At 62.1% G+C, this 85,872-nt stretch carries 77 protein-coding genes and 2 tRNA genes (1 of these 79 running past the window's edge); 35 read left to right on the top strand and 44 right to left on the bottom strand.

Annotation, left to right across the window (positions count from 1 at the left end; genetic code table 11):
• The first annotated feature begins 651 nt into the window (after positions 1-651).
• The 3 genes from F8O05_RS08655 to F8O05_RS08645 all read left to right on the top strand — a co-directional run bounded on the left by F8O05_RS08655 (position 652) and on the right by F8O05_RS08645 (position 2,652).
• Positions 652-1,299 (top strand): ABC transporter ATP-binding protein, encoded by a 648-nt coding sequence (locus tag F8O05_RS08655; RefSeq protein WP_158052325.1) that lies wholly within the window; start codon positions 652-654, stop codon positions 1,297-1,299.
• 15 nt (positions 1,300-1,314) lie between these two features.
• Positions 1,315-1,698, top strand: coding sequence for a hypothetical protein (locus F8O05_RS08650; RefSeq protein ID WP_158052324.1), 384 nt, complete (start codon positions 1,315-1,317; stop codon positions 1,696-1,698).
• A gap of 519 nt (positions 1,699-2,217) precedes the next feature.
• The gene (locus F8O05_RS08645) at positions 2,218-2,652 is read left to right on the top strand and encodes a hypothetical protein (RefSeq protein WP_158052323.1); all 435 of its coding nucleotides are present in this window, start codon (positions 2,218-2,220) and stop codon (positions 2,650-2,652) included.
• Positions 2,653-2,709: 57 nt separating this feature from the next.
• Here F8O05_RS08645 and ychF read toward each other — a convergent pair whose 3' ends face one another.
• Positions 2,710-3,783 carry a redox-regulated ATPase YchF gene (gene ychF / locus F8O05_RS08640; RefSeq protein WP_158052322.1) on the bottom strand — a complete coding sequence of 358 codons (1,074 nt, stop codon included), beginning with the start codon at positions 3,781-3,783 and terminating at the stop codon, positions 2,710-2,712.
• A gap of 51 nt (positions 3,784-3,834) precedes the next feature.
• On the opposite strand from ychF, the gene F8O05_RS08635 reads away from it, so the two are divergent.
• The 3 genes from F8O05_RS08635 (at position 3,835) to F8O05_RS08625 (ending at position 6,938) form a co-directional block, all read left to right on the top strand.
• The gene (locus F8O05_RS08635; protein ID WP_158052321.1) at positions 3,835-4,449 is read left to right on the top strand and encodes an exonuclease domain-containing protein; all 615 of its coding nucleotides are present in this window, start codon (positions 3,835-3,837) and stop codon (positions 4,447-4,449) included.
• Positions 4,450-4,481: 32 nt separating this feature from the next.
• Positions 4,482-5,690: a hypothetical protein gene (locus F8O05_RS08630; protein ID WP_158052320.1), complete on the top strand. Its 1,209-nt coding sequence runs from the start codon at positions 4,482-4,484 to the stop codon at positions 5,688-5,690.
• Positions 5,691-5,771: 81 nt separating this feature from the next.
• Positions 5,772-6,938: a DNA recombination protein RmuC gene (locus tag F8O05_RS08625; protein WP_158052319.1), complete on the top strand. Its 1,167-nt coding sequence runs from the start codon at positions 5,772-5,774 to the stop codon at positions 6,936-6,938.
• A gap of 13 nt (positions 6,939-6,951) precedes the next feature.
• Here the strand turns inward: F8O05_RS08625 and glpX are convergent, their stop codons facing one another.
• Positions 6,952-7,896 carry a class II fructose-bisphosphatase gene (glpX, locus tag F8O05_RS08620; protein WP_158052343.1) on the bottom strand — a complete coding sequence of 315 codons (945 nt, stop codon included), beginning with the start codon at positions 7,894-7,896 and terminating at the stop codon, positions 6,952-6,954.
• Between the two features lie 184 nt (positions 7,897-8,080).
• Here glpX and fbaA point away from each other — a divergent pair, with 184 nt between their 5' ends.
• Both fbaA and F8O05_RS08610 read left to right on the top strand, forming a co-directional pair.
• On the top strand, positions 8,081-9,109 hold the full coding sequence (fbaA, locus tag F8O05_RS08615) for a class II fructose-bisphosphate aldolase (protein ID WP_158052318.1): 1,029 nt from the start codon (positions 8,081-8,083) through the stop codon (positions 9,107-9,109).
• Positions 9,109-9,591 (top strand): DUF6264 family protein, encoded by a 483-nt coding sequence (locus F8O05_RS08610; RefSeq protein WP_158052317.1) that lies wholly within the window; start codon positions 9,109-9,111, stop codon positions 9,589-9,591. Before fbaA ends, F8O05_RS08610 begins: the two co-directional genes overlap by 1 nt.
• Here the strand turns inward: F8O05_RS08610 and F8O05_RS08605 are convergent.
• Positions 9,588-10,640, bottom strand: coding sequence for a 4-hydroxy-3-methylbut-2-enyl diphosphate reductase (locus tag F8O05_RS08605; protein WP_225735806.1), 1,053 nt, complete (start codon positions 10,638-10,640; stop codon positions 9,588-9,590). The two genes, F8O05_RS08610 and F8O05_RS08605, sit on opposite strands and share 4 nt — an antisense overlap.
• Positions 10,641-10,692: 52 nt before the next feature.
• On the opposite strand from F8O05_RS08605, the gene xseA reads away from it, so the two are divergent.
• Genes xseA through F8O05_RS08590 form a run of 3 tightly spaced genes read left to right on the top strand, consistent with a single transcriptional unit; the run spans position 10,693 to position 12,803 of the window.
• Positions 10,693-11,901, top strand: coding sequence for an exodeoxyribonuclease VII large subunit (gene xseA / locus F8O05_RS08600; RefSeq protein ID WP_158052316.1), 1,209 nt, complete (start codon positions 10,693-10,695; stop codon positions 11,899-11,901).
• Positions 11,902-11,906: 5 nt separating this feature from the next.
• Positions 11,907-12,158 (top strand): exodeoxyribonuclease VII small subunit, encoded by a 252-nt coding sequence (locus F8O05_RS08595; RefSeq protein WP_158052315.1) that lies wholly within the window; start codon positions 11,907-11,909, stop codon positions 12,156-12,158.
• A 6-nt stretch (positions 12,159-12,164) separates the two neighbouring features.
• Entirely contained in the window at positions 12,165-12,803 is a 639-nt protein-coding gene (locus tag F8O05_RS08590) for a DUF4245 domain-containing protein (RefSeq protein WP_158052314.1), read from the top strand.
• A gap of 96 nt (positions 12,804-12,899) precedes the next feature.
• On the opposite strand, the gene F8O05_RS08585 is transcribed toward F8O05_RS08590, so the two are convergent.
• From F8O05_RS08585 to mca, 6 genes are all read right to left on the bottom strand, one after another.
• A complete protein-coding gene (locus F8O05_RS08585; protein WP_404811363.1) occupies positions 12,900-14,303 on the bottom strand; it encodes a class II fumarate hydratase in 1,404 nt (467 codons plus the stop codon).
• 43 nt (positions 14,304-14,346) lie between these two features.
• Positions 14,347-14,793, bottom strand: a complete 447-nt coding sequence (locus tag F8O05_RS08580) for a prepilin peptidase (protein WP_158052312.1) — start codon at positions 14,791-14,793, stop codon at positions 14,347-14,349.
• Positions 14,794-14,845: 52 nt separating this feature from the next.
• Entirely contained in the window at positions 14,846-16,180 is a 1,335-nt protein-coding gene (locus F8O05_RS08575; protein WP_225735811.1) for a PhoH family protein, read from the bottom strand.
• 285 nt (positions 16,181-16,465) lie between these two features.
• Positions 16,466-17,254, bottom strand: coding sequence for an isoprenyl transferase (locus F8O05_RS08570; protein WP_158052311.1), 789 nt, complete (start codon positions 17,252-17,254; stop codon positions 16,466-16,468).
• Positions 17,255-17,263: 9 nt separating this feature from the next.
• Complete coding sequence (locus F8O05_RS08565) at positions 17,264-17,578, bottom strand: hypothetical protein (RefSeq protein WP_158052310.1); 315 nt, start codon at positions 17,576-17,578, stop codon at positions 17,264-17,266.
• Positions 17,579-17,587: 9 nt separating this feature from the next.
• Positions 17,588-18,460, bottom strand: a complete 873-nt coding sequence (gene mca / locus F8O05_RS08560) for a mycothiol conjugate amidase Mca (protein ID WP_158052309.1) — start codon at positions 18,458-18,460, stop codon at positions 17,588-17,590.
• Between the two features lie 84 nt (positions 18,461-18,544).
• On the opposite strand from mca, the gene F8O05_RS08555 reads away from it, so the two are divergent.
• Both F8O05_RS08555 and greA read left to right on the top strand, forming a co-directional pair.
• The gene (locus F8O05_RS08555) at positions 18,545-18,958 is read left to right on the top strand and encodes a DUF4307 domain-containing protein (RefSeq protein ID WP_158052308.1); all 414 of its coding nucleotides are present in this window, start codon (positions 18,545-18,547) and stop codon (positions 18,956-18,958) included.
• Positions 18,959-19,077: 119 nt separating this feature from the next.
• Complete coding sequence (gene greA, locus F8O05_RS08550; protein ID WP_158052307.1) at positions 19,078-19,566, top strand: transcription elongation factor GreA; 489 nt, start codon at positions 19,078-19,080, stop codon at positions 19,564-19,566.
• A 66-nt stretch (positions 19,567-19,632) separates the two neighbouring features.
• On the opposite strand, the gene ilvA is transcribed toward greA, so the two are convergent.
• The 10 genes from ilvA to F8O05_RS08500 all read right to left on the bottom strand — a co-directional run bounded on the left by ilvA (position 19,633) and on the right by F8O05_RS08500 (position 28,703).
• Positions 19,633-20,889 carry a threonine ammonia-lyase gene (gene ilvA / locus F8O05_RS08545; RefSeq protein WP_158052306.1) on the bottom strand — a complete coding sequence of 419 codons (1,257 nt, stop codon included), beginning with the start codon at positions 20,887-20,889 and terminating at the stop codon, positions 19,633-19,635.
• The gene (locus F8O05_RS08540; protein WP_158052305.1) at positions 20,886-22,100 is read right to left on the bottom strand and encodes an AI-2E family transporter; all 1,215 of its coding nucleotides are present in this window, start codon (positions 22,098-22,100) and stop codon (positions 20,886-20,888) included. Before F8O05_RS08540 ends, ilvA begins: the two co-directional genes overlap by 4 nt.
• Positions 22,101-22,105: 5 nt before the next feature.
• A complete protein-coding gene (locus tag F8O05_RS08535) occupies positions 22,106-22,681 on the bottom strand; it encodes a LemA family protein (protein ID WP_158052304.1) in 576 nt (191 codons plus the stop codon).
• A 53-nt stretch (positions 22,682-22,734) separates the two neighbouring features.
• Positions 22,735-22,810 (bottom strand) — tRNA-Leu (locus tag F8O05_RS08530).
• A 75-nt stretch (positions 22,811-22,885) separates the two neighbouring features.
• The gene (locus F8O05_RS08525) at positions 22,886-24,274 is read right to left on the bottom strand and encodes an NAD(P)/FAD-dependent oxidoreductase (protein WP_158052303.1); all 1,389 of its coding nucleotides are present in this window, start codon (positions 24,272-24,274) and stop codon (positions 22,886-22,888) included.
• Between the two features lie 95 nt (positions 24,275-24,369).
• Positions 24,370-24,879: a DUF501 domain-containing protein gene (locus F8O05_RS08520; protein WP_158052302.1), complete on the bottom strand. Its 510-nt coding sequence runs from the start codon at positions 24,877-24,879 to the stop codon at positions 24,370-24,372.
• Complete coding sequence (locus F8O05_RS08515) at positions 24,876-25,298, bottom strand: FtsB family cell division protein (RefSeq protein ID WP_158052301.1); 423 nt, start codon at positions 25,296-25,298, stop codon at positions 24,876-24,878. Before F8O05_RS08515 ends, F8O05_RS08520 begins: the two co-directional genes overlap by 4 nt.
• A gap of 20 nt (positions 25,299-25,318) precedes the next feature.
• Entirely contained in the window at positions 25,319-26,608 is a 1,290-nt protein-coding gene (gene eno / locus F8O05_RS08510; RefSeq protein WP_158052300.1) for a phosphopyruvate hydratase, read from the bottom strand.
• A 57-nt stretch (positions 26,609-26,665) separates the two neighbouring features.
• Positions 26,666-27,973, bottom strand: a complete 1,308-nt coding sequence (gene hisS / locus F8O05_RS08505; protein WP_158052299.1) for a histidine--tRNA ligase — start codon at positions 27,971-27,973, stop codon at positions 26,666-26,668.
• Positions 27,974-27,980: 7 nt separating this feature from the next.
• Entirely contained in the window at positions 27,981-28,703 is a 723-nt protein-coding gene (locus F8O05_RS08500; RefSeq protein ID WP_158052298.1) for a MazG family protein, read from the bottom strand.
• Between the two features lie 23 nt (positions 28,704-28,726).
• Between F8O05_RS08500 and F8O05_RS08495 the strand changes: the two genes are divergently transcribed.
• Positions 28,727-29,263 carry a hypothetical protein gene (locus F8O05_RS08495; protein ID WP_158052297.1) on the top strand — a complete coding sequence of 179 codons (537 nt, stop codon included), beginning with the start codon at positions 28,727-28,729 and terminating at the stop codon, positions 29,261-29,263.
• A gap of 5 nt (positions 29,264-29,268) precedes the next feature.
• Here F8O05_RS08495 and mfd read toward each other — a convergent pair whose 3' ends face one another.
• The 5 genes from mfd to F8O05_RS08470 form a co-directional block, all read right to left on the bottom strand.
• On the bottom strand, positions 29,269-32,862 hold the full coding sequence (gene mfd / locus F8O05_RS08490) for a transcription-repair coupling factor (RefSeq protein WP_158052296.1): 3,594 nt from the start codon (positions 32,860-32,862) through the stop codon (positions 29,269-29,271).
• A gap of 9 nt (positions 32,863-32,871) precedes the next feature.
• On the bottom strand, positions 32,872-33,309 hold the full coding sequence (dtd, locus tag F8O05_RS08485; RefSeq protein ID WP_158052295.1) for a D-aminoacyl-tRNA deacylase: 438 nt from the start codon (positions 33,307-33,309) through the stop codon (positions 32,872-32,874).
• A gap of 8 nt (positions 33,310-33,317) precedes the next feature.
• Positions 33,318-33,905 carry an aminoacyl-tRNA hydrolase gene (gene pth / locus F8O05_RS08480; RefSeq protein WP_158052294.1) on the bottom strand — a complete coding sequence of 196 codons (588 nt, stop codon included), beginning with the start codon at positions 33,903-33,905 and terminating at the stop codon, positions 33,318-33,320.
• A gap of 25 nt (positions 33,906-33,930) precedes the next feature.
• Positions 33,931-34,539, bottom strand: coding sequence for a 50S ribosomal protein L25/general stress protein Ctc (locus F8O05_RS08475; protein WP_158052293.1), 609 nt, complete (start codon positions 34,537-34,539; stop codon positions 33,931-33,933).
• A 173-nt stretch (positions 34,540-34,712) separates the two neighbouring features.
• Positions 34,713-35,525: a hypothetical protein gene (locus F8O05_RS08470; protein WP_158052292.1), complete on the bottom strand. Its 813-nt coding sequence runs from the start codon at positions 35,523-35,525 to the stop codon at positions 34,713-34,715.
• A 130-nt stretch (positions 35,526-35,655) separates the two neighbouring features.
• Between F8O05_RS08470 and gndA the strand changes: the two genes are divergently transcribed.
• The 3 genes from gndA to F8O05_RS08455 are packed head-to-tail and all read left to right on the top strand — an operon-like array spanning position 35,656 to position 38,550.
• Positions 35,656-37,119, top strand: coding sequence for an NADP-dependent phosphogluconate dehydrogenase (gene gndA, locus F8O05_RS08465; RefSeq protein WP_158052291.1), 1,464 nt, complete (start codon positions 35,656-35,658; stop codon positions 37,117-37,119).
• A complete protein-coding gene (locus F8O05_RS08460; protein ID WP_158052290.1) occupies positions 37,116-37,526 on the top strand; it encodes an ankyrin repeat domain-containing protein in 411 nt (136 codons plus the stop codon). Before gndA ends, F8O05_RS08460 begins: the two co-directional genes overlap by 4 nt.
• Positions 37,519-38,550, top strand: a complete 1,032-nt coding sequence (locus tag F8O05_RS08455) for an LLM class flavin-dependent oxidoreductase (RefSeq protein WP_192497100.1) — start codon at positions 37,519-37,521, stop codon at positions 38,548-38,550. Before F8O05_RS08460 ends, F8O05_RS08455 begins: the two co-directional genes overlap by 8 nt.
• A gap of 78 nt (positions 38,551-38,628) precedes the next feature.
• Here the strand turns inward: F8O05_RS08455 and F8O05_RS08450 are convergent, their stop codons facing one another.
• The 3 genes from F8O05_RS08450 to F8O05_RS08440 all read right to left on the bottom strand — a co-directional run bounded on the left by F8O05_RS08450 (position 38,629) and on the right by F8O05_RS08440 (position 41,205).
• A complete protein-coding gene (locus F8O05_RS08450) occupies positions 38,629-39,609 on the bottom strand; it encodes a ribose-phosphate diphosphokinase (protein WP_158052288.1) in 981 nt (326 codons plus the stop codon).
• 67 nt (positions 39,610-39,676) lie between these two features.
• Entirely contained in the window at positions 39,677-41,101 is a 1,425-nt protein-coding gene (gene glmU / locus F8O05_RS08445) for a bifunctional UDP-N-acetylglucosamine diphosphorylase/glucosamine-1-phosphate N-acetyltransferase GlmU (protein WP_158052287.1), read from the bottom strand.
• A 32-nt stretch (positions 41,102-41,133) separates the two neighbouring features.
• Positions 41,134-41,205, bottom strand: a tRNA-Gln gene (locus F8O05_RS08440).
• Between the two features lie 77 nt (positions 41,206-41,282).
• Between F8O05_RS08440 and F8O05_RS08435 the strand changes: the two genes are divergently transcribed.
• From F8O05_RS08435 to F8O05_RS08420, 4 genes are read left to right on the top strand one after another with little or no spacing between them, the layout of a single operon-like run.
• The gene (locus F8O05_RS08435; RefSeq protein ID WP_158052286.1) at positions 41,283-41,798 is read left to right on the top strand and encodes a MarR family winged helix-turn-helix transcriptional regulator; all 516 of its coding nucleotides are present in this window, start codon (positions 41,283-41,285) and stop codon (positions 41,796-41,798) included.
• 7 nt (positions 41,799-41,805) lie between these two features.
• Positions 41,806-43,596 carry an ABC-F family ATP-binding cassette domain-containing protein gene (locus F8O05_RS08430; protein WP_158052285.1) on the top strand — a complete coding sequence of 597 codons (1,791 nt, stop codon included), beginning with the start codon at positions 41,806-41,808 and terminating at the stop codon, positions 43,594-43,596.
• A 17-nt stretch (positions 43,597-43,613) separates the two neighbouring features.
• The gene (locus F8O05_RS08425; protein ID WP_158052284.1) at positions 43,614-45,335 is read left to right on the top strand and encodes an ABC transporter transmembrane domain-containing protein; all 1,722 of its coding nucleotides are present in this window, start codon (positions 43,614-43,616) and stop codon (positions 45,333-45,335) included.
• Positions 45,332-47,068 (top strand): ABC transporter ATP-binding protein, encoded by a 1,737-nt coding sequence (locus F8O05_RS08420; protein ID WP_158052283.1) that lies wholly within the window; start codon positions 45,332-45,334, stop codon positions 47,066-47,068. The genes F8O05_RS08425 and F8O05_RS08420 overlap by 4 nt, the downstream gene beginning before the upstream one ends.
• Here F8O05_RS08420 and F8O05_RS08415 read toward each other — a convergent pair.
• The 3 genes from F8O05_RS08415 to F8O05_RS08405 all read right to left on the bottom strand — a co-directional run bounded on the left by F8O05_RS08415 (position 47,065) and on the right by F8O05_RS08405 (position 50,419).
• The gene (locus F8O05_RS08415; protein WP_158052282.1) at positions 47,065-48,699 is read right to left on the bottom strand and encodes an HNH endonuclease signature motif containing protein; all 1,635 of its coding nucleotides are present in this window, start codon (positions 48,697-48,699) and stop codon (positions 47,065-47,067) included. The genes F8O05_RS08420 and F8O05_RS08415 overlap by 4 nt on opposite strands.
• Before the next feature lie 413 nt (positions 48,700-49,112).
• Positions 49,113-49,709 carry a phosphoribosylanthranilate isomerase gene (locus F8O05_RS08410; protein ID WP_158052281.1) on the bottom strand — a complete coding sequence of 199 codons (597 nt, stop codon included), beginning with the start codon at positions 49,707-49,709 and terminating at the stop codon, positions 49,113-49,115.
• A 113-nt stretch (positions 49,710-49,822) separates the two neighbouring features.
• The gene (locus F8O05_RS08405; protein ID WP_192497099.1) at positions 49,823-50,419 is read right to left on the bottom strand and encodes an RNA polymerase sigma factor; all 597 of its coding nucleotides are present in this window, start codon (positions 50,417-50,419) and stop codon (positions 49,823-49,825) included.
• A gap of 180 nt (positions 50,420-50,599) precedes the next feature.
• Between F8O05_RS08405 and F8O05_RS08400 the strand changes: the two genes are divergently transcribed.
• The 4 genes from F8O05_RS08400 to F8O05_RS08385 all read left to right on the top strand — a co-directional run bounded on the left by F8O05_RS08400 (position 50,600) and on the right by F8O05_RS08385 (position 54,720).
• Positions 50,600-51,484, top strand: coding sequence for a hypothetical protein (locus F8O05_RS08400; protein ID WP_158052280.1), 885 nt, complete (start codon positions 50,600-50,602; stop codon positions 51,482-51,484).
• Positions 51,485-51,590: 106 nt separating this feature from the next.
• On the top strand, positions 51,591-52,640 hold the full coding sequence (locus F8O05_RS08395) for a hypothetical protein (RefSeq protein WP_158052279.1): 1,050 nt from the start codon (positions 51,591-51,593) through the stop codon (positions 52,638-52,640).
• A 105-nt stretch (positions 52,641-52,745) separates the two neighbouring features.
• Positions 52,746-54,056, top strand: coding sequence for an autotransporter outer membrane beta-barrel domain-containing protein (locus F8O05_RS08390; protein ID WP_158052278.1), 1,311 nt, complete (start codon positions 52,746-52,748; stop codon positions 54,054-54,056).
• Positions 54,057-54,147: 91 nt separating this feature from the next.
• Positions 54,148-54,720, top strand: coding sequence for a hypothetical protein (locus tag F8O05_RS08385; RefSeq protein WP_158052277.1), 573 nt, complete (start codon positions 54,148-54,150; stop codon positions 54,718-54,720).
• Positions 54,721-54,812: 92 nt separating this feature from the next.
• Here the strand turns inward: F8O05_RS08385 and F8O05_RS08380 are convergent, their stop codons facing one another.
• From F8O05_RS08380 to F8O05_RS08335, 10 genes are all read right to left on the bottom strand, one after another.
• The gene (locus F8O05_RS08380; RefSeq protein WP_158052276.1) at positions 54,813-56,273 is read right to left on the bottom strand and encodes a dynamin family protein; all 1,461 of its coding nucleotides are present in this window, start codon (positions 56,271-56,273) and stop codon (positions 54,813-54,815) included.
• Positions 56,270-58,438, bottom strand: a complete 2,169-nt coding sequence (locus F8O05_RS08375) for an Hsp70 family protein (protein WP_192497098.1) — start codon at positions 58,436-58,438, stop codon at positions 56,270-56,272. Before F8O05_RS08375 ends, F8O05_RS08380 begins: the two co-directional genes overlap by 4 nt.
• Positions 58,439-58,514: 76 nt before the next feature.
• Entirely contained in the window at positions 58,515-60,374 is a 1,860-nt protein-coding gene (locus tag F8O05_RS08370) for a GTPase (RefSeq protein WP_158052274.1), read from the bottom strand.
• 93 nt (positions 60,375-60,467) lie between these two features.
• Positions 60,468-61,532: a glutathione S-transferase family protein gene (locus tag F8O05_RS08365; protein ID WP_158052273.1), complete on the bottom strand. Its 1,065-nt coding sequence runs from the start codon at positions 61,530-61,532 to the stop codon at positions 60,468-60,470.
• A gap of 90 nt (positions 61,533-61,622) precedes the next feature.
• Positions 61,623-62,618: a 4-(cytidine 5'-diphospho)-2-C-methyl-D-erythritol kinase gene (locus tag F8O05_RS08360; RefSeq protein WP_158052272.1), complete on the bottom strand. Its 996-nt coding sequence runs from the start codon at positions 62,616-62,618 to the stop codon at positions 61,623-61,625.
• A gap of 11 nt (positions 62,619-62,629) precedes the next feature.
• The gene (gene rsmA, locus F8O05_RS08355; protein WP_158052271.1) at positions 62,630-63,469 is read right to left on the bottom strand and encodes a 16S rRNA (adenine(1518)-N(6)/adenine(1519)-N(6))-dimethyltransferase RsmA; all 840 of its coding nucleotides are present in this window, start codon (positions 63,467-63,469) and stop codon (positions 62,630-62,632) included.
• Positions 63,462-64,469: a TatD family hydrolase gene (locus F8O05_RS15020; protein WP_158052270.1), complete on the bottom strand. Its 1,008-nt coding sequence runs from the start codon at positions 64,467-64,469 to the stop codon at positions 63,462-63,464. The genes rsmA and F8O05_RS15020 overlap by 8 nt, the downstream gene beginning before the upstream one ends.
• A 9-nt stretch (positions 64,470-64,478) precedes the next feature.
• Positions 64,479-66,035 (bottom strand): methionine--tRNA ligase, encoded by a 1,557-nt coding sequence (gene metG, locus F8O05_RS08345; RefSeq protein ID WP_158052269.1) that lies wholly within the window; start codon positions 66,033-66,035, stop codon positions 64,479-64,481.
• A 215-nt stretch (positions 66,036-66,250) separates the two neighbouring features.
• Entirely contained in the window at positions 66,251-67,060 is an 810-nt protein-coding gene (gene rsmI, locus F8O05_RS08340) for a 16S rRNA (cytidine(1402)-2'-O)-methyltransferase (RefSeq protein WP_158052268.1), read from the bottom strand.
• Between the two features lie 163 nt (positions 67,061-67,223).
• On the bottom strand, positions 67,224-68,936 hold the full coding sequence (locus F8O05_RS08335) for a dolichyl-phosphate-mannose--protein mannosyltransferase (RefSeq protein ID WP_192497096.1): 1,713 nt from the start codon (positions 68,934-68,936) through the stop codon (positions 67,224-67,226).
• A 58-nt stretch (positions 68,937-68,994) separates the two neighbouring features.
• On the opposite strand from F8O05_RS08335, the gene hrpA reads away from it, so the two are divergent.
• From hrpA to F8O05_RS08310, 5 genes are all read left to right on the top strand, one after another.
• Positions 68,995-73,065, top strand: a complete 4,071-nt coding sequence (gene hrpA, locus F8O05_RS08330; RefSeq protein WP_158052266.1) for an ATP-dependent RNA helicase HrpA — start codon at positions 68,995-68,997, stop codon at positions 73,063-73,065.
• 250 nt (positions 73,066-73,315) lie between these two features.
• A complete protein-coding gene (locus F8O05_RS08325) occupies positions 73,316-74,083 on the top strand; it encodes a 3-oxoacid CoA-transferase subunit A (protein ID WP_158052265.1) in 768 nt (255 codons plus the stop codon).
• Positions 74,080-74,805 carry a 3-oxoacid CoA-transferase subunit B gene (locus F8O05_RS08320; RefSeq protein ID WP_158052264.1) on the top strand — a complete coding sequence of 242 codons (726 nt, stop codon included), beginning with the start codon at positions 74,080-74,082 and terminating at the stop codon, positions 74,803-74,805. The genes F8O05_RS08325 and F8O05_RS08320 overlap by 4 nt, the downstream gene beginning before the upstream one ends.
• Complete coding sequence (locus tag F8O05_RS08315; RefSeq protein WP_158052263.1) at positions 74,802-75,971, top strand: thiolase family protein; 1,170 nt, start codon at positions 74,802-74,804, stop codon at positions 75,969-75,971. The genes F8O05_RS08320 and F8O05_RS08315 overlap by 4 nt, the downstream gene beginning before the upstream one ends.
• Before the next feature lie 51 nt (positions 75,972-76,022).
• The gene (locus F8O05_RS08310; protein WP_158052262.1) at positions 76,023-76,802 is read left to right on the top strand and encodes an IclR family transcriptional regulator domain-containing protein; all 780 of its coding nucleotides are present in this window, start codon (positions 76,023-76,025) and stop codon (positions 76,800-76,802) included.
• 64 nt (positions 76,803-76,866) lie between these two features.
• On the opposite strand, the gene F8O05_RS08305 is transcribed toward F8O05_RS08310, so the two are convergent.
• Positions 76,867-77,514 carry a class I SAM-dependent methyltransferase gene (locus F8O05_RS08305; RefSeq protein WP_158052261.1) on the bottom strand — a complete coding sequence of 216 codons (648 nt, stop codon included), beginning with the start codon at positions 77,512-77,514 and terminating at the stop codon, positions 76,867-76,869.
• Positions 77,515-77,586: 72 nt separating this feature from the next.
• On the opposite strand from F8O05_RS08305, the gene F8O05_RS08300 reads away from it, so the two are divergent.
• The 5 genes from F8O05_RS08300 to F8O05_RS08280 all read left to right on the top strand — a co-directional run bounded on the left by F8O05_RS08300 (position 77,587) and on the right by F8O05_RS08280 (position 82,993).
• Positions 77,587-78,876 carry an enterochelin esterase domain-containing protein gene (locus F8O05_RS08300; RefSeq protein ID WP_158052260.1) on the top strand — a complete coding sequence of 430 codons (1,290 nt, stop codon included), beginning with the start codon at positions 77,587-77,589 and terminating at the stop codon, positions 78,874-78,876.
• 118 nt (positions 78,877-78,994) lie between these two features.
• Complete coding sequence (gene fepB / locus F8O05_RS08295; RefSeq protein ID WP_158052259.1) at positions 78,995-80,002, top strand: Fe2+-enterobactin ABC transporter substrate-binding protein; 1,008 nt, start codon at positions 78,995-78,997, stop codon at positions 80,000-80,002.
• A gap of 47 nt (positions 80,003-80,049) precedes the next feature.
• Positions 80,050-81,093 carry a FecCD family ABC transporter permease gene (locus tag F8O05_RS08290; RefSeq protein ID WP_225735805.1) on the top strand — a complete coding sequence of 348 codons (1,044 nt, stop codon included), beginning with the start codon at positions 80,050-80,052 and terminating at the stop codon, positions 81,091-81,093.
• A complete protein-coding gene (locus tag F8O05_RS08285; protein ID WP_158052258.1) occupies positions 81,090-82,187 on the top strand; it encodes a FecCD family ABC transporter permease in 1,098 nt (365 codons plus the stop codon). Before F8O05_RS08290 ends, F8O05_RS08285 begins: the two co-directional genes overlap by 4 nt.
• On the top strand, positions 82,187-82,993 hold the full coding sequence (locus F8O05_RS08280; protein ID WP_404811365.1) for an ABC transporter ATP-binding protein: 807 nt from the start codon (positions 82,187-82,189) through the stop codon (positions 82,991-82,993). The genes F8O05_RS08285 and F8O05_RS08280 overlap by 1 nt, the downstream gene beginning before the upstream one ends.
• A gap of 31 nt (positions 82,994-83,024) precedes the next feature.
• On the opposite strand, the gene F8O05_RS08275 is transcribed toward F8O05_RS08280, so the two are convergent.
• The 3 genes from F8O05_RS08275 to F8O05_RS08265 form a co-directional block, all read right to left on the bottom strand.
• Positions 83,025-83,537, bottom strand: a complete 513-nt coding sequence (locus tag F8O05_RS08275) for an aminoacyl-tRNA deacylase (RefSeq protein WP_158052256.1) — start codon at positions 83,535-83,537, stop codon at positions 83,025-83,027.
• A 186-nt stretch (positions 83,538-83,723) separates the two neighbouring features.
• Positions 83,724-84,503, bottom strand: a complete 780-nt coding sequence (locus F8O05_RS08270; protein WP_158052255.1) for an amino acid ABC transporter ATP-binding protein — start codon at positions 84,501-84,503, stop codon at positions 83,724-83,726.
• Positions 84,504-84,511: 8 nt separating this feature from the next.
• Positions 84,512-85,872, bottom strand: partial view of an ABC transporter substrate-binding protein/permease gene (locus F8O05_RS08265; protein WP_158052254.1) — the 3' portion only. It continues 937 nt past the right edge of the window; the window shows 1,361 of its 2,298 coding nt (coding positions 938-2,298); the start codon falls outside the window, past its right edge — the gene reads right to left on this strand; the stop codon is at positions 84,512-84,514.

Here is an 85,872-nt window from a genome sequence, read left to right as displayed (position 1 = left end):
TGATTGCGCTGGCTCACCGTCGATCGACAGTGCTGTTCGCGATGATGCGCGACGGCACCCTCTACGACGCACCGGAACCCCGACCGCTGGCATTAGCTGCTTGACAGATCACATAGGGGCACCCCCCACAAGGGAGCATTCATAGAAGGACGGTTTCATCCACCTGCCGCGATGTTCGACGAGCGCAGCGTCGCCGCGCACCTCTCGTGTAGGGAGCTGCAGTTCCCGTCGAATCGCCGACCACCGAATGCCTCGCAGCGCCGGATGTTCAGTTCGAGAAACGGAACTCCACCACTTTTCGTCACTTGCGGAACATCTCAGCCCGTCAGTGCCCAGGCCATCACTGCCTGCTGAACGGGCATGAGGGAGCGTTTAGCCCCGTAACCGGCGAAGGCGCTGTGTGCGACGGCATTCGGGCTGACCTCTCGTCCCCGAATGAACGGTGGACAAGGGACCAACCGCACTCCGTCCGGAGCAGTATCAAGCAGTTCAGCCGTCACACGATACGGAACGAGCGCCTCGGCGTGGGGACCAGGACCATCCGTGATCACCACGTCAGCTGACAGCATCGCACTGTGCAAGTCCTCCTCCCAGAGCATACCGGGGACGCGCAAGTCAACCGGGCAGCTCGGGTCTGATGAAAGGACAACCATGATCATCGAAGCGCACGACGTGGGCGTCACCATCGGCCGCCACCAGATCATCCACGGGGAATCCGTCCGATGCGTGCCGGGCGAGATGACCGCCCTGATCGGCCCCTCGGGCTCGGGCAAGACAACCTTGCTGCACACGCTGGGCTTACTGCTGCCGCCCACCAGTGGGCGCATCACTGCGGATGGCGCTGTGGTCTCTGGATCTTCCTCCCGCACACGAAGAACCTTCTGGCGCGACCATGCGGCGTTCGTCCTGCAGGACTACGGGATCATCGACGACGAGCCCGTTGCATTCAACGTCGCGATGCGCAAGACCCGCAGCGGCGCTGACCGAACGCTCCGAGCATCTCTGGAGCACGTCGGCCTCTCGGGCCGGGAGGGTGAGCTGGCGAGCCATCTCTCCGGCGGCGAGAAGCAGCGTCTGGCCCTGGCTCGCGCCGTCTATCGCGACGCGAGCCTCCTGCTCGTCGACGAACCGACGGCATCGCTCGACGCCGACAACCGCCAACTGGTCGTGAGCTTGTTCGCCGACTTCGCCCGCCGCGGCGCGACGGTCATCGTGTCCACCCATGACGACGAGATGATCGCGGCCTGCGACCACCAGCACCAGATGAACGCCCCGGCAGCAGTCGCTGTCACGCGCTGAGGAGGAGAAGAACGCATGTCTGAAAGATCCATGCAACGCAAGGGCCGCACCGGACTCATCATCGCCCTCATCGTCGCGATCGCCGGTGCGCTGGCCGCCGGGGCGCTCGCCCTGGGGGGATTCCTGCCCACGGGAGGCGGCATCACGCATCCTCCGTGCGATCAGCTCCCGACCGCGGCCGAGGCCCGTCAGGCCCTGGACGAGAACCCCGAACTCGCGCAGAAGCTGAGCCAGGTCGGCCCAGGCGTCACCGTGACCGTCGATTCCCCCGAATGCGAGAACGAGGACCAGTCGCTGATCGACGTCACCTACTCGAGCAACGACGAGCGCGACCGCATCGACGAGGTGCTCACCGAAGGCAACGGCTTCGGTGTCCCGGTGTACGTCCACGAAGCATGAGGAGACCGCTATTCAGCCGAAGAAGATCGATGCCCGTCGAGCTCCGAGTTTCGAGTCAGAGCGAGATCAGAGTCAACGCCCCCACCGAGAGTACGCCCGCTGCACGACTCGAACCCGCCTCAGAACAGGCCATCCGAGGCCGCTTGCCGGCGACGCTCGCACACCCCCAGAAATGAGAACCAGCCCCTGCGGAAGCTCCGCAGGGGCCGATCAAAAGCGCAGGTCAGCGCAATAAGCGCTGGGCAACTCATGGTTGACCGGAACTCATCCGTCGAACCAAACCGGAGAGCCGGAGCATAAAACCCCTGGTCAGAGCCGCTTCTTCGACGTTGAACCTGAACTCCACCGCATTCCGGCACGTACAGCCATCTGTCTGCCACCAGTGCCATTCGCTATGCATCACTTCCCGCAGGACCTGCACGGCTCCCCATCAGGTCTCAGTATCCCGATTCGCTGTCCACCGACGCGGCGCGCTAATCGTGGGGCCACGCCTCCGGCGAGCGGATAGCATGATCGTCCATGTGCGCGATCAATCTCTGGGCGGTGAACGCCGCGGCCTTCACCACCGAGTTCCAGCAATTCACCACGGAACGGCTCGGCGTCGCGCCCGTCGACGAAGAGATGAGCATCGGCTCGAGCCGTGTGCGCGGTTCTTCGCGCGTCTTCACCCTGACAACACGCATGTGCGACTGCGACTCACTGATCGGCCGGCGGGCCGATCCTGCGTGCGAGGACGAGATCAGCGCGGAACGCTGGCTCGGCTGGCTTCGCGAATTGCCCGATCATGTCCCGCATGTCTCCCGCATCGCCGTCCTCCGCGCGTGGAGCCCCGACGACGATGTCGTCACCCCGCAGCGCTCTCGCGGCATCCGGATCGGCGAACTCAATGAGACGACTCTGCGCGACATCCGCGACGACATGCTGCTGACGCTCGACTACCCGCGGGCCTGGTAGAAGGCGAACACCCCGGCCGTCATCGACGACCGGGGCGATGCACGCAGAAGCGGCAGTTCACACGTTGAACCGGAACTCCACCACGTCACCATCATGCATAACGTATTCTTTGCCCTCCATGCGGACCTTGCCCGCAGCCTTGGCGTCCTGCATCGACCCAGCAGCGTCGAGGTCTTCGAACGAAACGATCTCGGCCTTGATGAACCCGCGCTCAAAGTCGGTGTGGATGACACCAGCCGCCTGCGGAGCTTTGTCGCCCTTCTTGATGGTCCAAGCACGCGCTTCCTTCGGGCCAGCGGTGAGGTAGGTCTGCAGGCCAAGCGTGTCGAAACCGACGCGCGCGAGCTGGTCGAGGCCAGATTCTTCCTGGCCGAGCGATGCGAGTAACTCCTGCGCTTCCTCAGGATCGAGATCGATGAGCTCCGACTCAGTCTGTGCATCCAGGAAAACAGCCTTTGCCGGAGCAACCAGCTCGGCAAGCGAGGCGAGCTTGGCGTCGTCACCCAACACACCCTCGTCGATGTTGAAGACGTAAATGAACGGCTTCGCCGTGAGGAGACCCAGCTCGCGAATCGGTTCGAGATCGAGGCTCGATGCCGACAGCAGTTGGCCATCGTTCAGGACCTTGAGTGCTTCCAGAGCAGTCGAGTGCGTTTCAGGAGTAACCGTCTTGTGCTTGAGGCCCTTTTCGTACCGGGGTAGCGCCTTCTCGATGGTCTGAATGTCCGCGAGGATCAGCTCCGTGTTGATGGTTTCGAGGTCGCTCTCAGGCGAAACTTCCCCGTCAACATGGACCACATCAGGGTCGCTGAATCCGCGCACGACCTGGGCAATCGCATCCGCCTCACGGATATTCGCGAGGAACTGGTTTCCCAGACCTTCGCCTTCGGACGCGCCCTTCACGATGCCTGCGATGTCGACAAACGACACAGTCGCGGGCAGGATGCGCTCGGAGCCGAAGATTTCGGAGAGTCGCCCGAGGCGTGTGTCGGGAAGTTCCACGACGCCCACGTTCGGTTCGATCGTCGCGAAGGGATAGTTCGCGGCGAGCACAGTGTTCTTGGTGAGCGCATTAAAGAGGGTTGACTTGCCAACGTTGGGCAGACCGACGATTCCAATAGTAAGAGCCACGAGGAGCCAGTCTAGTCGTCTTGTCGGTCGCCCGTGCGACCATGGAAAGTGATGCCAGTAGATTTCGTCGCCATCGACTTTGAAACCGCGAACCGCTCCCCCGCCTCGGCCTGCCAGGTGGGCCTTATCCGTATCCGCGATGGCAAAGTGGTCGACAGCGAGGACTGGCTCATCCAACCACCCGAAGGGCACAACGCATTTGCACCCTTCAACGTGAAACTGCACGGCATCAGTGCGGCTCGAGTTCGTACGGCACCGGATTGGCCGAACACGCTCGGCCGCATCCTCGACTTCGTGCGTGGGGATGTGCTCGTCGCCCACAATGCGCCGTTCGACATGGGTGTGCTGGTCGCGGCTACGCGCGCATGCCACATGCAGGTGCCACAACTGCGCTATTTCTGCTCGCTACGACTCGCGCGAAAGAGCTATGCCCTGCCCTCCTACTCGCTGCCCAATGCATCCCGCGCGGCTGGTTACACCCTGCATAACCACCACGACGCGCTTGCTGATGCCGAAGCCTGCGCCGCCATCGTCGTTGATGTTTCTCACACGCGCGGTCGGCTTAATATTGACGAGCTAAGTAAAGTGACCGGGGTTCAGATTAAGAGTCTGCGCCCAAGCGACCCGCCAATGTTGGACAGTCTCGTCGCGGGCGCCACTTTCTAGCCCAGTCCGCTTTCGAAATCAGGAGATTCACTGTGGCAACACCCCGTTGGCAGCAGCTACTCGCGCACCCCGAACAGGTCGATCCCTCGGGTGTGGATATCGCGGTGATTGCCGACGCGGGTGATGCCGGTTACCGCGCCACACTTGGCTCCTGGAACAAGCTCCGCTTCGGCACCGATCGGGATGCCCACGCGGCAATCGCGTACATCCTCGCGGAAGCCTTTGAGGACGGTCGCGGCCTCGAAGAAATTGCCAGTAGCTGGCAAGAAACCTTCCCCGAGGAAATCGCGTGGCGGGCACTCATTGGCCAACCTTCGAAGATTCTCACTTCCGTGTTCGGACCAAAAGCGGTGGCCGAACTGCGTTCCTGGCTCGAGTCGAATGGCAGCGGGGCGCTGCCCAAAGATGCTGCCCGGGCAGCACGACTGCTGCGTGCTGACGACCGGGGTGCGGTCTACCTCGAGCTACGTCGGATGCTCGTCAACAGCGCCGAACCCGAAGAACTCGACGCCGCCGAGCGGATCGCCGATGATCTCCTCGTAGCTGCAGCCTCCGGGACCCCCGACCGCGCCGAAGTTCGACGCACCGTCCTCGCGTATTGGGGTGAAGAACCACCGCTCGACGACGTACCGACGGCAGAGCCGGATCCCGGCGAGTCCCCCGCATCCTGGGAAGCCACCTGTGAACTGATTGCGCGCTCCACGCAGCCAGCCTTCGCGGACCGTGTGATCGAGATTGTCTTTGCCGACGACGAGTCGTGGAATGGACCGGGAAGTGATGCGGAGGCGCTCGTCCATGCTCTCGGAGACTCTGCCGGTGCAACGGCGGATGCCAAGCTGCTCGATATTGCCAAGGCACAGGTGCCGATGTCCGGGCTTGCGGTGCGCACCCTCGCCTCCCGTCGTCGTCGCCTCGCGGGCGCCGAACCGGAGCTGCTGGCGCGCCTCAACGCCATCATTGTGGGGATGCGCGACCAAGGCATTCTCGAGGCCACGCCGGGACCAAAGACTCGACTCGCGCTCGCGCGTGATCGAAGTGCCGACGAGGACCCGCAGAAGGTGGCAATGACGGTGGCCAGCGCCCTCGGTCGTTCCACCGGTGATGAGCTCGCCCCCGAATGGGCTTCATTCGCCGCGTGGTTGGCAGGCGCTGACTTGCCGGGCCCAACTCCGGTGCCCGCCGCATCCGCGCGCCGTCGAGGTGACGATCGCGGGCGCGGACGCCTCTTCGGCCGCCGCTAGCTCCGCGCGTCCGGATGCGTACCTTGGGCTTCCCGGAGCGGATGTCCCAGAAATGTCGTTGGCTCATGCGAGTCTTCGGGCATGGAAACAGCCTGGATATTTCTCGCACTGATCATCGGTGTCGCGCTCGGCCTCGCCGGGTGCTATTTCGTGTTCCGCTCCCGCCTGGCGGACTCCGCCAATCGCGCCACGAGTGCGGAGGCTCGGGCCGGTGAATTGCGGCAGCAGCTCGAGCTGCAGCAGCGTCAACATACAAGCCAAGAACAGGTCCTGCGTGAGCTGGCGCCCGTTCGGGAAGAGCTCGGACGGATGCGGGGCACCGTGCGCGAGCTCGAGCAAGAACGCAATGAACTCCACGGCAAGATTTCGGAGCAGTTGCGGGTCCAGGCTCAGGCCGATGCGGAACTGCGTGCATCGACAGAACAACTCGCCTCGGCGTTACGCTCAAATACGGAGCGGGGCAACTGGGGCGAGGCACAGCTTCGCAATCTCTTGGAGTCAGCCGGCATGCTCGAGCACGTCGACTTTGATCTCCAACAGCAGTTCACGACTGAGGACGCTACCTTGCGACCCGACGCGCTGGTGCACCTCCCCGGTGAACACGCGCTGATCATCGACTCGAAGGCGCCAATGAGCCGGTATCTCGAAGCGATGCAAATCCCCACTCCCGGCACCGAAGCCGACCAGAAGCTTCGGAAGCAACTCCTCCACGAACACGCCCGCACCGTCCGCGGTCACGTGGATGCGCTGCGCAATAGGGACTACCCCGCGGCTGTCACAGGTTCCCCCCGATTGGTGATCGCCTACCTGCCGAGCGAATCCGCCCTCTCGGCAGCCGTATCGGCAGACCCGATGCTGCTCGACTATGCCTTCGGCAAGAACGTGGCGCTCGCCTCACCGGTGACGCTGTGGGCAATCCTGCGCGCCGTTGCGGCTGCATGGCAGCAAGAGCGGGTGACTGAATCAGTGTCGGAAGTACTCGAATTGTCGGCACAGCTATACACGCGCCTCGGCACGGCCGCCGGACATCTCGCAAAGCTTGGCAAACAATTGCGCGGTTCGGTGGAAGCCTACGATAGCCTCGTCGGTTCACTCGAGACCCGAGTGTTCCCCACCGCCAGAAAGCTTGGTGAATTCGATGCCGCAGCAAAGCCCCTGCAAAAGAGTGTGACGGTGGAAAAGACACCGCGCCCGCTCAGCGCACCTGAGTTCACGGAACTCGGCGAGGCAGAGCAGGCGCGGGTCTAGCGCACCGAGACGATTAGTCTTCGTCGTTGAGCCACTTGTCGCTGCGGTGTACCGCGGTCACGCGACGGAAGGTACCCGAACGTGCACGGAGGACGACCGAGTCCGTGGTGATCTGGTTGCGTTCGCGGTTAACCCCGCGAACCAAACCACCGTCGGTGACACCGGTACAGACGAAGAAGGTGTTGTCCGTACGAACCAGGTCGTCCTGGGTCAGGACTGCATTAAGGTCGTGCCCGGCATCAATTGCATTCTGGCGTTCTTCGTCGTTGCGCGGGTAGAGCCGACCCTGCATCACACCGTCGAGTCCCTTGATCGCACAGGCGGTGATGATGCCCTCCGGGGTGCCGCCAATACCGACACACATGTCGATTCGGCCATTTTCGAGTGCCGCGTTGATTCCACCGGCCACGTCACCGTCAAGCATGAGCTCGGTACCGGCTCCCGAAGCGCGCACGTCTGCGATTAATTTTTCGTGGCGCGGGCGGTCGAGGATCGCGATGTTCATATCTTCGACATCTTTGCCGAGAGCGTTCGCGAGGTCCTTAATGTTGTCCGCGATCGGACGGTCGAGGTCGATGATGCCCTTACCGGCGGGACCGGCAACGATCTTGTCCATGTAGAACACCTCTTTGGGGTTGTACATGGTGCCACGGTCGGCCACCGCAATCACGCTCAAGGCGTTCTGTCGACCGGCGGCAGTGAGGCTAGTACCGTCAATCGGGTCAACTGCGATATCGCACAGCGGGCCGCGGCCGTTACCCACGATCTCGCCGTTAAAGAGCATGGGCGCTTCGTCCTTCTCGCCCTCACCGATTACGACTTCCCCCTGGAACTCGACGGTGGCGAGGAACTTGCGCATTGCATCCACTGCCGCACCATCGGCCGCATTCTTATTGCCACGCCCAATCCACGGGACCGCGCGGATGGCCGCGGCCTCGGTGGCGCGGACGAGCTCCATAGCCAGGTTGCGGTCTGGGTGCTCGATCAGTTCCGCTTTGTGCGAGCCTGAGTCGGTAGCTTCGGTCACGATGAACCCTTTCGACGTTTTACATCTACGGGGTCAAGACTAGTTGGGTCACAGTCGGGTTTCGGTGAACGAGCATGGATAGACTGCGAATGTCGTCCGATACAAAGGAGCTCATATGCCAATTGCAACGCCCGACCAGTACGCGCAGATGCTTGACCGTGCCAAGGAGAACGGTTTCGCTTACCCCGCCATCAACGTATCCAGCTCACAGACGATCAACGCAGTCCTGCAGGGCCTTACCGAGGCAGGCTCCGACGGCATCATCCAGGTGACCACCGGTGGCGCCGATTACTTCGCTGGTCAGACTCGCACAGCACGTGCATCCGGCGCACTTGCCATGGCAGCCTTCGTGACCGAAGTCGCAAAGAACTACCCGATCACCGTCGCGCTCCACACCGACCACTGCCCCAAGAACGCACTCGACACCTTCGTGCTGCCGCTGCTGGAAGCCTCGGAGGAGGCCGTCAAACGCGGTGGTGAGCCAATCTTCCAGTCGCACATGTGGGATGGCTCCGCCGTACCGCTCGAGGAGAACCTCGAAATCGCGAAGGAACTGCTCCCCCGCATCAGGAACAACAACCAGATCCTCGAGGTCGAGATTGGTGTTGTTGGCGGCGAAGAAGACGGCGTCATGGCCGAGATCAACGACAAGCTTTATACCGACCTCGAGGATGCCATCGCGACCGTCGAAGCGCTCGGACTCGGTGAGCAGGGCCGCTACATGGCCGCGCTCACTTTCGGAAACGTGCACGGTGTCTACAAGCCTGGCAATGTGAAGCTCCGCCCCGAACTCCTCGCCGACATTCAGGCGGGCCTCGCCGAGAAATACGGCACCGGTCCGAAGCCGCTTGACCTCGTCTTCCACGGCGGCTCCGGTTCGAGTGATGAAGAAATCGCCACCGCGGTTGCGAACGGTGTCATCAAGATGAACATCGACACCGACACGCAGTACGCATACTCCCGTTCGGTCGCCGACACCGTGCTGAAGAACTACGACGGCTTCCTCAAAATCGACGGCGAGGTCGGAAACAAGAAGGTCTACGACCCCCGCTCCTGGGGCAAGAAAGCCGAGTCTGCGATGGCCGCTCGCGTCATCGAGGCGACGCAACAGCTGGGTTCGCACGGGCAGTCGCAGTCCATCTAGTGTCGAATCAAGATCCAACCGGGCCTCGGGGCAATACTCCGGGGCCCGGTCCCGTTCTCTCGCCCGAAGAAATCCGCAAGCTGCGACTGCGCAGCGACCGAATGATCGGCATCATGCTGTTCATCATCGGAGTGTTCGCAACCGTCGTGAACATGGCAAACCTCACCGGCGACGCGCTCGCCCAACAGGGTGCCTTGGCATTTGAAACTTACGGGCTTGGCGAATACCACCGTCCGGCAGATCTCGCGGCCATCGGCTGGGTCGGTGTGGCCTTGCATCCCCTGAACTATGCGATCTGGCTCTATGTCGCGCTCAAACGTTGGCAAAACCGGAAATTCGCCGCCTGGTGTGCCTTCGTTGGGGCAGTCATTGCCATTGTCATTAGCGCTGCGGTGATGATGACGGCCTTCAGCATGCATCCCGAAATCATTGACTGGATCCAGCATGGCGCACCAATGCCAGCTCCAACGCAGACGCCTTAGCGGGTACGGCCACCGAGAGCACGCTTGTCCTCGCGGAGATCTTTGCGCAGCTCCTTCGGGAGCGAGAACATGAGATCTTCGACTGCGGTTTCGACCTCTTCGACAGCGGTATAGCCCGCAGTGGCAAGCGCGGCGATCGTCTCTTCGACCAGCACTTCGGGGACCGAGGCACCCGAGGTGACGCCAACCGTGGCAACGCCCTCGAGCCATTCCTGTCGGATCTCATCGGCATAGTCGATGCGGTACGCCGCCTTCGCACCATATTGCAAGGCAACTTCCACAAGCCGCACGGAGTTCGAGGAGTTGGCCGAACCAACCACGATCACGAGCTCGGCGGCGGGCGCGATGTTCTTGATCGCCGCCTGACGATTGGTTGTGGCGTAGCAAATGTCATCGGATGGCGGGTCTTGTAGGTTGGGAAACCGTCGACGCAACCGGTTCACGGTTTTCATGGTTTCATCAACCGAAAGCGTGGTTTGCGAAAGCCAGACGACATTGTCGGGGTCGGTCACTTCCACAGTGTCGGCTTCTTCGGGATTGTGTACGATCGTGACGTTCTGCCCGCCATGCCCCGCGGTACCTTCAACCTCTTCGTGACCATCGTGACCAATCAATAGGATCTGTTGACCCCTCTTCGCGAAGCGCGTCGCTTCCCGGTGCACCTTGGTTACCAATGGACAGGTCGCATCGATCGTCTGCAAGTCACGCTCGGCCGCCGCATCCTTCACCATCGGCGAAACACCGTGAGCCGAAAACACCAGGTGCGATCCCTCGGGAACCTCATCGACTTCATCCACGAAAATCGCCCCGCGAGTCTCCAGCTCGCTGACCACGTGCTTATTGTGGACGATCTGTTTACGCACATAAACGGGTGCACCGTAGGTTTCGAGGGCTTTATCCACAGCCACCACCGCGCGGTCAACCCCGGCACAGTATCCTCGAGGGGCGGCCAACAGCACACGCTTGCGGCCGCTCACGGGGCGGTCCTCAAGCACCACCGCAGCTCGTGGTACCCGCGGAGTCGGAAGGTGAACGACGGGATCAGTCACCCCCTCAGCTTACAGATCCGCATCGAACACACAGATCAGGAATGGGATGCACATGGCAGCGCCGTCAAGCCCCGAACAGCCGTTTCAGGTGAGCTTCATCTCACAATCGGTCCGCGAGTGGATTAGCCGGCTCGGTGCCGCTTGGATTGAAGGTGAACTGACCAGCTTCGATATCCGAGGTGGGCATGCCTATGCGAAACTGCGTGACCTGAACGAAGACGCGTCGGTGTCGCTGACCATGTGGCGCAGTGTCCGCGAGCGCATCGACGGCGAATTCAAGAAGGGTGACCGCGTCATCGTGAACGCGAAGCCGGACTTTTGGGTCAAGGGCGGCACGCTCTCATTTCAGGTCTACGACATGCGGCACGCCGGTGTCGGCAATCTCCTCGAGCAGCTCGAGAAACTTCGCCGCAAACTCGCCGCGGAAGGGCTCTTCGCTCCCGAGCTCAAGAAACCGCTCCCTTTCCTGCCGCAAAAGATCGGTCTGATTACCGGTCGCGATTCCGATGCCGAAAAGGATGTGCACCGCAACGCGGAGCTACGCTGGCCCGCGGTGGAGTTCCGTACCATCCACACGCGCGTGCAGGGCGATAACACCGTCCCCGAAGTCATTGCCGCCATACAGACCTTGGATGCCGACCCGGAAGTCGATGTCATCATCATTGCCCGCGGCGGTGGCGACTTCCTGCACCTGCTGCCATTCTCCGATGAGGCACTCGTACGCGCCGCCGCGAGCGCGCGCACCCCGATCGTGAGTGCCATTGGCCACGAGGCCGACCGACCGCTCCTCGACGAGGTAGCAGATTTGCGTGCATCCACCCCCACCGACGCCGCCAAGCGCGTGGTGCCCGATGTTGCCGAACAGCTCAATCTCGTCGAGCAGGCGCGGGCGCGCATCCGCCGAAACGTCACCGAAAAGATTCGCGTGGAGACACAGTATTTTGAGTCGCTTCGCACACGTCCCGCGATTGCGAACCCGGTGTGGATGGTCGACCAGCGCGGTGAGGAACTCATGCGTTTGGCTGCTCGCGGGGTTGAACTTGTCGAGCGGCAGCTCGACTATGCCGCAGATGTCACCAAGGGTCTGCGGCTGCGACTGAATTCACTATCACCGCTTGGCACCCTGCAGCGCGGCTATTCCATCGTGGAAAAGGTCGAAGCAGGCACCTCGAGTGTGGTCACCGCGACCGACGAGGTCTCCCCCAATACCAAGCTCAGTATCCGAGTCACCGATGGACGAATCGAGGCAACCGTAGAATGAACACCATGGCAGCATCCGAAACCCCCGCACCCCGGCCGGTAGCCGAGCTCAGTTTCGAAGAGGCGCGCGACGAACTCGCGCTTATTGTGCAGTCCCTCGAACAGGGATCACAAACGCTCGAAGACTCGCTTCAGCTCTGGGAGCGTGGAGAAGCCCTCGCCGCGCGCTGCGAACACTGGCTCAAGGGTGCCCGCGAACGCCTCGAGCGTGCGCGTGAAGAACATTCCGCGCCGACCGCCGCGGCCGATAAGGAGTAATACAACTTGGCCAAGCGCCCAAAAAAACCCGCCATCGTTGCTGAGCTCGGTCGTCCCGAGACGCCCGAGGAGACGGCAGCCCGCAAGGCGGAAAACTCGCGTCTCTACCGTCAACGCAAGACCATCAACAACTTGGTCGCCGCGATCGCGGTGTCACTGTTGGCCGTCGCGGTGATCGTGTTCATGGTGCCGCGAGACGACTCCGAAAAATTGCGCGATGTCGACTATCAAGCTGCAGCCGCGCAGGCGCAACCCGGTTACGATGTGGAGCTTCTCGCGCCGGACGTACCCGACCAGTGGCAATCCAACTCGGCGGAGATCCGTCAGGGTGCTGACGGTGTGTTCGAGTGGTACATGGGCTTCATGATTCTCGATGGTGACCTGGCCACCGAATACGTTGGTCTCAGCCAGGGCATTAATGCCAATGACACGTGGACGTACGAGAAGCTCGACCGCCGCACCCCGACGGGGTCGATCACAATCAACGGTGTCGAGTGGATTGAGTACGACTACACGGACCTCAGCACCGACGAAGCCGGCAACACTCGGTATTCCTTGGTGCGCGAAGATGCTGGCTCGACTGTCCTGATCTACGGCTCGCACACCGCCGAGGCCGTCCAGGAACTCGCTTCCCGCATCTCCTAAGTGCCAATGCGCGCTGTGACGTGCGCGGCATTAACGAATCGAGGTGGTCACCGCAGTGACCACCTCGATTCTTCGTTAGGACTGCGCCAATGAGACCTAGAGGTTGGGGCTCGTCATCTTCAGGACGTCGAGCTTCTCGTCGAGCTCAGCTTCGCTGATTTCACCGCGCTCGACAAAACCGAGGTCGATTACGGCCTGGCGGACGGTGACCTTGTTCAGCACTGCGTGCTTGGCGACCTTGGCTGCCGATTCGTAGCCGATCACGCGGTTGAGCGGGGTCACGATCGAGGGCGAAGACTCGGCAAGTTCGCGAGCACGCTCCTCGTTGGCTTCCAGCCCGTCGATGGTCTTCTCCGCGAGGACCTTCGAGGAGTTTGCCAGCAGTCGAATCGACTCCAGCAGGGCCGTTCCCATGACCGGGATCTGCACGTTCAGTTCGAAGGAACCCGATGCGCCGCCAAACGCGATTGCAGCGTCGTTACCGATGATGCGCGAGCAGACCATGAGGACGGCTTCCGGGACCACCGGGTTGACCTTGCCGGGCATGATCGAGGAACCGGGCTGCAGATCGGGCAGCGCGATCTCGCCGAGACCGGTGTTCGGGCCCGAGCCCATCCAGCGGATGTCGTTGTTGATCTTTACGAGCGAGACCGCAATCGTGCGCAGTGCGCCCGACGCTTCGACGAGGCCGTCACGGGCCGACTGTGCCTCGAAGTGGTCCGCAGCTTCGTGCAGCGGCAGGCCGGTGTGCTGCGCGAGCTCGGCGATAACCTGCTCGGAGAAGCCCTTCGGGGTGTTAATACCGGTACCGGTTGCGGTACCGCCCAGCGGCACTTCAGCAACGCGTTCGATGGTCGCGTTCACGCGGTCAATCCCGAGACGGATCTGGCGCGCATAGCCGCCAAACTCCTGGCCGAGGGTAACCGGGGTGGCGTCCATCAGGTGGGTGCGACCGGACTTCACCACGTCCTTCCACGCGGCAGCCTTGGTCTCCAGCGAAGTCGCAAGCTGGTCAAGCGCGGGGATGAGGTCCTCGAGGAGTGCGCCGGTTACGGCCACGTGAACCGAGGTTGGGAAGACGTCGTTCGAAGACTGTGAAGCGTTGACGTGGTCGTTCGGGTGAACGGTGTCGCCGAGCGAAGCGGTCGCGAGGTGAGCGAGCACCTCATTCGTGTTCATGTTCGAGGAGGTACCCGAACCGGTCTGATAAACATCGATCGGGAACTGATCGAGGTGCTTGCCGCCGATGATCTCTTCGGCAGCGGCGACGATCGCATTCGAGCGATCTTCGTCAATGATGCCGAGCTTCGCGTTCACGATTGCGGCCGCACGCTTGATCTCTGCAAGGGCAATGATCTGACGAGCTTCGAGGCCCTGACCGGAGATGGGGAAGTTCTCCACGGCACGCTGCGTCTGCGCGGCGTACAGGGCGTTCTTCGGAACGCGGACCTCCCCCATGGTGTCGTGTTCAATGCGGAACTCGGAATCCTGATTTTCCACCACTGTGAAACCTTTCGATGAAGGGATGCGTAACCTCTCCAGGTTACGCGAAGTAGCCTGCCCAGTACCCGAGCAGCAGAAAAGGGCCAAAGGCGATCTGCAGATTCCGCCGCCGGTGGCGAATGAGGGCGGCCACCGCCACCAGTCCCCCAGCCAGTATTGCCACGAATGCAGCCAGCAGTACCGCATCCAACGCGAGCAGCCCGAGACCAACCGCGAGCGGGAACAGCAGCTTCACGTCGCCCATCCCGAGCCCGCCGCCGAGCGCTGCCAGAAACGCGCAGACAACCGCCGCGATCCCCGTCAATAATGCCGTCAGTGGGAACGCGCCTTCAAGCCACCACGCCAATCCGAGACCTACGCACGCGACCACCCAGCCGGGCATCACCAGCGCGTTCGGCAGTCGATGCTCGACAATATCGACGTGCATGAGCCGCGGGGTCACCAAAGCGACCCAGCAGGCAACAAAACAGGCGGCAGACAGTTCCACCCGGCCCACGCTAGTGAAATTGCGCGAACCGGGTGGCTGTTGTCCACAGGCCTCAGTTGATGTTGTAGTCCTCCAGCAGGTCCGTCACGAGCGCCGCGATATCGCTGCGCTCGGACCTCGTGAGCGTGATGTGACCAAACAACTCGTGCCCCTTGAGCGTTTCAATCACCGAGGCAACCCCGTCGTGTCGGCCCACGCGCAGGTTGTCTCGCTGGGCAACATCATGGGTGAGGACGACTCTCGAGTTGACCCCGATGCGGGAGAGCATGGTCAAAAGCACATTGCGTTCCAGCGACTGTGCCTCATCCACGATCACGTAGGCGTCGTGCAGCGAACGACCGCGAATGTGCGTGAGCGGCAGGATCTCGATGATGTCCCGATCCATGACCTCGTCGATGACGTTGTCCGAGACGATCGAGCTGAGAGTATCGAACACCGCTTGCCCCCACGGGTTCATCTTTTCGTCCTGGTCACCCGGCAGGTAGCCGAGTTCCTGGCCACCGACGGCATAGAGCGGGCGGAAGATCATGATCTTCCGGTGCTTTCGACGCTCAAGCACACTCTCAAGCCCCGCGGCAAGCGCCAGGGCCGATTTGCCGGTGCCAGCTTTACCTCCGAGCGAGACAATGCCCACATTCGGGTCAAGCAGAAGGTCAATCGCCAGCCGCTGCTCCGCGGAACGACCGTGCACCCCGAAGACCTCCCGGTCTCCGCGCACGAGCCGCACCTTTTCTGGGCCGACCACGCGACCCAGTGCTGAGCCCCGTTCCGATTGGATGATCAGCGACGTGTTGATGGGCAGCCCATCCACACCAAAGGTTTCGATTTCCTCTTGCTCGTAGAGTTCCGCCATCTCATCGGCGGTGAGGCTCACCTGCGCGGATCCCGTGTAGCCGGTGTCCACGGCAAGTTCGTGACGATACTCATCCGCATTCAAGCCGATGGACGACGCCTTGATTCGCATCGGCAGGTCTTTCGAGACCACGGTGACGCTATTGCCCTCCGCGCTCAGGTTCGCCGCCACCGCGAGGATGCGCGAGTCGTTATCTCCGAGTCGCATGCCGCTTGGCAGCACTTCCTGATTTGAGTGATTGAGTTCGACTCGCAGGGTGCCGCCCTCTTCGCCCACGGGAACCGGTTCGGAGAGTTGGCCGTGTTTCATGCGCAGCTGATCGAGCAGGCGCAGTGCCTGCCGCGCAAAATAGCCAATTTCGGGGTCGTGTCGTTTCTTCTCCAATTCGATGATGACGGTAATCGGTAGCACGACTTCGTGCTCATCAAACCGATAGATGGCGCGCGGGTCACTCAACAAAACGGAGGTATCGAGCACGTAAACCACCAGATCAGTGGGGGTTTGCGGCGATACCTCCGGAATGTCAGAGTGCAGCGGGTGTTGGATGCTTGTGCTAGTCACGGCCCTCGAGCTCCCTTCGACCGAAACGTAATTGTTCCGATGTCTGCACCGTAACGTCGAGGGGCAACACCTCCGCGCAACAACGGTCGGTTTTACCGAACCTTTACCCACTGTTTAGCGAGCACGAGAATCTGCTGGGGCTGCAGTGACAATTGTGAACTCCTGTGACGCTTTTCCGAGCCTAAACTCTCATCCTCCACTTGAAGGAAGTTCTCTGCTCGGCGTGTCGACAAGAGCGAACGGCGCCCCGCTATTGTCCTATTGCCCGTAGCGGCGCGAGCGGCTCGCGTAGTCACGCAGGGCCCGCAGGAAGTCCACTTCGCGCAAGTCCGGACCGAGCGCCTCCACGAAATAGAACTCCGAGTGCGCTGACTGCCAGAGCATGAAATCACTCAGCCGCTGTTCTCCCGAGGTGCGAATCACCAAGTCCGGATCCGGCTGCCCGCCCGTGTACAGGTGCTCACCGATCAGTTCCGGGGTCAGGATTTCGCCGAGTTCTTCCAGCGACCCGCCGCTTTCGGCGTGCGATTGCACAATCTTGCGCATCGCATCCACGATCTCTTTGCGACCGCCGTACCCGATGGCGAGATTCACGTGCGGGCCACCACCGGGGTGTCGGTGTCGGCAGGTTTCTTCGAGCGTGGCCGCAAGTTCCGGATCTAATCCCTCGGATGAGCCGACGTGCTGAACCTGCCACCGTTCGTTACTCGCCAGATCGCGTGCGAGCTGGCCAATGATGCCCATAAGGTTTTTGAGTTCTTCGGAAGAACGACCGCGAAGATTGTCTTGGGACAGGAGATAGAGAGTGACCGTGCCGATCCCCGCGCGATCACACCAGGAGATAAATTCCACCATCTTGGCCGCGCCCGCACGATGGCCGGCAGCAGCATCCTGCAGGCCAAGCTGCTTGGCCCAGCGACGATTCCCGTCGATGATCATGGCAACGTGCTGCGGCCGGGCGTGGGTACGCCGCAGGGCTCGCCACAGGTTCCGCGCGTACAGCTTGTACAGCCACGCCGGTGGGCGAAAACCTCGACGACGCTTCACACGCACGCCCTAACTACCCGGAGTCGGATGGTCATCAGAGTTCTCTCGTGAAGCGTCATCCTCGTCCCCACGTCCGGTGTCGGCAAGACGCGCCTCTTCTTCCTCCGCCTCACGTTCCAACTGTTCCCGGATCGCCCAACGCTCTTGAGCGCGTGCCGAACGACGCATCAAACTCATCGCGAGCACCCCCACGGCGAGGAAGAGAAATACCGTCGCGAAAAAGCCCAGCGGCCCCGGCGTGACATCGTTCGGGTCGTAGGGTTGGTCCGGAGTCGGAGTGGCCTCGGCCAGCCAGAGGACTCCTCGGGTAAGGCCGCGTTCCATCAAATGCAATTAGTTGGTCCCTTCAAGTACCACTCCGGCGAACAAGTCGGTCTCCGGCAGCTCCGTTGGCACCCGGCTCTCCACGAGTTCGTAGGCGTCGTACGGGTACGCAATGAGCTCGAGGTCGCGGGGATAGCCAAAGAAGAATTCATTATCCGGAGCCACCTGGCTCGCATGCGCCCGCAACGCGTCATCACGCCGGTCGAAGTACTTCGAAATTTCAATCTTTGTGGTGCGTGCCCGCTGCTGTTTGACCATCCGACTGAGCGCCATTTCCATGCGGTCCTTGAGGTGCACCAGCTCCGGGTGATCCTTCAAGTGATCCAACATGGACTTTGCCCGTTCGTCGTTCATCGTCCGGTCAAAGTAAAGCTTCTGTGGCTGCCACGGCTCGCCGAGTTCGGGATAGACATCAGCACCGGCCAATTCCCAAGCGAGCATCGAAATCTCGTGGGTACGAATGTGGTCCGGATGCGGGTAGCCACCGGTCTCGTCATAGGTCACCAGCACGTGAGGCCGGAATTCGCGAATCAGCTGGATCAACGGGCGAACGCTTACCTCCGCGGGAATCGCCGCGAAGGAACCCGCGGGTAGCGAACCATCCTCGCGCGCCATGCCTGAGTCTCGATACCCCAACCAACGGTGCTCAATGCCTAGAATTCGCTGCGCCTCAGACATTTCCACCCGACGCAAACCCGGCAGGTCGCGCTCCGCGTGGGCACGAGCGTGCACGCCAGTGTTCAGCACATCGCCTGCTTCTCCGCCCGTGCAACTCACGACCATTACCTCATCGCCGCGATCCTCATAGGCCGCATACGTGCCAGCGCCCTTGCTCGATTCATCATCGGGATGCGCGTGGACGGCGAGAAGTCGAAAGGTCATCGATTACTCCTGTAAAGACGAACAAGTACGCTCGGATAAGCTGTACCTACATAAGTAATAACCTTATCGCGAGAGAGTTGATCCTTGTCCGATCTTGAAGCGCGCTACGGCGCTTCCCGGCGTTCTCCCGGAGCGCACGCTACGCGGAACGCACCGCAACGCTGGTGGATCATCGCCGTGACCCTACTCATCCTCGGTACAGTCGGGTTCTGGGCGCTCACGTACGCCAACCCCTCGACCACAGTCGAGGCTCAGACCGTTCGGTTCTCACAAATCTCCGAAACCGAAGCCTCAATACAAGCTCGCGTCTCGGTCCAGCCCGGCACCGCATTGGCCTGCGCCTTCGAGGCGCAGAACGAGATGAAGGCCGTCGTCGGGTACAAGGTGCTTGAGCTACCGGCCGTGGGCGAACAACACCAGGTGGTCGACCTCACCCTTAGAACCACGCAGGCTGCCGATATCGTCTCGGTTCGCGAGTGTTGGATTCCGAACGAGTAGCAGTCCGACGCCTCATCCTTGATGCGTACATTCTGAGGCAGACGACACCCGTTCGCTATACTTGCGGGACAGCCCTGACACAAGGTCGGGGCTTCCGTCTTATATAGAGGAGATTGTTCATGACCGCCCAGTCCGACTCAACTTGGCTCACCCAGGAGGCGTTTGACCGCCTGAAGGAAGAGCACGAGTGGTTGTCGTCGACCCGGCGCCAGGAGATCACCAAGGAGATCCAAGAGGCTCGCGAGGACGGCGATCTCAAGGAGAACGCGGGGTATCACGCGGCGCGTGAAGAACAGGGTCGCATTGAGGCTCGCATTACCGAGCTCGAGCGCATGCTGAAAACCGCTGTCGTGGCCGAGGCCCCCAAGGCCAACGGTAAGGTAGTCCTCGGCACGGTTGTCACCGCCAAGATCGGCCCGCGTGAACAGAAGTTCCTGTTCGCCAGCCCCGAGCTGGAGAGCCAAACTGAGCTGCGGGTGTTCTCGCCCGAGAGCCCCATCGGTCAAGCTATCGATGGCCTCAAGGTCGGCGCCGCTACGAGCTATGCGGCTCCCAACGGTTCCACGATCAATGTCGAGGTGCTGGATGTGGAGACCTTCCGCAGCTAGTTCCTACAGCAACGAAAAGGATGCGCGGCCCGGCCTTTCGGCCAGGTCGCGCATCCTTTTTGGTTACTACAGCGAGGCGTTGGGGTCCACTCGCGGGTTGTAGCCCGCCTCGCGTAGCCGCTCGAGTACTTGCGCGGCGTGATCCGAACCGCGAGTTTCCACGGCGATCTCGAGTTCCACTTCTTGAATCTGCAGGCCCTTATTGTGCCGGGTGTGCAGCACCTCAATCACGTTCGCGTTGATATCCGCGAGGATTGCGGCGATTCGTGCCAGGTGACCCGGTGTATCGCGCAAGCCGATATTGAGCTTCATGTACCGTTCGGATGCGGTGAGGCCAGAAGCAATCACTTTCTCAAGCATCATCGGATCAATATTGCCGCCAGAGAGGACGGCCACGGTGTTGCCGCTCTCCTTGATTTTGCCGGCAATGATCGCAGCAACGGTTGTAGCCCCGGCCGCCTCGACGACGAGCTTGGCGCGCTCGAGCAGCAGCAGGATTGCGCGAGAAATATCATCTTCACTGACCGTCACGATTTCGTCGACGTACTTACGGACGAGCTCGAAGGAAAGCGAGCCAGGAACGTCCACCGCAATACCGTCAGCAATAGTCGGTTTTGCGTCAATCTTGACGGGGTGTCCCTCAGCTACCGATACCGGGAAGGGCGCTGAGTTCTCAGCCTGCACACCAATGACACGGACCTTTTGCCCAGTTTTTTCGGCCAGGTGTTTTGCTGTCGCACCAAGACCTGCGGCGAGCCCACCGCCACCAATCGGGACAATGATCGTGTCGATCTGTGGCAACTGCTCGTAGAGGTCAAGCGCGAGGGTTCCCTGCCCCGTGATGATGTCGGGGTGGTTGTAGGGGTGGATGAATACCGCACCGGTCTCTTCGGCGAAGCGCTGCGCACCGAGGAGCGCCGCCGCAACGTCATCACCTTCCAGCACCACGTCCGCACCGTAGTTGCGGGTGGCCTCAAGCTTGGGGATGGGTACGCCCGTAGGCATAAAGATCGTCGCTTTAATGCCGAGTTCTCGGGCAGCGAAGGCTACTCCCTGAGCGTGATTTCCCGCCGAGGCCGCGACCACGCCTCGAACTCGCTGCTCTTCCGAAAGCTGAGCGAGACGATAGGTGGCCCCACGAATCTTGTACGACCCAGTACGCTGCATGTTTTCGCACTTGAGGTAGACCTGACCATCGGTGAACTTCTGCAAGAACTTCGCGGAATCAAGCAGCGTCACTCGCGTGGTCTTCTGGACAATCTCTCGTGCCTGCTCGACGGCCTCCAGTGTGGGGTCGAAAGTGATGTCTACGGGGTCGATCACGCTGCCGGTTCCTTCCTTCTTCTTCGTCGTGCTACGAGCGGGCGTCGGGCTGGCACCTGCATTGCGTCGTCATCCGGGTCTGAGAGGCCCGCGGTGGGGTCTGGATCACCTCGCCAGCGCCCAGAAGAAATGTATTTCACCATTGATTTAATCGCGGCGACTACCGGGACTGCAAAAACCGCGCCGCCAATCCCGGCGAACAGCGAGCCCGCACTCACCGAGACTAACACCGCCAGCGGGTGCAGTTTCATCACGGGGCCCATAATCAGCGGCTGTAAGAGGTTTGATTCAATTGCCATCACTGCCACCACGATGATGAGCATGATCAGCGCGTTCCAAAAACCATTGGCAACGAACGCCAAAACCACCGCGAGGGCACCCGAAAGGAACGCACCAACCAGGGGCACGAAGGCAAATAGGAACACAATGATGCCGATTGCCAGCGCGTATGGCACCTGCAAAATGAGGGCCCCAAGGAAGATGCCGACGGCATCAATCAGCGCCACTACGACTTGCACGCGGACGTAGTGCCCGGTGGAGATCCAGGCCCGCTCCCCCGCACCGTCCACCGCGGCACGCACTGCGCGCGGAAAAAGCGAGACGAAAAACAGCCAAATACGTCGACCGTCGAGGAGGTAGAACACCACCGCGAAAATCGTAAACACGGTGCCGGTTATGACCCCGGCAATTGTGGTGCCTGCCGAAAGCGTGCCCTGAATCAGGGTGGTCATATTCGCCTGTACCCAGGCCACGACCTCAGCTAGTGCGTTATCTAAGACGTCCTGGCTGACTTGGAAGGGCGTTGATTCCAGCCAGACCAGAAACTCCCGATATCGCCGCATGAAGTCGTCAACATCAAATTGCTGGCCGCTTCGGAAAGCGAGCACCACGAGCAGCACGAGCGCCGCAATGGATGCGAATAGCACCAAGAGCCCGGCAATCATCGCGAGCCACTTGGGCCAGTTGTACTCGCGATGGAGCATATTGGTTAGCGGTACCAGTAGCGCGGTAAAGAGCAGCGCTACCAGCAGCGGTACGACAACTATCGCAGCTTTGCCAATCACCCAGATCACCGGGATCGCGGCGAGCACGATCACGATGACTCGCCAGCCCCAAGCCGCGGCGACGCGAATTGGGCGCGATACGAGGTCCGCTTCAGTCTCGAGGTCGGCCCAGGTTTCGGGCCGCGGCGCGCGGGTTGACCCTGCCATAGAGGCTAGAACTGGACCCGCGGTGGTTCGGAGATCGCGGCGCGGTCAGCTACCTCGAAGAACTCGCGTTCTGGGAAGCCCAGTGGCCCGGCGACCAAATTATTCGGGAAGGACTTGACCGAGGTATTGAGTTGCCGAACGCTGCCGTTGTAGTAGCGACGCGAAGACTGAATCTTGTTTTCCGTCTGCACGAGGTCGCTTTGCAGCTGAGAAAAGTTCGCTGAGGCTTGCAGTTGCGGGTATGCCTCAGCCACGGCAAACAGGCTCCGCAGCGCACCCTGCACGTGGTTCTCCGCGGTGGATGCTTCCGCTGGCGACTGGGCGCTGAGGATCTCGCTTCGGGCCTGGGTCACGTCATCAAAAACCTTCGATTCGTGAGAGGCGTAGGATTTCACCGTCTCCACGAGGTTCGGGATCAAGTCGGCTCGTCGTTTGAGCTGCACCGTAATGTCGCTCCATGCCTCATCGACACGGACATTTTGCTTGGTGAGCTTGTTATAGATAAGCCATACCCAGAGCAAAACAACGATGAGCAGTACGACAACTATGCCTACCGGGATAATCCAACCGAGCTGATCCATACATTTCAGTCTAGCCATCGCTGGTTACACCCAGCGGTGTATCCGGACCGTTTTGGTCCCCTCGGCGGGACTCGAACCCGCACTGAATCGATTTTAAGTCGACTGCCTCTGCCATTGGGCTACGAGGGGATGCGCTGAGACGAAGGCGTCGCTGCCGCACCTAATAGAGGATACGGCAGCGACGCCCGCAACAGCTATCTGAGACTACTTCGCTGCCGGAGCCGCAGGCTTCGCAGCAGGCTTGGCTGCGTCGGCCTTCTTCTCGTCGGCTGCGGGGCGCGGACGCGCGGCATAGCGCTCGAAGAATGCCTTGGGCTCAGCAATCTCGGGCAGCGACACGAAGTCGCGTCCGAGCACCAGCTGACCCGCCCAGCCACCGAACACGCGAACCTTACGTTCGATGGTCGGGATCGCCATGCCGTGGTAGCCGCGGTGCATCGCCCAGGCGGGGAAGCCGGTGATGCCGGTGTTACCCGACTGGAAGGCACCGACGCCCATACCGAGACCAGCTACCGCACCGATGTTCTCGTGGTAGTAATCCGTCGGGGTGTCGCCGCGCAGGGTTGCGACGATGTTTTCGGCAAGCACGGCCGCCTGGCGAACCGCGTGCTGTGCGTTCGGCACGCAGAAGCCCGCCACACCGCCACCCGAGAGGTCGGGCACCGCGGCGACGTCACCGGCGCCCCAGGCGTCCTTAACAACGCCCTCGTCGCCTTCGACGCGAAGGTCTGCGCGAGTGCGCAGGTTACCGCGCTCGTTGACGGGCAGATCAGTGAAGCCCTTGACGAAGGGGTTAGCCATCTGACCGGCAGTCCACACGAGAACATCGGTCGGGAATACGTCACCGGCCGAGGTCTCAACGTTGCCGTCCACGGCCGAAGAGCACTGCGTGTTGAGGTGCACGGTCGCACCGCGCTCGGCAAGGTTCTTAATGACCCACAGAGCGGTCTCTTCCGAAACCTCAGGCATGATGCGGCCCGCAGCCTCGATGAGGTGGAACTGCACGTCATCGAACTGCAGCGACGGGTAGTCAGCGAGCAGCGCGGTCGCGAGCGAGCGCATTTCGGCGAACGCCTCGATACCCGCGAAGCCACCACCGACAACCACGAAGGTCAGTAGGCGTGAGCGCTCGGGGCCCGGTGCCATGGTCGAGGCACGGTTGAAGTTGTCGATGATCTTGTCGCGGACCCAGATCGCCTCTTCGATGCGCTTGACACCAATAGCGTTGTCAGCGACACCGGCAATCGGGAAGGTACGGCTCACAGCGCCTGCGGTAACCACGACGATGTCGTAACCAAGCGTGTACTCATCAGCGTCTTTGGGCTTGAGCGTGGCGGTCTTCGATGCGTGATCGATCTTGGTGACTTCGGCCGTGATGACACGGGTACGCTTCAGGTGACGACGGTGCGACACGACTGCGTGGCGGGCCTCAATCGAACCACCGATCACTTCCGGCAGGAAGGGCTGGTAGGTCATATAGGGCAGCGGGTCGACCAGGGTCACCTGTGCTTCACCCGGGTTGAGCTGCTTTTCAAGCTGGCGTGCAGTCGTAAAACCTGCGTAGCCACCACCAACAATCAAAATCTTGGTCACGCGTCCACTCCTCACTGTGGTTTTCTCATTATGAGATCGGCTAAAGCTTAGTCGTCTCGGCTATAGACTTCCTGGCCTTGTTCAAGTCCAAAAGGTCAATTTGCGCCGGGGTTGGCACATTGGCAAATCGCTGGGCTCCAGGCGGATTCCCGTAGGGCCCAATCCCCGATCGGGTTCACTCCCGGTCCCGCCGCCAACGAGTGTGCGGCAAGGGCATGTAAGCACTTTACGCGGGTTGGCATGCCTCCGGCAGTCACATGGGCAATTTCTTCCACATGTTCCACCTGTTCACGATCGGCGAGATACTGCTCGTGGGCGCGCTGGTATTGCGCCTTGAGGTCATCATCCGTTGCCAATGCATCCTGCATTTCCACCATCAAGTGCCGGCCTTCTAGCCGCGACATCTCGGCTGTCGCTTCCGGATGCGTCAGGTAGTACAGGGTCGGGAAGGGGGTTCCATCATCCAGTCTTGGCGCGGTGATCACCACTGTGGGGTTACCGCACACACAGCGTGCGCCGATCCCCAGTACCCCGCGGGCTTGCCTGCCAAGCTGCTCCGTGACCACCGCGATGTCGTGTTCGCTAGCGGGCGGAAATTGTGTCACGGGGTCTCCTGGGGTGCTTCGGCGGTGGACGATCGGATCAGTGAGTCGAGAAAGAGCTCACCCGAATCGGTTGTTGTTTCATGAACTTCGACGGATACGTCCACGGGTTCATAGGGCGCTTGGGGCGTGGATTCATCAACGACCACGTAGGTCGTGTCCCCCGGCTCCACAAAGAGTAGTCGACCTCGAGCCTCGGCGCGGACATAGGCCGGATCGTCCCAGCGCGCCTGCTCTTGCTCGAGTCCTTCTATATCTTCGGTGGTTGTCGCAATTTCGTCTTCGAGTTGGGCAATGTGCTGCCGCTGCCCGATGAGCTGCTGGATGGTCGGGCTCAGTGTCGCGACCGCGACCACGAGCGCAACAAGGATGAGCACCGACCCACCTGTGGGTCGGCGCTCAAGTCCTCGTCGCTTACTCATTCGGGATAAGGCCTAGCGAATTACGCCTCGGTTGCCTCAAAGCGCGGGAATGCGTCGATACCGGCATACACCGCCTGCTCGCCGAGCTCTTCTTCAATGCGAAGCAGCTCGTTGTATTTCGCCACGCGGTCGGTGCGCGCGGGCGCACCGGTCTTGATCTGACCACAGTTTGTGGCCACGGCCAGGTGCGCGATGGTGGTGTCCTCGGTCTCACCCGAACGGTGCGAGAGGATTGCCGAGTAGCCATTGCGGTGCGCGAGGTTTACCGCGTCGAGCGTCTCCGAGAGCGTGCCGATCTGGTTGACCTTCACGAGGATGCTGTTGGCAGCACCCACCTCGAGGCCGCGCTGCAGCCGCTCGGGGTTGGTGACGAAGAGGTCATCACCGACGAGCTGGACCTTATCGCCGATGCGCTCGGTCAGTTCGGTGTACGACTCCCAGTCGTCTTCGGCAAGCGGGTCCTCAATCGACACGATCGGGTACTCGGTGATGAGCTCTTCGTAGAAGGTGATCAGCTCGCTCGCGCTGAGCTCCTTACCTTCGAATTTGTAGACACCGTTCTCGAAGAACTCGGTGGATGCGACGTCCAGGCCGAGTGCGACATCGCGACCAAGTTCATAGCGGGTTTCGCCAATTGCTTCGGTAATCAGGTTCAACGCGTCACGAGTCGAAGCAACATCGGGCGCAAAGCCACCCTCGTCGCCGAGCCCGGTGGAAAGACCCTTCGAGCTAATGGTCTTCTTGAGCTGGTGGTAGATCTCAGCACCCCACTGAAGTGCCTCGCGGAAGGTCGAAGCGCCGATCGGCAGAATCATGAATTCCTGCACGTCCACGCCGTTGTCGGCGTGCGCGCCACCGTTGATGATGTTCATCATCGGCACCGGCAGGACATGCGCATTGGCACCACCCACATAGCGGAACAGCGACAGTTCGCTCGACTCAGCTGCGGCCTTTGCGGCGGCGAGGCTGACACCGAGGATTGCGTTGGCGCCGAGGCGCTCCTTGTTCGGCGTGCCGTCGAGTTCGATGAGCTCGGCGTCGAGGGCACGCTGGTCGGTGACGTCGAAGAATTCGATCGCGGGGTTGATTTCGTCAGCAACTCCCTGCACTGCCTTTTCGACACCCTTACCCAGGTATCGGTCGGCTTCGCCATCGCGAAGTTCGTATGCCTCAAAGGCACCGGTGGATGCGCCCGAGGGAACAGCGGCGCGGCCCATCGCACCGTTGTCGAGAGTTACCTCAACCTCAACTGTGGGATTGCCTCGGGAATCAAGGATTTCGCGGGCATAGACGTCAACAATGAACGACACGGGTGATCCTTACGTTTGGGATAAATTGCGGTGGCGGACTGAGTCTAACCGAGCGCTCTAGCCGAGCGGTTCGAGTGTGATGGATGCGGGATCGGCAACCTGTTCCTCACGAATCTGCGCAACGTGGGTAAAGCCCTCAGCGGCAGCTCGGTCGAGCAGGTTTCGGACATTCTTCGGGCGTCGCTCCACGCGAACACGGCGGTGTGGCGCCAAGAGGGCCTGCTTGATCCGCATGGTGTCAGCCACTGGCAATTTCTTGTCGACGAGCACGATCACCGCTTCACCCTCGTCACCGGGAAGCTCGGACACAAGGTCAACGATGCGTTCGAAGCCGATAGAAAAGCCACAGGCGGGCACATCCTGGCCAAGGAATCGACCGATCATGCCGTCGTACCGACCCCCGCCACCGACCGAAGAGCCGGATTCGGGGTGGGCAACTTCGAAGATCGTGCCGGTGTAATACCCCATCCCGCGCACGAGCGTGGGATCGAATACGAGCGGCAGCGCTCCCCCACCGGCTGCCACCGCATCCGCAACCTCACCGAGCGACTCGGCGGCTTCGAGGGCTTCGGCACTCTCCCGTAGCCCCTCCGGCAGGGATGCGAGGATGCTTTCGGTGGTCAGCGGGATTCCGGCCTTGATGCCTTCAGCCCAGTTGTTCAGCGCCTGGTGGATGCGTTCTGCAGCCTGCGGGTCGGACACGGCAAGTTCTGCCACGACACCCTTGGTGCCAATCTTGTCGAGCTTGTCAATCGAGATCAGGGCCTGCGGCTGCTGCTCGGCAGCGAAACCGCACCAGTCCAGAAGTGCGTTCAGCAGTCGTCGATCGTTCACTCGAATCGTGCAGGAGTCCAGCCCCAGACCTGCCAGCGCGGCAGAACCGGCCACGAGTAGCTCCGCTTCGGCGAGCGCTCCCGGTTCCCCAAGAATGTCGATATCGCACTGTACGAATTGGCGATAGCGCCCCTTCTGTGGACGCTCGGCGCGCCATACCGGACCGATGTGCAAACTGCGAAACACGCTAGGCAGGGTGCCCCGGTGCGTGGCCATGAAGCGAGCCAACGGCACGGTGAGATCGAACCGCAGACCCAGGTCGCTGAGCGCGAGCGGATCCGCCTGCTCGGCTGCATCCCGGAGCGCATCCTGATCGATCCCACGACGCATGATGGCAAAGGAAAGCTTCTCATTGTCCCCGCCCATGCCCGAGTGCAGTCGGTCGGAGTCCTCCACGACCGGGGTCTCGATCTCATCAAATCCATGGGCCGCATAGGATTCCCGAATCTTAGCGAGCACGCGCTCACGGCGGCGCTTATCGGCGGGCACGAAATCGCGCATTCCGCGCGGCGGATTAATCTGAGTTGCCATTAGTCCATTATGACCCGTCGTCGCTGCTGCAATTGGCCTCTTCGGTCGCTGAGTCTTCTGTTTCCCGGATGCGTTCTTCGAGCCGTCGAATCGCCCCGCGCAACGCCCGCTCGGCATCAAACTCGGCTGCCCGCCCGGCAGCCACTGTGACCAAGAGCGCATCTCCGAACTTGGATTCCTCCGGTATTTCTTGCTCTCCCGCATCCGATTGCTGCGGACAAGAGAGCGCTTCTGGCGACACATCGAGCCCAACTTCCTCGGCCCGACCCAGGACCTTTGCCGCGAGGGCCAATGCGGGCATCGCATGCGAGATCCCGTCGAGCACCGAGCTGCGATCCCGCTTTTGTTCCGCCTTGCGCGCCTGCCAGAGCCGAATTATTTCCTCAACATCACGCGTCGGTTGGTCCCCGAACACGTGCGGATTGCGGTAGCGAAGCTTCGCCGTCTGTTCCCGCGCGACGTCTTCGAGGCTGAACTCCCCCGCTGCTTCCGCAATATCCGCGTGGAACAGCACCTGAAAGAGCAAGTCACCGAGTTCCTCACGAAGATCTGCCGCGGTCCCGTGTTCAATCGCGTCAATCACTTCGGCCGCTTCTTCGGTGAGATATGGCACGAGCGACTCATGCGTTTGCTGTTCATGCCACGCGCATCCCTGTTCGCCGCGAAACCGTCGCATGAGTTCTGCGAGTGCGAGAAGTTCTGTGTGCTGGTGATCTGCCGGTGCCTGCATGCACCCAAGGCTAACCTTGAGTAATGGCCAATCTTCGTCGCGTCCCCACGCTTGTCTACCTTGTCCTACTCGTCGCCACAGTCCTCACCGCAGCCAGTATCGGCGGGGCACAGTGGTTCGAAGCGGCCGAGAATCAGCGTGTGGCGGCCGGCGGCGGTGCGAATCAGCAAGTCGGGCTCGCCTACGCTTTCTTCGCCGGGTACATCCCGGTAATGGTGCTCCTCGCCGCGGGCATTACCTCGGGCATCTTCCTCGCCAAGCGCATCCGGGCGCGGCAGGATGCAGGGCTCACCCCCGCAGGTTGGGGTAACCGGGCGGGTGTGTCGTTGGGGATGCTACTGCTGCTTTTCGCCATCGTCAGCGTGGTCGTGTGGCTGCTTTGGTTCGCCGTGCACCTGGTGCTGCTGCGGAATTACGGCTCCGCGATCATCGGCGAAGCGGGCATGGCTGGCACCTTCCCGACGGTGCTCGGGCTCATCTTCGGCCCGGGCATGACCGGCGGGCTACCCGCGGTGCTGATGACCGCAAGTGCGCCCACCGAAGAGGAAGAAAACGCCTAGCGCACCTACTCGGCTTGTGGATCAGCCGGCTTTTCCTCTACCGATTCCTCAGTGGCATCGAACATGGCCCGGAATACGCCGCGCACCCACTCGATGATTTCGCTGTCGCTCGGCGCCTCCCCCATCCGACCCGCGGGCAGCGGCAGGTTGAGCACGTGCCCGGCCTCGAGATATTTCGCACCCGGGTACATTCGGCGCAGTCGCAGCTGTTTTGATTCCGCGAGCGTCACCGGGGTGATCCGCAGGTTCTTGCCCAGCGCAACCACTTCACTCAGCCCCAGTTTGACCGCCATTCTGCGAATCCGCGAGACGGCGAAAAGCATCTGGACTTCCTCCGGAGGTTCACCGTAGCGATCTCGCAGTTCCTCGATCACCAGATCGATTTGGCCGGGCCTTGCTCCCGGTGAGGCCGCCGCCGAGAGCTTCTGATAGGCCTCCAGTCGCAAGCGTTCGGAATCGATGTAGGCGTCCGGGATGCGCGCATCCACGGGCAACTCGAGGCGCAGTTCCGTTTGGGTTTCGGGAAGCTCGCCCTTGAATGCATCCACCGCTTCACCGATCATCCGCAGGTACAGATCGAAGCCGACCCCGGCGATGTGCCCAGACTGTTCTCCGCCGAGTACGTTACCGGCACCGCGGATCTCCAGGTCCTTCATCGCCACCTGCATACCCGAACCGAGCTCGTTGTTCGCGGCAATCGTCTCGAGCCGGTCGTGCGCCGTTTCAGTAAGCGGGCGGTTCCCGTCGTACAGGAAATAGGCGTATGCACGGTCACGACCGCGACCGACGCGACCGCGCAACTGATGCAATTGGCTCAGGCCATAGCGTTCGGCGTCGTCAATGATGAGGGTGTTCGCATTTGGAATGTCGAGCCCGGTTTCTACGATCGTGGTGGTGACCAGGACATCGTATTTACGCTCCCAAAAGTCCACGATCACCTGCTCGAGGGTCTTCTCGGACAGTCGACCGTGCGCCACCGCGATGCGTGCCTCGGGGACAAGTTCCGCGAGGTGGGCGGCAACTTTATTGATCGAGGCGGTGCGGTTATGGACGTAAAACACCTGCCCCTCGCGCAACAGTTCGCGGCGCACGGCCGCGGTGATCTGCTTGTCGGATTTCGGGCCGACATAGGTGAGGATCGGATGCCGGTCCTCCGGCGGGGTCGCGAGGGTGGACATTTCTCGGATTCCGGTGACGGCCATCTCGAGGGTGCGTGGGATGGGCGTGGCGCTCATCGATAGCACGTCCACATTGGTCTTTAGTGACTTGAGCTTTTCCTTGTGCTCAACACCAAACCGCTGCTCCTCGTCGACGATGATCAGCCCGAGATCCTTGTAGGTGAAGGTATCCGAGAGGATGCGGTGGGTCCCGATGACAATGTCTACCGAGCCGTCGGCAAGCCCCTGCCGCGCATCCTCAACTTCCTTATTGGATTGAAAACGGCTGACGGCGCGGACCTGCACTGGGAAACCGGCCATGCGGTCAGTGAAGGTTTCGTGGTGTTGGCGCACGAGGAGGGTGGTCGGAACGAGCACCACGACCTGCTTACCATCCTGCACCGCCTTGAAGGCGGCGCGCACCGCGACTTCGGTCTTGCCGAAACCAACGTCGCCGGAGAGTAGCCGATCCATCGGCAGCGGACTTTCCATATCGCGCTTGACTTCTTCGATGGTCTGCAGCTGGTCGGGTGTCTCGATGAAGGGGAAGGCCTCTTCAAATTCGTGCTGCCACGGGGTGTCCTGCGAAAACGCGAAGCCCTTGGATGCCGCCCGGGCCGAGTAAAGCTTGACCAATCCCACTGCGATGTCTTTGGTCGCCTTGCGGGCTTTTTGTTTGGTCGCAGCCCAGTCACTGCCACCCATTTTGGACAGTCCCGGCGCTTCGCCGCCGACATATCGCGTTAGCTGCGAGAGCTGGTCGGTGGGCACCAGCAGCTTGTCGCCGGGGTGGCCGCGCTTGGAAGGCGCGTATTCAATGACGAGGTATTCACGCACAGACTTCTTGCCGCGAGTTCCAGGCACCGGAACCTCGCGCTGCTCGAGACGCAGGAACTTCCCCACACCGTGCTGGTCATGGACGACATAATCGCCCGCCTTTAACTGCAGCGGGTCCACCACCGCGTTGGCGCGACGCCGCGCGAGCTTCTTCGGAGCGGCGGCGCTGTACCCGGCTGCGCGACCGTAGAAGTCCGATTCGGTAATCAACGCAAGCTTGTGCTTGGGAATTTGCACACCCGCGGTCAGCGGCGCTTTCACGAGATACACCACGCCGGGTTCGAGCTGCTCACCAGGAAGCTCGGTCACCGGCCGACCGGCGGCTCCGCGCTCGGCGAGCACTTGCTGGGCTCGGTCGACGAGCCCCTGCCCGTTCGCGGCCATCACCACGGTCCAACCGTCTTGCAGGAGTTCTATGGTGTGATCGATTGCACCATCTGAATTGCCGGCGAAGGAGGGCACCGGGTCACCGTTGATGTGGAAGCACCCTTCCTCATCAACGCCGAAGGGTGAGAAGGTCCACCATACCCGCTCCCCTTTCAATTCGCGCAGTTCCTTGACCGAGATATAGTCGCCGCCCGAGAGGTCAATTGGGGCATCAGCGCCCGCCGTGACGGCGCTCCAGGCGGCTTCCAGGAATTCGCGGTTGGTTTCACGCAGGTCGGATGCTCGGCTCACCACCCGCTCCGGGGCGAGTACCGCAATCGCCGCGTCTTGCGGCATATAGTCAACAATCGGCAGGAGTTTATCAACCAACGCCGGTGCTAGGGATTCCATTCCCTCGACCGGGATGCCCTCCGCGATCTTGCTGAGGAGCCCTTCAATATTCGGGAATTCATGTTCCATTTCGCGAGCCTTGGCCCGCACTGACTCCGTCAATAGGAGTTCTCGACTCGGCGTCAACAGTGCCTCGTCGACGGTGTCTTCGTAGGTGCGCTGATCGGCCACGCCGAAGGGACGAATCTCATCCACTTCGTCACCGAAGAAATCGATTCTGAGGGCGTGTGGGGCGTCGGGGGGAAAGACATCGAGGATGCCACCACGCACCGCAAATTCTCCGCGGCGGGTGACCATGTCCACTCGTTGATAGGCGAGTTCAACCAGGTTCGTGGCGATTTCGGTGAGGTCATGGCCGCGGGAACCGGTCTTGAGCTCAATCGTGATCGGTTCGTCCAGACTGGGCATCAGCGGTTGCAGGGCAGCCCGTACGGATGCGAACAGCACGAAGGGTTGTTGTGGAGAGTCCTGTCGCCGCCAGTTGCCGAGCTCTCGCATGGCTGCAAGCCTGCGCCCGGTGGTGTCGGCGGAGGGGCTCAAGCGTTCGTGGGGCAGCGTCTCCCATGCCGGGAACTCTACAATCTTGGCGTCCGGAAGGAAGGCCCGCAAATCTTCGGCATATTGCTCGGATTCGCGACTTGTTGCGGTGACCGCGAGCACCATCTGTTGATGCCCGGTCATCCCACCTCGTTCTTCAATCAGGGATGCCAGTAGCGGCGCGCGGAGGCCGTCTACAAGCGTGAAATCAGCATCTCGATTTGCCCGTCTCGAGGCATTCGCGAAGGTGGGAGTGGTTTGAAGCGCAGCAATTAATCCGTGAAGACTCACCAGGGAAGTCTAGGCGATTTCCGCGGAATCAAGCAGCACCGTGAAGGGGCCGTCATTCACGGAAGACACCTTCATCATTGCGCCAAAGACGCCCTGTTCTACGTGCAGGCCGTATTCTTCGAGTAGCGTGGCCAGCTGTGCAATGAGGGGCTCGGCAACCGAACCGGGGGCAGCATTTGACCAGGAGGGGCGACGCCCTTTACGCGGATCCCCGTAGAGCGTGAATTGGCTGACCAGCAGCACGGGCGCGTTGAGATCGGTGGCACTTTTTTCGTCCGCAAGGATGCGCAACTGGGCAATCTTGCGGGCAATTTTTGCGCAGTCCTGCTCGGTGTCGGTGTGTGTCACGCCGATCAGTGCAAGAAGGCCCGGCCGAGGCAGTTCGCCGACGATTTCCCCTGCCACTTCCACCGCAGCCGAAGCACAACGAGTAATCACAGCTTTCATGCTGCGACCTACTGAGCTTTCGCGTGCACGACCTGCTGAGCATCCAGGAGGCCGCGTTCGACAATGAGTTCTACCGCATCGGCCGCGTCTTGGATAAGTACTCCGAGGGTGTCACGCTGGGTGCTGTCGAATGGACGCAGCACGTAGTCGGCAGCGTCCTGTCTGCCAGGTGGCCGGCCGATACCCACACGTACCCGCAGGTAATCACGCTCAATAGCCGAGGAAATATCGCGCAAGCCGTTGTGTCCACCGTGGCCACCGCCGCGCTTGAGCTTGATGGTGTCGAAAGGCAGATCAAGCTCATCGTGGACCACGATGATCCGCTCGTTCGGCACCGAGTAGTACTGGGCGAGCTGGGATACCGGCCCGCCGGAAGTATTCATATAACCGTTAGATTTCGCGAGCATCACTTTGGGTCCGCCCGGCGCGAGCCAACCCTCCACGACGGAGGAATTGGCTCGCGGGTGTCGACGGAAGGACTCGCCTTGCCGTCTGGCGAGTTCATCAACAACCATGTGGCCAATGTTGTGACGCGTGGCTCGATAGCGGTCTCCGGGGTTGCCGAGACCGACTACGAGCCACACATTACTTGCCATGTTGTTTCAGAACTCTCCGAGTGTTCTACTCAGCGGCTTCTTCGGCTGCTCCGCCCTCTTCGCCTTCGGTTTCCTCAGCCTCGGCTTCAGCCTTCGGCTCCATGATCGACAGCAGTACGATCTCAGTTTCTTCGTCGGCGAGCGAAATACCCTTGGGAAGTTCCACGTCCTTGGCGTCGATCGATGCGCCGGCTTCGAGGCCCTCGACACTCACCTGGATGTACTCCGGGATGTCGGTTGCGTCTGCGAGCACCGCGATGGTCGTGGTGTCCTGCACCACGATCATGCCCGGGTAGGGCTCGCCGGTGATCTCGATGGGCACCTCGACCTCAACGCGCTCACCCTTCTTCACGAGCAGGAGGTCAACGTGCTCGATGATCTGACGAACCGGGTCACGCTGAACGTCCTTCACCAGCGAGAGCTCCTTGGTGCCCTCGATGTCGAGCTCGATGAGCGCGTTAGCCTTACGCAGCATCAGCATGGTCTCGTGGCCCGGAAGGGTAATGTGCTGCGGCTCGGTCCCGTGACCGTAGAGCACTGCGGGGACCTGGTGGTTCGCACGGATCTTGCGCGCAGCACCCTTACCGAATGCGGTGCGCTTGAGGGCGTCGAGCTTGTTCTCAACTTCAGCCATAGTGGTGTCCTTTCAATTGGGAGAGTTCCCGTGTGAGTTGCGGCGCAACGCACGCGAACGCGTGGATGCGCCCATTGAAGGCCCCACTCGACCGCGTCGATAACGGATGCGGATGCATCCCTCGCCGAAGTACAGCTGCCAATCATACACGCTGCTCAGCCACGGCGTTGCGACTAGAGCCGGCCCGTGTAGGCACGAATCATCTTGCGCGCACCGGCTCTCCGTGCGAACCCAGCGCCGAAGGCGGCGCCCATCATCAGCAACGAGGTCGGGAAGAGGAGCGGTAGCGCGAAACCCAAAAATTTGCTGAACTCACCACCCACAATTCCCTGCACACCCACTGCGACAACACTGAATACGAACATCAACACGCCGAATACACCGGTCCCCGTCGCCGAAAGCCAGAGCGTCAGCCCCGAGAGGAGCCCCAGGATCCCGATCATGATTGGAATCAGCGAGTAGGCCAGCATCGGGTTCAAGCCCAGGTTCAAGTCGGTAAACCAGATCAGCACGACCGAGTTGAAGGTATTGATGCCGCGATAATCCCACAACAGCAGAAATATCAAGGCGGTTAGCACCAGATTGACGATGACCGAGCTAACCCGAGCGCCAGCCGACGCGCCCTTACGCAGATCACTGGGGTGTGGTGTGAATGTTGGCTGTTGAACGTATTGCACCGGTTGCTGCGGCTGGTAGGTCACTTCTTGGAAGGACGGCGTGGTCTTGGCCTCTGCGGCGCGCTGCTGTTGTTGAGGAACCGGGGAATACACCGCTGTCTTCGCCTCTTGTTCCGCCATTGGCATCACCCGCGTGCGGTCACTCGGCTCCTGCGGGAGGTCGATCTCGTCGGTTGGAGCTTCGCCACCGCTGGAGCGCTGCCAGTCAAACTTCGACTTATTTGGCGACTCAGCATCGCGATAGTGATAGGCCTTTGTTGGCTGGCCGTCGTCATAGGGCTCATTTGCATAGTCACCCGTGTGGCTCATGAATGTTTCTCCTCGACTCGGTGCCTTCTGAAATCGCACCTCCTAAACTGGGTGCTTATGTGGCCAGGCTAGTAGCAGCCACCGACACCAACCGGATAATAGATCTCTTGGACTACCCGAAAGGCCCAGAATGACAACTACTGACTCCGCACAGACCGGCGTTGCTGCTGCCAACATTGGCGTTGTAGGTCTCGCCGTGATGGGAGCGAACCTGGCGCGCAACCTCGCCTCGCGCGAAGGTAACACCGTTGCCGTATTCAATCGCTCCCCCGAGCGCACTCGTACGCTCGTGTCTGAGCACCCGGAGGCAGGTTTCGTCCCCTCGGAGACCATTGCTGACTTCGCCGCATCCCTGCAGCGTCCCCGCACCGCGATCATCATGGTCCAGGCCGGTGCTGGCACCGATGCGGTGATCGACCAGCTCACCGAAGTGTTCGAGCCGGGCGACATCATCGTCGACGGCGGCAATGCGCTGTTCACCGATACAATTCGGCGTGAAGCTGCGGTTCGCGCGAAGGGTCTCCACTTCGTTGGCGCTGGCATTTCCGGTGGTGAAGAGGGCGCGCTCAACGGCCCCTCGATCATGCCCGGTGGCCCCGCGGAGTCCTATGAGACCCTCGGCCCGATTCTGGAGTCGATTGCAGCCCGCGCTCCCGAAGACGGCTCCCCCTGCGTGACCCACATCGGCACCGACGGGGCCGGTCACTTCGTGAAGATGGTGCACAACGGCATTGAGTACGCCGACATGCAGCTCATTGGCGAAGCCTATGACCTACTGCGCCGCGTGGGCGGCCTCAGCCCCGAGCAGATCGCCGATGTGTTCACTGAGTGGAACAAGGGCGAGCTCGAGTCCTACCTGATCGAAATCACCGCCGAGGTGCTCCGCCAGGTGGATGCCGAGACCGGCAAGCCGTTCGTGGACATTATTCTCGACCGTGCGGGGATGAAGGGTACCGGCACCTGGACGGTACAGAACGCGCTTTCGCTGGGCATCCCGGTCTCGGGCATCGGCGAGGCGGTCTTCGCTCGCGGCGTATCCGGCCGCGTGGAGCAGCGTGAAGCAGTGCGCCCGACGATCACGGCTCGCCCCGAGCCCGCCAAGGTTGACGAGAGCTTTGTCGAGGACGTTCGCCGCGCGCTCTACTCCTCGAAGGTGATCGCGTATGCACAGGGCTTCGACCTGATCCTCGGCGGCGCCGAGGAATACAACTGGGAAATCAACCCCGGCGCCGTCGCCAAGATTTGGCGCGCTGGCTGCATCATTCGCGCCCGTTTCCTCAACCGCATCGCCGAAGCCTACGATCGCAACCCCCGACTCCAGTCGCTCATCGCCGACCCGTATTTCGCCGGTGAGGTTGCTGAGGGTGACGCCGCTTGGCGCCGCGTGGTTGCGATTGCCGCACAGTCGGGTGTTCCCGCACCGGCCTTCGGCGCGACGCTGTCCTACTACGACTCCCTCGCGAGCGACCGCCTCCCGGCCGCGCTCATCCAGGGCCAGCGCGACTTCTTCGGTGCCCACACCTACGGTCGCGTCGACCGCCCTGGCGTTTTCCACACCAACTGGTCGGGTGACCGCAACGAGGTGGAGCAGTGACGCAACCCTCCGACGAAACTATCGAGCTCGCGAACCGGCTGTTCGACTACGCCCGCAAGGGTGCTACCGAGCAGCTTGCCGCGTACCTCGATGCCGGAGCCCCCATCAATATGCGCAATGCCGCAGGCGACACCTTCCTCACGCTCGCGGCCTATCACGAAGCACCCGCGACCGTACAAATGCTGATTGATCGCGGCATCGACATTGAGGCCGCGAATGATCGTGGCCAGCGGGCCCTGACCTGCGCGGTATTCAAGCAGGATGAGGAAAGCACTCGCGCGCTGCTGCGAGCCGGAGCCGATCCGGATGCGGGTCAGCCTTCCGCGCGCGGCACCGCGGAGGTTTTCGGCTGGCCGGCGTTTACGGAGATCCTGGCCGCGGTCGAACAGCGAGGAACGAATGACTGAGCACCGAGTTCCGGAACGCTTGGGATTCATCCACCTCGTGCCAACCTCGCGCGAGAACCCGCGCCAGGGGCTTGAGGATGCGATCGAGCTCTTCAAGTTTGCCGAAGAGTTGGGGCTCGATAGCGGGTGGATCCGCACCCGACACATGCAGTACGGGCTGGCCTCCCCCGCGGTCTTGCAGGGTGCGATCGCGCAGCACACCTCGCGCATTCGGCTCGGCAATGCGGTGATCCCGGTCGGGTACGAGAATCCTTTCCGGCTTGCGGAGGACCTCGCCACCGCCGATCTACTTTCCGGTGGGCGCCTCGAACCGGGCTTGAGCGTGCACGGCCCGGGGTACCCCTCGGAAGAGCTCAACGACCTCGTCTATGACTCCGGCTGGCGTGAAGAGGACTACGGTTACGGCCGCATCGAGCGGCTGCGTTCCTTCTTACGCGGCGACAAGGTTCGCGAGAAGCCCGAGTATCTCGGCTTTGGCGGAGATGTTGATTCCGAGCGTGTCGAGCCCAACAGCCCTGGCCTGCACGAGCGGCTCTGGTACGGCGGTGGTTCACTGCGCTCAGCGGAGTGGTCCGGCGCGAATCGCTTCAACTGGCTGATGAGCAATATCTCTTCCACCGAGAACGGTGTACGTCAATTCGATCTTGCGCAGAAGCAGCAGATCGATACCTATCACGCCGCAGCACCCGAAGACTTCACCGGTCGCGTCTCGGTCGCTCGCGTAATCGTCCCCACGGACGGTGCAACTGACCATCAGGTTGCCCGCTACCGCGACTACGTGGCTGCTCGGACACCGCGAACAGAAAAGATCCACGGTAAGAACACGATCATTGCGATGGATGTCCTCGGTTCGCTCGATGAAATCCTCGAGTTCATCACCGCCGATGCCGCATTCCAAGCCGGCGACGACTACCTCTTCGAGCTGCCCTTTGAGTTGGAACTGGCCGAGTGGAAGCACATGCTCGAGCAGCTTGCGACCCGCATCGGTCCCTCACTCGGTTGGGAGCCGGGACAGGTCGAGTAACCGAACACCAAAACAGCCGTTCCCTGCATTACCAAGGAACGGCTGTTTTGTTTGTATTAGGTGCCTGTGATCGGAACCTTAGGCCGCACCATCAAACATTGAGGTGACCGAGCCGTCTTCGAAGACTTCGTGGATTGCGCGGGCAAGCAGCGGCGCGATCGGCAGCACGGTGAGAGTGTCGAAGCGCTTGGCTTCGGGCACCGGCAGTGTGTCGGTAACCACAACCTCGTCGATTGCTTCACAACTCAGGCGTTCCTTGGCGGGACCGGAGAATACCGCGTGCGTGGCAGCAACGACTACCTTTGCGGCACCGTTTGCCTTCAGTGCTTCGGCTGCCTTCTGAATTGTGCCACCGGTGTCAATCAGGTCGTCCACCATGAGGCAGGTGCGGCCCTGCACGGTACCGACGATTTCGTGTACCGACACCTGGTTGGCGACCTTCGGGTCGCGACGCTTGTGGATGATCGCGAGCGGCGAACCGAGTTCGTCCGACCAGCGGTCGGCAACCCGCACGCGACCCATGTCCGGCGAGACCACGGTGAGGTTCGGGTCGTCGCCGAGCTTCTCCTTGAAGTAGTCCATCAGCACCGGCATCGCAAAGAGGTGGTCAACCGGACCGTCAAAGAAGCCCTGAATCTGCGAGGCGTGCAGGTCCACCGACATGATGCGGTCGGCCCCGGCGGTCTTGAACAGATCAGCCATCAGTCGGGCCGAGATCGGCTCGCGCCCGCGACCCTTCTTGTCCTGGCGAGCGTAGGGGTAGCAGGGCATTACGACGGTAATGCGCTTGGCCGAGGCACGTTTGAGTGCGTCGACCATGATCAGCTGCTCCATGATCCACTCGTTGATGCCGTCGGTGTGCGACTGAATTACGAACGCATCAGCACCGCGGACCGACTCGCTGTAGCGGGCGTAGAGCTCGCCGTTTGCGAAGGTACGAGTCTCGGTCTCAAGCACTTCCGTGCCCAACGCCTCCGCAACATCTTCAGCCAGCTGCGGGTGCGCGCGCCCCGAGACAAGAACCATTCGCTTTTCACCGGGGTGAGAAATGCCGGACACCTAAAACCGCCTTCGTGTGCTCTCGCGTTATGTGAAGAAAATTTACGAAAAATTCAGACTAAGCGTACTACTCAGTAGCGGCGGCGGCTGCGTCGGCGGCTGCAGTACCGGGACGGTTCTTCAGCGTCCAACCTTCGAGGTTGCGCTGTGGTGCAACGTTCAACACCAACGCTCCGGCCGGCACATCCTTACGGATGGTGGTGCCAGCGCCCGAATAGACGCCGTCGCCGACCGTGACCGGAGCCACGAGTACGTTATCGGAGCCAATCTTGACGTGATCGCCCACAATCGTGCGGTGCTTGTTCTGACCGTCGTAGTTCGCAGTGATTGTGCCGGCGCCGAGGTTCGAACCGTCACCAATCTCAGCGTCGCCCACATAGGCGAGGTGCGGAACCTTCGTGCCTTTACCGAGCGTCGAATTCTTGGTCTCTACGAAGGTGCCGACCTTGCCGCCCTCACCGATCACCGAGTTCGGTCGGAGGTAGCTCCACGGCCCGATCGTGGCATTCGCGCCAATGACCGAGAGAGTCGCATCGGTGCGCTTCACGGTGGCGCCCTGGCCGACCTCGCAGTCAACAAGTGTCGTGTCGGGGCCGATCACCGCATCCTCGGCAATCGTGGTGGCACCGCGCAGCTGGGTGCCGGGAAGAATTTCCACGTCCTGCCCGATGGTCACATCAGCATCGATGATGGTGGTGTCCGGGTCGACGATCGTGACGCCATCTTTCATCCACTGGATGAGGATGCGCCGGTTGTATTCGCGGGCTGTCGCCCCAAGCTGGGCACGGTCGTTAATGCCCTGCACGAGCCACGGGTCGGTCACACCGATTGCTTCGATACGACCGCCGTCACGCTTAATCACCTCGGCGGTGTCAGTGAGGTATTTCTCCCCCTGCGCATTTGCGGTTTGCACCTGCGCGAGAGCCGCACGGCAGGCCTTGACCGAGAAAGCGTAGACACCGGCGTTGATTTCGTTGATGCGTCGCTGCTCGTCGGTGGCATCCTTGTGCTCAACGATCGAGTCGAAAGAGCCAGCTTCGCCGCGCACGATTCGCCCAAACCCGGTGGGGTCCTCGTAGAAGGCACTCAGCAGCGTCAGGTCATCCTGCTGTTCGCGATGGGTTTCGATCAGTCGACCGAGGGTAACCGAGTCCAGCAGCGGCACATCCCCCGAGAGCACCACGATATCTCCGTCGAAGTCCGCGGGCAGTGCATCCAGCCCAACTTCCACGGCGCGTCCCGTTCCGGGAACCTCATCCTGATCGGCAATCAACACCTCCGGCGAGAGCGAGGAAATCGCTTCCACCACCTTGGTGCGCTCGTGACGGACCACCGCAACAGTATGAGCTGGCTCAAGTGCCGCGGCCGTACGAAGTACGTGACCGATCAGCGGGATACCACCCAGCGAATGCAACACCTTCGGGGTCTTGGATTTCATTCGGGTGCCTTGGCCCGCGGCCAGGATGATGATTGCGAGTTTGTTGTCGTTCACAAGTCCTCCGTGTCAGCGGCCGCGTGGTCGCGCTCCTCCCCCAGGATTCGAACCTGGACTTAACAGCTCCAAAGGCTGTCGTGCTGCCGTTACACCAAGGAGGAATAATTTATCGCCCCCTAGTCTGCCATGACTTTTCCAATCGCAACGCCAAAGTAGCTCGTGCGCCATAATGAAAGGCATGTCTACGCCAGAAAACGATGTGGTCGATTCTATCGTCCGCGGGTGGTCGAGTGTCCGCTCGGATATCGATGCGACCCCGCTCGAGGTTTTCTCGCGCGTGAAACGAATCTCTAAGCAGCTCGATCTGCTCCGCCGCGCCTGCTTCGCGAAGGCGGGCCTGGAGCCGAGTGAATTCGACGTACTTTCAGCGCTGCGCCGCTCCGATGCCCCGCTTGGGCTTACGCCAAAGCAACTGCTCGCATCCAATCTGGTGTCTTCGGGCACCATGACCAACCGAATCGACCGGCTCGTACGCCGGGGCCTGGTCACCCGCGAACATGACCCGGCCGATGGCCGCAGCATCCTCGTCCAGATCACCGCGCAGGGCACCGAAATGGTCGATGAGGCCATCACCCTGCTCCTCAACGAAGAAGAGGCGCTACTGGGCGGGCTTGACCCCGATGACGTCCAGGCGCTCTCCCGCGGGCTTCGCGTACTCGCACTTCACATGGGTCAAACAGAAATGGAACAGTAGTTAGCCAATGGCACACCTGCTCGGCGCAGAAAAAATCTCCCTGGAATATCCGACCAAAGTCGTATTCGAAAACATCACTATCGGTATCGGCGAGGGCGACCGAATCGGTATTGTCGGCCGCAATGGTGACGGCAAATCGACACTGATGAAGATCATTGCCGGTCGGATCGAACCCGATTCCGGCCAGGTCACGGTACGCGGCGGCGTCACTGTCGGGATGCTCGACCAGGCCGACACTGTCGATGAGTCTTTGACCGTGGGCCAGGCGATCGTGGGCGATCTTGCGGAGCACGAGTGGGCTGGTGATGCCAAGATTCGCGACATTATTCGCGGGCTCGCAAGCGATCTCGATTGGGATGCGCAGGTCGGCCAACTTTCGGGTGGCCAGCGGCGCCGGGTCGCCCTGGCGAAGCTGCTGATCGGCGACTGGGACATACTGCTGCTCGATGAACCGACGAACCACCTCGACATTGAGGGGGTGCATTGGCTCGCCGAGCACCTCAATTCGCGTTGGCCGGGTGGCACGGGGGCGCTCGTGGTTGTCACCCACGACCGTTGGTTCCTCGACGCGGTCTGCACTACGACTTGGGAAGTGCACGACCGTATCCTCGAGCCCTTCGAGGGTGGCTATGCGGCGTACATTCTGCAGCGCGTGGAACGCGATCGGCAGGCCGCCGTAGTTGAGCAAAAGCGGCAAAACTTGATGCGCAAGGAACTCGCGTGGCTGCGCCGTGGTGCTCCCGCGCGCACCGCCAAGCCGAAGTTCCGGATCGAGGCCGCTAATGAGTTGATTGCGGATGTGCCACCGGTACGCAATGCCATCGAGCTCACCCAGCTTGCGACCGCACGCCTCGGTAAGGATGTGGTGGACCTCGTTGACGTCGAGGTCGCGTTTGCTGACGAGCCGCTGTTCTCGAAGGTCACCTGGCGGATCGCTCCGGGTGAACGCACCGGCATTCTCGGGGTCAACGGTGCCGGAAAGTCCACACTACTGGAGCTGATCTCGGGTGATCGCGAGCCAACTGCCGGCCGAGTCAAGCGCGGCAAGACGGTGAAGATTGCCAAGCTCACGCAGCAGCTCAAAGAGCTCGCCGAGGTCGAGAACGACAAGGTTCACGAAATCCTGGCGCGCCAGAAGAGGAGCTATCAGGCGGCCGGACAGGAATTCACCCCGTCCATGCTGCTGGAACGGCTCGGATTTAGCTCGGCTCAGCTGCAGACGCCGGTGAAGGACCTCTCCGGTGGGCAGCGCCGTCGACTGCAGTTGCTGCTCATCCTGCTGGAAGAGCCGAATGTGCTCATCCTTGACGAGCCCACCAACGACCTCGACACCGACATGCTCGCCGCTATGGAGGACCTGCTCGATACCTGGCCCGGCACACTCATCGTCGTGTCACACGACCGGTATCTGCTCGAACGGGTCACCGATCAGCAGTACGCCGTGATCGGTGGCACCCTGCGGCACCTACCCGGTGGGGTGGATGAATATCTACAGTTGCGCCGGGCGGAAGAACGCGGCGGCGGTGCGCGTAAAGGTAGCGACACCGCAACCGCAGAATCTGCGCCCACGCTTTCCGGTGCCGAACTCCATGCGGCTCGCAAGGAAGTGAACGCGATTGAACGCAAGCTGCAGAAGCTGCAGGAAGAAACTGAACGCATCCACGCTCAGATGGCCGACCACGATCAGAGTGATTTCGAAGGCCTGGGTAAGCTCACGACCAAGCTGCAGGCGGCGGAGTCCGAAGCCGAGGAGCTTGAGCTTCGTTGGCTGGAGCTCTCGGAACGGCTCGAAGGCTAATAAGGACTAAGGACTGCATGAGTATCGATTCGCGTGATCGCTCCGGGCTCGGTCGAGGGCCATTCACGCGATGGTTGCCCGTACTTCTGCAGGCCGAAGCCTCCCCACCAACCGCTGAACCCTATAGAGCAACTGCAGACACCACGACCGGGCGGTTCCTGCTGCAGGTGCTGTTCTCTGCCAGCCGCTTGACGATACCGGCGACAATTTTGGCCGTCCTGTGGCAAATCGGGGAAGCCTTGGTACCGGTGATTGCGGGCGCGGCGATTGACCGGGCGCTCGCCACCGGCGACGTGGCACAGTTGGTGTTGTGGCTCGCGATCCTCGCAGCCAACTTCCTGATGCTCTCGCTCTCCTATCGTTTCGCCTCGCAACTTTCGGCACGTGGCTCAGAACTCGTGCAGCACCGACTGCGTGCGACGCTCTCAAGCAGCGTGTTGCATCCCGCGACCGCCTCGCCCCGTGGCCCCGGTGGCGATGTCGTCTCGACGATGACCAATGACGTCGCTCGCATCGGACAGTTGCGCCTGGTCGTATTTCCCGTCGGTGAAGCTGCGGGCGTTATTTTCATTGCGGTCTCGCTGCTGCTCATCCACCCGCTGCTCGGCCTTGTCACCCTTGTTGGTGCGCCGCTTGCCGTGTGGTTGATGAGCATCCTCAGCCGTCACTATGCCCGTACGAGTCGGTCATATCAGACGCTCCTCGCAGAGACGGTGGGTCAGGCCACCGATCTTGTCACCGGGTATCGCGTGATCAAGGGTGTCCGAGCCGAAGGCGAAGCCACCAACCGCTATCAGCAGGCGAGCCAGCGCACTCTGAAGGGCGCTTTCCTCTCGACAACCGCGCTCGGCAGGTTCCGGGCTGGTAGTGACACGGTTGCGGGCGTATTCGTCGCGGGAGTCGCGGCCCTCGCTGGTTGGTTCGCGGTGACCGGAGAGTTGAGTATCGGTGGACTCATTGCGGGAGTGGGACTCGCGCAGTCACTACTTGCCCCAATGCAGATGATCACCGGGAACGCCATTCCCTTCGGCGCCGCCGCCTATGCATCCGCGGGCCGAGTGCTTGAACATCTCACCGAGGGCATGGCGCCAAATACCGAATCGCCCAGCACCGGTGCCTCGCTTACAGCGGTCCCAGCCCTCGACCTTCTCTTCCCCGACCGGGATGCAATACGAATTAAGCCCGGCGAATGCGTCGCAATCCGTACGCACGACCACGAGGCGGCATTACTCACCGACGCCCTGCTGCATCCCCATCGCGCGGCGACGGCGTGCATCCGTCTCGACAACATTTCCGCACAAGATCTCACAGAGCGCGAGTATCGCGAGCGTGTCGTGGTTGCGCCCCACCACGCCGCCCTGTTCACCGGAACTCTCACGGAAAACCTCGCCCTGACCGGTGCCGCTACTGAAACGCAAACACTCGCGTTATGGGCGACCGCCAGTGATGATGTCATCGCGAGTGTCGGTGGTCTTGAGGGTGAGATCGGCGAGATGGGGGGTCGGCTTTCGGGCGGCCAACGCCAACGACTCGCGCTCGCGCGTGCCCTCGCATCCGAAGCACCCATCCTCGTGTTGCAGGATCCGACCACGGCGGTGGATTCCGTCACCGAAGCCCTCATTGCCGAACGGTTCTCGCAGTTGCGGCGGGGGCGCACCACATTGATCTTCACGGCCTCGCCAGCGCTGCTGGGCGCTTGCGACCGAATCATCGACTTGCGCGCGGGAGGTCTCGCATGAGCGACACGGGATTGCCGATTGCCTCCGGCCGCACGAGTATGCGCTTTGCATGGCGACTCAGCCGCGGTCATCGCGCAAAGCTTCTGCTGGTGGCTGTGCTCGGCATTGGCAGTGCGGCTGCAGGGCTCGTCTCCCCTGCCGTCATTGGTGTGTTGGTGGATGCGGTGCAGTCGGGTACGGCGGATGGCCGGCTCGTGCTGTGGTCGCTTGGTCTCATGGTGGCCGCTGCGGTGCTCGGGGCTATTGGTACCGGCGTGACGGTGGTGCTCGCCGCACGGACGTATCACGCCATGCTCGCCCAGTTGCGCGAAGAACTCGTGGCTACTGCGATGCACTTGCCGCAGGGAATGGTCGAACGGGCCGGGACTGGTGACCTGATTTCTCGCTCGAGCGATGATGTCTCTGAGATCGCCGATGCCGCACCGGCAATTATTCCCGCGTTCACAATGACCGGTTTCACCATCGCCGTGTCGCTCATCGGGATGACCGCAGTGGATTGGTGGTTTGGCCTCGCACTGATCATTTTGCTGCCCATCTACGTTTTGACGGTCCGTTGGTATCTGCGCACGGCACCGCAGATCTATCAAGCTGAGCGCGCGGCAATGAGTGATCGGGCCCAACAGCTCATGGAGTCGCAGCGGGGTTTTGACACAATCACCGGGTTTCAGCTCGGTCAGCAGCGGCACCAACGCGTGCTCACGGCGTCCTGGAGTGTTGTCGGGCACTCGCTGCGTGCCAGCACCGTCCAGAACATGTTCTTTGGGAGGCTGAATCTTGCAGAGTTCGTGGGGCTCGCGGCGATTCTGCTCACCGGGTTTATTGCGCTGCGCACGGGGCAGTCCACAGTCGGTGGTGCCACTACCGCGGCGCTGCTGTTTATGCGGCTCTTTGGTCCGATCAACCAGTTCCTGATGGTCTTCGACACGCTGCAGTCGGTGGCAGCATCGCTGAACCGGATGATCGGTGTGGTCTCGGCCGACGGCCCCGCGCGGTCGCAAGTTGCACGTTCCAGCACTGAGAGCGCGCATGTCCACGTCGAAAATGTGCACTTCCACTATGACGAGCAGTCCCCTGCGCTGCGGGATATCGGATTGAGTATTCAGCCGGGCGAGAGCCTCGCGGTCGTCGGTGCTTCAGGGGCAGGAAAAACGACTCTCGCCGCGGTCATCGCCGGTATCCACTCGCCGACCTCAGGAACTGTCACCCGTCCCGAGCGCACTGTCGTTATTTCGCAAGAGACGCATGTTTTTGCCGGGAGCGTTGCAGATAACCTGCGATTGGTGAAGGTGGAGGCGACCGATAAGGAGCTTTGCGAGGCATTGGAGACGGTGCATGCGCTGTCTCTCGTGCGCACCTTGCCGGATGGTCTTGAGACGCGGGTTGGCCAGGGCGGAACTCCGTTAACCTCGGCGCAAGCTCAGCAGTTGGCGCTTGCGCGGCTGGTCCTCGCAAATCCGGATCTCGCAGTTCTTGATGAGGCGACGGCCGAGGCTGAGAGTGCCGAGTCCGGGCTGCTCGACCGGGCGGCAAGGGCTGCCATTTCGGGACGCGCTTCGCTGATTGTGGCGCATCGTCTTTCACAAGCTGCCTCCTGCGACCACATTCTGGTTTTGGATTCCGGCGTGGTTGTTGAGCAGGGAAACCACGCCGACCTGCTAGCAGCTGACGGTCGATACGCGCGATTGTGGGAAGCCTGGAGTCGCGGACGTGTGTCACCGAATTCTGACTCCTAGAACGGTGCTGGTACATCTTCCAGCACGACCGTAGGCCGGAACTCAGGTCGGGCAGATTTCTTGGTCACGTCGGAGGCCGAAGCCCCGGTCACGTTCCCGTAGGCGTTCGCATTCGCTGAGTTCGAAGCTGGTGCATCTGGTCTCGTGGAATACGGCATCGGTTCAGTCACGACGACTTGCCCCAACGGCGTGCGCCATTCCAGTACCCCGTCACCTAAATTGATGACGGTCCATGGTTTCTCGTGTTTCAACACGTGATGACTTCGGCAGAGCACGGCAAGGTTATCGATACTGGTTTCGCCACCCTCGCTTGCCGGGTGTGTATGGTCGATTTCGCTGTGGGTTGCGGGTCTCATACAGCCTGGGAACCGGCAGGAGCGGTCTCTGACTTGGATGAAGGTTCGCATTGGTTGCGGTGGTCGGTAAGGGGTTACTGCGATCACGTGCCCGCTGATCGGGTCGTTGAGCACCCGTTGCCAGCTGGGTGCGTTCGCGGCAAGCTGGCAAGCCTCGGGGAAGCTGATCGGGTGCATCCCGTTCAACAGCGCCGGCGCAGTCCCGTCTTCCCGCCCTTCAAGGACGGACAGCGCGGGAATTGTGAGGTTGATGTTCGCCACAACCCGAGACTCACCAGGTGTCGCGCAGAGGAGGGTTTCGATGAGGATGTCGGCGCGGATCTGGTCTGTAGTGCGCGAATCCGTCGCGGCGGGATCAACCGCAGGCTCGGAGCCAAGGCTGGTGGCGGCATCGGCATCGGCATCGGCATCGGCATCGAGGCCGGCACTAGCGCTTGCACCGGTGGCCTGGTTCGAGTCAATGGCAAGGCCGTCCAGTGAGGCTGCCTGGGCAATTTCTGCCGCGATGGTGTGGACCGCGTCTTTGCGGGCTTGTTCGTTGATGTCGCGGAGCGCTTTGGCTTCTTTGTCGAGTTTGTCTTTGACCGCCATGCCGAGCTCGCTCGGGACGCGGACGTGAATGTCAGCCATGCCGAAGCTGTCGTGTCTAATGCGCACGAACCGGTCCTCGCGAGCCTCCTTGCAAGCTTTTTCGAACGCTTCCGCGGCAATTTCGGCCACGAGCCGCTCGGCTTCCGCCGCGGTTTGTCCGACCGAATGGGTTTCGGCGTACTCGAGGAGCCGGGAGCCGTATTTGGCGTACTGATCTTCCTGCAGCAGCCCCGTGTTCCGGAGCATGGCTCTGGCGTGCGGCAGATCGATCTTCCCCTCCTCAATGGAGGTGACCCAGTCGGGAAATGACCTCACCAACTCGTACGCGTCGTAGGCCCGGTTTCGCAGCGCGACGGGTGAGTCGTTGGTTTTGATTGCGAACTCGCTTACGAGCGAGGTGAAATGCCAAGAGAACACTTTCGATTGCGATTTGGAGCCGAAAGTTTCGTTCATCGCAGCGAGCGTCCGCTCTGTAGCGATGTCGTACACGGTCGCAAACAGTCGCACGATCCCAGCCTCGGCGGCACCACGATCGCGCCGGAGCTGCGTGAAATCGTCAAGCTTCTCGCGAGCCTCATCGGCGCGAATGTCGTCGGCCGGGCTGTGACGGCCAGTGGTCGCTCGGGGTGCACGCTCACCAGGGTGAACCGACTTGCTTGTCTTACCTTTGGTCGTCGTGGCCAACGTGTCCACCCCCGTTTCGAAAGTTCAATGTGGAATCTTTCGAACATGTTATCGAACCAACCTGTGAAACGCCTTGGAAGTAATAATCGATATTACTCACGATGATCCCATTTCCTAACCCGCAAGCCTCGGCCGCATACTGTGTTCAACCCACCAATTTTGAGGCGACGGCCCGGTCAACGTGACGCTAGATGCAGGCTAAGGCACGCCAACGACATTTCCTGCCCCAGGATCTCGTGCGATGTCAAATGCCGCTCGCACGATACGAGCAACCCATTGTCGGGCTCCCGGGCCGTGTAGTTCGGTCCGTCTGCGTGAATCATCCACTGTGCTCGAAGGTCCCTGCGGACGTCCATGCCAAGTCCCGAGTCGCCACTCCTTTTTGGAAATCTTGCAGTAGCCAGCCCGCATCCCTACTTCGAGCGTGCCGCGGCCACGAACCGCTGGATGCGGTCGTGATCTTTGACGCCTCGGCTCACTTCAACGCCACTAGAGACGTCCACGCCCCAGGGCTGCGCAATCGAAATCGCCTCGGCAACGTTCTCGGGGTTCAGGCCACCGGCCAACAACCAGCGACCTTCGGGACGCTCGTCGAGCATGCTTAAATCCCAGGTCGCTCCCGAACCGGGCGTGCTGGAATCCAGCAGCAGCGCATCCTCCCCGTAGGCGCCCACCACGGCAGAGCCACGAGTTATCGAGGTTGCGCGCCACACTTCCAATCCCGAAACCGAAACCGCAAGGCGGGTGTCCGCTTCCGAGTAGTCGTGCAGCTGCAGAACATCTGCGCCGATCTCGCGAACGGCCGCGAGCGCCTCCACAATCGTGAGATCGTGCACGACAACCACGGTCCGCAAGGCATCATGGCCCGCGGCCACGAGTTCCTGCGCGTGCTGAATCGTCACCGCTCGCACGCTGGTTTGACTCAAGACCACGCCCATGGCATCCGCTCCGGCGCGCTTTACCGCGTCAACATCGGCCAGCGTCTTCAGCCCACAGATCTTCACAAACATGTGGCGATCCTAACGCCCATCGGAAAACCTGGATGCGGACGCGGGCGCGAGGTCGAGCCGAAAGGCGGGCGCACGGGCCGACGCGGATTCGGGTGCGATGTACGTGTAGTCCGCTAGACCCCGGCGCCGATCTCCAGCAGCGCTTCCTTGAGCTGCTTACGCGCGCGATTCAATCGCGAGCGCACGGTCTGGACCGGTACCTGCTGGTACTCAGCGATCTGTTCATAGGTGTAGTCGCCGTATTCGCGCAGCACGAGCGCCACCCGGAAGTCCTCGCCGAGCTTCGCCAGGGCAAGCTGAACCGTGTCGCGCATCTCGTGGTCCGTCGCGAAGTCACTGTCGGGGGCATCCCGTTCGAATACGGCCTGCGCCTGTTCGTCATCGCCGACCGTAACTTCACGCCGTTTTCGGATCACCGCGAGCGCGGCATTCGTGGCAATGCGGAAGGCCCAGGTGCCGATGGACGACTCGCCGCGGAACTTCGGCAGGTTCTGCCAGATCGCAATCAGCGCATCCTGCAACGCATCTTCCGCATCAGCCCGGTGCTCGGTGGTGCGCAGACACGTTGCCCAGAGACGATCTCGGTAGGGCTTCAGCAGCGCATCAAAGGCGCGACGATCTCCCTGCTTCGCTTTGGCGAGCAGTTGTCGTTCATCGGCGGATGACGCCACATCGTCTCCAGGGGATGCAATGGATTTGCGAGTGCGCATGATCAACACGCGCGTCTTCAGGATGGTAGCCGCTGTGCCTTAAACATTCGGTACCGGGACGCTAGGAATACTGCCAAAGGATGATCCAGAAAACTTTTCCTCACCTCGGGGAACTTTCCGCGCAACCGGTGCATCCAATCCTCGACCGCATGAACGATGGCCGGAAGGAACACTCGAACAATGACTACGAACCAGCCCGCAGCAAGCGATGCCCCCTCGAACACCGCAGACCAGGGCTTTGCCTCCTCGGAAGCATTCGACTTGGACGGTGACGGCATCATTGACGTTGTCGAATACGACATCGATGGCGATGGCGTCGCCGATGAGTTCCACTACGACACCGACGGCGACGGACAGATCGACAACGTCTACAGCGACCTCGACGGTGACGGCTACATCGACGCCCGCTTCATTGACACCGACGGCGACGGGCAGATCGATTACGCCGACGTCGACACGGACGGCGACGGCATCATCGACACGACCATGTACGACACCGATGGTGACGGGAAGCTCGACCAGGCCAATATCGACACCGACGGCGACTCGTACGCCGACACCTACGCGAGTGCCGACGGCGACTACTACGCCACCCAGGTCGACACTGGCAATGCCGCCAATGCTCCGGTAGGCGACTCGTCCGAGGCCGAGGGTGTGGATGCACCGCACACCGACAGCCCCACCGGTGACGGTCAGCCGATCGGTGCGGAAGGGGAAGACTCTTCCGAAAGCATCCCGCCGAGTGGCGGCGCCACCGAAGCCGACCAGATCGACTACAGCGAGACCTCGGATGACCCGGCCTACGTTGAGGGTCAGCCCACAATCGACGCTGACGGCGACGGCATCAACGATTCTGCCGAGGTGGATATTGACGGCGACGGCATCAATGACGCACTGATCACCGATATTGATGGTGACGGCATCGCGGATTCCGCGTCGATCGACACCGACGGCGACGGCGTCTACGACGTCTTCGGCACCGACTCCGATGGCGATGGCGTCATCGATGACTACCTGGCCGACACTGACGGTGACGGCATCGGCGACACCGTCGTCGACTACTAAGAATTTGCGGACCGGGCCCGGGAACTTTCCGGCGGACCGCAGCATCCAATAACTGAACCCCATAACGATTCGCACCGGGCCCCCACCCCCGTGAAAGGACACCGCCATGAGCACCAACGACAGCCCCTTCCAGTTTCAGACCACCGATGGTGTGCCGCAGGAAGACCTGCAAGAGGACACCACCCAGGTTGAAGAAACCCAGGACGGCTCGACCTCGGAGCCGATTCCCGAAAGCGACAGCTCGGCCCCAGAAGTTGACGAATCCGGTGCGCAGGGCATCGACACCGACGGCGACGGCCTTGCGAACGCCGAACGAGTTGACCTCGACGGTGATGGCTACGCCGAGACCACGATCGTGGATGAAGACGGTGACGGCGCAGCTGACATGGCCTATATCGACTATGACGGCGACGGCTATGTCGACCAGACCGTTGACCTCACCGAGGACCACAGCGCTGACAACTCCAGCACCGAGCCGACCACGAATGACTCGACCACGGCAGCCCCGATCTACGCCGATGACCTCACTCCCACCGACTATGACTCCTCAGTCGCCTACGACACCGACGGCGACGGCATCACCAATGTCACCGATTACGACACCGACGGTGACGGTTGGGCAGACCAGTCGCACTATGACAACAACGACGACGGCATCGTGGACCAGGTCACGATCGATGTCGACGGTGACGGCTACGCCGACGTCGTAGCAACCGACACCGACCTCGACGGCGTCATTGACTACATCGAAGCGGACACCGACGGCGACGGCTACATCGACACAACCCTCCACGACACCGATGGTGACGGTGTGCTCGACACGGCCCTGGTCGACACCGACGGCGACGGCATCATGGACGAAGAAATCGACCTCACCGAAGAACCCACCGTGGCCAGCCCCGAGATGGGCAACCAGTTCGACCTCGACGGCGACGGCGTCAACGAATCCACCTACGTGGACCTTGACGGCGACGGAGTGGTAGATGCGCTGGGTAGCGACTGGGACGGCGACGGCCTCGCGGAAGAGGTCTACCAGGACACCGATGGCGATGGCGTATACGACACCGTCTACGTGGACACCGATGGCGATGGCGAGCTCGACACCGTCTACACGGATGACGGTACCAACGGCACCGCTGCCGACGCGTCTTACTAAACACTAAAAAAAAGTTGCGCGGGACGGGAACTTTCTTCCCGTCCCGCGCATCCAATATACGAACCAACCACCACGGATCATTCCAGACGAGCAAAGGACCTCGAAATGACCACCAACCAGCCCAACGAGTCCCTCGACCTTAACGGCGACGGCGTCGCTGACGCGCAGACCGTGGACATCGACGGCGATGGTCTCGTCGACGGTATGAGCATCGACCACGACGGCGACGGCGTCACGGACTACGCCGTTGTTGACACTGACGGTGACGGATACGCCGAAACCACGATGCTCGACACCGACAATGACGGCAACCCCGACACCCTCCTCATTGACGAGGACGGCGACGGCTACGCAGACAGCTCCGCGACGATCAACCCCGATGGCACCATCGATGAGGGTACCGGCGGCGCTCCCTCACAGAGCGAGTCGCAGACCGAGTCGCAGACTGACACGACTAACCCGGTCTCGAACACCGACCCCGTCACCGAAGACCCCAGCAGCATCGATGGCGCATCGAACGTCACCACCGAAGACTTCGACGGCGACGGTTACGAAGAAACCATCCTGGTTGACGAAGACGGCGACGGCTACCCCGAAACCATTGGCGTCGACTCTGACGGCGACGGCGCGATCGACATCATCGACTACGACTACGACCAGGACGGCGTCTCCGACGAAATCTACGTTGACGCGGACGGCGACGGCGTATTCGAAACTGTCTACACGGATGCCGATGGCGACGGAAACTTTGAAGCTTCCTCGGTCGGTGGCGACCCGTCGACGGAAGACACCACCCAGCCGGTCGACAACTCCAACACCGGCGAAATGCAGTCCGACTCGGGCGAATTCACCTACGACTCGGACGGTGACGGGGTCAACGATTCCGGTTACTTCGACCTCGACGGTGACGGCGTGGATGAAACCTTCGGTACCGACACCAACGGCGACGGCTACGTGGACTCGGCCATCATCGACGTTGACGGCGACGGCGTCTACGACGTTTACGCGGAAGACACCGACGGCGACGGCATCCTCGACACCGAGCACAGCATTGCCGGAGACGATGACACCACCGCAACCCCGGTGGACAACTCGACCAGCTCGCCCACCGCCACCGGTGACGCCTCGAACAACATGTCGGACCTTGGGACCCCATCCCTCGACCTCGATGGCGACGGCGTCAATGAGTCAATCGAATACGACCTCGACGGCAACGGTGTCACCGACACCGTGATCTCGGATCTCAACGGTGACGGTATCGCCGACGCCATCTTCATGGACACCGACAACGACGGTCACTTCGATGTTGCCGGTGTGGACACCGATGGCGACGGCATGCTCGACTCCTACGACACCGACGGTGACGGCGAATTCGACACCTTCGACTTCGATGGTGACGGAGTTGCAGACGTCTAAGTCAGCCGCATCCCAGGGTTGCCGGGTGACCACGACGGTCGCCCGGCAACTCACGCCCCAAGTACTTTCTCACAACTAAGGAGCCTCGAACATGGTCAGCGAACAGAGCACCCCGGCAGCTTCGGAAGAGCCGCTGCTCGGCACTCCCCCGGCGCTTTCGGAGGAGTCGTGGGATCAGCTGCTGAACTCAGCCTTCGAGGCACCCCCGGGCTACGCGGACGGCATCGTGGATGTCTTCGACGCCCCCGAGAGTGCTGACGACGCCATCGACGTTGACGACCACACGATTGACTTCGACGGTGTGGCGGGCAGCGCGGGTGAAGCCAACGCAACCGATAGCGGTGACGCGGATGCCGATGATTCCCTCATCGATCTTGACGAGGCGGATGTGGAGGCCGATGGGGATGCGGAAGACACGGCCGACTCGACATCACCGAACGAGACGGATTCCGAAGAGTCCTTCGGCTTCGGCATCGACACGCTGATGGGCACCGAGGATGACCTCGATGGCACCGAGTTCGAAGACGCCGGGCTCGAGACCGATACCCTCGAGACCGATGCCAGCCACGAAGACGAGTTCACGATCGACACCGCCGAACTCAACGATGACGATCTTGGTACGGGCCTGGACGGCGACTACGGCGCGGGCGAGCACTACATCTAGCGGCATCCCTGCCTGCAACGGAACTGGCTACAGCGTCACAGACTGCGGCACCGCAACACGGCCTTTGCCGCACACACTCGGAAGGGGTGGACCTAGCGTCCGCCCCTTCCGAGTTTCATCGCGAGCAGCGTGAAGGAACGGTCCAGCACGTTATAGGCGTTCTGTCGCTCCGGATAGGGCTCCACCACCGCAGCGCGACGCGCTTCCATACTCCAGGTCAAAGCCTGCTGGCGCAGCTGCTCGGGGGTACTCGCCGGTGAAAGCGCCAATCGCTCGGAATCGTTGCGCCCCGAAAGCTGGCGGTCGAGCATCGCCACCAGCGGGTGATTCGGCTCGATCGCCGCGAGCCGTTCCAGTGCATCCAGCTCCTGAAGCGGATGCAATTCGGGCTTGAGTTTTGCCTCGGCCACCAAGCCGCGCAGCGGCATCGGTGCGCCGTTTGCCCAGGCCAGCCGCTGCAATCGTTCCATTGCCCGACGTGTTTTCACATGCACATAACGACCGACATAGCGCACCGCGAGGGCGCGTCGCAGCTCATCAATACCGGATGATTTTTCGAGCCAGTGGCTCAGCGCCCGCGCACCGTCACGAGCAGGCTCCCGGCCAAATCGGATGCCGTACTCACCAATCAGTTCCGCCAGCCGTGAGACTTCGAGGTTGAGGATGCCGGGGGCAAGTTCACCGAGGAAGTTCGGGTCACGCAGTTCCAGATCGAGTTCATCCACCTCATTGAGCTGGCCGAGCATGGCCGCGTCGTGCTCGCGGACGAGCCCGGCGCGCGCAGCCTGAGCCATATTGCCGGCAACCGCCACCACGTTTCCGAGCAGTGCGCCGTGCTGCTGGGCAAACTTTTCGGCACCCTCGCGCGCCTTCGCGATCGGGTCTTCATCGCTCCAGGGCGAGCCGCCATAGGTGTCGGCGTGGGTCAGCACCCCAATCGCGTGGGAGGCAGCTTCCGCGGGGGTGTTGGTCACCGAGGCCCACTCGCGCAGGAAGTCCATGTCATCACGCATCGGCATGTCATGGAACACCGCAAGCAGTGCATCCGCTGCCCGCACCCCTTCGTGGCCGAGCACGGTACGACGGGTCGCGTCCTCATGCGATTCGGTCGTGGTTGCGAGCCCCGGAGTATCAATCAGGGTCATATCCCGGAGCACTTCGGACTGCAGATACACCACCGCGTGCTGCACGTGTTCGGGAGGGATGGGCAGTCGTTCCGGCAGGCAACCGTTGTGGAGATCAAAGGGGATGCGCCGCCCGTCGCGGGTGTATACCTCGCCGCGTTCGGGGCCACCGAACGTGTAGTGGGTGGTGACCTTGGTGCATTCCACCGCTGCGGTGGGTGCAACCACCCGACCCACGAGCGCGTTTACGAGCGTGGATTTTCCAGCTTTCACGCGCCCAACCACGGCGAGGCGAATGGTCTCGTCCAGCGAACGGCGCACGAGATCGGTGGTGCGTCCGGTATTCGGACGATCCACGCGGTCGAAGGCATCGCAGAGCTCAAAAATGGCTCGGCGCATCCCCTGGCTGGTTTCTATTGATCCGCTCATACGCGCTTCGTGGTGGCGACCGCGTGGGCGACTTCACTCAGCGGTCGCATCTTGAAGCGACTACTGAAGTCATCGAGGCTGTCGTGGTTCCCGTGCGTGGCATCGTTGTCGAGTCGCACGAATATCCCGTAGGGCTGGCCTTCATAGAGGTACACGTGCGAATAGCCGCCGCTACCGTCGGTGAAGTCGCCTTCCCAGTGGGGGCCCGCCTCTTCTCCGTCAACTTCCCAGGTGTCCGGGTCGGAGTTATAGAGACTCTCGGCGTAACCCACCGCCTCATCGTAGGAAGCAAATTCCATCACGTAGACGTAGCTGTTCGGCCGGTCGTACCAGGAACACATCTTCTGCGAGTCGTCACCCGTGACCGGATTGCAGGATGCGCCTTCGAAGGAAACGAGCCAATCGAGCGCGGGCTGCCCGGTGAGCGGTGCGCAGTTCTCGCCTTCTGCCGCGGTTTGACCGTCCCAGCAGTCGAGTGGCCCATCGCCGACGACCACTTCCTCGTTGTATGGCGTTGGCGTGGGGCCTTCTTCAGCTTCTGAGGAACTGTTGCTGAACAGCGCAACCGCACCCCAGATGATGCCGCCCACGAGCACCACGGCCGCGACGATCGCGAGCACGAGCATCAGCGGGTTTTTCTTCTTGGATGCCCCCGTGTTGCCACCGGCGGCACCCGGCCGATTCGGGCCACCGGCAATGCCATAGCCCGAGACCGGTTGGCCTGCGGCCTGCGGTCGGGCTTGCTGCGGCCCGGATGCTTGGCTTCCGGCCGCAGGTCGGTACGGCTGCGTTGGTGGTTGGTTTGGGTTGCCCGTTGGATGCTGCATCCCCGGTCGCATTGCGGCCCCCTGGGTGGTTGCGTTGCCTCGCACGCCCTGGCTCAGGTTCGCCGTGCCCTGACCTTGGTTTTGCGGTCCCTGGTTTGGCTGTGCGGGACCCGGCTGGCCCGGCATACGGGGCTGCTGGCCGAGCCCGGGAAGCGGGCCCGTTGCACCCGGTGGCAAATTCTGTGCGGGCCGGGCCTGCACGGGTGCCGGTGTCGGGGGCGGAGTGGAGGGCCGTAGCGGTTGCGCCGCACGGACTGCACCCAACGGTGCCACGTGCAGGGCACCCTCGGCAACCACAAGCTTCGGGTCATCGAGGGTGGCGATCCGGATGCCGGTCCGCTCGCGAATCATGTGGCTGATCGCCGGGGTGCGCGAGGAACCACCGGTGAGGTAGAGCACCTCGGGGGCTGGTCCGCTCACCTGCGCGAAGACATCCGTGAGGAGCTTGCCGGCCCGGTCGAGGTCATCCGCAATGAGCTTTTCGTATTCCTTGCGGGTGATTGTGACCACCGCATCCTCTTCACCCAGGCTCACCGCGATGTCAGCATCCGGGCGGGTGGAAAGCTCAATCTTTGCGGAGGTCACCGCGCGGCTGAGCGTGGTCTGCGCGCGCAATTCGGACATGGTCTTGGGCCGGTGTAGCCGGTCGGCGAGCTCCGAGTGGCCGCGGCGGGCAAGGGTTTCCAGCGCCCAGTCGAGCAACCGCGCATCGAAGGTTCGACCGCCGAGCACCGGGTCGCCGCCGTAGGCGAGCACCCGGTAGCCCTCGGGTAGCTGCGGTGCACGCTCCAGGACCGCCAGGTCGAGGGTCCCGCCACCGAAGTCAAAGACCGCGACCCGCGAACCGGGCGCCGCGCGATGATTGCGCGCATAGTGCGCAGCCGCGGCGATCGGTTCATTCACGGTGCGGATGGTTTCGGCGGCAAACCCGGCCGCGACGGCGCCTTCGCGTAGCGCCTCAATTTGCGAGGGCGCCCAGGCGACAGGGTGGGTCAGCCAAACCTCGGCGGGCGAGGAACCGTCCTGGCGTCGCAGGGCGGCGGCGCGAACATAGGAATAGATTTCCCGAACAATGTCATTCGGGCTGACGATCTCCCCCGCGAGCACGACTTCGCCTCGGCCCACAAGCATTTTTGGCGAACGTTCAAACCCATCCGGGTGGCGCAGCTGCGCGTTGACGGCTTCTTCACCAACGCGGAAGCCGCTTGGCGTGAGCACGATCGCAGACGGCATCGAGGTGCCGCTCTCGCTCAGCGAGATCGGTCGAATGGCTCCCTGGGCATCGATGGCAGCCGCGGTGTTCGACGTACCAAAGTCGACTGAGAGGCGCCAGGCCATATGCACCATTCCTATCGTGAGTTTGCGGGTACGCGTTCAGCGAGCCGAGATGGAAGACTGTATCGAGGATACGACTTTAGGGACTTGGAGCCGAAGAACGGTCCGTAAGTCGCAAGATTTCATCGTGCGCGGAGGCCATTGCCTGTTCGATCTGCGCAATCTTCGGGTTGATTTGCCCGAGCCGCCGCTCCCGTTCCGACTCGCTCGCGCGCTTGGCTGATTCGAGTCTGGCAAGCTCCGTCTTCGCATCCGTGGCCGACTGTCGCAGGTCTCGGTCAAAGACCTTGCGGGCGTCGGTAGAAACCACGCCGAGCACACCCCGTACCGCGCGGTCGAGGGTCTCGCGCAGCTCGATCGTGGCGTCATTTACGGTCTGCAGGACCGACTGCCGCTTGGCCTGGCGGCGCGCGAGAATCACGCTGAAACTCCCCATCACGGCGATACCAATGAATGGGGTCGCGGCACTCGCAATGAACATACCAAGCAGGCTCCCGAGGCCCGAACCCATCAGCACACCCGAGATCATCATTCGCGGGTCGATGGATGCGGTGCCGCGTTCCAGCCCGGCTTTGGGTCCGGCGCTGGCTTCGGCCGCACGACGCTCTACCTCGGCGATGAGGCTCCGCGAGGGGTCCATCCCCGCGGCGGCATAGAGGTCAGTGAGCAAGCCCGCGCTGCGGTTCACAATGCCGCGCAGCGCTCGACCGATCTGCACCTCAATATCGGCCGCCATTTCATTCATAATCGCGACGCTCTGCTTTTCGCCCATCCCGGTGCCGAACTTCTGCACCCGGTCCTTCCAGTGCGCGCCGAATTCACGTGCGAGTCGCGAGTTCGCAGAGGTCAGTTCCACCCGCACCCGGTCAACCTGGGCATTCCAGTCGTACTTCGAGTCCTCAAAGGTACGCAGCAGCTTCTCACGGTGGTCGCGCACCGCCAAGAGCGCATCATGCTTCTCGACAATGCCGCCGAGTGCCTCGCGCTCAGTCTGCAGCTGTACGAGGGGCTTTTCGAGCATCGCAATGCCCTGCCGTAGGGCGTTGAGCGTCGGTAGTTTGGATGCGCGATCCAGCGGCGCGCGCAGGGCGCGGATGAGTTCGTGCACATTGCTCGAACCGTAGAGCTTGCGGCGCCGCTCTTCGTTCGGCTCAGCAGCGGCCCGCTCCCCCCAGGCTCCCGAAACCGCCACGATCGGGATGTTCCCAAGGCGCGGATCGCGTGCGGCAAGAATCTGCCGGTTTTCTTCCAATACCGCCTGCCAGTGGCCGCGATAGAGGTCAATCTTCGTAACCGCAAGAACCACCGACTCGACCATAGTCGAGCAGTGGACGAGAAACTCCAGCGCCGGTTTTGTAATCCGGCCCGCCGCATCCGTCACCATCAACAGCACCGAAGCATCCTGCGCGCGAGCGATCGCCCGCATCGCATATGCCTCACTCAAACCACCCGATCCCGGCGTATCCACCAGGGTGACCCTGCCAAGCGGTGATTTCTTCACCGCGCGGGCTGCCTGCAGGGGCGGCTCGTCCGCATCCAACAGGGCACGCGAATCGATCCGCACCCACTGATCAAGTTCGGTGGCAGGGATGCGCCGCAGCCGGGGTTCGGATGCGTATTCCAGCTCGGCCTGCCCGGCCGGGAATTTCTCCGACTCCGGCACGTAGCTCACCGAAAGCCCGGTGGTTTCGGTGGCGCCCACGGGAGCCATACCGGGCGCGCCAAGGATCGCGTTAATCAGGGTAGATTTGCCGCGATTCATCTCGCCAACCACCACAACGGTGGGCTGACGCCCCTGGGTGTCCTTGATCATTTTGGCGATCCCCGCGAAGCGGTCCGCCAGATCGTTTGACTTCGCCGCAGCCCCGAGCTGACGGAAAGCGAGCGTCGCCGAGTTGGGCTTCGGCTTACTTTCAGTCTTAGGGGACTCTGTCGTCATGCCATTACCGTAGTTCCTCGAGCGATCGCTTTACCACCATCGCTTGGTTCAACACGCATACATCCATCCGCTGACGTACGCGCGAGGTAACACTCATGCGCTCTGCGCGACGATGAGCTCTTCGATGCTGTGACCGGGCTCGAGCGGTTCGCGGACCGGGCCGGGTGCGGTGCCGTCACCAAAGGGCGACCCGCCCATTTCCTCGCGGTGGTGCGGGGTGAACCAGTTGGCGAAGTTCGGGCCCTTGGGAACAATCTTGGTGGGGTTAATGTCCTCGTGCACCTCGTAGTAGTGGCGCTTGATATCCACGAAGTCAGTGGTGTCACCAAACCCGGGAGTCTGGAAAACATCACGGGCGTAGGCCCAGAGCACCGGCATCTCGCTGAGCTTCTGCCGGTTGCACTTGAAGTGGCCGTGGTAGACGGCGTCAAAGCGTGCGAGGGTCGTGAACAGGCGCACATCGGCCTCGGTGATGGTGTCGCCCATGAGGTAGCGACGAGTTTCCAGTCGATGTGAGATCTTGTCGAGTGCGTTGAAGAGGCGATCGTAGGCCTTGTCGTAGGCATCCTGCGAGCCGGCAAAACCGCAGCGATAGACACCGTTATTGATTTCCGTGTAAATCAGTTTCATCACCGATTCCATCTCATCGCGCAGGTGCTCCGGGTAGAGGTCCGGGGCACCGTCACGGTGAAATTCGGTCCACTCGGTAGAGAAGTCGAGCGTGATCCACGGGAAGTCGTTCGTCACCACAGCCTTCGTGGGGATATCGACAATTGCTGGCACGGTGATGCCCTTCGGGTAGTCCTGGAACCGCGCGAAGTAGGCGTCCTGCAGGCGTTCATAGCCGAGCACCGGGTCGCGGCCCTCTGGATCCTTGTCGAAGGTCCAAGAACGAACATCGTGGGTGGGACCGCATACGGCCATTGAGATGGCGTCTTCGAGGCCGAGCAGCCGACGGACGATCGTGGTGCGGTTGGCCCAGGGGCACGCTCTCGAGACGACGAGGCGATAGCGGCCGGCCTCGACTGGCCAGGTCTGGATGCCCGGCCCGACCGGGCGCGCATCCTTAGTAATCCGATCGGTGATGTAGGCGGTGTCGCGGGTGAATTCCTCGCCCATCGTGGTGTATGCGCCCTTGGTCGAAAACTCGTCACTCATGCTCTCAATCGTAGATCAGCGGCTTGAGCGGATGGGCTGAGTGGGTGGGCAGAGCGGTTGAGCAGGGGTGCTGGCTGGGTACGTGATTGATCAGGTGAAGAGCGCTCCGGGGACCGGACCCCTGGTGCGCAGCGTGTGGTGACCTTCGGCCCGCAGAGCCCGGTCCAGTGCGGCCGCGGCTGCGGCATCCTCTGCGAGAAAGGCGAGGGTGGGGCCGGATCCGGACACGATCCCCGCCAACGCACCGTGAGTCTCACCAAATTCCAGGGCCTCGGCAAGCTCGGGCCGTGCCCGCAGTGCCGGTGCCTGGAGGTCATTGACGAGGCATTCGGCGAGCAGCCGCACATCGCTATTGCGCAGCGCGGTGAGTACCGCTTCCGGTACCTCCGGGTTTGGCGTCGGCCCGAGCTGCTCGGCGAAGGTGAGACGGTGCCGGTCGAGCGCCCCATACGTCTGCGGCGTGGACATCCCTTCCGCACTAAACCGCAACACCCACTCAAAGCGTCCCTCGACAAGCGCACAGGTGAGGTCGTCGCCGCGGCCGGTACCGACGGCAACGCCCCCGTGGAGCGCGAAGGGAACATCGCTGCCGAGTTTCGCGGCCAGCGCGCAAAGATCTTCGCGGGTCAGGTGGGTCCGCCAGAGCGCATCGCAGGCAACCAGCGTGGCCGCCGCATCCGCCGACCCACCGCCCATGCCTCCGGCAATCGGCACCCGTTTGGTGATGCGCAGGGCGACATTAGCCGGATGCCCGGTCTGCTCGGCGAGGAGCCTTGCGGCTCGGATCGCGAGATTCGTTTCGCCGGTATCTAGTCGCGAGGTATCGAAGGGGCCGGGCAGATACTCCAGTGAGAGTTCTTCGGCTTCGGTCGCTTCGACGTCCTCGTAGAGGTCCAAGGCCATGAAGGTGGTTGCGATCGGGTGGTAGCCGTCGGCGGCAAGGTCGCCGACCGCGAGCGTGAGGTTCACTTTGCCGGGGGCACGAGCCGTCACCCGAATGCCATCCGCGGAATCGGTGACGATGCGCAGCGCGCCGGTGGCAGCGGCGGTCAGACGCTTCTTCGTCGTACGCTCATCCGTGCCCATGCCGGTACACACTATCGGGCCAGTTGGATGAATTCCTCAATGCTCAACGCTTCGCCGCGCGCAGTCGGGTCCAGCCCTGCCGCTTCCAGTGCGGCGGATGCTTCGGCAGCGGAACCGTACACACTCGACAGCGCCTGCCGCAGCATTTTGCGGCGCTGGCCGAACGCGGCATCCACGATGCGGAAGAGTCGCTCGCGCATCGCTTCGTCGCCCGGCAGTTCCTCGTGCGCTTCGAAGCCGACGAGCACCGAGTCGACGTTCGGGACCGGCCAGAACACTTTCCGGCCCACCAGGCCCGCGGTCTTCCAGGTGCCGTACCACGCTGCCTTCACGCTCGGGGCGCCGTACACCTTCGATCCGGGCGCCGCGGCGAGCCGCTCACCCACCTCGTTCTGCACCATCACGACCCCGCGCTTGAGACTCGGCAGTCGCTCCAGCAGGTGCAGTAGCACCGGCACCGAGACGTTATAGGGGAGGTTCGCGACCAGCGCCACCGGCTCCCCCGGCACATCCTGCACCTTGAGCGCATCCTCGTGGATGACCGTGAGCCGGTCGGCCACCGACGCCGCGAATTCGTCCGCAGTCTGCGGGAGCTGCTCGGCCAGACGACCGTCGATTTCGATCGCGGTGACTCGTGCATCCGCCTCGAGAATCGCGAGCGTCAGCGAGCCGAGGCCCGGGCCCACCTCGAGGATGTGTTCGCCCGCTTCGACCTTCGCGGTCGCAACAATCCTGCGCACCGTGCCGTGATCGTGCACGAAATTCTGCCCGAGCTTCTTCGTCGGCTGCACGTCGAGCTTCGCCGCCAGTGCGCGGATCTCGTTCGGGCCAAGGAGCCGCACCTCAGCCACGGCGCGCCGCCAACCAGGATGCGCGCTCGGTCGGGTCAAAGGGGCCGTAGAGCCCGAGCGTGTTTTCGGCGATTTGGCTCGCGAACTCGTTGACGTCCACCCCGAGGTAATCGGCCATGAAGCGGATCGTGTTCGGGATGATGTAGGGCGCGTTGGGGCGACCGCGTAGCGGCACCGGGGTGAGGAAGGGTGCATCGGTTTCGACGAGCACCAGCTCCTTCGGGAGCACGCGCAGCGCCTCGCGGAGGTTCTCGGCGTTCTTGAACGTCACATTGCCGGCGAAGGAACAGAACCAGCCCTCATCCGCGGCGATTTTCGCGAGTTCCGCGTCACCCGAGAAGCAGTGGAAAACCGTGCCTTCCGGCGCACCCACCCGGCGCAGGGTAGCGACAACCTCAGCGTGTGCATCCCGGTCGTGGATTTGCATCGGCAGACCGCGTTCCTTCGCGAGCGCGATGTGCGCTTCGAAGGACTCGTACTGTTTCGCGATCGCCGCCTCGCCGGAGGTGCGAAAGAAGTCCAGGCCGGTCTCCCCGATGGCCGCGACCCGAGCATCCTTCGACAACTCGGCGATCTGCTCGAGGTGCTCGCTAAGCGCCCCCGCTTCCGCAATCCTGGGCGCCTCATTGGGGTGGATGGCGACGGCGGCAAGGAGCCGCGCATCCGCGTTTGCGGCCCAAACTTGCCAGCGGCTGGAGGCGACATCGCCGCCGACCGTGATCGCGCCGAGGATGTTCACCTGCTCCGCGAGATCCATGTGCTCGCCGATCTCGAGGCCGGTTTCGCCGTCCTCGATTTCGAGGTGCGTGTGATTGTCGTAGCACGGCACCTCGAGGGGTTCCGGGAGCTCCGGATACTTCAGATCGCGCCGCGCGCCGTTTTCGGCCTTCGCCTCGCGCTTCCGCGGATGCTGGCTCGCGACCGCGTGCTGACCTGACGACGGGCTGTCTACCGCGGCGTTATCTGCCGTCGCGTTTTCCACCCTTGCGTTTTCCACCATCGACGGAGGTTATTCCTGCTCGATGCGGGGGAAGAGCGAAGCGAGATCGCTCACGCGACCAGAGGACTTCCAATCAAGCGCCTCAGTCGGGGTGATGCCCCCGAGCGCGCCTTCGCCGCCGATTGCGCCCCAGAGCTTTTCGGTCGCGATCGGGGTGATCGGATTCAGGAGTACCGCGAGGACGCCCAGACCGCGGACGGCGGTCGCGAGCACGGCTGCGAGTCGGTCGCGATTCGCTTCATCCTTCGCGAGCACCCAGGGCTGCTGGTCGGTGATGTAGAGGTTCAGTGCATCCACGAGCTTCCAGATTGCGGCGATGGCCTGGTCCACGGCGAAGCGGTCGATGGCCTCTTCCGAATCACGAATTGCGGTGCGCGCGATCTCGAGGATCTTTTCGTCGTCGACGTGCTCCTGCACATCCTGCGGGATATCGCCGTCGAAGTACTTCTTCACCATGCTGATGACACGCGAGGCGAGGTTACCGAAACCGTTCGCGAGCTCCGCGTGGTAGCGAGCGGAGAGGTCTTCCCAAGAGAAAGAGCCGTCCTGGCCGAGGTGGATGGCGCGCATAAAGTAGTAGCGGAATGCATCCGAACCGAAGGTGTCGGTGATCTCCTGCGGCGGAATACCGGTGAGCTTCGACTTCGACATCTTCTCGCCGCCCACGAGCAGCCAACCGGTCGCGAACACGCGCTTCGGCGGCTGGATCTTCATGGCCAGCAGCATCGCGGGCCAGATCACCGCGTGGAAGCGGAGGATGTCCTTCCCGACGATGTGGTTGCCGGGCCAGCGGCGCTCGAACTGGCCGTCACCATCGCCGTAGCCGATCGCGGTGAAGTAGTTGAGCAGCGCATCCACCCACACGTACACAATGTGCGACTCATCCCAGGGCACCTTGATGCCCCAGTCGAAGCTGGTGCGGGAGATCGACAGGTCGTGCAGGCCCGACTGCACGAAGCTCACGACCTCATTGCGCGCCGAGGTCGGCTGGATGAAATCGGGGTGCGCCTCGTAGTAGTCAAGGAGCGGTTGCTGCAGTGCCGAAAGCTTGAAGAAGTAGTTGCGCTCCTTGAGCAGCTCCATCGGCTTGGAATGGATCGCGCAGACCTTCTGGCCCTCGTACTGTCCCTCACCGTCAACGATTTCCGAGTCCGGTTTGAACTCTTCACAGCCCACGCAGTAGAGCGCTTCGAACTCATCCTCGTAGATGAAGCCGGCGTCATTGAGTTCGGTGAGGAACTTCTGCACGCGCGTCTCGTGGCGCTCTTCGGTGGTGCGAATGAAGTCGTCATTCGAGAGGTTCAGGGTCTTGAGCATTGGGCGCCAGGCTTCTTCGACAAGCTTGTCGGCCCATTCCTGCGGCTGCATGTTGTTGGCGACGGCCGAGCGCATAATCTTTTGCCCGTGCTCGTCGGTGCCGGTGAGGAACCAGGTGTCGTCTCCGCGCTGACGGTGCCAACGCGCAAGAACATCCGCGGCCACCTCCGCGTACGCGTGACCGATGTGGGGCACGTCGTTGACGTAGAAGATGGGAGTAGTGACGTAGAACGATTCGCCAGAAGCCATGAGGATCAGTCTAATGCTTGCGCTGTACGCCAATTACCACGTTACGTTCGCCCGTCGCATCCGGCGCGCAGTTCCGCAATCCGTCACTCGATGCAGTTTTTGGCCGCTCGAACAGCAACCAGCGACGAGTTACCGTAAGGCAGGGCCGCAATCCGTCAACGGGTGCTGTTTTCGGCCGCTCGAACAGCAACCAGCGACGAGTTAGTGCGGGGCGGCTAGTGGCCGAGGGCGCCTTCGTAGAGGTCGCGCTTGCTCAGGCCGGTTTCGGCGGCGACTTGCGCGGCCGCATCCTTCAGCCGCATGCCTTCGGACTGCAGTTCGAGCACCCTGGCGACCGCCGCATCCTCATCGACGATCGCGGGAGCGGCACCGTCAACAAGCAGCACGATCTCGCCACGCACACCCTCCCGCGCCCACTCGGCGAGTTCGGATGCGCTGCCCCGCACGACCTCTTCGTGCAGCTTCGTCAGTTCCCGGCATACGACCACCTGCCGTTCCGGAAACGCCGAAGCGAAGGCTTCCAGCGTTGCGGCAAGCCGATGCGGAGATTCGTAGAACACACTCGTGCGAGGCTCCACTTTCAGCGCTTCAATGAGTGTCGCCCGTTCCCCCGCCTTCCGCGGCACGAAGCCTTCGAAGGTGAATCGGTCGGTCGGAAGCCCGGAGATCGCGAGCGCCGTGATCACCGCGCTCGGGCCGGGCACGGAGGTGACCGTGACGTCCGCGTCGATGCAGGCGCGCACGATGGGATAACCGGGATCGGAAATCGCAGGCATCCCGGCGTCCGACACCAGCACGACATCCTGCGATGCGGCCAACTCGGCGATCTCCGCGGCGAGCTCGCGCTCATTGTGTTCGTGCAGCGCCAGCAACCGGGGCCGGGATTCGACCTCGAGCAGCTTCAGTAATTTCGCGGTGGTGCGGGTGTCTTCGCACGCGACAACTTCGGCAGCTCGCAGCGTGTCGATGAGCCGGGCGGATGCGTCGCCGAGGTTACCGATCGGGGTTCCGGCAAGAATAAGCATGTCCCGAACCTACTCGGCTCCGCTGCGGACACGAAACGGAGCCCGCCACACGCGTGGGAACGCAGCTCCGACGAACCGACCACGCCGCACCGACCCCAACCCCACGTCGGTCAAGCTCGCCGCGACAAATCGCGAGGGCGAAGCCCGGTGCCACAACCTGTGTTTAGCGCCAGCCCGGCAGCCAGTGCGTCAGGTGCCAGTACCAGGTGGGAATCTGGATGCCGCTCCAGACCGGGTAGAACACCAGCGAGACGAAAATTCCGAGCACGAGAAAGCCGGCGACGATATTCACGGCCGGGGTGCGCATCCGCCGGTCGTCCTTGGGCGTGCCGGCGATAGTTTGCAGTGCCAGCGCCGCGGCGAGGAACATAAACGGCAGCCACGCGATGACATAGAAGTGATAGACCGCGGTACGGCCGGTGATCAGCCACGGCAGGTAGCCGGCGGCGTAGCCGATGATCACCGCGACATATTCCCAGCGTGGCTTCACGAAGAGCATCATCACCAGGAACACAATCGCCACGGTGCCAAGCCAGTAGAACAGCGGGTTCGACAGCGAAGTGATCGCTTCCACGCACTGCTGCGCCGTGCATCCGTTCTCGCCCCGATCGAAGTAGTCATAGGAGAACGCAGTCGGTCGTAGCAGGAACGGCCATTGAATCGGCGCTGAAGTGTAGGGGTGATCAGCGCCGAGCCCGGAATGGAATTTCAGTACCTCGGATTGGTAGTGCCAAAAGTTTTGGAAGGACAGCGGCACCCATTCGAGCATCCCGCCCCAGGCACGAGGGAAGGCGCCATCGATCACTTCCGACTGCACCCAGTTGGCGTAATAGCCGGCGCCGGTCCTAAACCAGCCGATGAAGGTCAGCAGATACAGCGCAACAGACAGCGGGATCGTCAATAGGAACGACGCCCAGCCCTGCTTGAGTACCGCTCCCGAAAGCCAAAAGGTGATTCCGGCTTCCTTGCGGGTGGCCGCGTCGATCCCGATCGTAACCACACAAAATATGGCGAGGAAGTACGCTCCCGACCATTTGACGCTCGCGGCCGAGGCGAGCGAGAGCGCCATGGCAATCAGCCAGGGCCGCTGCCACAAAATCGGACCCCAGGAAGGCCCTGTGGGTGGGGTCTTCGGCGCTTTGATCGTGAGGGTCCAGCGGCTCGGCGTGGCTTCGAGCGGGATGCTCGGATCTTTCGCGTGTTCACGCTCGCGCCAGGCTTTGGTCCAGGCAAAAATCTGCCGCCGCTGATCATCGCGGTCATAGAGCAGGAAGAGGAAGCCGAGCAGCACGAAGAACATCACCAGCCCGTCAAGGATGGAGATGCGGCTGGTGACGATCGCGTGGCCGTCGAGGGCGAGGAAGCCGGCCGCAATCGCCGCGAGCCCGATCGAGTTGAAGAGTTTTTTCGCGACGAGGTACAGCAGCGGTATCGCGAGTAAACCAAAGACCGCGACCGTAATCCGCCAGGCGTAGGGGTTCTCGGCGCCGAAGAGTTGCATCCCCCAGCCGATGAGATATTTCCCGAGCGGTGGATGCACGACATAAGAGGGGTCGGCGGTGTAGGCGTAGACGTCTCCCGCGGCGAAGATGTCCCGGCCGTCTTCCGGCCATTCGGCTTCATAGCCGAGGTTGACGAGCGTCCAGCTGTCGAGGACGTAATAGACCTCGTCAAACACCAGTTTTGCGGGCTGCCCGAGGCGCACGAAGCGCACGAGTGCGCCGATCAGCGTGATGATGCCGAGGATGATCCATTCGGTTCGCCGCGCGAGCTGCGGGGTCGCGGTCCACTTCTGCCATAGATCATCCGCCCAGGATCCGGTGGGCGGCTTCAGGCGCCGCGACCCGGTTCGCTGCACATTGCTCGTCGCTGTCACGCGCCCCATCGTAGGCGCTCCAACCCGACGGGGTTATTCAACATAAGATGGAGAATCCATGCTTGAGATCACGTACCCGCCCGAGCTTCCCGTCTCGCAGCGCCGCGAGGAGATTGCCGAAGCCATTCGCGACCACCAGGTGGTGATCGTCGCCGGTGAGACCGGTTCCGGTAAGACGACCCAGCTGCCAAAGATCTGTCTGGAGCTTGGCCGTGAGGCGATTGGTCACACGCAGCCGCGTCGGATCGCGGCCCGCACGATCGCGGAGCGCGTGGCGGAGGAGCTCGGGAGCGAGATCGGTGACCTCGTCGGCTATCAGGTGCGCTTCACCGATGAGTCTTCGAAGGCGACCAAGGTCAAGTTGATGACCGACGGCATCCTCCTCGCGGAGCTTCGCGGCGACCGGATGCTCAGCCGCTACGACACGATCATCATCGATGAGGCGCACGAGCGCTCCCTCAATGTCGATTTTCTGCTCGGCTACCTGAAACGCCTGCTACCGAAGCGTCCCGATCTCAAGGTGATTATCACTTCGGCGACGATCGATCCCGAGTCCTTCTCGAAGCACTTTGCGGATGCGCCGATTATCGAGGTTTCGGGTCGCACCTATCCGGTGGATGTTCGCTATCGCCCGCTGGTTGCGGATTCGGATGATCCGGATGCGCCCGCGCAGGATCGCGATGTGTTTGAGGGTATCGTCGCGGCGTTGCAGGAGCTCGAGGGTGAGGCGCCCGGGGATGTGTTGGTGTTTTTGCCCGGTGAGCGGGAGATTCGGGATGCGGAGGATGCGATTCGCGGGTCCCTCACTGGCCGTCGCCGCGAGGCCACCGAAGTGCTACCGCTTTATGGCCGGTTGAGTGCGCGGGATCAGCACCGGGTATTTGAAAAGGGCCGCGCTCCCGGGGTGCGGCGCCGCGTGGTGCTCGCCACCAACGTGGCGGAAACCTCCCTCACCGTGCCCGGAATTGCCTATGTGATCGATACCGGTGAGGCGCGGATCTCGCGCTATTCCACTCGCGCGAAGGTGCAGCGGCTGCCGATCGAAGCGATCTCGCAGGCCTCCGCGAATCAGCGTTCGGGGCGGTCGGGCCGTACCCGAGATGGCATCGCCATCCGCCTCTATAGCGAGGCTGACTTCGTGAGCCGCCCGGAATTCACCGATCCGGAGATCCTCCGCACGAACCTTGCGAGCGTCCTGCTGCAAATGCTCGAGCTGAAGCTCGGCGCCATTGAGGAATTCCCCTTCCTGACCCCGCCCGATAGCCGCGGCGTGAAGGATGGCGTCGACCTGCTGCGGGAGCTCGGAGCGATTCGGGGTGCCCCTCGGGGATCACGCGGTCCTCGAGTAGGCGCCGAAGGCGACGTATCGAGACGCGCCGTACCGAGGCTCACACGCATCGGCCGGGACCTCGCGCGCCTCCCCATCGACCCGCGCTATGGCCGCATGGTGCTCGCCTCAAAAGAACTCGATGTTGCCCGCGAAGTGCTCATCATCGTCGCGGGGCTCACCATTCAGGACATCCGCGAGCGCCCGCTCGAGCACCGCCAGCAGGCCGATCAGCTGCACGCTCGGTTCCGCGACCCAACGAGCGATTTCTTCACGCTATTGAATCTTTGGAACTACCTCGAGGCACAGTCGAACGAGCTCGGGTCGAGCGCGTTCCGGCGACTGTGCAAGAAGGAATTCCTCAACTTTGTGCGCTTCCGCGAGTGGCAGGACCTCTTCCGACAGCTGCGCGAGGCGACTCGGGGACTGGGCCTTCGCATCCAAAAACCAAAGACCTTTTCGTCCGAGCCGAATGCCGAACCGGGCGCGAATGCGGATGCCGTGCATCGGGCGCTGCTGACCGGACTCCTCAGCCATATCGGCGTGTACGACGAGCTCAAGCGCGATTACAAGGGTGCACGGAATACGCGATTCCGGATCTTCCCCGGGTCGGGGCTGTCGAAGTCGAATCCGGATGCGGTGATGGCGGCCGAGCTGGTCGAGACCTCGGCACTGTTTGCCCGCACGGTCGCGAAGATCGACCCGGCCTGGGCGGAAGAGCTCGCGGGCGATCTCGTCAAGCGCCAGCACGCCGAGCCTCACTGGGAACGCAAGCAGGGCCAGGCTGTCGCGCTTGAGACGGTGACGCTCTACGGGGTGCCACTCGTTCGCAACCGACGGGTGGGCTTTGCGAAGATCGACCCGGCCTGGAGTCGCGACCTCTTCATTCGGCATGCGCTCGTTGAGGGCGATTGGACCGGCCGCTACGCCTTTGAACGCAAGAATCGGCAGCTGCGTCGCGAACTGGAAGAGCTCGAAGAGCGCACCCGCCAGCGCGGGCTGATTGAAGACGATGAGGCAATCATCGAGTTCTTCGTGGAACGCATCCCCGACGAGGTCGTCTCGCAACCGACTTTCGATAAGTGGTGGCGTGAGGCGCAGAAAACACAGCCGAATCTCCTCACCCTTACCCGCGCCGACCTGCTCGGTGAGGATGTCGATGAGGGCGATGACTCGCAATTCCCGCGGGTGTGGAAGCAGGGCGATCAGCAGCTGAAGCTGCGATATAAATTCGACCCGAACTCCCCCGATGACGGCGTCACAGCGACAATCCCGCTGCCGCTGCTCGCGATGCTCGAGCCAGAGGGCTTTGACTGGCTCGTGCCCGGGTTCCGGGCCGAACTTGTCACCGCGCTATTACGTTCGGTGCCGAAGGTCATCCGCCGCAACTTCGTACCCGCCGCCGACTGGGCGGCAAAACTCCTTCAGGAACCCGCCAACGAAGATTCTCTCCGCTCCCTGAGTAGCAGCGCTGGCGGCGTATCGAAGGGAACCAGTAGCGATCTGCAACGATCGATCGCGGACGCTCGTCCCGATCTCGGCGAGCCCGTCGACGGCCCGCTCACGGAAGTACTGCGCACTCACATGCAGCGCGCCGCGGGCATCCGCTTCGACATCGAAGAATTTGATCTTTCGAAGATCCCCTCGCACCTGCTGATGCGATTCCGGGTTGTGGATGATGCCGGTCGGGAGCTCGGCGCCAGCAGTGATCTCATTGCGCTGCAGCAGCGTCTGAAGCGTGCCTCCGAGGCCTCGCTCGTGCACGCAACGACCGGTGACGCGTCGCGGTCCCCTCGATACACCGCTTCCGGCGGCACTCGGGGGTCGAAAGGCAACCACGCCTCGACTGCCGGCGAAGCCGATGTATCCAAGGGCCGGTCCCTGAGTGCCGGCGAAGCCGGTGTAACGAAGGGGGCCGCACCCGACGCTAGCTTCGATCAGCGCGACATCACCGAATGGCCGGTGCCGGAGATTCCCGAATCCTTCGAGATCCGTCGCAAGCACGGAGTGATCCGAGCCTGGCCAATGCTGCAGCTGCGCAAACCCGCGAGTCCCGCATCCTCACCCATCGATTTGCTGCTCGCCACCACCGCCGAGGACCAGCAGCGCGAGCATGCCCGGGCGGTTGCGGCGCTCCTCGCCCGTTCGGTGCCGACCCCGGCAAGCTATGTTCAGTCGCACTTGACCTCGCACGAGAAACTATCGCTCGCATCCAGCCCGTATCAGTCGACGGATGCGCTGCTTGGTGATGTGCTTGCTGCGCTCGCGAGTGCGGCCATGCCTAAAGACCCGGTTCGCACCCGTGCGCAGTTTGAGGCGCTGCGCGATCAGTTCAATTCGACGCTGGTCGATTCGATGTTCACCGCGGTGAAGCTGGTCGCTGAGATCTTGAAAGCGCACCGCGAGGCGCTCGCCTCGATCAAGAACGTCAATGCGCTCGCCTATTTGGGATCCCTCACCGACGCGAAGGCACAGCTCGAATCCCTGATTTTCGACGGCTTTGTTTCTCGCACCGGCATGGAGCAACTGCGGCATCTCCCCCGTTACCTGCGAGCGGTCACGTACCGACTCGAGCGGCTACAGGTCAATGCCGCGAACGAGCGCTCGGGGATGCTTGAGATCGACAAAGCGATCGAGCTCTATCGGGCGGCCGACGGGCAGATCCCGACCGATCCGAATGCTCCGCAGTCGCTCACCCAGGTGCGCTGGCTACTCGAGGAATTCCGCGTGAGCCTCTTTGCCCAACAACTTGGCACCGCCCAGTCGGTCTCCCTGAAGCGGATTCGCGCGGCGCTCACCTAGCCGGAGCCGCGCAAAGGCGCGAGAAATTCTGGGCCGCGCATGCGGTCGTTTGTCGTGCAGCCAACCTCGAATCGTCGACGGGTTTCGTCAGTTCAATAAGCGTGCCCAAAATCACGGCCACTCGTGCGCAGCACCGGAACGGACGCCAAGAGTGAACACGAGTTTTGCTCGCTGCTTGCCGCACTCCGCAAGCGAGCGTAGACTTTCGCTACACGAATACTTTTTCGCTATACGAAACCTGGAGGCTCTGGTGATCGACAAAGTCGTACGATCAGCCGCGGATGCGATGGCCGGCATCTCAGACGGCGCAACGGTAATGATCGGCGGGTTTGGCCGCGCGGGTCAGCCGGTTGAGCTCATTGATGCGCTCATTGAGCAGGGCGCGAGTGATCTCACGATCGTGAATAACAACGCGGGTAACGGTGAGATTGGCCTCGCGGCACTCCTCGCCAAGGGTCGCGTGCGCAAGATCATCTGCTCGTTTCCCCGGCAGTCGGACTCCTATGTCTTCGATGAGCTGTATCGAGCGGGCAAGATCGAACTCGAGCTCGTACCCCAGGGAAACCTGGCCGAGCGCATCCGCGCTGCAGGGGTCGGTATCGGCGGTTTCTTTACCCCAACGGGAGTGGGCACTCCGCTTGCCGAAGGAAAAGAAGCTCGAGAAATAGACGGGCGCCAATACATCCTCGAATACCCGATCAAGGCCGACTTCGCGCTGATCAACGCGCTTGCGGCTGACCGCTGGGGCAACCTCGTCTACCGCGAAACCGCACGCAATTTCGGGCCGATCATGGCTACCGCCGCAACCACCACAATCGCCCAGGTTGACAGCATCGTCGAGCTGGGTTCAATCGACCCAGAGCGCGTCGTGACACCCGGCCTCTTCGTTGACCGGGTCGTCGCCGTCGGCGAACGCCCCTGGCTTCGCGAGGGCGAATTTATTGGCGGGGTCGACATCGAAGGTCGGCCGCTTGAAACCGCAAGTCCGCTCGCGAGGACAAAGGAGAATTCGCGATGAGCACGATCACTCGAATCAGCAGGCAGGAACTCGCCGCGAAAATCGCGCAGGACATTCCCGAGGGTTCGATCGTGAACCTCGGCATCGGCGCACCTACGCTGGTGGCCGACTATATGCCGAAGGATCGCGAGATCATTCTGCACACTGAAAACGGGATGCTCGGCATGGGCCCCGCGCCCGAGGCCGGGCAGATTGACCCGGACCTCATTAACGCCGGCAAGCAGCCGGTGACTGCCACAACGGGCGCCGCGTATTTCCACCACGCCGATTCCTTCGCAATGATGCGCGGCGGCCACCTCGATGTGTGCGTACTCGGTGCCTTCCAGGTCTCGCAGACCGGCGACCTCGCGAATTGGTCCACCGGAGCCCCCGGCGCAATCCCTGCGGTCGGTGGCGCTATGGACCTCGCGATCGGTGCGAAGCAGGTGTACGTGATGACGGACCTGCTCACCAAGCAAGGTGACTCGAAGCTCGTCGAAGCGTGCACCTTTCCACTCACGGGTGTCGGTTCGGTGAAGCGGGTCTATACCGACCACGGCATATTCGAAGTCACCGACCGGGGGTTCGCGGTGCGTGAAGCCTTCGGCGACAACAGCGTCCAATCACTGCGAGAGCTCACGGGCCTCGACCTCATCGACGCAACCTCCGCCGAAATCGACCCAGTCAGCGCATCCGCCCCGTCTATCTCATCCAATGTTGCCATTGAAGGAGCCAACCCGTGACCAACACCGTCATCTACGACGCTGTCCGCACACCGTTTGGAAAAGCCGCCGGAGGCCTCTCCGATGTGCGCCCCGACGACCTGGCAGCAACCGTGATGCGCGCGATCGTCGAGCGCACCAACCTTGACCCCGCTCGAATCGAAGACGTCATCTTCGGTGACGCGAACCAGGCGGGCGAGGACAACCGCAACGTTGCCCGGTTCGGTGCGCTCCTCGCCGGGTACCCAACCACCGTCACCGGCACCACCGTGAACCGCCTCTGCGCATCCTCAGTCGAAGCGGTGATTCAGGGCTCCCGCGCGATCGAATCCGGCGATGCCGAAATCATCCTGGCCGGTGGCGTGGAGTCCATGAGCCGTGCCCCGTTCGTGGTGGAAAAGTCCCGCAGGCCCTGGCCCGCAACCGGGAACCAGACGATGTGGAACACTTCGATCGGCTGGCGTATGACCAACCCGGCCCTCCCGAAGCACTGGACCATCTCCAACGGTGAAGCCGCTGAACTCACCGCACAGGACTGGGGCATCACCCGCGAAGCCCAAGATGAGTTCGCGGTGCGCTCGCACCAGCTCGCGGCGAAGGCGTGGGCCGAGGGCATGTACGACGTCGAAATCGTGCAGGTTGAAGGTCACGAACTCGCTCGCGATGAGGGCATCCGCGACTCCACGTCAGTGGAAAAACTCGGTGGCTTGAAGGCTCTGTTCGCGAAGGACGGCACTGTGACCGCGGGGAACGCTTCCTCGATTAACGACGGCGCCTCGGCGGTTCTGCTCGGCCGCGAAGGGCTCGACCTCGGCGAGCCGCTCGCTCACCTCATCGGCCGCGGCGTCCATGGGGTCGACCCCGACAAGTTCCCAATCGCACCGATCGAAGCTGCAAATAAGGCACTCGCGCGGGCCGGGAAGACCTGGGCCGATGTTGATTTTGTAGAACTCAACGAGGCCTTTGCCTCACAGAGCCTCGCCTGCGTCAAGGGCTGGACTGAAGTCGACCCGGAGCGCGTAAACATCCACGGTGGGGCGCTCGCGATCGGTCACCCACTCGGCGCCTCCGGCGGCCGCATCATTGGCCACGCCGCGCACGAACTCAAGCGTCGCGGTGGCGGCGTCGCGGTCGCCGCGATCTGCATCGGTGTCGGCCAGGGGCTCGCCGTCGTCCTCGAACGGTAATCGCGCGCGGCTCGACACGGCTGCGATTCCGTTTCAACTAGGCTCAAACGCATGAGTGAGACCAACGAACCCCGCGCAAACGACTTCATCCAGTCGCTTGCGCGGGGTTTCGCCGTGATTCGAAGCTTCGACGCTGAGCATCCCGTCCAGAACCTCAGCGAGGTGGCCAAGCGCGCGGACATCTCCCCCGCATCCGCCCGACGATTTCTCTACACGCTCGAAACCATGGGGTACGTACGCGCCGACGGACGGCAATTCGCGCTCACCCCGCGCGTCCTCGAATTGGGTTTCAGTTATCTCTCGGCCCTGTCACTGCCCGAAGCGATGCAGCCGCACCTTGAACAGCTTTCCCGTGCGGTCGGCGAATCGGTCTCCGCGGCGGTCCTCACCGGCAGCGATATCGTCTACATCGCCCGCGTACCAACCCGCAGAATCATGTCGATTGGCATCACCATTGGCACGAGCTTCCCCGCGCACGCCACCAGCATGGGCCGGGTCCTACTCGCCGCGCTCCCCGAAGCCAGGGCTCGGGAACTCATTAGTAACGGGCCCCTCGAAACCTTCACCAGCAGTACTCTGACCGATGTCACCGCGCTCCTCGAAGAACTCGCGCGGGTTCGAAAGCAGGGTTGGGCCATTAACGACGGGGAGCTCGAAGAGGGGCTGCGGTCGCTTGCCGTACCGATTCATGGGAAGGACGGTACCGTGGCCGCCGCCATCAACATCTCGACGACCGTCAACCGCAATTCACTCGAACAGATGCAGCAAGTGCAGCTCCCGCAAGCACTCGACACCGCCCGCGCGATCGAAGCAGAACTGAAACTGCTTTAGGCAACACCCGCACGCCCCGCCGCCCCAGCCGTGCACCCAACCGGGGCAGCTACCCCCGTGGCAGCTATTCGTCTTGCTCCGGCGGGACCGGGATCGCCCCCAGCACCGCAACAATGAAATCGGCAGCGGGTGGATGCAGTTGCCAAGTCGAGTAGTGCTGTTCAAGTTCCAGCCCGGCGCGGTATGCGTCCGCGGCGAAATCGACAAAGTCATAGCCACGTCCGGCGCCAAAACCGACGACGAGACGGCCCTGCGATGCAAGGTGACCGCGCATGCGTTGCAACGCGGGAAGGCGCTCCTGCTGCGCCAAGAAGGTCATGACGTTTCCGGCGCAGACGATCAGGTCGAATTCGCGGAGATCGCCCGTCTCGTCATCGAGCGCCAGCGAGGCCAGGTTCCCAACCTGCCATTCCGCACTCGGGTAGTCTTCGCGGGCCACCGAAATAAGGTATTCATCCAGGTCAACACCGACGACCTCGTGGCCTCGCTCCGAGAGCCACCCGCCGATGCGGCCGGTTCCGCATCCGGCGTCGAGGATGCGGCTACCGCGTTCGGCCATCGCGTCAATCAGTCGCGCTTCGCCGTAAATATCACGACCCGCATCGGTGAAATTACGCCACCGCTGGGCGTAGTTCTTCGCGTGGTCGGGGTTACTGCGGACGGCGGCGAGCCAAACATTCTCCTGCGGAGCGGAGCCATCTAAACCGGTCATTCCCCCAGTATCTCGCAGGATCGTCGCCACCCGTAACCGAGCGGCGAACATGGAAGGGTACCCTTACTTTTCATGACTGATCTGAGGACCGCGGTACCCGTCGACACTCGCCGCAATACTCCGCCGCACGCACCGCGCCCCTGGCCCCTACCGGTCACCACATCACCAAAGGTCACCGGCCTCGTGAACCAATTGGCGGCCTCGAACGACCTCGAACGTGAGAGCTTGCTGGTGCAGTTCATGGCAGAGATCGAGCGGGAAGGCACGCCCCTCATTGAAGCCGCGACCGATCCCGCATTCCGCATCGTCACCTTCATTTACCGCGGACCCGCTGCTGATCGCGTCTATCTGCAGGCCAATAAACTCACGGATGCGTTCACCCCTGCGGAGGGCAAGCTCACGCCAATTTCCGGCACCGATATTGCGACACTGTCGATACGCATGCCGGTCGACTGGATCTGCTCCTACTTCTTCCTCACTCCCACCGAACCCTTCGATGGCGATGGCGGTCGCCTGAGTGTCCGCGAGGTATTGCAGCAGCGGGATGCGGTGCAGGCAGACCCCTTAAACCCGAACGCGATGCCGCACAAGCTGCTTCCGCGCAGCGGTCAGTCGGTGGTCGCCCTGGCGGAAGCGCCCGAGACGCCGCCGGCCCAATCAAGCAACCGCTGGCGCGAGTCAAGCACGGGCATCCGGCTACCGATGAGCGGCGCCGAGGTGCAGGCCGTGGTGCACTCGCATCCGAATGCGGATGCGCACAGCCCGGCCGTCTTCCTCTGCGACGGTGAAGTCTGGCTGCACCAGCGCATCCTCGCCGAGGCCTTGGAGTACCGCATTGCTTCGGGCGCTTGCCCGCCCTTGCACCTGGTCTACATCCCTTCTGGTGGCCTGCAAGCTCGGCAGCGTGATTACACGGCCGAAGCGGATGCCCAGGCCGAGCTGCTGGAACTCGCAGGCGCCGTGCTTCGGGTCGCGCAACCGGGTTGGGATGCGCGCTGGATCGTCGCGGGGCAGAGCCTCGGTGGACTCTTCGCACTGTTCGCGGCGACCCGGTTCCCACAGCAGGTGGCGGGGGCAGTGGCACAGTCCCCGTCGCTGTGGTGGCCTTCGGAAGGACCGCTCGACCCGGGCCCCGGGCAGTGGTTCCGGGAACTCGGTGCGGCGGGTGACTGCGCGCCCTGCGTGGTTCAAGGCGGGCGCACCGAATGGATTCTGATTGAGCCAGTGCTCCACGCGCGGGAGTTTTTGCGGGGCCTGGATCGCCTTGTCGAAACTCCCAGTGACATCGTCACCGGTGGCCACGATGAGGCCTGGTGGCGTCGCACGCTCCCCGAGGCGATCGAGGCCATCGCTCACTCATAACGTTGTCGGTTAACGCGCAGAAATCAAACTTCCACTTTAGGTAAGCCTAACCAATCTGTAGGCTGTGTCGAGGTCCGCACCCATCCCGCGTGGTGCGGCAAGAAAGGGAAGAACACCAATGAAGACTGGATTCTCGGCAAGACTGCGCGGCGCGGTCGTCCTCGCCGCGACGGCAGCCCTCGCGCTCACCGGCTGTGCCTCGACCGCGAGTGACTCGACGGATGCGGGCGCCACGACCGACACTGCAGCAGGCGGCGCTTCGGACGTTTCCTTCCCGCTCACCTTTGAAAACGCCGATGGCACCACCACCGAGATTCCCGAACAGCCGGAAAATATCGTCTCCACCTCGGTGACACTTACCGGGGCGCTGCTGTCCTTCGATGCACCGATCTCGGCCTCATCGAGTGCCGGGAACGGCCAGTTCTTCGACCAGTGGGCCGACGTTGCCGAAGAAAAGGGGATCGAAAACCTTTGGGCAGTCGGCAGCGTTGATGTCGACGCGCTCATCGCAGCCGACCCCGACCTGATCGTGGTTTCGAGCTCCGGCGCCGACTCGGCCATGGACAACCTCGCCGATTTCCAAGCCATCGCACCGACCATCGTGCTCGACTACGGCGAGGGTACCTGGCAGGACCTCACACTCGAGCTCGGCGAAGCGACCGGGCTCAGCGACGAAGCCCAAGCCACGATCGACACCTTCGAATCGCACGTCGCCACCGTGAAGGAACAGATCACCATCCCCGAGGGCGAAGCCAACATCATTTCCTTCAACGGCCCCGGTGAAGACAATCCAATCGGCAAGGCTGGCGGTCCGCACGCGCAGCTGCTCACCGAACTTGGGTTCACCATTGAGGATCCCATTCAGGAATGGCACAACCAGGAAGGCGAGCGGAACGACTTCGTCTGGGCAAGCTACGAGAACCTGACGAACCTCACCGCCGACACCACCTTCATCCTCGCGCGAGACAATGAGGGCGCCCAGGCATTCGCCGAGGACACTGTCCTCGCGAACCTCCCGAGTGTCCAGAACGGACAAGTGTACGGTCTCGGCCAGAACTCCTTCCGCATCGACTACTACTCGGCAACCGAGATCGTCGACGGCATCCAGGCAAACTTCGGCGAGTAACACCCATTTCTCACGCAGTAGACACATCAACCGACCGGGGCGCGAGCGTGCCCCGGTCGGTTCCTCGTACTCCGAAGCGAATTCCCGGCGGCGGATCCCCGCGCGCCGGGCTCTGGTTGAGCCTGATCGGTCTGCTCGTCCTGACACTCCTGCCCGTCTCACTCGTGGTGGGCACGGTCGATATTGGTGTCGAGGATGCGTGGAACGCGTTCTTCCATTTCGATCCCACCAACACGAACCACCTGCTGATGCGAGAAGTGCGGATGCCGCGCACCGTACTTGCCGTGATCATTGGCGCTGGGCTCGGCGCTTCCGGTGTGATCATGCAGGCGCTCACCCGCAATCCGCTTGCCGAACCGGGGCTCCTAGGAGTGAACGCTGGCACCACCTTCGTGGTCGCCGCGGCAATCGCGTTCTTCGGCTTCGGCACCCTCACCGCGTCCATGGTGTTCGGCTTTCTTGGCGCCGGAATTGCCGGTGCTGTGGTCTACATCCTCGGCGGGGTGCGCACCGGCGGTAGCCCGGTGCGGCTCGTCCTCGCAGGCGCGGCCATCAACGTCGTGCTGCTTGCGAGCACCCGCATCATCATGGTGAACGCCAACACCGAAATCTTTGATCGGTTCCGCAGCTGGACGGTTGGTTCGCTGGAGGGCCGCGGTGTTGATCTGCTCTTACCAACCGGCTTGAGTGTGCTCGTGGGGCTCATTATCGCGATGCTCATTGCAGGTCCCCTTGACGCAAGCGCGCTCGGGCAAGACCTCAGCCGTTCCCTTGGCGCAAGCCCCACCGTGGTGCTCTCGTTCTCGGCCCTCGCCATCGTCATTATGTGCGGTGCCAGCACCGCCGCGGCCGGGCCCATCAGCTTCGTGGGCCTCACGGCACCCTTCATTGGACGGCTACTGGTCGGCTTGAACCATCGCCGGCTCATTCCCGCCACCGCCCTGATCGCCGCCGCGGTGGTGCTCGTCGCCGATATCGCCGGACGTCTCATCGTGCCCTCCGGCGACATTGGCGTCGGCATCATGATTTCCATCATCGGCGCACCACTCTTTGTCGCCATCGTGCGTCGCCGAAAGATCGCCCAGCTATGAGTCTCGACATCGACCGCACCCCAGCCTCACGCGCATCCACCGACCGTGCCCGGCCACGCTCGGTGGTGACCGGCACGCCGATTCGGCTGCGACGCACATCCTTCATCATCCGACCGCGCGTGATCGCGATCGTGACTGTCCTCCTCATCCTTTCGCTGGGGCTCGCGGTGCTCGCGCTGCTGCTCGGCTCGGTGCAGGTGCCGCTGAGTGACCTCGTTGCGTCGATGTTCGGGCAGTCTGCCGAGCACAAACACAATCTGGTGATTCAGAACATCCGCTTCCCGCAGGTCGTGGCCGCGCTTTCGGCAGGCGCGGCGCTCGGGGTCTCGGGTGCGGTATTCCAGTCGATTTCGAATAATGCGCTCGGTTCGCCGGACATTATTGGGCTCACGACCGGTGCTGCGACCGGCGCGATCAGCCAGATCATTTTCTTCGAAGCCGGCCCCATCCAGGTCACCATCGGCGCGCTTATCGGTGGCATTGGTACCGCGGTGGTGATCTACTTACTTTCGCTGAAGGGTGGGGTAACCGGCGGATTCCGGCTCGTGCTGATCGGTATTGGCGTGGGGGCGCTGCTCTCTTCGCTCAACAGTCTGATGATGGTTCGTGGGGATGTGGAGCTCGCCTTCACCGCGAACGTCTGGATCTCCGGTTCTGTCGACAATGTGAAGTGGGATCAGGCCCTGCCGACGTTGATCATTTCACTGATCACCATCCCCGTAATCGCGGCCCTTGCGAAGCGCGCCACAATGGTCGAAATGGGCGATGACATGGCCCGTCAGCTCGGGGTCAACGCCGAGCACACCCGGCGCATCCTCATTCTGCTGGCGGTAGTGCTCGCGGGGATTGCTACGAGTTCCGTTGGGCCGATTTCGTTCATCGCACTCGCTTCGGGGCAGCTTGCGAAGCTCCTCACGCGTTCGGGCAGCATCACGGTGTTCGCCTCAGCCGTCATGGGTTCGTTTCTGCTCATGCTCGCGCATGTGATTACCGCGGTACTCCCCGTCCACTACACCCTTCCCATCGGCCAGGTGACCGGCCTCATCGGCGGGATTTATCTCGCTTGGCTACTGACCCGCTCAAAACAGGTTTAATCATGAAACTCACCGGCGAAAACCTCACCCTCGCGTACGAACAGCGCACCATCTCCGAGCAGCTGCACGTACAGATCCCCGCGGGTGAAGTCACGATCATCATCGGTCCGAATGCCTGCGGTAAGTCGACGCTGCTGCGCGCGCTTTCGAGACTCCTCGCCCCCATAACCGGTTCGATTCTGCTCGATGGCAAGGACATCCATCGACTCCCCGCGAAGGAATTCGCGCGCCGGTTGGGCCTCCTCCCCCAGCAATCAAACGCGCCCTTCGGTATCACCGTGGGCGACCTCGTGGCGCGCGGCCGTTACCCCCACCAGAACCTGCTGCAGCAGTGGACCGAGGCGGACGAAATCGCGGTGGAGCGGGCGCTTCGTGCCACCGGGATGCTGGAGTACGTGGATCGCCCGGTGGAAGAGCTTTCCGGTGGTCAACGTCAGCGGGTTTGGGTTTCCCTGCTGGTCGCACAGGATCCGCAGGTCATGTTGCTCGACGAACCCACCACCTACCTCGATATCTCGAACCAGCTTGAGGTCTTGGAACTGTGCCGCCGACTCAATCGCGAAGAGGGCCGCACCGTGGTGATCGTCTTGCACGAGCTTTCGCTGGCGGCCCGCTATGCCGACAATCTCATCGTGATGCACGAGGGCGCGATCGCCGCTAGCGGGCCGGTACGCAAGGTGCTCACCGAGGACCTCCTGAGGCAGGTCTTCCGCATCCACTCCCGGGTCATGGACGATCCGATCTCGGGGCATCCGCTCGTGATCCCGCTCGAGAGCATCGATGCGCAGGCCGCTGAGAAGCACTGACCTTGCGCAGGGAGCAGTTCGCAAATCCGGGTTAGGCCACCGATTCCTCGAAGCTTGGGTCGGGGTCGGTAATGTCGAAGCGGATTGCCCCGAAGTGGTCGAGGAGATCGTCCCCGCTGAGATAAAAGGCCACCGAGTGGTCACCACCACCGATTGAAATGGGGCCGGATTCGACAAGTTCGTCAGCAATCACCGGCAGCGCCGAAGGAATACCGAACGGGGTGATCGTGCCGCGTGCAAAGCGGGTCACGGCCTCTGCTTCACCCTGTGGCGGCATCGCTGCCTTGTTGACACCGAGCAGCTTCCGCAGCTTCGCCCAAGCGATCACTCGGTCCCCCGGTACTAGCACAATCGAATAAACGCCCTTGGAATCCTTGATGACCATCGACTTCACGAGCTGCCGTGGCGTGATCCCACGCATCTCGGCAGCCTCGCGCAGTGACTTCGCGCGACCGTGCTCGCGGATCTCATGCTCGATTCCGGAGGCCATGATCGCGGCGACTGCGGGGTTGGTATTGGGGTCGAGGGCTGGGTTTTCGGTCATCTTGGGATACAACTTGCGTATCGCCGCCGATATTCCGCAGCGCAGCCCGGTCTTAAGCAGGCATGTTTTACGGTTCCATGCAGAAAATGGCCTCCGACTCGCTTATAAGAGGGTCGGAGGCCATTTTCTGCATGGAACGGTGAATTTCGAGTCACGGTGTCAAGATGTCACCGTGTCACCACAGTGCTAGAGGACTTTCGACAGGAAGTCCTGGGTGCGGGACTCCTTCGGGTTATCGAACAGGTCGGCCGGTGGGCCGGTCTCGACGACTTTGCCTTCCGCCATAAACACCACGCGGTCGGCGACCTCGCGAGCGAAGCCCATTTCGTGAGTGACGAGCGCCATGGTCATGCCCGATGCGGCAAGGTCACGGATCACCTGGAGTACCTCGCCAACCATTTCCGGGTCAAGGGCTGAAGTTGCCTCATCGAAGAGCATGATCTCAGGGCTCATCGCGAGCGCGCGAGCAATGGCCACACGCTGTTTCTGACCACCCGAAAGTTGTGACGGTCGGTGCTGTTTCTTATCGCCGAGCCCGACTCGATCAAGGAGGTCCTCGGCTCGCTTGCGTGCCTCGGCCTTCTTGAGTTTGCCAGTTTCGATCGGTGCCAGCGCAACGTTCTCAAGCGCGGTCATGTGCGGGAAAAGGTTGAAGTGCTGAAACACCATCCCCACCCGCTGCCGGACCACATCGAGTTCTTTGCCCTTTGCCGTTGCGATATTCGCTCCGACGATGATCACCTCACCCTTGGTGACGTCCTCGAGCCGGTTCAGGCATCGCAGTAGCGTGGATTTTCCGGAACCTGAAGGCCCGATGATCGCAATCACTTCGCCGTTTTTCACCGCGAGGTCGATGCCCTTGAGCACTTCATTGCTGCCGAAACTCTTGTAGAGGTCCTTGACGACAATCGGGTCGCCGCCATCGACGGTGATGGGTTGGGTATATACGGGTTCTTTATTTGTCATGAGAATCCCTACTTATTAAATTTGCGGTCGAAATAGTTGGACAGCAGCGTCAGCAGCCAGATCACGATGAAGTAGATCGCGCCGACCACGAGCCAGATCTCGAAGGAACGGAACGTGGATGCAATGACGATACGACCCTGGTACGTGAGTTCGGCGAACCCGAGTACCGAGAGCAGCGAGGTGTCCTTCAGCGTGATGATGAGCTGGTTGATGAGGTTCGGCGTCATGATCTTGAATGCCTGCGGCATCACGACCTTGCGCATTGACGAACCCCAGCTCATACCGAGTGAACGCGAGGCTTCCATCTGGCCGGTGTCCACCGACTGCACACCACCGCGCACAATCTCGGTGATGTAGGCACCCGCGTTGAGCGACAATGTGATCACACCGGCGGTGAGGGCGTCCAGTGGCTGGCCGGTAATGGCTGGCACACCGAAGTAGAAGAAGAACGCCTGCACCAGCACCGGGGTGCCACGGAAGATGTTCACGTAGGCGCCCGCGAGCCCTCGCAAGAACACGTTCCCGGAGAGCTTCAGGATGCCGAACAGCACACCCAAGATCATCGCGAAGATGAGCGAGAGGAAGGTCGCGATGAGCGTCAGCCCGAGACCGTACATCAGCGACGGGAAGGCGTTCGCCACGAGGGCGAAGAAGGAGGTGCCCGTTGATTCGTCCTGGTCGGTGGCGAGGTAGCGGTCGATGATCTGCTGATACGCGCCGGAATCCATGGCGTTCTGCAGACCCTCATTGAACATCTCGAGCAGTTCCGCGTTTTGCCCCTTGTTTACCGCAAATCCGTATTCAGAACCCGGTTCTGGATCGGTGACGAGCTTGAGCGGAACATTGCCCGATGCGATGCCGTACTGCAGGACCGGTGAGTCCTCGAAGGTGGCCGCAGAGTTACCCGCAGCGACATCGTTGTACATGTCGGCCGAGTCTTGGAAGGCGTTAATCGTGAAGTCGTATTCCTCGGCAAGGGACTGCGCAAAGTCATACCCGGTGGTTCCGGTCTTCACCGCGACAGTTTGTCCCGCGAGATCCGAATAGGATTCAATGTCGCTTTCGACGGCGACTGCCATCTGAGTGCCCGACTGGAAGTAAGGCTCCGAGTAGTCGAAGACCTGCTTCCGCTCGTCCGTAATCCCCATACCCGCGATCACGCCGTCGGCCTGACCCGACTGAACGGCTTGCAGTGCCGCATCGAATCCGAGGGTTTGAATCTCGATTTCGAAGCCCTGGTTGGCCGCAATCGCACGGATCAGGTCCATGTCGATGCCGACGTTCTGGCCGCTCTCCTGGAAGACAAACGGCGCGAAGGTGGTGTCGGTGGCGATGATGAACTTGCCGTTGGTGACCGGGGTGTCGGTGG

This window comes from Gulosibacter chungangensis, assembly GCF_008831155.1.
GTDB lineage: Bacteria > Actinomycetota > Actinomycetes > Actinomycetales > Microbacteriaceae > Gulosibacter > Gulosibacter chungangensis.
This window is presented reverse-complemented; position numbering and strand designations above follow the sequence as displayed.

Excerpts from the sequence above, each read along its gene's own strand:
- F8O05_RS08655 (WP_158052325.1), top strand. The coding sequence starts at position 652 with ATGATCATCGAAGCGCACGACGTGGGCGTCACCATCGGCCGCCACCAG.
- F8O05_RS08650 (WP_158052324.1), top strand. The coding sequence starts at position 1,315 with ATGTCTGAAAGATCCATGCAACGCAAGGGCCGCACCGGACTCATCATC.
- F8O05_RS08645 (WP_158052323.1), top strand. The coding sequence starts at position 2,218 with ATGTGCGCGATCAATCTCTGGGCGGTGAACGCCGCGGCCTTCACCACC.
- F8O05_RS08635 (WP_158052321.1), top strand. The coding sequence starts at position 3,835 with ATGCCAGTAGATTTCGTCGCCATCGACTTTGAAACCGCGAACCGCTCC.
- F8O05_RS08625 (WP_158052319.1), top strand. The coding sequence starts at position 5,772 with ATGGAAACAGCCTGGATATTTCTCGCACTGATCATCGGTGTCGCGCTC.
- glpX (WP_158052343.1), bottom strand. The coding sequence starts at position 7,896 with ATGGAGCTCGTCCGCGCCACCGAGGCCGCGGCCATCCGCGCGGTCCCG.
- fbaA (WP_158052318.1), top strand. The coding sequence starts at position 8,081 with ATGCCAATTGCAACGCCCGACCAGTACGCGCAGATGCTTGACCGTGCC.
- xseA (WP_158052316.1), top strand. The coding sequence starts at position 10,693 with ATGGCAGCGCCGTCAAGCCCCGAACAGCCGTTTCAGGTGAGCTTCATC.
- F8O05_RS08595 (WP_158052315.1), top strand. The coding sequence starts at position 11,907 with ATGGCAGCATCCGAAACCCCCGCACCCCGGCCGGTAGCCGAGCTCAGT.
- F8O05_RS08565 (WP_158052310.1), bottom strand. The coding sequence starts at position 17,578 with ATGGAACGCGGCCTTACCCGAGGAGTCCTCTGGCTGGCCGAGGCCACT.
- mca (WP_158052309.1), bottom strand. The coding sequence starts at position 18,460 with ATGACCTTTCGACTTCTCGCCGTCCACGCGCATCCCGATGATGAATCG.
- greA (WP_158052307.1), top strand. The coding sequence starts at position 19,078 with ATGACCGCCCAGTCCGACTCAACTTGGCTCACCCAGGAGGCGTTTGAC.
- F8O05_RS08540 (WP_158052305.1), bottom strand. The coding sequence starts at position 22,100 with ATGGCAGGGTCAACCCGCGCGCCGCGGCCCGAAACCTGGGCCGACCTC.
- F8O05_RS08535 (WP_158052304.1), bottom strand. The coding sequence starts at position 22,681 with ATGGATCAGCTCGGTTGGATTATCCCGGTAGGCATAGTTGTCGTACTG.
- F8O05_RS08515 (WP_158052301.1), bottom strand. The coding sequence starts at position 25,298 with ATGAGTAAGCGACGAGGACTTGAGCGCCGACCCACAGGTGGGTCGGTG.
- hisS (WP_158052299.1), bottom strand. The coding sequence starts at position 27,973 with ATGGCAACTCAGATTAATCCGCCGCGCGGAATGCGCGATTTCGTGCCC.
- F8O05_RS08500 (WP_158052298.1), bottom strand. The coding sequence starts at position 28,703 with ATGCAGGCACCGGCAGATCACCAGCACACAGAACTTCTCGCACTCGCA.
- F8O05_RS08495 (WP_158052297.1), top strand. The coding sequence starts at position 28,727 with ATGGCCAATCTTCGTCGCGTCCCCACGCTTGTCTACCTTGTCCTACTC.
- dtd (WP_158052295.1), bottom strand. The coding sequence starts at position 33,309 with ATGAAAGCTGTGATTACTCGTTGTGCTTCGGCTGCGGTGGAAGTGGCA.
- pth (WP_158052294.1), bottom strand. The coding sequence starts at position 33,905 with ATGGCAAGTAATGTGTGGCTCGTAGTCGGTCTCGGCAACCCCGGAGAC.
- F8O05_RS08475 (WP_158052293.1), bottom strand. The coding sequence starts at position 34,539 with ATGGCTGAAGTTGAGAACAAGCTCGACGCCCTCAAGCGCACCGCATTC.
- F8O05_RS08470 (WP_158052292.1), bottom strand. The coding sequence starts at position 35,525 with ATGAGCCACACGGGTGACTATGCAAATGAGCCCTATGACGACGGCCAG.
- gndA (WP_158052291.1), top strand. The coding sequence starts at position 35,656 with ATGACAACTACTGACTCCGCACAGACCGGCGTTGCTGCTGCCAACATT.
- F8O05_RS08455 (WP_192497100.1), top strand. The coding sequence starts at position 37,519 with ATGACTGAGCACCGAGTTCCGGAACGCTTGGGATTCATCCACCTCGTG.
- F8O05_RS08435 (WP_158052286.1), top strand. The coding sequence starts at position 41,283 with ATGTCTACGCCAGAAAACGATGTGGTCGATTCTATCGTCCGCGGGTGG.
- F8O05_RS08430 (WP_158052285.1), top strand. The coding sequence starts at position 41,806 with ATGGCACACCTGCTCGGCGCAGAAAAAATCTCCCTGGAATATCCGACC.
- F8O05_RS08425 (WP_158052284.1), top strand. The coding sequence starts at position 43,614 with ATGAGTATCGATTCGCGTGATCGCTCCGGGCTCGGTCGAGGGCCATTC.
- F8O05_RS08420 (WP_158052283.1), top strand. The coding sequence starts at position 45,332 with ATGAGCGACACGGGATTGCCGATTGCCTCCGGCCGCACGAGTATGCGC.
- F8O05_RS08410 (WP_158052281.1), bottom strand. The coding sequence starts at position 49,709 with ATGTTTGTGAAGATCTGTGGGCTGAAGACGCTGGCCGATGTTGACGCG.
- F8O05_RS08405 (WP_192497099.1), bottom strand. The coding sequence starts at position 50,419 with ATGCGCACTCGCAAATCCATTGCATCCCCTGGAGACGATGTGGCGTCA.
- F8O05_RS08400 (WP_158052280.1), top strand. The coding sequence starts at position 50,600 with ATGACTACGAACCAGCCCGCAGCAAGCGATGCCCCCTCGAACACCGCA.
- F8O05_RS08395 (WP_158052279.1), top strand. The coding sequence starts at position 51,591 with ATGAGCACCAACGACAGCCCCTTCCAGTTTCAGACCACCGATGGTGTG.
- F8O05_RS08390 (WP_158052278.1), top strand. The coding sequence starts at position 52,746 with ATGACCACCAACCAGCCCAACGAGTCCCTCGACCTTAACGGCGACGGC.
- F8O05_RS08385 (WP_158052277.1), top strand. The coding sequence starts at position 54,148 with ATGGTCAGCGAACAGAGCACCCCGGCAGCTTCGGAAGAGCCGCTGCTC.
- F8O05_RS08380 (WP_158052276.1), bottom strand. The coding sequence starts at position 56,273 with ATGAGCGGATCAATAGAAACCAGCCAGGGGATGCGCCGAGCCATTTTT.
- F8O05_RS08375 (WP_192497098.1), bottom strand. The coding sequence starts at position 58,438 with ATGGCCTGGCGCCTCTCAGTCGACTTTGGTACGTCGAACACCGCGGCT.
- F8O05_RS08370 (WP_158052274.1), bottom strand. The coding sequence starts at position 60,374 with ATGACGACAGAGTCCCCTAAGACTGAAAGTAAGCCGAAGCCCAACTCG.
- F8O05_RS08365 (WP_158052273.1), bottom strand. The coding sequence starts at position 61,532 with ATGAGTGACGAGTTTTCGACCAAGGGCGCATACACCACGATGGGCGAG.
- F8O05_RS08360 (WP_158052272.1), bottom strand. The coding sequence starts at position 62,618 with ATGGGCACGGATGAGCGTACGACGAAGAAGCGTCTGACCGCCGCTGCC.
- F8O05_RS15020 (WP_158052270.1), bottom strand. The coding sequence starts at position 64,469 with ATGGTGGAAAACGCAAGGGTGGAAAACGCGACGGCAGATAACGCCGCG.
- metG (WP_158052269.1), bottom strand. The coding sequence starts at position 66,035 with ATGGCTTCTGGCGAATCGTTCTACGTCACTACTCCCATCTTCTACGTC.
- rsmI (WP_158052268.1), bottom strand. The coding sequence starts at position 67,060 with ATGCTTATTCTTGCCGGAACCCCGATCGGTAACCTCGGCGACGCATCC.
- hrpA (WP_158052266.1), top strand. The coding sequence starts at position 68,995 with ATGCTTGAGATCACGTACCCGCCCGAGCTTCCCGTCTCGCAGCGCCGC.
- F8O05_RS08320 (WP_158052264.1), top strand. The coding sequence starts at position 74,080 with ATGAGCACGATCACTCGAATCAGCAGGCAGGAACTCGCCGCGAAAATC.
- F8O05_RS08310 (WP_158052262.1), top strand. The coding sequence starts at position 76,023 with ATGAGTGAGACCAACGAACCCCGCGCAAACGACTTCATCCAGTCGCTT.
- F8O05_RS08305 (WP_158052261.1), bottom strand. The coding sequence starts at position 77,514 with ATGACCGGTTTAGATGGCTCCGCTCCGCAGGAGAATGTTTGGCTCGCC.
- F8O05_RS08300 (WP_158052260.1), top strand. The coding sequence starts at position 77,587 with ATGACTGATCTGAGGACCGCGGTACCCGTCGACACTCGCCGCAATACT.
- fepB (WP_158052259.1), top strand. The coding sequence starts at position 78,995 with ATGAAGACTGGATTCTCGGCAAGACTGCGCGGCGCGGTCGTCCTCGCC.
- F8O05_RS08285 (WP_158052258.1), top strand. The coding sequence starts at position 81,090 with ATGAGTCTCGACATCGACCGCACCCCAGCCTCACGCGCATCCACCGAC.
- F8O05_RS08275 (WP_158052256.1), bottom strand. The coding sequence starts at position 83,537 with ATGACCGAAAACCCAGCCCTCGACCCCAATACCAACCCCGCAGTCGCC.
- F8O05_RS08270 (WP_158052255.1), bottom strand. The coding sequence starts at position 84,503 with ATGACAAATAAAGAACCCGTATATACCCAACCCATCACCGTCGATGGC.